Source organism: Pararhizobium sp. DWP3-4 (genome assembly GCF_049898205.1).
Lineage (GTDB): Bacteria > Pseudomonadota > Alphaproteobacteria > Rhizobiales > Rhizobiaceae > Pararhizobium.
The window spans coordinates 166,875-280,986 of sequence record NZ_JAFCXF010000003.1; the positions used below are offsets into that span (position 1 = coordinate 166,875).

A 114,112-nucleotide genomic window follows, 5' to 3' on the forward strand; every position below is an offset into this window, starting at 1 on the left:
GATCTTCCTGGCCCTCCTCGCATGCCATGCGATAGGCCTTGCCGTCGATCATCACCGTTACTTGCGCCATACGTCACCTGACCCGCAGGCTGACCGCGCCTTAGCGGTCCAGCACTGCCCTTATCGTTTCCATGGCCGTCACCAGACGGCGCGAGACTTCGCGGTTGACTTCCTCAAGGCGGTTTGCCCGGAATTGTGACTGGTCGAGTTCCTGGGCGAGCCGCGACCGGTCGGTGTTGACACGCCGCACTTCACCTTCGATCTCGCCGCGATCCCGCTCCCGGTCGAACCGTCCATCAATGGCATTTTCGAGGCTGCCCAATGCGCTGCGCAACTCGTCGATCGCCGCCTTGACTGTCTTTCCTGCCGCCATCACGCTTTCCTGATACGCGCCAGGCCGCGTCGAATCGCCGCCCGGAGCCTGTATTTCAAGCCAATCACACTAATAAACCCATTCGGCAAGTGTTCACAACGCCGACGGCCCGCACAGGCTGCGGAACCTGTGGATCACGATTTTTAAATCGATTAGCATGCCGCAGGCCCGCCCGTACCGATTAAGCGTAAACCACGCCAAAAAGCACCTTCCGGCATAGTCGGAAAGCCCGTATTTGTTGACTCCGTCGAAGCAGGTGCTATGTGTCAGCCGCTTCTCATACGGTCTTTGGAGGATAGAGACCGTCCCCTGTCCACCGAACTCAAGCGGAACAGACAATGATCTCTCGCGAAAATCACGACCGGATGGCAAATGCAATCCGATTCCTCTCCATGGATGCCGTTGAAAAGGCCAATTCCGGCCATCCCGGCCTGCCCATGGGTGCTGCCGATGTGGCAACGGTGCTATTCTCCCGTTACCTAAAATTCGATCCGAAGGCGCCGCTCTGGGCAGACCGCGATCGTTTCGTCCTGTCGGCCGGCCATGGCTCGATGCTGCTCTACTCGCTGCTCTATCTGACGGGCTTCGAGGATATGACCATCGAGGACATCAAGCAGTTCCGCCAGCTGGGTTCCAAGACGGCCGGTCATCCGGAATACGGTCATGCCTCCGGCATCGAAACCACCACCGGCCCGCTCGGCCAGGGCATTGCCAATGCCGTCGGCATGGCGATTGCGGAGCGCAAGCTCGAGGAAGAGTTCGGCAGCGACCTGCAGAACCATCGCACCTATGTCCTGTGCGGCGACGGCTGCCTGATGGAGGGCATCAGCCATGAAGCCATTGCGCTGGCCGGCCACCTCAAGCTCAACAAGCTGGTGCTGTTCTGGGACGACAACAACATCACCATCGACGGCGCCGTATCTCTGTCGGATTCGACCGACCAGATCGCCCGCTTCCAGGCCGTTCATTGGAATACGATCCGCGTCGACGGTCATGATCCGGATCAGATCGCGGCAGCCATCGAGGAAGCCCACAAGTCCGACCGCCCGACCTTCATCGCCTGCAAGACCGTCATCGGTTTCGGCGCCCCCAACAAGCAGGGTACTCACAAGGTCCACGGCTCGCCGCTCGGCGCCGAGGAAATTGCGGCAGCCCGCAAGACGCTGAACTGGGAAGCCGAAGCCTTCACCGTTCCGGCCGACGTTCTCGACGCCTGGCGCACGGCCGGTGGCCGCTCGGCAGACACGCGCAAGGCCTGGGAAGGCCGTCTGGCTTCGACCGAGGCCGGCAAGAAGTCCGAGTTTACCCGCCGCTTTGCCGGTGTGCTTCCGGGCAATCTCGATGCCGCCATCGACACCTACAAGAAGAAGCTGGCCGACGCTCCTCCAGCCATTGCCACGCGCAAGGCGTCGGAAGACGCGCTCGAGGTCATCAACGGTATCGTGCCGGAAATGCTCGGCGGCTCGGCCGACCTGACGCCGTCCAACAACACCAAGACCAGCCAGATGACGTCGATCACCCCGACCGATTTCTCCGGCCGCTACATGCACTGGGGCATCCGCGAACACGGCATGGCTGCCGCCATGAACGGCATCACGCTGCACGGCGGTCTGATCCCGTATTCCGGCGGCTTCATGATCTTCTCGGACTACTGCCGTCCGTCGATCCGCCTGGCTGCCCTGATGGGCATCCGCGTCATCCACGTCCTGACGCACGATTCGATCGGGGTCGGCGAAGATGGCCCGACGCACGAGCCTGTCGAACACATGGCAGCCCTTCGCGCGATTCCGAACCTCCTGATGTTCCGTCCGGCCGACGCGGTGGAAACCGCCGAATGCTGGCAGCAGGCCCTGAAGGAACAGCACCGTCCATCCGGCCTGGCGCTGACCCGCCAGAATCTGGCGCCGGCGCGCCTGACCTATTCGGCCGAAAACCTCTGCGCCAAGGGTGCCTATGAGCTGATCGCCGCTGACGATGCCAAGGTCTCGATCTTCGCATCCGGCTCGGAAGTCGAACTGGCCGTCAAGGCTGCAGCAGAGCTGAACGGCAAGGGCATTGCGACCCGCGTGGTTTCGGTTCCCTGCGTCGAACTGTTCCAGGAACAGCCGGAGGATTACCGCAAGGCCGTTATCGGTACAGCACCGGTCAAGATCGCCGCAGAAGCCGCAGTCCGCCAGGGCTGGGATTACTTCATCGGCAATGATGGAGATTTCGTCGGCATGCACTCGTTTGGCGCGTCCGGTCCGGCCAAGGACCTGTTCAAGCATTTCGGCATCACCTCGGACGCCATCGTCGCGGCTGCCGAAAAGAAGCTTGCCTGATTTTCCCCTTCGGAGCGCGTCAGAACGCGCTCCGTTTTCCACATCGAGACCTTAGACAGGGAGAGACCTGAAATGACTGTAAAAGTTGCCATCAACGGCTTTGGCCGCATCGGCCGCAACGTCCTTCGCGCCATCGTCGAATCCGGCCGCACCGATATTGAAGTCGTTGCCATCAACGATCTCGGCCCTGTCGAGACAAATGCCCATCTGTTGCGTTACGATTCGATCCACGGCAAATTCCCGGCCACGGTACAGGTCGAAGGCGACACGATCATCGTTGCCGGCGGCAAGCCGATCAAGGTCACGGCGATCAAGGATCCGGCAACCCTGCCGCATGCTGCAATGGGCGTCGATATCGCTCTGGAATGCACCGGCATCTTCACATCGCGCGACAAGGCTGCCCTGCACCTGCAGGCCGGCGCCAAGCGCGTCATCGTTTCGGCGCCTGCCGACGGTGCTGACCTGACCGTCGTCTTCGGCGTCAACCACAACGAGCTGACCAAGGAACACCTGGTCATCTCCAACGCTTCCTGCACGACCAACTGCCTGGTTCCGGTCGTCAAGACCCTGGACGACGTCGTCGGCATCGATCATGGCTTCATGACGACGATCCATTCCTATACCGGCGACCAGCCGACGCTCGACACGATGCACAAGGATCTGTACCGCGCCCGCGCTGCAGCTTTGTCGATGATCCCGACCTCGACCGGCGCCGCCAAGGCCGTCGGCCTCGTGCTGCCGCACCTCAAGGGCAAGCTCGACGGCACCTCGATCCGCGTGCCGACCCCAAACGTTTCGGTCGTCGACTTCAAGTTCGTCGCCAAGCGCGACACGACGGTTGCCGAAATCAACGGCGCGATCAAGGCCGCCGCTGACGGCGCCCTCAAGGGCATCCTCGGCTACACCGACGAGCCGCTGGTGTCGCGCGACTTCAACCATGACAGCCATTCGTCGATCTTCGCCAACGACCAGACCAAGGTTCTGGAAGGCAAGTTCGTCCGTATCCTGTCCTGGTACGACAATGAATGGGGCTTCTCCAACCGCATGGCCGACACGGCCGTTGCGATGGCAAAGCTGATCTAAAGCCATGTTTCGGCGCCCTTCCCTCAAGACGGTACGCTGGCGTCCGCTCGAAGGGGAAGGGCTCGAACACCTGACGATTGGACCAGCCGATGGCATCCCCATCCGTGCCACAAGTGTCCTGATCGGCGAACGCGGCCGCCGCCCCTACGGCGTCCGCTACACCATAGACTGCGATGCGGCCTGGACAGTGATGTCCTTCAGCATCGATACGACCGATGGCCAGCGGCTCGCCATGACATCCGACGGCAAGGGACACTGGCGCGATGCGAGTGGCACCCATCTTCCAGCCTTCAACGGATGTATCGATATCGATCTTGCCGGAACGCCCTTCACCAATACCCTGCCGATCCGCCGCCTTGGCCTGAAGCCGAAGGACGGCACCGCCAAACTCACCATGCTCTTTGTGCCCTTCGATACGTTCGAGCCTTTTCCCGACGGCCAGAACTATACATGCCTCGAAGAAGACCGCCTGTATCGATACGAGGCCGAAGACCGTTCCTTCAATGTCGATCTGCCGGTGGACGAGGACGGACTGGTGATGGACTATCCCACCCTTTTCAAGAGACTATGACCGGAGACCATCCATGACTTTCAAGACCCTCGACGACCTTACCGATATCGCCGGCAAACGCGTGCTTGTGCGCGTCGATCTCAATGTGCCGGTCAAGGACGGCCAGGTGACGGATGCGACCCGCATCGAACGCATCATACCGACCATCCGCGAACTCTCCGAAAAAGGCGCCAAGGTTATCCTTCTTGCCCATTTCGGCCGCCCGAAGGGTGAACCGGTCGCCGACATGTCGCTGTCGCTGATCGCCCCTGCCGTTGAAGACATTCTCGACCAGCGGGTCCATTTCGCTGCCGATTGCATCGGCGAAAAGGCCGCGGCGGCGATTACCGGCATGAACGACGGCGACGTCCTGCTGCTCGAAAACACCCGCTTTCACAAAGGCGAAGAAAAGAACGACGCCGAGTTCACCAAGGCGCTGGCCGCCAATGGCGACATCTATGTCAACGACGCCTTCTCCGCCGCCCACCGCGCCCATTCCTCGACCGAAGGCCTTGCCCGCCTGCTGCCCGCCTATGCCGGCCGCACCATGCAGGCCGAGCTTGAGGCGCTGGAAAAGGGCCTCGGCAATCCGAAGCGCCCGGTCGTCGCCATCGTCGGCGGCGCCAAGGTCTCCACCAAGATCGACTTGTTGATGAACCTGGTGAAGAAGGTCGATGCGCTTGTGATCGGCGGCGGCATGGCCAATACCTTCATCGCCGCCCGCGGCACCAATGTCGGCAAGTCGCTGTGCGAGCATGATCTTGCCGACACCGCCAAGCAGATCATGATCGAAGCAGCGACGGCCGGTTGCGCCATCGTACTGCCGGTCGACGGCGTCATTGCCCGCGAGTTCAAGGCCGGTGCCGACAATGAAGTGGTCGATATCGAAGCGATCCCGGCCGATGCCATGGTGCTCGATGTCGGACCGAAGTCGATCGCTGCCGTCAACGAATGGGTGAGCAAGGCCGAAACGCTGGTCTGGAACGGCCCGCTCGGCGCGTTTGAAATCGCCCCGTTCGACAAGGCCACCGTCGCAGTGGCCAAACATGCGGCAAGCCGTACCAGGAGCGGCGCTCTCGTTTCGGTCGCCGGTGGCGGCGATACGGTTTCGGCAATGAACCATGCCGGCGTTGCCGATGACCTGACCTATGTCTCGACAGCTGGCGGTGCGTTCCTCGAATGGATGGAAGGCAAGCCGCTGCCGGGCGTCGATGTTCTGCACCAGCAGAAGTAAATTGACCGCTTGAGCGAACGCCAATCACCCTTCCAACCCCCGGCCCTGTGCCGGGGGTTTTTCGTTGCGTCGCACCCAATTTTGGATGCAGTGCAAAAATAATCCCAATCTTTCAAACGATTAAATTTATTTTAATCGTTTTAAACAATTTAACTTCCGTTTTCCTTGCCGTATTCTTCTGCTATCCGCGATCCATCAGGACAATCAGGAGAACGCATATGAGCGAAAGACTGGAAGATATTGCAGCCGCCATGGTCGCCACCGGCAAGGGTCTGCTGGCAGCCGACGAATCCACCGCGACGATCGGCAAGCGCTTCGAGACGATCAGCCTGACATCGACGGAAACGTCCCGCCGCGATTACCGCGAGATGCTGTTTCGCGCCGACGACGCGATGAAGGCCTACATTTCCGGCGTCATCCTCTATGAGGAAACCCTGTTCCAGAAGGCAGCCGACGGCACACCGCTCGTCGATGTCATCCGCGCCGCTGGTGCCGTTCCCGGCATCAAGGTCGATACCGGCGCCAAGCCGATGGCAAAGTTTGCCGGCGAGACGATCACCGAAGGCCTCGATGGCCTCGCCGCCCGCCTGAAAACCTATTATGATGCCGGGGCCCGCTTTGCCAAATGGCGCGGCGTGATCTCGGTATCCGATGTGCTGCCGAGCTTCGGCGCCATCAAGGCCAATGCGCAGGCGCTCGCCCGCTACGCCGCGCTTTGCCAGGAAGCTGGCATCGTGCCGATCGTCGAGCCGGAAGTGCTGATGGACGGCGTACCCGGAACCCACTCGATCGAACGCTCGGAGGAAGTGACCGAACTGACATTGCGCATCGTGTTCGACGAACTGAACGATGCCCGCGTCAGCCTGGAAGGCATGATCCTCAAGCCAAGCATGGTCATCGACGGCAAGAAAGCGCGCAAAGCCTCGGTCGCCGAAGTCGCCGAACGTACGGTCAAGGTTCTGAAGCGCACCGTGCCGTCAGCCGTTCCGGGCATCGCCTTCCTTTCCGGTGGCCAGTCCACCGAGGAAGCGACCGCGCATCTCTCTGCTATGAAGGCCGGTTACGACCTGCCCTGGGGCATGACATTCTCCTATGGCCGAGCGCTGCAGACCGAGGCACTGGCCGCTTGGAGCGGCAAGCCGGAAAACATCGCCGCCGGCCAGCGCGCCTTCAGCCATCGCGCCGAAATGTGCAGCCTTGCCGCCAAGGGCGGTTGGAAGAAAGACCTCGAAAAAGCCGCGTAACTATACAGTTACGGAGAGGAGGAAGCCCGGTTCGCGCAAGCGGCCGGGCTTTTACTGTTGCGCAAAGCCATGATGCCCTTTCGATTGTCTGGGTGACAAAAATCGTGTTCGCATGATCTCCGCCTCGCGCTATCCCTGACACGCGGATCAGCCTGGCCAAGGGAAAACCATCATGAACAGCGTTGCCTATGTCACCGTCGATGTCTTCACCAGCGAACGGTTTTCCGGCAATCAGCTGGCTGTCATCCCGGATGCCCGTGGTCTCACGGACGCGCAGATGCAGAACATCGCCGCCGAATTCCGCTATTCCGAAGTCACCTTCGTGCTGCCCCCGCGAGATCCCGCCAACACGGCGCATGTGCGGATCTTCACGCCCACCATGGAAATCCCATTTGCCGGGCATCCCAATGTCGGCACAGCCTTCGTTCTCGGCCGGCAGCGCGATGTTTTCGGCTGTCCAACAGGCGATGTGCTCCGGTTCGAGGAGAAAGCTGGAATTGTCGAGGCGGCATTGATACGCGAGGCCGATGGGCAAGTGACTGGCGCCGGTATTTTCGCGCCGCAGCGACTATCGCTTGGGCCACAGATCGACCGCGAAACCATCGCCCACTGCGCCTCGATCGAGGTAGCAGCGATTTCCCTTGCGGCCCACGCCCCGGTTATCGCCTCTGTCGGCCTGCCCTTTGCGGTCGCCGAACTGGCCGATCTCGAAACGCTTGGCAAGGCATGCCCGAACACCGCAGCCTTTGCCGAGGCCGGGCGGCGTTACTCGCCGGAAGACGATCAGTTTGCGCTGTTTCTCTACATGCGTCAGGCGGAAAACCCGTGGCATCTGCGCGCCCGCATGTTTGCGCCGCTCGATAACGTCATCGAAGATCCCGCAACCGGCAGCGCCTCCGGTGCACTGGGCGCGTTACTGACCTCGCTGCTGCCGGACACAGACGCCGTTGTCGAGCTCACCATCGAACAGGGCGTCGAGATGGGGCGCCGAAGCGTGATCGGCGTGACGGCAAGAAAATCCGGTGGCCAAGTCGACAGCATCCGCATCGCCGGAGAATGCGCCACCGTGATGGGCGGCACGATCCTTCTCTAGGAAGGCCAACCGTACCGGCAGTCCTTACGAGGTAACTTGCTGCATCGCCTTTTCGAGATCACTGCGATCGAAGGGCTTTTGCAGCACCCGCACCTGTTCAAATCCCTCCGCCAGCCCGGCAGCGCCATAGCCGCTGGCAAAGAGGAAGGCTATTCCGCGCTGACGCAGGATTTCGGCGATCGGAAAGGATTGCTTTCCGGCAAGGTTGATGTCGAGAACGGCAAAGTCGATATCCGCAGTCTGCGCCATTTGCAGCGCCGGCTCCAGCCGCATGGCAGGGCCGACCACATCGAAGCCGAGATCCGTCAGGTAATCTTCAACCAGCATGGCGACGAGGGCTTCATCCTCGACCAGAAGGACACGTTTTTTTGCCTGTCTATCCACCGGACACACTTTCCTCGATGGCTCTGAGTGTCGTGTCCAGCGTGAAGAAAAATCCCTCAGGGCCGTAATCGACCCGCGCCGTTCCTCCGAGTTCCATCGGCAGGACCCGCAGGATAAGACGGGACCCGAAACCCTTGCGGTCGGATACGGGCGCGGACGGGCCACCGATCTCGCGCCAGGTGAGCATGAATGCACCGTCATCGCCTGTATTGTTCACCGACCATTCGATCGTCACAAACCCGGTCTCGTTCGACAGTGCACCATATTTGACTGCGTTCGTCGCCAGTTCGTGAAGAGCAAGGGCCATCGACAGCGCCGCCCGGGGTCCAAGCCGGACATGCGGACCTTTAATCCGGAGGCGATCCCGGGCAGGGCCGTCGAAGGCGTCAGTCGATGATGCCACGATGACGGCGAGATCAGCTCCATCCCAGTTTTCGTCGGTCAGGATATTATGCGCTGCCGACAAGGCGAGTATACGAGCGCTGATCGCGCCGCTTGCTTCTTCCATCGAATGCGAGCCACGCAGGGTCTGCATGACGATCGATTGCACGGATGCAAGGGTGTTCTTGACCCGGTGATTGAGTTCGTTGACCAGCAGCCTTTGATGGTTCTCCGCCCGCACCCGCAAGGTCACATCCGATCCCTGCACGAAAATATTGGTCACCTTGCCATCGTCACTCTTGATCGGTTGATAGACGAAATCGAGATATCGCTCTTCGACCGCTTCGCCTGATCGTTGCAGCAGCACTTTTTCGGAAAAACGGCTGACCGCCTGTCCGGTTTCAAACACCGTATCCAGCAATTCGACAAAACCCTGACCTGCGATTTCCGGAAGCGCTTCACCAACTGTTTTTCCAAGGACGTCGCGTTCGCCAATCAGCTTGCGATATTCCGGATTGACCAGTTCGAACCGGTGCTCGGGGCCGTGAAGCATGGCCATGAAAGACGGGGCCTGCTCGAACAATTGCTGAAGCCGCTCATGCTCGGCGGCATTGCGCCGGTCGGCGAGAACTCGCTCCGTCGTCTCCACGACAATGGCGATGACACCGGCAGGTTTGCCGCTCTCGTCAAGCACCGGGGAGTAGTCCAGATCCATCCACACCTGTTCCGGTACGCCCTTGCGGTGCAGGGTAAGCTCCTGATCCCGGTAAGCAAGCTTTCCGCCGGCCAGTCCAACCTTCATGACATTATCGTTGAAATCAGCGACTTCTGGCCAACCTTCGCGCACATTAGAGCCGAGCAGGTCGGGGTGCCGTCCACCGGCAAAGATCGAATAGGCGTCGTTGTAGATCATCACGCCCTGCTCTCCCCAAAGCATGACGATGGGCACGGGAGATTGCAGCAGAAGCGCCGTTGCCGTCTTCAGACAGCCGGGCCAATCACGGGCGGAACCCAGAGGCGTCGATGCCCAATCACAGTCCCGGATGAGCCTGCCCAACGCGCGCCCATTTCCCAGAAACTCGAATTCGTCTTCATCGTTTCGAGCTTCAATCAGTCCAAGGCTCATGGCCAAGCCCTTTCACGCCAACCGCAAAGCAGGTTAAACTGTCAATCGTTTCACTAACGGACGGGATTTAACGCACAATTTTGAAACGGCAAGACTGGCGGCGGCGGGTTTGAAGCAAAGTTTCACGGCCGGATCAGCACCGTTATCATCATCACCGCGATTGCGAACACGGCAATCTTCCAGAAATCGCTGCGACGGCGCAGCCCGGGGAGGTTGAGCGGTTTCAACACCTGGATCAGCATCGCCAAAAGCAGAAGAACCGTTAACGCTTTCGACATTGTTTTCTCATTTGTTGCAAAGAGCTTAAGGACGCTTCCGGCCCGTCACGCGCGCGTCGCTTTTGCGCGCGATCTGGGTTAGAGCGTCTTTTGCATTCTCACTCAATGAAAAATTCCGGCTGGCAATTGCGCAGGCATGGCCTTAGTTTTGTCGGAGCCCGGAACCAGCGGATTTCACATGCGAAAAAACCTTCTTCCTGTCGCCGCACTCTTGCTTGGAACGCTGTTTCTGTTCCTTGGAAACGGCCTGCACAGCCTGCTTTTGCCGGTGCGCGGCACGACGGAAGGCTATTCGACCACATTGCTCGGTCTGCTCGGCACTTCCTGGGCCAGCGGCTTCGTCCTTGGCTGCCTGCTTGCCCCGACGATCGTCAAGCGCGCCGGGCATGTGCGCGCGTTCAGCGGCTTTGCCGCCCTTCTCGCCATCATCGCCCTGTTGACCGGCCTGCTGGTCGATCCGATCTGGTGGGTGGTGCTGCGAGCCTTTACCGGGTTTTCGACGGCCGGCACGTCGATGATCATCGAAAGCTGGCTGAACGAGCGCGCCACCAATGAAAGCCGCGGCGCCATTTTCTCGCTGTATATCGCCATCACGCTGATGGGCGTCGTCGGCGGCCAGTTGATGATCCCGTTCGGCGATACCGGAACGACGACATTCTTCATGATCTGCGGCATCGTCTATTGCCTGGCCATGCTGCCGACGCTGCTTTCGACAGCAGCCTCGCCGCAGCCGCTGAAACAGGTCAGCCTCGACCTGCGCGGCCTCTATCGCAATTCGCCGATCTCCTTCCTCGGCATCCTGCTCGTCGGCATTGCCAACGGTGCCTATGGTACGCTCGGCGCCGTGTTCGGCCGCCAGGTCGGCTTGACCGACAGCAATGTCGCGCTGATGATGAGTACGACGATCTTTGCCGGGGCGGTGATGCAGTTTCCCGCCGGCCGTCTCTCCGACATGATCGACCGCCGTTATGTTCTGGCAGCGCTCGCCGCCGTAGCCGCTGTCGCCGGCACGCTGATCTTCCTGATCGAGCCGACCCATGTGATCATGCTGATCACCCTTGTCGGCATTTATGGCGCCACCGCCAACGCGCTCTATCCGATCGCCGTATCGCACGCCAACGACTTTGCGACGCCCGAGGATTTCGTCAAGATTTCCGGCGGCCTGCTTCTGCTCTATGGCATCGGCACGATCATCGGACCGACCATCGGCGGTCCGATCATGACCGTCACCGGCCCCTACGGCCTGTTCATGATCACCGCTTGCGCCCATGTGCTGATCACCGCTTACGCGATCTTCCGCAGCCGCATGCGCGCCGCCGTACCGGCATCCGAACGCGACGCCTATTCGACGATCAACCCGGGAACGCTGACGACGCCCGAGAGCCTGCAACTGTCGCCTCGCGCCGCACCGTTCGATGAGGAGCCGGCTAGCGAAGAGCCGGAAAGGAAGCCACAATGAGCCTGTTCGACGACGACCGCCCGAAGAAACAGCTGGCCCATGAGATCGGCTCCGACCTCGCATTGCTGTCGGCCGACGAGCTTTCCCTGCGCATCGACCTGCTGAACCAGGAGATCGAGCGGCTGGAAGCAGAGCGGCAAAGAAAGTCGGCAAGCAAATCCGCCGCCGAGAGTTTCTTTCGTTAATAGTTTTGCATGTCGAAGGAACGTCATGACGGCTGGCCATTGAAACTATGGCAACATTTCGCCCTGATTCTGGCCGTCGAAACACATCATTAAGCATTATAATGTATTACTGAGGCATCCGGATCGCTCTGGACTCAGACATTTCACCATAGGCGAATGGTCTGATTTTTCTCCCTGTTTTACCTTGAGAGCCGCTTTTGCGGCTCTTTTTTTGTCTTTTTTTCCACAACTTGCAGAGAATTGTGGAGATTAACCCTTTCTTAAGAATAGGCTTGCGCGGAATGCGCTATGGGATCATGTTCAAGCTATCAAACGGGCGGCAGGAAACTTTTCGTTAACCCGTCCGTTACCTGACCAAGTCGATGCGTTTAACCAGGGAATCAAACCATGTCCGAACGGGGATTGAATACTGTGAGCTTCGCGGGGCATGCTGCATCTTCGGCGCAGTTCAAGGTGCTGTACGCTGAAGGCATGGGCCTGGTTGAAGAAACGGCAAGCTATCTCGACGGCCCCGGCCGCACCGCATCCAAGGTGCTGCCGCGCATGGCGTCGGTGCTCTATGCAGCCGAATCGATGCGCCTCACCACCCGCCTGATGCAGATGGCGTCTTGGCTTCTGCTGCAGCGCGCCGTCAACAATGGCGAGATGAACCGCGAACAGGTCCTGTCGGAAAAGAACAAGGTTCGGCTCGACAGCTTCAATGTCGATCGCACCGCACCGGGCTGGAACGACCTGCCGGAAGGCTTTCGCGATCTGATCGACCGCTCGTTGCGCCTGCAAAACCGCGTCGCCCTGCTCGACCGCGAAATCTACCGCCCGCAGGAAGCCCAGAACTTCCTTCCGGACAACCAGAACGGCGTCAAGGCACAGCTCAACCTGTTGCAGACCGCCTTCGGTACCAACTGATCTCCAAGCCAACAGGCAACAGGACTTACTAACCCGGCCAATGAGCCGGGTTTTTTGTTCCTCTGGCGTTCCTTTAGGGACTACTGCTCGCCCGCAGCTTTCAGACGAAGGACCAATGTCCGGCCACGACGAGCTGCCGTGAGAGCTGCCCCAATGGCAACGATCCACAGCGCCGCCATCAGCACCTGATTGTGTCCGTCCCATAGCGGCTCCAGTATGGAGATTGCCGCCGCTGCCGTGATCGCCGCCATGCGGTGCTGCTTGGCCATCGGACCTGAAAAATCGCTTGGCTGCCCGGTGGCACGGCCGAGTTCGCGGACATAGGCTGTGAGGACGGCAAAGGCACCGGCGGCCCAGCCGAGGCCCGGCATGCCGATGCCGTAGCCGACACCGGCAAAGATCAGGAGATCGGCGACGCGATCCGGAAACTCGTTCCAGAACGGCCCGTCCGGCGCCCCCTTGCCCCCCTCCACGGCGACCATTCCGTCGAACAGGTTGCAGAGCAGCCGAAGCTGGCAAAACAGGATAGCCGAGAGCAGGCAGAGTATCCGCAAGCCGCCCGTGCTCTGCCCGGCCAGCACAAATGCGCCACCGGCCAGCGCTGCCGCCACCATGCTGGCTTGAGAGATCTGGTTGGGCGTAATCGCCCGTGCTGCCAGCCACCGGGCGATGGTTCCGGCCCATCGGGTGTTGCGGCTTGCCAGCGGCCGCCGGTCGCCTGTCTCGGTCATGATCCCGCACCTCTTCTTCTGGAAATCGAATAATTGTAGATCGCCGCATAGCTGGTCGAGACCAGCAATGGCACCGCGATGGTTTTGGCGATCTCCGGCGTGCCGATCAGCGCATGCAACGCGGTCAGCAGGCTTGCCGAGCCCAGGCATGCGATCAGTGGCGGCGCCCAAAATCTCGTGACGCCTCTAAAACGTCTGGACAGAGCGTCAATCACGGATTTCAGGAACAGCGTCAGGCAGGCCGACAGAGCCCCCTGCAGAAGCCCCGAATAGAGCGGCTGCGGCATCGCATGACCGCGATTGGCAAAGAAAGCCCAGCCGCCCATCGCCAGAAAGGCGAACAGGACATGCACCGTGCCGCTGCCTGCCAATCGCCTAAACGTTGCCGTCACGACAGCGACCACCAGTAGCGCACGATGTGGAAGAAGATCGGCGCCGAAAAGACGACGGAATCCAGCCGGTCGATCAGCCCGCCATGGCCTTCGATCAGGTTACCCCAGTCCTTGACGCCGCGATCGCGCTTGACCGCCGACATCACCAACCCACCGAAGAACCCCATGATGGTAATGATGAAGGCAAGGACGCCTGCCTGGAACGGCGTAAACGGCGTGATCCACCACAGCGATGCGCCGATCAGCGTGGCGCTGATGACGCCGCCGGCAAAGCCCTCAACCGTCTTCGACGGTGACAGGTTCGGAGCGATCTTTGTACGCCCGAACAGCTTGCCCCAGACATATTGCAGCACATCGCTCAACTGCACGACGATCACCAGAAAGGCGATCAAAAGCACATTGCGTCCCTCGTAACCGGGTATGGTGAGCGTCAGCAGCGCCGGCACATGCGAGGCGCAGAAAACGCAGATCATCAGCGCCCACTGCACCTCTGCAATACGAATGAGGAACCGCTCGGTATCGCCCCTCAGCACGGAAATGATCGGCATCAACAGGAAGGCATAGACCGGAATGAAGATCGCGAAGATGCCGTATTCCTCCGCCCACAGCAGATAATACTGGATCGGCAGGACGATGAAGAAGGCCGAGGCCAGCGCCCAGTGATCGGCGCGGCGGGTGTTGATCAGGGTGACGAACTCGCGCAGGGCAGCAAAGGAGCAGAAGGCGAAGAGAACGAGCACGCCGACCCGGCCGGCGATAAAGGCGATGCCGATCAGGATGACCATCACCCACCAAGCCTTGATGCGGGCATTGAGGTTGTCCACTGCGGCATTCGGTCCGGTGGCGGCAAAGCGCCGCTGCAGCACGTAGCCGATTGCCGAGGCAAGGATCAGGACGCCGAAAATACCCAAAACCAGGGTCAGGAGGTCGGAGCTTGCCGTATTCATTCGCCGCTTCCCAATGGTTTTGGAGCCAAGGCCAGAAGTGCTGCCTGCGTCCGCTCAAGAAAGGCGTCCTTGCCTTCGTTGGGCGCGATGCGCAGGGCGTCGCCGAAGGTGACGGTGCAGATCAGCGGGATCGGCACGATCTCGCCCTTCGGCATGACGCGGTTGAGATTGTTGATCCACACAGGCACGAGATCGACATCCGGCCGCGACGAGACCAGATGAAAGAGCCCACTCTTGAAAGGGAGCAGCCGTGCATCCGTCTGGTTGCGCGTCCCCTCGGGAAACAGGATCAGCGACGAGCCTTCGTCGATCGCCGTGGTCATCAGCGCGATCGGATCCTGCGTGCGGTTTTCCCGGTCGCGCTCGATCAGCACCGCGTTGAAGACATCGCGGCCGATGAACGTGCTGACTTTCGATTTCAGCCAGTATTCGGCACCGGCCACCGGCCGCGCCAGCTTGCGCAGTCTCGGCGGCAGCACCGCCCAGACCAGAACGAAATCGCCATGGCTGGAATGATTGGCAAAATAGACGCAAGGGCGCGACGGCAGTCCATGCTCCGGCCAGATGGCGCGAACTGCGGTGATCGCGCGGGCAAACAGAACGAAGGCCGCCGCAGCGAACTCCGCAATCATGATCTTCATACTTATCCCACCCCCGTCAGCTTCGTGACGCCGATGAGAACTCTAGCGGCGGTTGCGCCGTGAGGGAAGCCGCCATTGAAGCATCCGGTGCAAAGCCGGCATTTAACCGGTGCGTATCGCTACGCCGGCGGCATTCTGTCGAATTTAGGTAGATCCGGATCAAGGTGGTCCCAGGCATAGCCGCGCACATGGTAAGTCACCGCTTGCGGTTTGTACCGGCTGGGATCGTCAAGGCTGGCAGCGTGCACCGTGAATAGATCCGGCATTGCCGCAAAGGTCAGATAAACCGGCGATCCGCATGTGGGACAAAAGGCGTGACGCTTGATGCCGCCGCTATCGCCAGCAACTTCCCACTCTCTCGCCTCCCCTTCAAGCTTCACCTCGTTCCGGTCGGCGAATGTCATATAGGAGCCGTGCCCCGTGCCACTCCTATGCTGACAGTCCCGGCACTGGCACTCGTTCATGAAAATCGGTTCTGCAGTAATTTCGTAACGGATCGCGCCGCAGGCACATCCACCCTTGAAAGCTGTGTTCATCTCTCTTCTCCTCAAGATGCGGTTGAAAGCAAATAGTGCCCGCGCACGGGCTCGCCCGCGACGTACGCGGGTAGACCGGAACCTCAGTTGGCAGCAGCGTTATGATTTCAGTGACAACGCGAGCGGAGGCCGGCCGGCTTCAGCAAGCAGGTCCGCACAGGGTATCGTCAATGCAGGGACTTCGCCCCCTCCTGTTCGGCCACCACCGCATCGAGGTTCCGGACAACCTTTTTCCAGCCATTGCTCATGTTCTGGTAGGCCGTATCATTCCTCGGCAGTACAAAACCGGAATGAACAAGCCGGATGCGCGTCCCTCCCTCAACCTTGGTCAGCACCCAAGTCACGACCGTATCGAGCGGCGAACCATAGCCGGCATTTCCCGCATGCCCACCTTTCCAGGCATAGGCCAGGCGTTGATTGGGAATGACCTGCAGCACCTGGCAATGGATAACCCCGTCCCATTCACCTGACGGTGTCGTCTTGAAGGTAAAATGCGTTCCCTCGACCGCCTCAAACCCCGCCGGGGCCATCATCCACCGGGCAATCAGATCGCCCGATGTCAACGCTTTCCAGATCGTCTCGGGCGCATGCGGGAATACCTCTTCAAGCACGATGTCCTGCGTATCGGATTTCAATGCGGCACCGGTCATGGATCGATCTCCTTGAGCAGGGTTCTGAGATTGGCAAAGCGGTCGCGCCAGAAGGCACTATAATGGTCCATCCAGTCAGCCAGCGGCTCGAGACCTTCCGGCCTGGCGCGATAATAGACATTGCGGCCTTCCGGCCGCTCAACGACCAGACCCGCCTGCTTCAACGATTTGAGGTGCTGCGAGATGGCGCCTTGCGTCACCCCGCTGCCGCGCGTCAGCTCGACCACGGATATTTCGTCTGAACCGGCGACACGCTCGAAAACGGCGCGCCGCGTCGGGTCGGCAAGAGTTCGCAGGACAGTAGTGATATTGGCAGCTTCGATCATGATGAAACAATAGCATTCGCTAATTGATTAGTCAAGGCTATCGTTTTTGGCTCTACCCGGTTGACGCTCATGCCGCCGTCTTGGGCAAAACGTCCGGTTCCGAGCCCGACGCAAAGGGCAACCCTTCGTCAGCCCATCCGGTAATGCCGCCGATCATGATCTTCACCCGCCGCCCGAGGCGCGCAAGCTTGAGCGCAGCCTGGTCCGCCCCGTTGCAATGTGGACCGGCACAATAGGCAACGAACAGCGTATCATCAGGCCATTCCGCCATGCGCTCATGGGTCATTTCGCGGTGCGGCAGGTGGAGCGCGCCCGGAACATGGCGGCGCGCATAAGCGTCGGGCGAACCGACGACGTGCAGAAGGACAAAATCCTGCTCGCCGGAGCTCAAGGCAGATCCCACATCCGAGCAATCGGTCTCCACCGAAAGACGCTTCAGGAAGTGATCGATGGCGACGGTGGATGGTGCGGCGGGATAGTCGGTTACAAAGCTCATTTTGGCCTCCGTTATGATGACAGGCCAATTCCTAGACCACATCCGGGCGGAGTTGCAGATGGCACTATCGCCATATATACTCAATATCATGCCAAATACACTTCAAGCCTCGTCCGGCCGCAATCCCTTCGTCGTCGCCATCGCCTATGATGGCCTGTGCACGTTCGAATTCGGCGTTGCGGTCGAGGTTTTCGGCCTGTCGCGGCCGGAGATGGGGCCGGACTGGTATCGCTTTGCCGTTGCCGGGATCGACGATGGTGAAATGCGCGCGACAGGCGGCGTGCGATTTGTCGTCGATGGCGGGCTGGAGCTTCTGTCAGAGGCCGATACGATCATCGTTCCCGGTTGGCGCGGCGTGGAGACGCCGGTGCCTGACGATCTGTGCGATGCGCTGAACAAGGCGCATGACCGTGGCGCCCGCATTCTATCGATCTGCTCGGGCGTCTTCGTTCTCGCCGCCGCCGGGCTTCTTTCCGGGAAACGCGCGACGACGCATTGGCGCTACACGGAAACCCTGAAGCTGCGATATCCCGACATTCTGGTGACGCCCGACGTGCTTTATGTCGACGAGGGCAATGTCCTGACATCCGCAGGCAGCGCCGCCGGTCTTGATCTCTGCCTGCACCTGATCCGCCGCGACTTCGGCACGGCAGCCGCCAATACAGTCGCCCGCCGGCTGGTTGTTCCACCCCACCGCGATGGCGGCCAGGCCCAGTTCATCGCGCAGGCGGTGCCAAAGCCCCACGAGAGCAGCCGGCTCGGACCGCTGCTGGATCATATGCGCGCGCATCTGGGCGGCGACCATTCGGTTGAGGCCCTGGCAATGCGCGCAGGCATGAGCACGCGCACGTTCCTGCGGCGCTTTGAGGCGGCGACAGGCGTGACACCGGCGCGCTGGCTCCTGGCCGAGCGGTTGTCGCGCGCACGGGATTTGCTGGAGACGTCGAATGTTTCCGTCGAGACGGTGGCCGAGATCGCCGGTTTCGGAACGACTGCGACATTACGCCATCACTTCCGCAAGCATCTGTCCACGACGCCCGCCGCCTACAAGGAGGCATTCGGCAAGCGTCATGACAAGGCGAAAGACCGCGCAACTCGAACGCAAAAAAGCCCGGCAAAACCGGGCTTTCTCGACAATATCTTCCAGCAGGAAGCTTAGAGGCCGAGGCCTTCGAAGCGCTTCTTGAACTTGGAAACGCGGCCGCCGCGGTCCAGCATCTGCTGGTTGCCGCCGGTCCATGCCGGGTGCGACGTCGGGTCGATCTCGAGGTTCATGGTCTGGCCTTCCGTACCCCAGGTCGAGCGGGTTTCGTACGTGGTGCCGTCCGTCATGACGACTTTGATCATGTGGTAAGCGGGATGGATATCAGCCTTCATAACAATCTTCCTGCAAGTTCCAGGGTCCAATTGTCGCAAGCCATTAGCGGGCCATTGCGGCATGAGGACCGAACACGTAAATGATGCCGAAGACCACTGAAGGGACCACGGCTTCCCAATTTGATGCCGTGCCTATACATGATGGTCATTAGGATAACAAGTACCGCCGGAGAAGACTCATGCGAGTTTTGTAAGCTTCTTCCGGTATTGGAGGTCATGTGTCGAATGAGGTCGTTCAACCGGCGGGGCGAAAGTCAGTCCGCCCGCTGGTCAAGCTGCTGCCGTATATCCAGCGCTATCGCAATCTCGTCATAGGCGCCGGCATTTCACTGGTCGCCGCAGCCGTGACCACCTTGACGCTGCCTATGGCCGTGCGCCGGATGATCGACCACGGCTTTTCCAATTCCGATTCCGGTTTCATCAACACCTACTTCTCGATGCTGATGATCCTGGCGATCATTCTGGCTTTGGCGAGTGCCTGCCGCTATTATTTCGTCATCACGCTCGGCGAGCGGATCGTCGCTGATCTGCGCCGCGATGTGTTCGATCATATCACCCGGCTTTCCCCGTCCTTCTTCGACGTCAATCAGTCCGGCGAGATCGTCTCGCGGCTGACCGCCGATACGACGCAGATCAAATCCGCCGTCGGCGCAACCGCGTCCGTCGCGCTGCGCAACATCATCCTGTGTATCGGGGCCATCGGCATGATGGTCTATACCAGCCCTAAACTGTCGAGCCTGGTGATTGCTGCAATCCCCGTCATCGTCTTCCCGCTGGTGGGGTTCGGCCGCTCGGTGCGGCGCCGGTCGCGTGAAGCACAGGATACGCTGGCCAGCGCCTCGGCCTATGCCGGTGAAGCAATCTCCGCCGCCCGCACCGTTCAGGCCTTCAACGGCGAAGCGGCAGCGCAGGCCCGCTACGGCAGTTCCGTCGAAAGCGCCTATGAGGCGGCGCGCTCCGCCATCAAGGCCCGCTCCATTCTTACAGCCTTTGCCATCACCATGATCTTCGGCAGCGTCGTCGCCGTCTTGTGGTTCGGCGCGCAGGACGTGCTGTCCGGCGCCCTCTCGGCCGGTACGCTTGGCCAGTTCCTGCTCTATTCGGTCTTTGCCGCCGGCAGCCTCGGCGCGCTCTCGGAAGTCTGGGGCGAACTCTCCCAGGCCGCAGGTGCCGCCGAGCGATTGAGCGAATTGCTGGTCGAACAGCCCGAGATCACCGCGCCGGCCAATCCACTGCCGATGCCGGAACCGGCGCAGGGTGCGGTAAGCTTTGACGACGTGCACTTCGCTTATCCGTCGCGGCCGGGCTACAAGAGCGTCAAGGGCCTGAGCTTTGCCGTCAAGCCCGGCGAGACGGTTGCGATCGTCGGCCCGTCGGGTGCGGGCAAGAGCACGGTGTTCTCGCTGCTTCTGCGCTTCTACGATCCGGTCAAGGGCGCGGTTTCCGTCGATGGCGCCGATATCCGCGCCGTCGATCCGGAAGCCTTGCGCCGCCGCATCGCCATCGTGCCGCAGGACGTGACGATCTTTGCCGCCTCGATCCACGACAACATCGCCTTCGGCCTGCCGTCGGCATCGCGTGACATGGTGAAGTCGGCTGCCATTGCCGCACAGGCTGATGAATTCATCGCCAGGCTCGATCAGGGCTATGACACGCAGGTGGGCGAACGCGGCATCACGCTGTCGGGCGGCCAGCGGCAGCGCATCGCCATTGCCCGTGCGATCCTCAAGGACGCGCCCGTGCTTCTCCTCGACGAGGCAACCTCGGCACTCGACGCCGAAAGCGAAACGCTGGTGCAGAAGGCTCTGGATGGCCTGATGCGCGAACGCACGACACTGGTCATCGCCCACCGGCTGGCAACCGTTCTGAAGGCAGACCGCATCCTGGTGATGGACCAGGGCCGGATCGTCGAGGAGGGCACGCATGCGTCCCTCGTCCGCCAGGGCGGCCTTTATGCCAAGCTCGCCCGGCTGCAATTCGACTATGATGCGCCAGAAGCAAGCAATGTGGTCACGCTTGGCTGACGCTGTTAACCGTTAATCTCCTTCCAACGGTTGCCCTGCGGGCTTGTAGCGCTATTGTTGCCCGCAGCAACGTCTTTGGGAGGAGATTTGAATGACTTTGTCTTTATTGAAGCGACGCACGGCTCTCGCGCTTGCGATGGTGGCAGCATCGGCGCTTGCGCTTGGCACCGCAGCGCAAGCACAGGAATTTCCCGATCGCCCGGTAACCCTCGTGGTGCCATTTGCAGCCGGCGGTTCGACCGACGTCGTCGCCCGCATCATCGGGCAGAAAATGGCCGACGATCTCGGCCAGCAGGTCGTGGTTGAAAACGTCGCCGGTGCCGGCGGCAATCTCGGCGCCGACCGGGTGGCACGGGCCGAACCGGATGGCTACACCATCCTGATGGGAACGGTCGCAACCCACGCGCTCAACCCGCTGATCCTGAAAACCAAGCCCTACGATCCGGAAAAGGATTTCGCTCCGGTCTCGCTGCTGGTGCTGGTGCCCAACGTGCTCGTCGTCAATCCGGAACTGCCGGCCAAGACCGTCGCAGAACTCGTCGCTCTCATAAAGGCGGCACCGGAGCAATATTCCTATGCCTCTTCCGGCAATGGCACGCCGCTGCATCTCTCCGGCGAGCTGTTCAAGAAGATGGCTGGTGTCAGCATGCAGCACGTGCCCTACAAGGGATCAGGTCCGGCGCTGAACGACGTGATCGGCAACCAGGTGCCGATCATGTTCGACAACCTGCCCTCGTCATCCGGCCATATCAAGTCCGGCACCTTGCGGGCGCTTGCAGTGACCACGAAGGAACGCGCGCCGTCCTTCCCGGACGTGCCGACCATCGCCGAGACCATCCCGGGTTATGAGACCTATACCTGGAACGCTCTGTTTGCCCCGGCCGGAACGCCGAAGGAAGCCATCGACCGGCTAAATGCCGCGGCAAAAAAAGCGCTCGCAGATCCGACCGTGGCCGAAAAGATGAAAGATTTCAGCGCCACCATCATTGCCTCGACACCGGAAGAACTGGCCACCCATGTCACGGCCGAATTGGCGAAATGGGGTCCCGTCGTCAAGGACGCCAACGTCCAGCTGGATTGATCATAAGCCGCTCCCCGGTCATCCGGGGAGCTGTCTCCAAGCATCGATCAGATGCCGACGCTGCGCCCGGCGACCCGTCCCGAAAACAGGCACCCGCCGAGAAACGTCCCTTCCAGCGCGTTATAGCCGTGCATGCCGCCACCACCGAAACCGGCGACCTCGCCGGCCGCATAGAGCCCCGGAACCGGCTCGCCCGACAGTTCCAGCACCCGGCCGTTCAGATCCGTCTGCAGGCCACCCAGCGTCTTCCGCGTCAGGATATTCAGCCGCACGGCGATCAGCGGTCCGGCTTTCGGATCGAGCAGCCGATGAGGCTTGGCCGTCCGCATCAGCCTGTCGCCGAGGTAATTGCGCGCGCCACGAATGGCGGTCACCTGAGCATCCTTGGAGAACGGATTGCCGATCTCCCGGTCGCGAGCCTCGATCTGACCGCGCAGATGCTCCAGCGACAGCCGCCCTTCGCCGCTCAGCGCATTCATCGCCTCAACCAGATCCTCCAGCCGGTCGCGAACGATGAAATCCTCGCCCTTGTCCATAAACGCCTGTACCGGGCCGGGCGGGTTCTTGCCGAGCCGCTTCAACAGCAGTGGAATATTCTTCCCCGTCAGATCCGGGTTTTGCTCGGAGCCGGATAGCGCGAACTCTCGTCTGATGATCGCCTTGGTCAGAATGAACCAGCTATAGTCCGCCCCGGTTTTGCGGATCGCTTTCAGCGTTCCGAGCGTGTCGAAGCCCGGCATGGCAGGGGCTGCAAAGCGATTGCCGTCGGCATCGCACCAGAACGAGGATGGCCCGGGCAGGATGCGGATACCGTGATTCGTCCAGACCGGGTCAAAGTTTCTCAAGCCTTCGGTATAGTGCCACATCCGGTCCTTGTTGATCACCGATCCGCGCGCATGTTCGGCGATTTCGACCATCCGGCCATCGACATAGTCAGGCACACCGCTGACCATGAACTTCGGCGGCGGGCCAAGGCGATCGACCGGCCATTGCCGCCGCACCATATCGTGATTGCCGCCAATACCGCCTGACGAGACGACGACGGCACCGACCTCGAACCAGAACTCGTCGACCACCTCGCGTGAGCTGCGCTGGCCGCGCGGCACGCCGTCATTTTTCAGAACAGAGCCGCGCGCACCGGTAACCGCGCCATTGCTCATGATCAGTTCATCGACCTGATGGCGAAACCGGAAACGGATGCGCCCCCGCGCCTCCAGCGCCCGTGCACGGGTTATGAACGGCGCCAGAACACCTGGACCGGTCCCCCATGTCCCATGGAAACGCGGCACCGAATTTCCGTGACCATCGGCCAGACCGCCGCCACGCTCTGCCCAGCCGACCACCGGGAACCAGCGCATGCCCTGGCTGTGCAGCCAGGCGCGCTTTTCAGTCGCCGCGAAATCGAGATAGGCCTCGGCCCAGCGGCGCGGCCAGAAATCCTCGGGGCGATCGAATTGCGCCGATCCCATCCAGTCCTGGCGGGCAAGATCGAGCGTATCGCGAATGCGCATACGCCGCTGCTCGGGACTATCGATAAACAGAAGACCGCCGAGCGACCAGAAGGCCTGGCCGCCGAGATTCTGTTCGCCTTCCTGATCGAGAACGATGACCCGCAGACCGCGATCGGCAGCCTCGACAGCTGTCACAAGGCCCGCAAGCCCCGCCCCGATCACCAGAACATCACAATCCATCGGCATCCTCCTGCAATTCCACCCACTCCAGACATTACGCACACGTAAACGTCAGGGCAACGGGCAACACGGCCGGAAAGTCCTCGGTAGTGAATGGTTGACCGCCGCGTCAAAAGAGGGCGGGTCCTTTACTTCTCGGTGAGCTTCAACTCGATGCGGCGGTTCTGCGATCGCGCTTCCGGCGTTTCGCCCTCGGCAATCGGCTGGAACTCGCCAAAGCCGGCGGCCACCAGACGGTTGGCGGGAACGCCCTTGGAAATCAGGAATTTGACGACCGACGTCGCACGCGCAGACGAAAGCTCCCAATTGTCGATATAGCGCCCAGTCCCGGACAGCGGCACGTTGTCGGTATGGCCGTCGACACGCAGCACCCAATTGATCTCGGAGGGAATCTCCTTGGCAAGATCAAGCACCGCCGAGGCAAGCTTGCCCATTTCTTCCTGGCCTGCCGGGTTCAGCTCGTTGCCGCCTGACGGAAACAGCACTTCCGACTGAAAGACGAAACGGTCGCCGACGATACGGATATTCTCACGGTCCGAAAGAATTTCACGCAGACGGCCAAAGAAGTCGGAGCGGTAGCGGTTCAGCTCCTGCACGCGCTGTGCCAGCGCCACGTTCAGCCGGCGGCCGAGATCTGCGATTTTCGTCTGCGAGGCAGTGTCCTTCGACTCGGAGGCCTGCAGCGCGCCCTCGATGGCAGCAATCTGGCTGCGCAGTGCGGCGATCTGCTGGTTGAGCAGATCGATCTGGTTCATGGCCCGGGTGCTCACCTGCTTTTCCGCATCGAGCTTTCCCGTGAGGTCGCCGATCTGCTGGTTTGCGCTATCGGAACTGCCCGCACCTTGATCCAGCAGCGCCTGCAGCCGTGAGCGCTCGTCTTCCGATGTGGACAGCGATGCCTGGAGATTGGCCAGCGAATCCTCAAGATCCTGCTTGCCGCCCTTTTCCAGCGCCAGAAGCTGGGTCAGTTCGTTGATCTGGCTGTTCAGCCGGTTGAGCACGTCGTCCTTGCCGCTGATTTCCCGGCTGAGCAGAAACTGCCCAAGCACAAACACGCAGAGCAGGAACATGATCGACAACAGCAGCGTCGACAGGGCATCGACAAAACCCGGCCAGTAATCGACGGTCCTCTGGCTGCGGCCCTTGCGCGCCAGTGCCATCAGTCATTCCCTCCGGTATCTTCGACGCGGGCAAGCTTGGGTGGGGTCCTGTCCGGGTGCGTCGGAATCTTGTCTGCATGGCCGATGCGGGACGAAAGCTTGTCGAGCGTCTTGCGCATCGACTTTGCCTCTTCCTGCTGCGCCTCGATCCAGTCGCGCAGCATCTGCTGTTCGCCGCGCATGTTTTTCACCAGCCCTTGTATGCCCTCGGCAAGACTTGCCATTGCGGCAGTGGTGCGCTGGTTCATGCCGCCATCCTGGTTCAGCCGGGCCAATTGTTCGGTCAATTGGCGCAATTCCTCGACCGGCGCCGAAAGCGGCTTGCCAGGCACGGATGCTTGGTCGGAACTCACGTCCGTCACCGAGGAGAGCCAGTTTTCAAGCTCGGTATAGAAGCGGTTTTGCGCGCGGCCGGCCTGAAGATCAAGAAAACCGAGGATCAGCGATCCCGACAGACCGAAGAGCGATGTCGAGAATGCCGTGCCCATGCCGGTCAAAGGTGCAGACAGGCCGGTTTTCAGCGCGGCAAGGACGTCCTCGGTGCTTCCCGTTCCAGCATCCAGAGACTGGATGACTGTGTTGATCGAGCCGATCGTGCCGAGCAAGCCCCAGAACGTGCCGAGCAGACCGAGGAAGACCAGAAGGCCGATCAGGTATCGCGAGGTGTCACGCGATTCGTCGAGGCGGGTGGCGATCGAATCGAGAATGGAGCGCAGTGCCGTCGTCGAGATCGACATCGAATGGCGCTGGCCGATCAGCGCCCGCATCGGCGCCAGAAGCACCGGATCGCGGCCGACCTTCTCGGCGCTGCCGGCAGCGCGGAAGGAATTGAACCAGCGGACTTCGGGCCGCAGACTGAAGACATGGTTGAAGACCAGCAGGACGCCAATCAGCAGAACGCCGAAAATAAGGCCGTTCAGGCCGGGATTGCTGAGAAAAGCCGCCTGTGCCTGGCGAAACAGGATGGCTGCGACGAACCCGACGATGATCAGGAAGATCACCATGGTCCAGAAGAAGACCATCGGGCTCGACAGCTTGTTGGGATTATACCCCTCGTTCAAACCTCCGCCGGCATCCCATCCCGACAGTTCCAATTTCGCCATGGGGCTCTACTCTCCGGTTTGCCAGTGCTGCGCCCTTGCCTGCCGAACAGGTAGGGCGACGCTGGGCGGAGACTAGAGGAAGTTTGTGCCAAATTGAAGGGGAAACAACGGGCAACATCAACAGGATGAAACAGCCGCCCGTTCAGACCGTTCTCTGCTTACTTGCCTGGAATGGGGCGGTGCAACACGTCATGCAGCGCCTTGCGGATATATTCGTTGCCCGCAACGATCGAGCCGTCGTCCATCGGCTTGTTGCCACCGTCGATATCGGCAACCCAGCCGCCGGCTTCGCGAATCATAAGGATGCCGGCTGCCAGATCCCACGGCATCAGGCCGCGCTCCCAGAAGCCGTCGAAGCGGCCGGCAGCGACATAGGCGAGATCAAGCGAGGCAGAGCCCATGCGGCGCACGCCGGCAACTTCGCCCATGACGTGGCGCAGTTCGACCAGATAGGTGCCATGGTTGGCGACGCCCAGATGCGGCGTGCCGGTGCCGATGACAGCATCCGAGAGGTTCTTGCGGGCGGCGACGCGCAGACGGCGGTCGTTGAGGAAGGCTCCGCCGCCACGCTCTGCCGTGTAGAGTTCGTCGGTCGCCGGATTGAGCATGACAGCGGCGACAACTTCGCCCTGGCGCTCAAGCGCCACCGAAATCGCGAAATGCGGAATGCCGTGCAGGAAGTTCGTCGTGCCATCAAGCGGATCGACGATCCAGCGATGCGCGCCATCGGTGCCGATGATCTCTTCGCCTTCCTCGCCGAGGAAGCCGTAGGTCGGGCGGGCTTTCATCAGTTCCTCGCGGAGCAGCTTTTCTGCCTTGCGGTCGGCCTGCGAAACATAATCGCCGGGGCCTTTCAGCGAGACCTGCAGGTTCTGCACTTCGCCGAAGTCGCGCGCCAGGGACTTGCCGGCCTTGAACGCGGCCTGAACCATGACATTGAGAAGAGCTGAGCGTGCCATTTGGCTTTTCCTTCGAAACAGAAAACCGGCCGCAGGAACGGCCGGAGAAATTCAGATATGCCGCTGCGGATCAGTCCGCGCGGCGGAGATAGGTAATTTCATTGGTATCGACCAGAATACGCTCTCCAGTCGCGACGAACGGCGGAACCATGACGCGAACGCCATTTTCCATGATCGCCGGCTTGTAGGAGGACGCTGCCGTCTGTCCCTTCACCACCGGATCGGCTTCCGCGATCGTCAGAACCACCTGGTCCGGCAGCGAGATGCCGATCGGCTTCTCGTCGTAAAGCTTCACCGTCACCATCATGCCGTCCTGCAGGAAGGTGGCGCGATCGCCGACGAAATCCTTCTGCAATTCCAGCTGTTCATAGCTCTCATTGTCCATGAACACCAGCGCATCGCCCTGCTCATAGAGGAATTGGAAGTCTTTCAGTTCAAGGCTGACCAGCTCAACGGTTTCCGACGAGCGAAAACGCTCGTTCAGCTTGGTGCCATCGATCAGGTTCTTCAGTTCGACCTGATTGAAAGCACCACCCTTGCCCGGCTTAACGGTCGTGCACTTCACGGCAGCCCAAAGCCCACCATTGTGCTCGACCACGCTGCCGGGGCGAATTTCATTGCCGTTGATTTTCATGGGGAGCATTCCCTAAAGAACCGAGAGCCGCCCCTACGGCCGCCAATCCGGCGCTTCAAGACCACAAAACCCTCGAAAGTTCAAGTCTTGCCGCAGAAACTCGGTCAGGACGAGCGGTATTTGTTGGCAGCACTGAGCGCCGCCTTCTGCTGCTCATCCGTCAGCCCCAGATAGAAATCCTCAAGAGCCGCATCCTTCAGCCCGGCCCGGCGCGACAATACATACCATTTGGCCGCCTCGATCGGATCAGGCCGCGTGCCGATCGCATTGACGTAGAGATGCGACAGCTTGTTCTGGGCCACGACATTGCCGCCGCCGGCTGCCCGCGACATCCACTTGAATCCTTCCTCGAGATTGCGGTCGCCACCGATGCCATCGACCAACCAGATGGCAAGGTCCAGCTGGGCGGTATCGAACCCTGCCTTGGCTGCCCGGAGCAACCAGTCGCGCGCCGTCGCCCGCTTGTTGTCATCGATGCCATCGACATTCAGATAGATCTGCGACAGGGCATATTGCGCGTCGGCAATGCCCTGCTCGGCAGACTTCTCATAGTAAGGCAGCGCTGCCTTCAGGCCTTTTTCACCGGGCATGTCGGCGACGAGCAGCTGGCCGTAATTGAACTGTGCAGAAGAATTGCCGAGATCGGCAGCCTTCTTCATCAGCTCTTCCGACTTCTTCTTGTCGCGGGTAACATCGCGGCCTTCCATCAGCAGCAGCGCGTATTTGAACATCGCCGCCGGATCGCCGGAATTGGCCGCCTGGCCATACCAGAACGCCGCATCCTTCTTGTTGCGCGCGACACCAAGCCCCTGCGAAAAGATTTCCGCGACCAGCGTCTGCGCCGCCGCATCGCCAAGCTGTGCACGCGGCAAGGCCATTTCCATCGCCGTCAGATAATAGCCGCGCTGAAACGCGCCATAGGCATCGTCAGCCTTGCCCTCAAACGGCTTTTCCTGCGGCAAGGCCGGCAGTTCGGCGCCCATGCGCTCCAGCACGTTGACGCCGGTCGACGGCTCCAGCTTTTTGGCATCGGCTTTTTTTGCCTCGTCATCGGCCTTCTTGGCATCCTCCGGAGACTGCAAGGCCGGGAGCTCGCCCTCGGGCAGCGCCGCCCCGTTGAACGGCGTGATGCGGCCGCGTTTGGCAACCACACCCTCGTCGTTTTCGTCCTGCACCACAGGCGGCGCCGCGTCATTGACACCGGGCAGCGTATCGTCGGCACGAAGGCCCGACGGCGCAACCAGAAGGGCAGCTCCGAGCAACAGGAGAGGAATTCGGCGTAGCGATGGAAAAGGACGGATCAACATGCAAATGTCTTAAGCTTCAAACCGTGGCGCTTTTTCGTCCAGAAGTGCATTGACGCTCGCGACAATGGCCGGTGCCTGTTCCGGCTCGGCAAACACAGCCAGCCGCAACGCGACGAACTCCGCTCCGCTTTCGGCGACGTCAAGCACCGATTCCGGATCCGTACCACCCATGACGATGCAGGGAATTTCGATCATCGAGGCCCACCATTCGGCCAGCGCGACGTTTTTCGGATGCGCCTCCGGCTTGATATCGCCGTCGACCTTTCCGAAGAATACATAATCCGGACGGACTTCACCCATTTCCAGCGCATGGTGACGGTCGGTGGCATTGCCGCCGCCGACGATCAGCTTGGGCGAGAATTTTTCCATCGCTTCCGCCAGCTCGGTGGCATTGCCGGTCACATGCAGGCCGTCGGCCTTGACCCGGCCCGCAACCCGCGTATCGCCGGCAACCAGCGCAGCAGCACCCGCTGCCTGGATCACCGGCACCAGCGCTTCGGCATGCTTCTGGAAGGTCTGATCGTCCAGGCCGTATTGCGGCACGATCACCGAGGCCACGTCGCCGCCGCGCAGCGCGCCGCTCAGGATTTGCACGCGGCTGTCAACATCGGCGATGTCCGGCACGATGAGGACGAGGCGGCAGCGATTGTCTGTATTGCTCATAATGTCTCTGTTCCCGGTGAAATGCGCGGCCGCGCATCACCCCTACTCGATTTCGATCTGCAAAAGCGATAGACCCTAGCGGCCAAAGGATCAACCGATACCCATGCTTCCTGATTTTCAATTCTATGCCATTGCCATTCCCGCAGTTCTGCTCGTCGGTTTCAGCAAGGGCGGCATGGGAGAGGCGCTTTCGCTCATGGGCGTGCCGCTTCTGTCGCTGGCCGTCTCGCCGATACAGGCGGCAGCCCTTCTTTTACCGATCCTGATCGCCATGGATCTGGTCGCGCTCTGGACATGGCGAAAGCATGGCGACATGACGACGCTGAAGATCCTGTTGCCTGGCGCACTGATCGGTATCGCCATCGGCTGGGCCACGGCAGCCTATGTGCCGCGCGATGCACTGAGGCTGATCATCGGGGCGATCACCGTTCTTTTCGTGCTGCGCTATGTCTATAATCTCTGGCGGGCGCGGCAAGGCATCATCACCCCGGCCAAACCGCAAAGGCCGGTACAGGCAACATTTTTCGGCGGCCTCGCCGGTTACGGTAGTTTCGTCGCGCATGCCGGCGGTCCACCATTCCAGATCTACACCCTGCCGCTGAAACTGCCGCCGCGCGAATATACCGGCACGATCGTGCGGTTCTTTGCCATCCTCAACGCCGTCAAACTCATCCCATATTTCGCGCTCGGACAGCTGGATCTCAGCAATCTCACCACGTCGCTGACACTGTTTCCGCTCGCCATGCTGGCGACTATGGCCGGCGCATGGGTGGTCCGGCGCATGCAGCCGCAGGTGTTTTATCCCTTCATGTACACGATGGCGTTTCTGGCCGGCTCCAAGCTGGTCTATGACGGGATCATCGCGCTTGTTGCAGGGTCATAGCCATTCGATGCGAAGACCTGAAAGATCTGTAGGCCGACCGTGGACAATGCACGCGCCAAAGCTGCATTCCGCAACGCAAAATTTCTCTACCGCACCGCACAATTTACTTGCCGGGCGCCGCTATTTCTCTTAGCTTTTGTGCATGGCACAAGCTGATCCCTTCGATGCGATCTCGGACCCGAACCGGCGGTATCTGCTGGAGGAATTGCGCCGCGCGCCGCGCACGGTGAATGAACTGGCGCAGGGTTTGCCAATCAGCCGGCCTGCCGTATCGCAGCATCTGAAAGCTTTGCTGGACTCAAATCTGGTATCCGTATCGGCCAGCGGCACGAAGCGGATCTACGCGATCAACAAGCCGGGCTTTGACCGGGTCAATCTCTGGCTGGATCAGTTCTGGTCGTAAGGAGTTTTGGCCGCCAATGGCCAGTCATCGGGAAACTCAATACTTGCGGAGTTTTGGCGAACCTCATGTCCGCACCAACCAACTCCGCATTATCGACAACGCTTGAAACCGGCCTTCAAAGTTCAGTTGGCTGTCCGGAATTCAACAAATGCGCTGGAACACAAGTCTCCCGATGAATGTGATTGCTTTCTGTAATCAGTGAGTTGAAGAACGAATCTTCTCAATTTCGTCCTTCAAGCGCAGCTTCCGACGCTTGATGTCAGCGATATGCTGATCCTGGACCGACGGCTGTGTCAGCGCCGAATGGAGCTCCTGCTCCAAGACACCATGTTTTTTCTCAAGCGTTGCAAGATGAGCCTCAATGGTCATGTGGCAGTCCCTTCCTTTTGCTTGCACCCGATCAGTAAGCGCCGGGTGTTCCACGTATCAACCGAGATAGTGTGCCACGCTATTTTTCATTTGTCGAAGGCGAAATCGTGGCCGACAGCAAATCTCGATGTCGAGATTTGGTATTGGGATAACTTCCCGTTACCAACAATTCTGTGCTAGAGGACGCTCGATTCATGCGGATAGCAGACTATCTGCTGCCGGCGCTGACGGGGAAAATTGCATGCCAGATCAGGATCAGGCCGAACTCAGATTGACCGTAGCGCGGCTGAGACAGGAACATGAAGACTATGATGTTGCGATCAATGCGATGATCCAGACGGGCTGTGACGCTCTGCGTATCCAGCGGATGAAAAAGAAGAAGCTGATCATAAAGGACAAGATCACCAAGATCGAAGACATGATCATTCCCGATATCATCGCCTGAAGCCTTTGCGTGTCCCGCCATGATACGCTGCGAACGCTCCGGCCGGACCTTCGGCCCTCTTGTAACCCGGCCTTGTAACAAAGCGGAACGAACAACGTGACGAAAGCAGCAACCCCGCCCGTCGCCATCATCATGGGTAGCCAGTCCGACTGGGAAACCATGAAGAATGCCGCCGACACGCTCGATGCCCTCGACATCGCCTATGATGCCCGTATCGTTTCGGCGCACCGCACGGTCGATAGACTGATCAATTTTGCCAGAGGCGCGCGCGACGAGGGCTTCAAGGTGATCATCGCCGGCGCCGGCGGCGCAGCCCACCTGCCCGGCATGACGGCCGCGATGACGCCACTTCCCGTTTTCGGCGTTCCGGTCCAGTCCAAGGCGCTCTCCGGCCAGGACAGCCTGCTCTCCATCGTCCAGATGCCGGCCGGCATTCCCGTCGGCACCCTGGCGATCGGCCGCGCCGGTGCCATCAATGCAGCCCTTCTGGCCGCAGCCGTCCTCGCGCTCAGCGATCCCGATCTTGCCGACCGGCTCGACGACTGGCGCGAACAGCAAAGCGCTGCGGTTGCCGAATACCCCGTGGACCAGGCATGAGAACGGTCGGCATCATCGGTGGCGGGCAGCTCGCCCGCATGCTGGCCATGGCCGCAGCCCGGCTGAATTTCCGCACCGTCATTCTGGAGCCTCAGATCGACTGTCCGGCAGCGCAAGTCGCCAACAGCCAGATCGTCGCCGCTTATGACGACCCGGAAGCGCTCGAACGGCTTGCTGCGGACTGTGATGTCGTCACCTACGAATTCGAGAACGTTCCTGTCGATGCGGCCGAACGTCTTGCCCGGACCCTCCCCGTCTTCCCGCCGCCAAAGGCTCTGGAAACGTCGCAAGACCGGGTGGCGGAAAAACAGTTTCTCAACGGCTGCGGTATCGACACCGCGCATTTTCATGCAATTGACAGCCAGGCTGACCTTGAGCGGGCGCTTGCCGAGTTCTCCGGCAAGGGAGTCCTGAAAACCCGGCGCCTCGGGTATGACGGCAAGGGCCAGAGGGTGTTCCGCAGCGAGGCTGACGATCCGGCTGGCGCCTATCTGGCGCTCGGCGGCGTTCCCTCCATTCTGGAAAGCTTCGTGCCGTTCGAGCGGGAAATCTCCATCATCGCCGCGCGCGGCACCGATGGCACCATTGCCTGCTACGATCCGGCCGAAAACGTCCACCGCAACGGCATTCTCCACACGTCCACCGTTCCGGCCTCGATCAACGAGGCGACGGCCGAGGCAGCCCGCCTTGCAGCCACGGCTATCCTGACGGCACTCGGTTATGTCGGCGTCATCGGCGTCGAGTTTTTCGTACTTTCGGACGGCACCCTGATCGCCAACGAGATCGCCCCGCGCGTTCACAATTCCGGCCACTGGACAGAGGCAGCCTGCGTAGTCTCGCAGTTCGAGCAGCACATCCGCGCCATCACCGGATTGGCCCTGTCGGACGGCGCCCGCCACTCCGGCTGCGTGATGCAGAACCTGATCGGCGACGATATCGACGACCTGCCAGCATGGCTCGCCAAGCCCGATACGCTCGTTCACCTTTATGGCAAGACGGAAGCACGGCCGGGACGTAAGATGGGGCATGTCACCTGGCTTGACTGAGGGTTTAACCCACAGAAAAGCCGCCAACCGCCATGAAAACAGGCTCTCTGCGGTTGACACGTTTACGATGCCGGGTTATTTGCCTGCCACCCTAAGAGCGCGCTCGGCCTTAACGGTCTGCAAGCGCGCTTTTGATTGTTAAAGACCGGCGAGTTCAAAGTCGCCGAAACTGCGGATCAGAAAAATGAAGATCAAAAATTCGCTTAAGTCGCTGAAGTCCCGTCACCGCGAAAACCGTCTGGTTCGCCGCAAGGGCCGCGTCTACATCATCAACAAGCTGAACCCGCGCTTCAAGGCCCGTCAGGGCTGATCCATCGTGTGCGCCGGAAGTCTGTGCTTTCGGAAAGACCACGCATGGATTGAGTGCGCTCGGGTAGACTTGCTTTCAACACAGCTTGTTTCCCAAGCGGTTCATCATTTTGATGTCTCAAATTTGATTTGATCTTCGGCCATGGCGGACTACCATATCTGCCATGGCTAAACTCATGTCTTCATTTTTGATTCTCGGCAGCATACTCGTTGCATCCGCAACCAGCCCCCTGCCCGCCTTTGCCGCTGATGCGGCCCAGGCCTCGGCGACGTCTGAGCTGACGACGCCCATGCAGAAGCTCGATACGCTTTTTGCCGAATTGAAGCGCGAACGCGACCAGGACAAGGCGCGCGAGATCTCCAACCGGATCCGCGTAGAGTGGCAGGAGTCCGGCAGCGCCACCGTCAATCTCCTGATGCAATGGGCATCCAAAGCCGTCGAAACCAACCAGCAGGCAACCGCACTGGACATTTTCGACCAGGTCATCACCCTCTCACCGCGCTATGTCGAAGGCTGGAACCAGCGGGCAACGCTGCATTACCAGATGGGCAACTACCGCAAGTCCATGTCCGACATCAACCAGGTGCTGGCGATCGAGCCCCGTCATTTCGGCGCACTTGCCGGAATGGCCGCGATCCTCACGTCTTCCGGACAGGATGAGCTGGCACTGCGCGCCTGGGAACAATTCCTCGACATCTATCCCGCCGACCGCAAGGCGCAGGAGCAGCTTGGCGAGCTGGAAGAAAAACTTGCCGGCAACCGGACATAATTCTGCCTGCCCGGCGAAACCGTGGCGCCCTCTTCTTCGTATCGGACGATAACCGACCATCCGGCCGATTGCCCATCCGGACGATCTGCAAGCGCGCGGAAGAGTGATTGATGAATTTCGTTTTCAGGAAAGTCATGCTGGTCTTTGCATCCGTGTTCCTTGCCGCCCTCGTCACTGGGTTCGGTTTCAGCGCCTATCAGGCGGCAGCCTTCGAACGGGACAATCCCAATACCGGTGAGCGGATCGATGTCGGCGGCTACAAGATGAACAGCGTCTACGTGCCGCGCCCGAAAGACGCCGATCTGCCCACCCTGGTTTTCATCCACGGGGCAAGCGCCAATCTGCGCGACCCGATGATTGCCTTCCGCAGCAAGCTCGAAGGCCGCGCCGACATGCTGTTCCTCGACCGCCCCGGCCTCGGCTTCTCCGATCGCGGCGGGCCGCAGAATGCCTATCCCGACGGCCAGGCCGATGCGATCGCCGCCCTGATGAAAAAGCGCGGCATCAAGAAAGCCATCATCGTCAGCCACTCCTTCGGCGGCGCGATTGCCGCCACCTTCGCCTTGAACCACAAGGATATGGTGGCGGGCCTGCTGTTCCTGTCCCCGGCCACCCACCCCTGGCCCGGCGGCATCGAATGGTATTACCGCGTCACCAAGACGCCGGTGCTCGGTTGGTTGTTTGCCACACTCGTGGCGCCACCCATCGGCCTTGCCTCGATCGACAAGGCGACCAGATATGTTTTTGCACCCAATCCGCGCCCTGACAGCTATGTTGAAGACACAGCCGCCTACCTGGCGATCAGGCCCGCCGCCTTTCGCAACAACGCCATCGATATCGCCAATCTGCTCGATTACGTGAAGCGGGTTGCGCCGCGCTACAAGGAGATCAAGGCACCGACCGTGATCATCACCGGCGATGCCGACCGCGTCGTCCTGCCGGAAATCCACTCGCGGCAACTGCATCGCGACATCGCAGGCTCGACGCTTCTGCGCATCCACAATCTCGGCCACAAGCCGGACTACATCGTCACGGATCTCGCCATTGCCGCGATAGAATCGCTAGCGGGCAAGAAGCGTGACCTGAACGCATTCGCCGCACAGGCTGAGGCCGGGATCACGGTGGTAAACTAGCTTCTTTCAGCAGCTTAACAGCTAACGCGCCAGCCCCATGCAAGTTGGCGATTGCAACCTGCGGCCCCAATCCGGAGGTCCCATTCATGCAAATCGGCGGCATTGCCACAACCTATCCCGTCAGAACCACGGCGGCGACGGCCCCGGCTGGGGTGGCGGCCGATACGCAAAGCCTGCGGGACCGGGCGCTCGGCATGCTGAAAAGCACGGCAGAAACCGATGCCGACGACATGAAGGCGCGGTCGAGGCAAAAACTGGATGACGCCAAGAAGCAGCTAGAATATCTGCGCCGCTGGAATTTCGATCCGGAAACCCTGGCCCGGCAGGCAGGCCATCTGGCCCGCCAAGTCGGCGCTGCAGCCAAGGACTTTGCATCGGCCGTTTCAGCCGGATCGATCACAGGAGCCGGCACGACCAGCACGATGGAGGCTGCGGCAACGCTGGCCGGGCAGTCCGATGCGCAGACCGCTGGGACGACCGACAGCGCTGAAGACGACATGTCCTTCGCCCAGAAGGCCTACCAGGACACCATGAAGGATGCGGCGGAACAAAAGACCATCTCCGCCGCCGACCGCAAGACGCTTGAGGAATTCAAGGCCGTGGCGCAGGAGATCAAGGCCTTGCTCGAAGAAGCCCAGCGCCGCATGCGCGAGCAGAAGAATGCCGACCAGAATGCCATAAGCGAAGCGCAGAGGTCGGGAGAGAGCCTGAACCAGGCAATCGAACGCTTGAACGCCGCGTTCGGCGGCGGCGCTCCAGCTGGAGAACCGGGTGTGACAATCGCCATCCCCGTCAGCATCACCATCTGACCAGAGAAGCCAAAAAACAAAAAACCGCCGGATCGCTCCGGCGGTTTTTTCATGAACTTTAAGCTTGTCTCAGACGCCGCTGAGGCCGTCGGAGCCGATATAGGCGATACGCAGCATGTTGGTGGCGCCCGGCGTTCCAAGCGGAACGCCGGCCGAGATGATCACCCGGTCGCCCGGCTTGCCGAAGCCTTCGGTGGCAACGATGCGGCAGGCGCGGTTGACCATGTCGTCCAGATCGGTCGCATCGGACGTGACGACGCAGTGCAGGCCCCAGACGACGGAGAGACGGCGGGCCGTTTGGATAACCGGTGACAAGGCCAGGATCGGAACCTGCGGACGCTCGCGCGCAGTGCGCAGGCCGGTCGTGCCGGACGAGGTGTAACAGACGATGGCCGACAGCTTGAGCGTTTCGGCAATCTGGTGGGCAGCCAGCGAAATCGCATCGGCGCCGGTGGCTTCCGGGGGAGTGCGCTGGGCATAGATGATGCCCGGATAATGCGGGTCGGTTTCAATCTTGCTGGCAATCGAGGCCATGGTCGCCACCGATTCCACCGGATAATCACCCGAAGCCGATTCGGCCGACAGCATGATGGCGTCAGCGCCTTCGAACACGGCCGTCGCAACGTCGGAGACCTCGGCGCGGGTCGGGACCGGAGCCGAAATCATCGATTCCAGCATCTGCGTGGCGACGACGACCGGCTTGCCGGCGCGGCGGGCAGCCCGGATCAACTGCTTCTGCAGACCGGGAACGGCCTCAAGCGGCATTTCCACGCCGAGGTCGCCACGGGCAACCATCAGCGCATCGGACAGCTCGATGATTTCGTCGATCCGCTCGATCGCCTGCGGCTTTTCGATCTTCGACATCAGGCCGACGCGGCCGCGCGAGATCTTGCGGACTTCGGACAGATCTTCCGGACGCTGAATGAACGACAGGGCGACCCAATCGACATCCTCGGTTTCGAGCACGGCGTCGAGGTCGGCACGGTCTTTTTCGGTCAACGCACCGACACTCAGCAGCGTATCGGGAAGGCTGACACCCTTGCGGTCGGAAATCTTGGTACCGGCGATAACGGTGCAGACAATGCTCTTGCCGTCCGACTTGTCGGCGCGCAGATGCAGCTTGCCGTCATCGATCAGCAGGCGGTGGCCGGCCTTGACCGATTCCAGAATTTCCGGGTGCGGAAGGTAGACACGGGTGGCGTCGCCCGGCTCGTCCTTGTTGTCGAGGGTGAAGGTCTGGCCGGGAACCAGATCGACCTTGCCGGCGGCAAACTTGCCGACGCGCAGTTTCGGCCCCTGAAGGTCGGCGAGAATGCCGATCGGCCGGCCACAGCGCGCCTCGACATTGCGGATGCGCTTGATCAGCGTGCGCATCATATCGTGGCTGGCATGGCTCATGTTGATCCGGAAAAGATCAGCCCCCGCCTCGTGCAGCTTCTGGATCATCTCTTCTTCGCCCGATGCCGGTCCGAGCGTTGCGAGGATTTTGACTTTTCTATTCCGCTTCATCAGTTATGGCTTTCTTGAGTCCCTGGGGTGTCGGACAACTGAACCATCCAGCTTCCCTGACGCCCCGTGTCGTATTCCTTGAACCCGATCCGCTGAAAACCGCGCGCGAAACAGTCCTGCACGCCGGTTACTTTGAACTCGTTTTCGGCAACGCACATATTGACGTCGCCCGTCCAGCGTCCGCCGCGGGCCGCATCTTCAGCATAGAGATAATAGTATCGTGATTGCAGTTCGCCCTCGATCAGGGTGGCGCAGGTTGTCGCGGGGACCTGCCACCAGCCTTCGGTGATCCAGCCTTCCTTGGCACGGTAGCCGATAGCGACGCCGACCAGATTCTGCGTCCCATTGCAGACGCGAAACTCGGCGCGGGCTTCACTTGCGATCAACGCCGGCGAAAACGCGGTAAGAACGAAGAGGAGAATGGTGCTTAAGGACCAGTTCCGCAGAGTCAGCCTGGAAAAAGGATATCTGGACACGGTTTCCAATGGGTCTCCGTTGGGATTAGTCGAGGGACTTTCTTGCGACGGTAGGGCTTGAATGTCAACGCGACTCTAATCGATTACATCTGGCTTTTTGTTGACGCAAACATCGCAAATCCGCGACTGCCTTGCGATATACACCACAGCATGCCATCAAATTTTGTCAAGGATGAAACAAGTTGATACTGTATGCCCCAAACATCACCATTCGAAATCATTGAAGGCGACCCGTCGGCTGGACTGGTCATTCTTGCCGATCACGCCACAAACCGCCTGCCCCCGGAATACGACCGGCTCGGCCTTCCAGAAAGCGCTTTCGCGCGCCATATCGCCTATGACATCGGCGTCGAACCACTCGTGCGCCGGTTGGCCGCGCGGTTGAACGTTCCTGCCGTTCTCAGCTGCTTTTCGCGGCTGTTGATCGACCCCAACCGGGGCGAGGACGATCCGACGCTGATCATGAAGATTTCCGACGGTGCCATTGTTCCCGGCAACCATCCGATTACCGCGGAGGAATGGGAAAACCGCCTCAACTGTTTCCATCGCCCGTATCACCGCGCGGTTTCGCAAACCATCGCCGATGTCAGCGCAGCAAGCGGCAAGGCGCCGCTGGTGATTTCCATCCACTCCTATACCCCAGCCTGGAAGGGTGTACCCCGCCCCTGGCATGCTGCCGTTCTCTGGGACAGCGATCCGCGTGCGGTGACGCCGTTGATCGAAGCGCTTGAAGTCTCCGGCGAAATCCTTGTCGGCGACAATGAGCCCTATGACGGCGCCCTGCGTGGCGACACGATGTTTCGCCACTGCATGGAAACCGGCCTTGCCCACGCGCTGATCGAAGTGCGCCAGGACCTGATCGGCGATGATAGCGGCGTTGCCGAATGGGATGCCCGGCTTGGCCCGATCCTTGAAAATTTGAATGCCCGCCCCGAATTGCACGAAATCAGGCGTTATCCGTCGCGCACCGGACCCTATACGTTCTGACAGCTGAAAGAGACCGACGATGAGCGACCTGACACCACAACAACAGCTTGAATTCGAAGCCGCCGCCTTTCGCCGCCTGGTGTCCCACCTGCGCGAACGCGGCGACGTGCAAAACATCGACTTGATGAACCTGGCCGGGTTTTGCCGCAATTGCCTGTCCAACTGGTACCGTGATGCCGCCAATGCCGCAGGCGTCGATATGGACAAGGAAACATCCCGCGAGATCGTCTATGGCATGCCTTACGAGGAGTGGCGGGCGCTCAACCAGAAGGAGGCCACTGGCGAGCAGAAGGCGGCCTTTGAGGCGAGCAAGCCCAAGGAATAACGATCGAGGCAGTCCTCCCGGGCCGAAAATCAGCGCGGTGTTGCGCAATGTCACTTGACCTCGACCGCACTTCGCGGCAGGTCACAGCCTCACAAATCCAGTCCCACCTCATTGATATCCCCAACAAGGAGAACACCATGTCGGATGCCCACGGCGTCGCACGCGACCAGCTTCGTTCGTTCATCGAGCGCATCGAGCGGCTGGAAGAAGAAAAGAAGACCATCGCCGACGACATCAAGGATGTGTACGGCGAAGCAAAGGGCACCGGCTTCGACACGAAGATCCTGAAAAAGGTCATCGCGATCCGCAAGCAGGACAAGGACGAGCGCATGGAACAGGAAGCCATCCTCGACACCTATCTCGCAGCCCTCGGCATGATCGAAGCCCCGGACGCCGCATAAAGCAATCTCACCCAATCGAAACGGGTGGCAGGCTTTGAACGTTAAAAAGGCCGGTGTCGACCGGCCTTTATCATTCTGGAACGATGGCAAAATAGAGCAAAGAGAACCGCCTCAGGCAGCCGCTTCGCTGCCCTTCTCGCGTCGCGGCAGTTTCCAGCCCGGACGGATGAAATGGCAGGTATAGCCGTTCGGAATGCGCTCCAGGTAATCCTGGTGCTCGGGCTCGGCTTCCCAGAAATCACTGACAGCGTCCACTTCCGTCACCACTTTTCCCGGCCATAGTCCGGAGGCATCGACATCGGCAATGGTTTCCAAGGCAACCCGCTTCTGCGCGTCGTCGGTATAGTAGATCGCCGAACGATAGCTGGCGCCCGTATCATTGCCCTGGCGGTTGGCCGTCGATGGATCGTGGATCTGGAAGAAGAACTCCAGCAGATCACGATAGCTGATCCGCGCGGGATCGAAGGTGATTTCGATGGCTTCGGCGTGGTTGCCATGGTTGCGATAGGTCGCATTCGCGACGTCGCCGCCGGTATAACCGACCCGTGTCGAGATGACGCCGTCATAACGGCGGATCAGATCCTGCATGCCCCAGAAGCAGCCACCGGCCAATACTGCGCGTTCGGTTGTCATCAGATATCCTCCACCTGAGAGAGATAGTCACCATAGCCTTCCGGCTCCATCTTGTCGCGGGGGACAAAGCGGAGAGAGGCCGAGTTGATGCAATAGCGCAATCCGCCGCGGTCGCGCGGACCGTCGGTAAAGACATGCCCGAGATGGCTGTCACCGTGTTTCGAGCGGACCTCGGTCCGGGCCATTCCATGCGATACATCGCGCAACTCGGCAACATGGGCAGGCTCGATCGGCTTGGTAAAGCTTGGCCAGCCGCAACCGGATTCATATTTGTCGGATGACGCAAACAAGGGTTCGCCGGAGACGATATCGACATAGATGCCCGGCGCCTTGTTATCGTTATATTGCCCGGTGCCCGGCCGCTCCGTGCCGTTCTCCTGCGTGACGCGATACTGTTCCGCAGACAGTTTCGCAATCGCTTCCGGGGTCTTGCTGTACTTCGGCATTCGCACACTCCTTGTCCGTTTAAACGGGAACTCCTTCACGGCCTTCCATTTCCATGCGCCGCTGGCTGCAAACCAAACACATTCACAGCAGGATGGGAAACGTTCTCCGACGAAGGGAATGACGGTGATATAGGAAGGCAAAAGCGCTTTCGCCACGCCGTTCAACGCCAAAAGAGGCGCTCGAACGCCGTAAACGCACACTTTCATGTGATATCGTTGCGCGCCGCTACGGACAACAAAAAGCCCGCCGTCACCGGCGGGCCTTGTCGAGGTTCAATCTCAACAATCAGTTGGTGCTGAATTTCTTCACTTCGAGGAAGTTGACCGCGGTTCCACTGAACCGGGCGGTGTCGGCCGCCACGGCTTCATTGGAGAAGCCAGCCGAGTAGACCGTCGTCGGCGAAGCGCGCAGGGCCTTGCTGACAAAGCGCGGCGCTTTCACTGGCTTCGACAGAGTGGCCATGCGGCCGTTTGTCAACGCCCAGGAAGAGATGATCTGCTGGGTCAGCTTCGGCTCCGTGCGCACCGACGAGCGGGTCGCGGCATCGGCCTCCTGTTTCTTCGGACGCTTGCCCTTGGCAGGCGCTTCGGAATTGCCATCGAACGCATCGTCGAACACTGCATCGCGCGCGCTAGCAGCCGATTGCGGGACGAATGCAGCCATTTCGACCGGCTGTTCCTTCTGTGTCGGCTCCGCCAATGCGACGCGGGTCTGTGCCTCGGCTGCGGCTTCCACCGGCTTCTGCGCCAAGGCAACGGCCTGCGGCTGTACCCGTTCGGCGAACGACGGGACCGCGACATTGGCGTCTGCCACGGCCATCAGCGCTTCCTCGCCTGCCGGCCGCGCCCCGGGAACCGGGACAAATCCGAGCGCTGCCACGTCTTCAGGCAACACGGCCGCATTCGGGTCGGTCGAGGCCATCAGCATGTCGCTGCCGGCATCGCCATTGGCGCCACGCTTGCCGAGCATCTGAGGCACCGGAATCTTGTAGGCGGTCAGATCGGCATATTGACCTTCGGTGGTTGCAGCGGGTGCAGGCAGAGCGGCAGCCCAGGCTTCCTGTGTGGTTTCCTTGGTCGGCGCGACCAGGGCCGTCTGAATGCCGGCGTCGGCATCCTTGAAGGCCGGCCTTACGCCGGGAACGGGAGCAGCAACATCCTTCTGTTGCGCGGCTGGCTGCTGGACGGAATTCTCTACGCCCGGAAGGGCCTGTTCTGCAGCAGCGACTTGCGTGACTTTCGCCTTGGCGGCCGGCTGCTCGTCAGAGCCTTCAAGATCGGCACTGGCAATTGCGTTGGGTTCTTCATCCTCATCGCCGCCGCCGCCGCCGAAGAGCATGGCGAATAAGTTGCCCTTACGTTTGGTCGTTTCCTTGTCACCCGCCCCCTTGGTACCGCCACCGGCCACTTCGATGCCGCTGGCACCGACGCGCCGCTTGTAATCCGAGACGGCCAGCTCATAGCCCGGCAACGGCTTGCCGTCGGCCGGAACATGCAGGGTCTTGCCGTCCGGGAACAGCCGGACAAGTTCGTTGCGGGTCATGCGCGGCCAGGCGCGTACGCCGCCGACATCCATATGCACGAAAGGCGATCCGGAGGTCGGATAAAAGCCGACGCCGCCGACCTGGAACTTCATGCCGATTTCGCGCAGGGTCTTCAACTTGACGTCAGGCAGATAGAAATCCATCGCCTTGCCCAGCATGTGCTGGCTTTTCTTGGCGACACCCTTCGAGCGCGACCGCAGCATGCCGTTGGTGGCTGGCGAACGGTAGGCCGAAACCACGTGAATATAATCGCGCGAACCGCTCTTCTGGTAGACTTCCCAGACGAGGTCGAGAAGGCGGGGATCCATCTTCGTCGGTTCGTTGCGGCGCCAGTCGCGCAGGAAGCGGTTGATCTCCTGCAGGCCCTTGGCATCGTAACGGCCGTTGCGCTTGAAGGTGATCGACGCCTTTTCCTGGGTGTGAATGAAATAGAGCTTGAGCGTGCGCGTCTGGCCTGCTGCCTCGACAGGCGGCGCAAAGCCGGGCGTAACCATGGACGCGGCGATCAGAAGCGATGCGAGAACACGCGGCAGCTTGCCGGCAACCGCGGCGCAAAAGCGGGTGATCCCGGAGCCGCTAGGCTTCTTGAATCCGAACAAATTTTGCAAACTCAATCCCCGTCCGACGGACAACGCGTCCCGTGGCTGCTCAGATGACTGTCAATTGCGGTGACAGCATGGCAAATATGCCACAGTCATCGGTTATCCTTATAATATAGTGAATGGTTCACTAACAAGGTCTAAACGACAACAGCCAAATACGACGGATCGTTACGGATCGTTATCCCTGGTTTTAGGCGGCCTCGCTGAACGGATCGTCCGGATTGATGCCGTAATCCTTGAGTTTGCGATACAAAGTCGAGCGGCCAATGCCGAGCTTGCGGGCCACCTGGCTCATCTGGCCCCTGTAGAATTTCAGCGCAAACCGAATCAGTTCCTCTTCCACGTCGGCCAATTTCCGCACATTTCCACCGTCATCGACGCTTGCAATCGCGTTGTCGGAATGCTGATCGGGCGCTGCATTGCGCAGATCCGCCTTTTCGGCGGCGCTGAAATGCGGGTAGACGGGCGGCAGATAATTGGCGTCGGCAACTGTTCCCTTTGCCGGCCCGGTTTCTTCCCAGGTAAAGCCAGACTTCTCGGCGACGACATAGCCGGGAATCTGGGTTGCAATCTGCGGAAAATCCTTCACCGTCAATTCGGCACCCTCGGCCAGAACAACGGCCCGGAAGATGGCGTTTTCCAGCTGGCGGATATTGCCCGGCCAGTCATAGGCCGTCAGCAGCGCCATTGCCCCGCTCGACACCGAAAGCGGCGACGCCAGCCGCTGTTCCAGCGCGAACCGCTCAACGAAGGTCCGAACCAGAACCGGAATATCTTCCTTACGCCTGCGCAGTGCCGGCATGGCGATTGGAAACACGTTCAGCCGGTAATAGAGGTCTTCACGGAAGCGGCCTTCGCGCACCTCGTTGATCAGGTCCTTGTTGGTGGCCGAAATCAGCCGGACATTGACCTTCTGCGGATGGCGGGCACCGATCGTTTCGATCTCGCCCTGCTGCACAGCGCGCAACAGCTTTACCTGGACCTCAAGCGGCAGGTCGCCGATCTCGTCGAGGAACAGCGTGCCGCCGTCAGCATCGGCAAATTTGCCGGCGTGTTTTTCGGTGGCGCCGGTGAAGGAACCTTTTTCGTGGCCGAAGAGAATGCTCTCGACCAGATTGTGCGGGATGGCGCCGCAATTGACGGTAATGAACGGCTTGCTGGCACGCTCGCTGGCATGCTGGATGGCACGCGCGACCATTTCCTTGCCGACGCCGGATTCCCCTTCGAGCACGATCGGAATGTTGGACTGCGCGGCACGGCGCGCCAGATCCAGCACGCGGATCATCGCCGGGCTGGCCGAGACGATATCGTCGAACCCGACAGTACCGCTGCGCGACCGCTTTGGTGCGCGGCTGCTCTTGCTGTCGCGATGATCCATCTTGAGGGCGTTGGTGATGGCAACGGAAAGGCGCTCGGGCGACACCGGCTTGACGACGAAATCGAAGGCACCGGCCTGCATGGCCAGAACCACCGTCTCGATACCGCCCTGCCCCGTCTGCACGATGACGGGCGTTTCGATGCCGCGCTCGGCGATCGCTTCGAGAAAGCCGTGACCGTTCATTTCCGGCATCATCAGGTCTAGAAGAATGACGCTGATCAGCCCGCGCTTGCGCTCCAGCAGTTCCAGACCGCTGCGTCCGTTGTCGGCGAGATGGGCAATATGACCGAGCCGCTCGATCATGTTCGTCAGCAGCCGGCGCTGGACCGGATCGTCATCGATGACGAGAATTTGGGATGTCATGAAGGCCTCCTGCTTTCCGCGTAGAACCCGATCGCCACATCATGTGCCGTATCGTGAGAAGCATTCCTGTCAGAAAGGCCTGAAAATCCTCTTTTGAGAAATGCTTGCATTTTATCCATTGCCGACGTTAGGTCATGGCCCCATATCCGACCTCTGCTTCGCCGCCCGAATCCGGGCTTACTTCGACACAAAGAGTGACCGCCAATGCACCATCTTTCTGCCTTCCAGACATCGTCGCGCATCGTCCTGGCCGCATCGGCGGGCAGCGCGCATTCGGCGGAATTGGGCGAGCTGCCGTCCTGGAAGCTGGAAGATCTCTACCCCTCGGCAAACTCGCCCGAATATCTCGGCGACTTGGAAAAGGCTGACACGCTGTCCAAGGCCTTCGAGGCCAAATGGAAGGGCAAGCTGGCCAATGCGGCGACGCTTGCCGGTGACCAGGGCATCGGCGCTGCCGTGCGCGAATACGAAGTGCTCGAAGATTTGATGGGCAAGATCGGCTCCTTCGCCGGCCTGACCTATTTCTCCGATACGTCCAATCCGGCCAACGGCAAGCTCTATGGCGATGCCCAGGCCAAGCTCACCAACATGGCGAGCCACCTCCTGTTCTTCGCGCTGGAACTGAACCGGATCGACGACGCCGTCATCGATGCGGCACTGGAAAACGACACGCTGGCAGCCCACTACAAGCCTTGGCTCGTCGATCTGCGCATGGACAAGCCCTACCAGCTCGACGACAAAATCGAGCAGCTGTTCCTTGAAAAGTCGATGACGGGCGCCAGCGCCTTCAACCGGTTGTTCGACGAAACCATGGCGGCGCTGACCTTCGAGGTCGATGGCGAGACACTGCCGCTCGAAGTGACACTCAGCATGCTGCAGGAGGCCGATCCGGCCATCCGCAAGAAAGCGGCGCAGGCGCTGACGAAAACCTTCAAGGACAATATCCGCACCTTTACGCTGATCACCAACACCCTCGCCAAGGACAAGGAAATCTCCGACCGCTGGCGCGGCTTTACCGACATCGCCGACAGCCGCCATCTGGCCAACCGTGTCGAACGAGACGTGGTCGATGCGCTGGCCGCTGCCGTGAAGGACGCCTATCCGCGCCTGTCGCACCGCTATTATGCGATGAAGGCAAAATGGCTCGGCATGGAACAGATGGAATTCTGGGATCGCAACGCGCCGCTGCCGGAATCGCCGACGACGCTGATCTCCTGGAGCGAAGCCAAGGAAACCGTGCTGTCGGCCTATGCCGGCTTCGAGCCTGAAATGGCCGATATCGCCCGCCGCTTCTTCGATGGCGGCTGGATCGATGCGCCGGTTCGTCCCGGCAAGGCGCCGGGCGCTTTTGCGCACCCGACCGTGCCTTCGGCCCACCCTTACGTGCTGGTCAACTATATGGGCAAGCCGCGCGACGTGATGACGCTCGCTCACGAGCTTGGCCATGGCGTGCATCAGGTCCTGGCCGGTGGCCAGGGCGCGCTGATGGCCTCGACGCCGCTGACGCTGGCCGAAACCGCCTCCGTCTTCGGCGAAATGCTGACGTTCCGCGCCCTTCTGGACAAGACGAAGGACAAGCGCGAACGCAAGGCCATGCTCGCCCAGAAGGTCGAGGACATGATCAACACCGTCGTGCGCCAGATCGCCTTCTACGAATTCGAGCGCAAGGTCCACACCGCCCGCAAGAACGGTGAACTGACCGCCGACGATATCGGCCAGCTCTGGCTGTCGGTGCAGGAAGAGAGCCTTGGCCCCGCCATCCGGATTTCAGAGGGCTACGAGACCTATTGGGCCTACATCCCCCACTTCATCCATTCGCCGTTCTACGTCTACGCCTATGCCTTCGGCGATTGCCTGGTGAATTCGCTCTATGCCGTCTACCAGAAGGCCGAAACCGGCTTCCAGCAGAAGTATTTCGAGCTCCTGAAGGCCGGCGGCACCAAGCATCACTCCGAACTGCTCGCGCCTTTCGGGCTGGACGCCACCGATCCGTCGTTCTGGGCACAGGGCCTGTCGATGCTGGAAGGGCTGATCGACGAGTTGGAAGTGCTTGATAGACAGGCGTAAGTCTTGAGCAGGAACGGACGATGACAGCGTGCTTTGCGGATACCGGCGTGGATCCTCGGGTCAGGTCCGAGGATAACGAGCTGCGGGCGCGGCTGGCTGCAAAACCGCTTCTACTCTGCGGTCGGCAAACCCATTTCCGGCGGCAACTCCATTCTCCGTCATCCTCCGGCTCGACCCGAGGATCCATGCGGACACAAGCGTGAGCAGCATGACCGGCACCGGCCCCTATGTCCTTTTCAGGGACGACAGCGAAGACAGGACGACTGTGTTTGCCGAGCCGCTGCGCGTGATCACCGCCCATACGAAGGCGGAATTCTGGCAAGGCCTGAAGGACATCGAAGCCGCCCACAAGGCCGGAAAATGGCTGGCCGGATTCATGAGCTACGAGGCGGGCCACCTGTTCGAGCAGAAACTCGCCCCTTTTGCAGAGGAAAACCGCCGCACGCCGCTGATGGCGTTCGGCGTGTTCGATGGTCCCGCTGAACGGCATGCACTGGCAGAGCCGCAGCGCCGCATCGAAAACGCACCGTTCATCACCGAGCCCCGCGCCAGCTGGAATTTCGACACCTACAAACAACGCTTCGACCGGCTGCATCAGCACCTGCGGCAGGGCGATTGTTACCAGGCCAACCTGACCATGCAGATCAACGCCCGCTGGAAAGGCGATCCGCTGGCCGCTTTCTGGTCGCTGATCGAGCGGCAGCCGGTGAAATACGGCGCGCTGGTTTCGCTCGGTGGCCCTATTCTTTTGTCGCGCTCGCCCGAACTGTTCTTCCGGGTCGACAAGGACGGCTGGATCGAGACGCATCCGATGAAGGGCACGGCACGGCGCGGCGCAACGCCTGCGGAAGATCAGGACCTGATCCGCGAAATGCGCGAGGACCCAAAATCCCAGGCCGAAAACCGCATGATCGTCGATCTCTTGCGCAACGACATTTCCCGCATAACCGAGGTTGGTACGCTCGATGTGCCGAAATTGTTCGACATCGAGACCTATCCGACCGTCCACCAGATGGTCAGCCATGTGCGCGCAAAGCTGCTGCCCGATATCGGTATCACCCAGATTTTCGAAGCGCTGTTTCCCTGCGGCTCGGTGACCGGAGCGCCAAAAATGCGGGCGATGGAAATCCTGCACGATCTTGAAGACGGTCCACGCGATGCCTATTGCGGCTCGATCGGCTTCATCGCCCCGGATGGGACGATGCGCTTCAACGTCGCCATCCGCACGCTGTCGCTGTTTCCGGACGGCGAGGCCATCTTCAATGTCGGCGGCGGCATCGTTTTTGATTCGACTGCCGAAGCCGAATATGAGGAATGCCTGCTCAAAGCCCGCTTCGCCGTCGGCGACGCCTGGATCGATCGATGAGCGATTTCTCGCTGATCGAAACCATGCGATGGGAGCCGGAAACCGGCATCGTCCGCCTGCGGCTGCATCTCGCCCGGCTGAAGCGCTCGGCAGGGCGGCTGGGGTTTTTAGGAGCGGACAAGGCGGCGGAAAAGCTGGCCGAAGTGCTTGGGGAAATTTTACCCCCCTCTGCCCTGTCGGGCATCTCCCCCTCAAGGGGGGAGATTACAGAAAGCCAATCCCGTCTGAGAGGTGACTCCGATTTGATCTCCCCCCTTGAGGGGGAGATGTCGGCCATGCCGACAGAGGGGGGTAACCCCATAAAGATAGCAGCCGGTATCCCTGCCCTTCGCGTCCGCCTGACCCTCAGCCCCACCGGCGGGATCGCCATCACCACCGCGCCGTTCTCCCCGCTACCGGCGGATACCGTCTGGCGCGTCGCAATCGCTTCCGCCCGGCTTGATTCCACTAACAAGCTGCTGCGCCACAAGACCACCCGCCGCGACATCTACGAGACAGCCCGCGCCGAATATCCGGCGGCGGACGCCGACGAGGTCCTGCTCCTCAACGAGAAGGACGAGCCCTGCGAGGGCACGATCACCTCGATCTTTCTCGATGACGGCTCCGACGCCCTGAAAACACCGCCGATTTCCTGCGGCCTGCTGGCCGGCGTGTTGCGCACCGAACTGATCTGCGCACGCCGCGCCCGCATCCAGCACCTGTCACTGGCCGACCTGCAAACCGGCACGCTCTATATGGGCAATTCGCTGCGCGGGCTGATCCGCGCGACACTCTTAACGGGGACCTGACCATGTTCATCCTGTCGCTGACCTACACGGCCGAATTGTCCGAGGTGGACCGCCATATCGCGCCGCATATGGATTGGGTGAAGGATGGCTATGACAGAGGCGTCTTTCTCGCATCGGGACGGAAGAACCCGCGCACCGGTGGAGTGATTTTCGCACGCGGCACAAGGGCTGAAATCGAGGCGCTTGTCGCGGCAGACCCGTTCACCATCCACGCTGTTGCCGATTACGACATCACCGAGGTCGCGGTGACCCGCACCGCCCCCGGCCTTGAAGCACTGGCGCAGTAGGTCAGCGGGCTCCGACCGCCATCCGGTCGCGGCCGGAATGCTTGGCATCGTAAAGGGCGGCGTCGGCGCGGGAATAGATTTCCTTTGCCGTCTCGCCCGGCTGCAAGGCCGCGATACCGGCTGAGCAGGTATAGGAAAACAGCGGCGCCGAGAGCAGCGGGCGGGCCGTTCGCACCGTTTCCAGCACCCGGGCGACGATCCATTCGCCTTCGGCCAGCGTCGTCTCCGGAAAGATCAGCATGAATTCCTCGCCGCCGATGCGGCCGAAACAATCGTGCCGCCGAACGATCGGGTGGACCCGGCGGGCGAAATCCAACAGAATCTCGTCGCCGGTCTGGTGGCCATAGAGATCGTTGATGCCCTTGAAGAAATCGATATCGAGAATGGAAATACAGCCGTTGACAGGCCCTCCCGCCGGCTGGCTGCGGATCATCGCCTCGAGCTGGGCCATCATGTAGCGGCGGTTGGAGATACCGGTCAGCTCGTCGGTCTGCGATGCCTTCAGCGCGAAGTCGCGATCCTGCCGCAGGGTGCGTTCGTCGGCGCGCAGATGGGTGATATCATTGGCGATGCACAGCATCCAGCCGCTGCGATTGACGGTCTCGGTCATCCAGAGCCAGCGGCCATCGACCAGATCGGTCTCGAAGGCCCTGAACGGCACCTTGCCGCGCCGCGACTGTGCGGAGACGACCCATGCCTCGAAATCCGGCACGCTGATGACGGTGCCATGGCCAAGCGCATGATTGCGCCGCATCAAATCCGGCCAGAGCGGCGTCTCCGTATCATTGAGCGCGAAGGCTGCGCGAAAAGCCCGGTTGGCATAACGCAGGCGATCCTTTTGATCGTACAGCGCGATAAAGGCTTCGGTATCATCCCGCAGTGACGCCAGTCTCGCCTGTAGGTCATCCATCGCACAGATTCCGTATCACCGCATTCATGGTAGCAGCCATATCGTTTACCATGCCAGAATAATGCGGATTGTGAGGCTTCCCCCCGGTAAGCAATTCTTATGCTTGATGAAATCTTTCCATATGCTTCGGAGTGAGACAAAGGTTGCTACCGAAACCGATATCAACATGACGTTTTGTAGCCACGCGACAAGGGATGACACCCAAGCCAAAAACGCGAAAAGCCCCACCGATTCGCAATCGGCAGGGCTTTGATGGGAAAGGACAAGCCTACTCGGCGGCGGCAGCCGGTTTCAGCACGCCGCGGCGGATCTGGTCGGCCTCGATCGATTCGAACAGGGCGCGGAAATTCCCCTCGCCGAACCCTTCATCGCCCTTGCGCTGGATGAACTCGAAGAAGATCGGCCCGATCACGGTTTTCGAGAATATCTGCAGCAGGATGCGGGTCATGCCGCCATCGACCACGCCCTCGCCGTCGATCAGGATACCGTGCTGCTTCATCCGTTCGATCGGTTCGTCATGGCCGTTCACGCGGGCATGCGAGAGATCGTAGTAGGTTTCGGGCGGCCCCGGCATGAACTTCAGGTCATTGGCGGCCAGCTTGTCGGTCGCCTCGTAGATGCCATCCGTGCCAACGGCGATATGCTGGATGCCCTCGCCCTTGTACTTGCGCAGATATTCCTCGATCTGGCTGGTATCGTCCTTGGACTCGTTCAGCGGAATGCGAATCTTGCCGCAGGCCGAGGTGATCGCCCGGCTCGTCAACCCGGTGATGCGGCCATCGATGTTGAAGAAATGGATCTGCTTGAAGCCGAACAATTCGCGGTAGAAATCCCACCACGTGTCCATGTTGCCGCGATAGACATTATGGGTGAGGTGATCGAGATAATAGAAGCCGACGCCCTGAGGCTTCGGATCGCGCGCGCCCACCCACTCGAATTCGGCCGCGTAGGGCGAACCTTTCTGGCCGTAAGTATCGATGAAATAGAGCAGCGATCCACCGATGCCGACAATGGCGGGAACGTTGAGCGCCTTGTCCGTGCCTTCATAGGGTGTCGCACCCTTGGAAACCGCGTGATCGAATGCGTGTTTCGCGTTGGAGACGCGCCAGGCCATCGACGGCGCGCAGGGACCGTGATCCTCGACGAAACGCATCGCGTGGCTGCCGGGCTCGGCATTCAGAATGTAATTGATATCGCCCTGGCGCCAGACGCTGATGTCCTTGGTGCGATGCGTGGCAACGCAGGAATAGCCCATGCGGGCGAAGAGTTCGCGCAGCTTTTCCGGCTCGGGATGGGCAAATTCGACGAATTCGAAACCATCGGTACCGGCGGGATTGTCGTTGGTGATGCCGGTCGGTGCCGTATCATGCGGGAAGGGGCCCATCGTTCTCTCCTCTGAACGTCCTAATTTAAGGCCATAATGACGGAAACGTCGTGCATTGTGCTTGCATTCTTGCACGTTTTGGCAAAATCTACGCACGGATCATGCGAAATTTGGAGGATTGACGCACAGATGGAACAGCTTGACGGATACGACCTGAAGATCCTCTCCGAACTGCAATGCGATGGCCGCCTGACCAATAACGAACTCTCGGAACGGATCGCTTTATCGCCCTCGCAATGCTCGCGGCGGCGGGCGCGGCTGGAGACGGAAGGGTTCATCCAGACCTACCGGGCGATGCTCGACCGCGGCCGGTTGGGGCTTGATCTGCTGATCGTTATTGCCGTGACGCTGGCAACCCACAACCGTGACAATGCCAAGCGTTTTGCAGCACTGATCGCCGACCTGCCGGAGGTGCTCGAATGTTATGCGCTGACCGGCGAGATGGACTATCACCTGAAGGTCGTGACGCCGGACCTGGCCGGTCTTGCCCATTTCGTCAACGATGTGCTCCTGCCGCATGACAGCGTGCAGCATGTCAAGACATCGATTGTGCTGGCGACGCTGAAGGATTTTGAAGGACTGCCGGTACGCCAACGCGGCAAAACGTAAATTTTAGCCGCCTCGTTTGGCCATGGCCGTTTCGACGGCGGTCAATCCCGATGACAGGGCCTGCAACCCCTCGCGGCCCACCAGTTCGGACAATTCCGCCGAATAGTCTCGCGCCAGCCGCGTCAGGTCCCGGTACGCCTTTGCCCCGGCTGCGGTCAGCTCAAGATGTTCGGCCCGGCGGTCGTCCTCGTCCTGCGTCCGCTTCAGCCAGCGGCGCTCCTCCAGCGCAAACACGGCGCGGCTGACCTTGGTCTTGTGCATGGTCGAATGGATGCCGACCTCCGTTGCCGTCATCCGGCCCGAGCTGCCCAAGGCCGCCAGCGTCCGCCATTCCGGCCGTGTCAGCCCATATTCCGCCTTGTAGGCCGCAGCAAAGCGCAGGGCGATGAATTCCGCCGCGCGATTGAGACGGAACGGCAGGAACTGCTCAAGATCGAAATCGCCGATGATTTTCCGGGAGTTCATGGCTTCCTTGATAGTTACAAAATAGACAGTTACATTTGTAACCATATACATGGAGGAGGATCAAGCCATGCTGGAAAAAACCCGGACGGCTACCGTCGATGCGCTGGCCAACAGCCCGCAATACATGCCCGGCTTCGGCAACGACTTCGAGACCGAGTCCCTCCCCGGCGCGCTGCCGCAAGGCCAGAACAGCCCGCAGAAATGCAATTACGGCCTTTATGCCGAGCAGCTGTCCGGCTCGCCCTTCACGGCACCGCGCGGCACCAACGAGCGCTCGTGGCTCTACCGCATCCGCCCGAGCGTGCGCCACACGCGGCGCTTTTCCAATGCCAGCTACCCCTTCTGGAAATCGGCGCCGTGCCTCGACGATCATTCCCTGCCGCTCGGCCAATTGCGCTGGAACCCGATCCCGGAACCCACCGAAAAACTCAACTTCCTCGCCGGCATCCGCACCATGACGGCCGCTGGCGACGTCATGACCCAGGTCGGCATGGCCGCCCACGCCTATATCTTCAACGACGACATGATCGACGACTATTTCTTCAATGCCGATGGCGAACTGCTGGTCGTGCCACAGCTCGGCACCATCCGGGTGTTCACCGAAATGGGCATCATCGACGTGGAGCCATCAGAGATCTGCCTGATCCCGCGCGGCATGATGTTCAAGGTCTCGCGGCTTGGCGAAGGCTCCACGTGGCGCGGTTACATCTGCGAGAACTACGGTGCCAAGTTCACCCTGCCGGATCGCGGCCCGATCGGCGCCAATTGCCTGGCCAATCCGCGCGACTTCAAGACGCCCGTGGCCGCCTACGAAGACAAGGAAACGCCGTGCCGGGTGCATGTGAAATGGTGCGGCAAGTTCTACGTTACCGAGATCGGCCATTCGCCGCTCGACGTCATCGCCTGGCACGGCAATTACGCACCTTTCAAATACGACCTGCGCACTTTCTCCCCGGTCGGCGCCATCCTGTTCGACCATCCGGACCCGTCGATCTTCACTGTGCTGACCGCACCGACGGAAGAGGCAGGCACCGCCAATGTCGATTTCGTCATCTTCCCGCCACGCTGGCTGGTCGCCGAGCACACATTCCGCCCGCCATGGTATCACCGCAATATCATGAGCGAATTCATGGGCCTAATCCACGGCCAGTATGACGCCAAGGAAGAGGGCTTCGTGCCCGGTGGCATGAGCCTGCACAACATGATGCTGCCGCACGGACCGGATGCGCCGGGCTTCGAGAAAGCCTCCAACACCGAACTCAAGCCGGTGAAGCTCGATCATACCATGGCCTTCATGTTCGAGACCCGCTACCCGCAGCAGCTGACCCGCTACGCCGCCGAACTCGAAACGCTGCAGGACAATTATCTCGAATGCTGGGACGCACTCGACCGTAAATTCGACGGCACGCCGGGTATCAAGTGAGCTAGCCAGTAATAACGGCCCCTCAGCCGGGCTGCCGGCCACCCTTCTCCTCGTAAACGGGGAGAAAGGACAAGCGGCAAACCCTCACCCTAACCCTCTCCCCGCCTGCGGGGAGAGGGTTAGGGTGAGGGGCAACGCAGCAAATAGATAAAACAACGGAAACCAAAATCATGAAGCTTGCCACTCTCAAGGACTCCACCCGCGACGGCCGTCTGGTTGTCGTCTCGCGTGATTTGACCCGTTGTTCCGAGGTCGGCCATATCGCCCGCACGCTGCAGGCGGCGCTGGACGACTGGGCCTATGTCGGCCCGCGCCTCGACGAGGTGGCGGAAGGGCTGGAAACCGGCGCGCAACCCTCCATGCGATTTCATGAAAGCGACGCCGCCTCTCCCCTGCCGCGCGCCTTCCAATGGGCGGACGGCTCGGCCTATGTCAATCACGTCGAACTGGTGCGCAAGGCCCGCAACGCCGAGATGCCGGCAACGTTTTGGACGGAGCCCTTGATGTACCAGGGCGGTTCGGATGCGTTCCTCGGTCCCCGCGACCCGATCGTCATGGCAGACGAGGCTTACGGCATCGACATGGAAGCCGAGATCGCCGTCATCGTCGATGACGTGCCGATGGCAGCGACAGTCGAGGACGCGCGGGCCGCGATCCGTCTGATCCTGCTGGTCAACGACGTCTCGTTGCGCGGCTTGATCCCGGCGGAACTCGCCAAGGGTTTCGGCTTCTTCCAGTCCAAACCGTCTTCGGCCTTCTCGCCTGTCACGGTAACGCCGGAAGAGCTCGGCGATGCCTGGGATGGCGGCAAGCTGCACCTGCCGCTGCTCGTCGATCTCAACGGAAAACCCTTCGGCCGCGCCAATGCGGGCATCGACATGACCTTCGATTTCGGCCAGCTCATTGCCCATGCCGCAAAAACCCGGCCGCTCTCAGCCGGCACCATCATCGGCTCCGGCACCGTCTCCAACAAGCTCGACGGCGGCCCGGGCAAGCCGGTCTCCGAAGGTGGCGTCGGTTATTCCTGCATTGCGGAAATCCGCACCATCGAAACCATCGAGAAAGGTACGCCGACGACGCCGTTCATGCATTTCGGCGATACCGTCCGCATCGAGATGAAGGACAAGGCGGGCCATTCGATCTTCGGCGCGATCGAGCAGACCGTGACGAAATATGAACCCCGCTGAGGTAGTCCCGATGACCACAACAGTTCTGTTCGACTACTGGCGCTCGTCGGCCAGCTACCGGGTGCGGATCGCGCTTAACATGCTGGCGATCCCCTATAGTGCTTCGCCCGTCGATCTCCTGAGCGGCCAGCACAAGCAGCCGGAGCATCTCGCCCGCAATCCGCAGGGTCTGGTCCCGGCCCTGTGGATCGACGGCCATATGCTGACCCAATCGCTTGCCATCATCGAGTATCTTTCGGAGACGCGTCAGAATACCAGCCTGCTGCCCAGCGATCCGCTCGGGCGCCAGCGTGTCAGGACGCTGTCCTATGCCATTGCCATGGATATCCATCCGACCTGCAATCTGGGCGTCGTCTTACACGTCATGCAGCAGGCGAGCGATCCGGAGGCGGCGCGCTCCGCCTGGATGCGCAAGTTCATTGGCGAAGGTCTTCAAGCCTTCGAACGCCTGCTCGACAATCCGGCGACCGGCGACTTCTGCCATGGCGACACGCCAAGCATGGCCGATCTCTGCCTCGTGCCGCAGATTTATAATGCCCGGCGCTGGAACGTCGATTTGACTGTCTGCCCACGCGCGGTGGCCATTGCCGACAAATGCGCCGCACTCCCCGCCCTTGTGGCAGCCCATCCAGATCAGGCCGCACCAAAATAGCTCAAATGCCTATCGGGCTGCTTTTCGCCGGAAGACGTTTTTGTCATAAGTGACGCCTTGGCCGGTGACGGCCATCTTCGCAACCAAACGCAGACTTCACCATGGATCAGGACTTCCTCATCGATGGCCCGGCAGACGCGGCCGTCACCATCCTGCTTGCCCACGGCGCCGGGGCGCCGATGGATTCCGCCTCGATGAATTCAGCCACTGCAGCACTTGTCGCCGTAGGATTTCGTGTCGCCCGCTTCGAGTTCGGCTACATGGCCGCCCGGCGCAGCTCCGAAACCCGCAAACCACCGCCAAAGGCAGAAAAGCTGATCCCCGAATACATGGCGGCCGTCGCCCGGCTCGGCGCCAGCGGACCGCTGATCATCGGCGGCAAGTCGATGGGTGGCCGCGTTGCCAGCATGGTCGCCGATGACCTTTTGTCGCAGGACGCGATCGCCGGCCTGCTCTGTCTCGGCTATCCGTTCCATCCACCCGGCAAGCCTGAAAACCTGCGCACCCAACATCTCGCCGGGTTGAAAACGCCGACGCTGATCTGCCAGGGCACCCGCGACGAATTCGGAACGCGCGAGGAGGTTGCAGGCTACGCACTATCAGGCAACATCCGCATCCTCTGGCTGGAAGACGGCGATCACGACCTGAAACCGCGCAAGACGGTCTCCGGTTTCTCGGCTGCCGGCCACATGAAGAGCATGGCCGGGACGATGATGGCCTGGTCGCAGGAAATAACACAGACGGTCTGAGAACGGCCTCCCCTGCCATCCACAAACCCGTCATCGGCCGCATGCTAGAAACCAGCCCAGTTGCGGCGCCGCTCTTTATTGTGACAGAAATCTGTGCTCTAGGGCCTTTCAACCAGAGGGCAGGCACGGTATGCCCTCCATATCCAGACGAACCCGTCCGCAGGAGACACGCGAAATGGCAGAAACAACCTACCCGATTCACGGCGAAATCACCGGTCCGATCGTGATGATCGGCTTTGGCTCCATCGGCCGCGGCACCCTGCCCCTGATCGAGCGCCACTTCAAATTCGACAAGAGCCGGATGGTTGTCATCGACCCGCGCGAAGACGCAGGCGACATGGAAATCCTTGCCAAGCATGGCGTTCGCCACATCAAGGAATATGTCACCAAGGACAACTACAAGGACCTTCTGAAGCCGCTTCTCACCGAAGGCGGCGGCCAGGGCTTCTGCGTCAACCTGTCGGTCGATACCGGCTCGGTTGACCTGATGAAACTCTGCCGCAAGCTCGACGTTCTCTACATCGACACGGTTATCGAGCCTTGGCTCGGCTTCTATTTCGACAAGAACATGAAGAATGCCGACCGCACCAACTATGCGCTGCGCGAAACGCTGCGCAAGGAAAAGGCCAAGAACCCGGGCGGCGCAACCGCCGTGTCCACCTGCGGTGCAAACCCGGGCATGGTCTCCTGGTTCGTCAAGCAGGCGCTGGTAAACCTTGCCAACGATCTCGACATCAAGTTCGAAGAGCCGGACCAGCATGACCGCGAAGGTTGGGCCAAGCTGATGAAGAAGACCGGCGTCAAGGGCATCCATATTGCCGAACGCGATACGCAGCTGACCAAGAACCCGAAGCCGCTAAACGTCTTCTGGAACACCTGGTCGGTCGAAGGCTTCATTTCCGAAGGCCTGCAGCCGGCCGAACTCGGCTGGGGCACTCACGAAAACTGGATGCCGAAGAACGCCAAGAAGCACAAGAAGGGCAACAAGGCCGCCATCTACCTGGAACAGCCGGGCGCCAACACCCGCGTCCGCACCTGGTGCCCGACGCCGGGCCCGCAGTACGGCTTCCTCGTCACCCACAATGAATCGATCTCGATCGCCGACTATTTCACGGTGAAGGACAAGGACGGCGACGTCACGTTCCGCCCAACCTGCCACTATGCCTATCACCCGGCCAATGACGCGGTTCTGTCGCTGCACGAAATGTTCGGCAATGGCGGCAATGCGCAGCCGGTTCACCACGTGCTCGACGAACACGAACTGGTCGACGGCATCGATGAACTCGGCGTCCTGCTCTACGGCCACGACAAGAACGCCTACTGGTATGGCTCGCGCCTGTCGCTGGAAGAAACCCGCCGCATCGCACCCTATCAGAATGCCACTGGCCTGCAGGTGACGTCCGCTGTTCTCTCCGGCATGGTCTGGGCTCTTGAAAACCCGACCGCCGGCATCGTCGAAGCCGACGAGATCGACTACAAGCGTTGCCTGGAAGTACAGACGCCGTATCTTGGCCCGGTCGAAGGACACTACACCGACTGGACCCCGCTCGACGGCCGTCCGGGCCTGTTCCCGGAAGAGCTCGACACCAAGGATCCGTGGCAGTTCAAGAACATTCTCGTTCGCTGAACCGACTGATTACGCTGGAATATTTAACGCCCGGGGAACGATCTCCGGGCGTTTTTCGTTATGGATCGAATAATACCTGCCGTGCCGGCGCCTCACTCTTGCTTTCAACTCCTGATCGCGGCATGGTTTTTTCAATCGAAAGACAGCTTTCCGCGCAGCCTCCGGGAGACCCATATGAAGCCGATCGCCATCCTGACAGTCCTGTCCGCCGCAGCTCTGGCCTCCTGCCAAGGCGGGGGACAAGTGCGGGAACTGCCGCAAAACCGCCAGATGGCGCCAGTTGGCGTCGAAGGCGCATGGGTCGATCCGAACGGAATCGTTTCGACATTCTCGGCAGGAACCTTCACCACCCGAACCACGGATACCAATCAGGTTCTGGCCTCTGGAAACTACGTCAATCTGTCGCCGAAGCTGGTCGAGATCAACATGACCTCGATGGTTCGCAAAACTCAGTCCAAGGTCAATTGCGCCATGGTGACGATGTCGCAGCTCAACTGCACCACGGATTCCGGCGCGCAGTTCTCGCTGTCCCGCAAGGTCTGATCAAAACTCAGGTCGCATTTTCGCGATCACGGCTATCAAAACCCTTCGGGCCTGGCGTCCGGAGGGTTTTCCTTTTCAGGGGCCACCAATCTGCACAGACCCTAAAAAAGCCCGCCACCGTCTCGGATGTCTCCGCATGACCGAGAAACACGCGCCGGAAGCCAAAGGCGGTTTTCGTCTGGCGCCTTCGATTTTAACCTTGCCGGAAGGCCTCGCGGGGATAGATCGATTTAATGCTTGATGTCGTTGCAACCAAATGAAACCATCGGTTCCGACCCAAGTGTCACAGCAGTGCTCTATTATGCTGACGACAAACACCAGGAACAGGAGACATCCATGATCAGACATTTGCGAACCGGGCTGATGACAGCCTCGATCCTTGCGCTTTCGTCCGGTGCCGCCTTCGCCGATTATGAATTGAACATCCTGCATATCAACGATTTCCACTCGCGCATCGAATCGATCAACAAGTACGATTCCACTTGCTCGACTGAGGAAGAAGGCAAGAGCGAGTGCTTCGGCGGCGTCGCACGGCTGAAAGTCGCCATCGATCAGAAGCGCCAGGAATTGACCGGCAAGAACGTCCTGCTGCTGAACGGTGGGGATAACTTCCAGGGATCGCTGTTTTTCACCACTTACAAGGGTGCTGCGGAGGCGGAGTTTCTCAACCTGATGAAGTTCGACGCCATGACCGTCGGCAATCACGAATTCGACGAAGGCGAGGACGGCCTTATCACCTTCCTCGACAAGGCCACCTTCCCGGTTCTCTCTTCCAACGTGCTTGCCGGCTACAAGTCCAAGCTCCTCGACCGCATCAAGCCCTCGCTGGTGCTGGAAGTCGGCGGCCAGAAGATCGGCATCGTCGGCGCGGTCACCAATGACACCACTGAAATCTCCTCGCCGGGCGACAATGTGCTGATCGGGCTCGATGTCGATACGATCACCACCGCCGTCCAGGACCTGAAGAAGCAGGGCGTCGACAAGATCATCGCGCTCACTCACGTCGGCTATCCGCGCGATCTCGCCGTCATTGCCAAGATCCCGGATGTCGATGTCGTTGTCGGCGGCCATTCGCACAGCCTGTTGTCCAACACCGACGAGAAGGCCGAAGGCCCCTATCCGACGATGGTCGACAATCCCGGCGGCTACAAGGTTCCGGTTGTCCAGGCCGGTTCCTACAGCAAGTATCTCGGCGATCTCGTCGTCAATTTCGACGATAACGGCGTCGTCAAATCCGCCAAGGGCGATCCGATCCTGATCGATTCCAAGTTCAAGCCCGACGAAGCGGTGCTTGCCCGCGTCAAGGAAATGGCCAAGCCGATCGAGGAGCTGAAAGCCAAGATCATCGGCAAGACGGAAGCGGCGATCGACGGCACCCGTGAATCCTGCCGTGCCAAGGAGTGCGAGATGGGCGACCTCGTGGCCGATGCCATGCTCGACCGCGTCAAAGGCCAGGGCGTGACCATCGCCATCACCAATGGTGGCGGCTTGCGCGCCTCGATCGATGCGGGCGACGTTTCCATGAGCGAGGCGATTACCGTTCTGCCGTTCCAGAACACCGTTGCGACCTTCCAGATCAAGGGCGCCGACATCAGCGCCGCGCTGGAAAACGGCCTCAGCCAGCTTGAGGAAGCCGGTGGCCGCTTTCCGCAGGTGGCCGGCATGAAGTTCTCCTTCGACAAATCCCGCCCCGTCGGCAGCCGGCTCTCCGTCGTCGAGGTCAAGGAAGGCGAAGCCTATGTGCCGCTCGATGCGGCCAAGACCTACAATGTCGTTACCAACAACTTCATGCGCAATGGCGGCGATGGCTACAGCGTCTTCAAGACCAAGGCCGAAAATGCCTATGATTACGGCCCTGGGCTGGAGACGGTCCTTGCCGACTACCTGACGGCCAACAATCCCTACAAACCCAAGACTGACGGCCGCATCACCGAAATCGCCCCTGCGACCCCGGCAGAACCCTCGACGCAGACCAGCACCGACACGGCCGTAACCACCGACGCCAAGCCGGCTGCGACGGAAACGGCGACACCGGAAGCCAAGCCTGCGGCGCAGCCGGCTGCAACAGCCGAAAACAAGCATGTTATCGTCAAGGGCGATACGTTCTGGGATCTGGCCAAGGCCGTCTACGGCAATGGTGAACTTTGGAAGACGATTGCCGATGCCAATGGCAACCCGGCCCCAAAACACCTGGAAATCGGCAAGGAACTGACGATTCCCGCCAGGTAAGACAATATGTCTCTTGCCAAACAGCCGGTCCGGGGTTTCCCGGGCCGGTTTTTCTTTTTAAGAACAGCGTGAACCGCAGGCGCCCCTTGCCGTATAAGAGGCTCCAACCCCGTACTTGCAGGATATGCCATGACCGCTGCCACCGAGATGACCGCCCCGAACCATCCGCCCGTCAAGTTTGGCAAGGTCGGTGTGCTGCTCGTCAACCTCGGCACGCCGGATGGCACAGACAAAGTGTCGATGCGGCGCTACCTCAAGGAATTCCTGATGGACCGGCGGGTGATCGAGTGGTCGCCCTTCTTCTGGTATCCGATCCTGTTCGGCATCGTCCTCAACACACGTCCCGCCAAGGTCGGCAAGGCTTATGAGACGATCTGGAACAAGGAGCTTGATGAGAGCTACCTGCGCACCTATACCCGCAATCAGGCGGAGACGATGGCGAAATCCTTCGCCGATCTGCCGAATGTCCGCGTCGATTGGGCCATGCGCTACGGCCAGCCGTCGATCAAGTCGAAGATGGACGAACTGCAGAAAGACGGCTGCGAAAGGATCCTCGTCTTCCCGCTCTATCCGCAATACGCCGCGGCAACGACGGCGACCGTCAACGACGAGGCGTTCAAGGCGCTTTTGAAAATGCGCTGGCAGCCGGCTTTGCGCACCGTTGCGCCCTATCACGACGACCCGGTCTACATCGAGGCGCTGGCCAATTCGATCACCAGCCACCTCGCCACGCTCGACTGGGAGCCGGAGGTGGTGCTGACATCCTTCCACGGCATCCCGCAGTCCTATTTCGACAAGGGCGATCCCTATTACTGTCAGTGTCAGAAGACGGCGCGGCTGGTGCGCGAAAAGCTCGGATGGTCCAAGGAAAAGCTGCAGGTCACCTTCCAGTCCCGCTTCGGCCCGGAAGAATGGCTGCAGCCCTATACCGACAAGACCGTCGAGAAACTCGGCAAGGAAGGCATCAAGCGCATCGCCGTGATCAATCCGGGCTTCGTGTCGGATTGCCTGGAAACGCTTGAGGAAATCGCGGTGGAAGCCGCCGAGACGTTCCACCATGCTGGCGGCGAGAAATTCGCCCATATCCCGTGCCTGAACGACAGCCAGGGTGGCATGACCGTGCTGGAGCACGTGGTGCGCCGGGAATTGCAGGGCTGGGTTTAACCACCCTCCTTGCCGGGAACGACGCTCGGCGGGCACGAGAAATTCGGCCGTCTTCTTGCAAATAAGCTGACCAACTGCCACGTGTTGTCCTAGAGTGCATCCAACAACAAGACGCACCCAAAAGGAGAATCACCCCTATGCCCTTGGCCGGACTGGACATCGTCGTCATCGCCTTCGTGGTACTCGTCATCCTTGTGCTGTTCGCCGGCATCAAGACGGTACCGCAAGGATATCGCTACACGGTGGAACGTTTCGGCCGCTATACAAGAACCCTCGAGCCCGGCCTCAACATCATCATTCCGTTCATCGACAAGATCGGCGCCCGGATGAATGTCATGGAGCAGGTGCTCGACGTGCCGACGCAGGAAGTCATCACCCGGGACAATGCCAGCTGCGCTGCCGATGCCGTCGCCTTCTACCAGGTGCTGAACGCCGCCGAGGCCGCCTATCAGGTCTCCGACCTGCAGAGCGCCATCCTCAACCTGACGATGACCAACATCCGTTCGGTGATGGGCTCGATGGATCTCGACGAACTTTTGTCCAATCGCGAGATCATCAACGACAAGCTGCTGCATGTGGTCGATGAAGCCGTTGGTCCGTGGGGCATCAAGGTGACCCGCGTCGAGATCAAGGATATCCAGCCGCCGAAGGATCTGGTCGATGCCATGGCGCGCCAGATGAAGGCCGAGCGCGAAAAGCGCGCTCAGGTTCTGGAGGCCGAAGGGTCGCGTAACGCCCAGATCCTGCGCGCCGAAGGTGCCAAGCAATCGGCCATTCTGCAGGCCGAAGGCCAGCGCGAGGCCGCCTTCCGCGATGCCGAGGCCCGCGAACGCCTGGCCGAGGCAGAAGCCAAGGCGACGAAGATGGTCTCCGAAGCCATCGCCGCCGGCGACGTGCAGGCGATCAACTACTTCGTTGCCCAGAAATACACCGAGGCCATGGCCGCGATCGGTACCGCACCGAATTCCAAGATCGTGCTGATGCCGATGGAAGCCTCCTCGCTGATCGGCTCGCTCGGCGGCATCGGTGCGATCGCGCGCGAAGTCTTCGGCAATGGCGGCGGCGATGCGCCGGCCCCGGTACGCCAGGTGACCCCACGCACGGCGCCCGTGCGCAATCCGTTCGATACGGCCAAACAGGAAGGCTGACCGATGATCGAGCGCGTCATCCTCGAACTGGGGCCGTGGAGCTGGTGGGTTCTGGGTCTGGTGCTTTTGGCCGCCGAAGTCGTCGCACCTGGCGTCTTTCTCGTCTGGATCGGTATTGCGGCCATCATCACCGGCGCCCTTTCGCTGCTGCTCTGGGACGCCGGCTTCTGGGTCTGGCAGGCACAGCTGGTGTTCTTTGCCGTTTTCTCCGTCGCAGCGGCGGTCATCGGCCGCCGGCTGCTCGCCCGTTCGGGCGATACGACCGACGAACCGCTGCTCAACCAGCGGGGTGCGAGCCTTATCGGCCGTACCGCCGTACTGGAACAGCCGATTGCCGAGGGGCGCGGCCGCATCCGGCTCGACGACACCACCTGGACCGTCAACGGACCGGACCTTGCCGCCGGTGCCCGCGTCAAGGTGATCGGCAGCAACGGCGGCCGCCTGACCGTCGAAAGCGCCTGAAAATAAAGCCGAATGCCGTTTCGGAAAGGAATGGTTAACCACATCCGTTTACGGTTGTTCAACACTGGTAAACGGATTTCCGGGCATTCGGCAGATGACGCCATTCTATCCACGCACGAAGAGGACGACCCTCGCGCGCCCGGCAGCCACTGCGGCTTGGCTGATGGCCGGCTGTGCGCTGTTTTTGCCGCAAAACGTCTCTGCCCAGGCTCTTCTTCCCGCATCGGACAGCACCGCCCCTGCAACCACGGCCACAGCATTACCCGGAACAGCACTGCCCGGCGCGGAGCCTGCAGCGGATGCAGCGATCACCACCGGTTCGATCAGCACCGATGCCGGTGAACCGTTGCTCAACGACCCCACGGTCGACGAGGATATGGCTCGCACCAACCTGCGCCAAAATACCGTCGATGGCCTCAGATCGCAGCTCGATATCGGTCGTAACGATGCACAGGGCGTCCGGTTTGGCAGCTTCATACTGAAGCCGGCCCTCGGCCAGACCTATAATTTCGAAAGCAACAAGACCGGCAGTTCCAAGCAGAGCCGCAGCTATCTTGAGACCGGACTGAAGGGCACGCTCACCTCCGACTGGTCCCGCCACCAGCTGACGGTGACCGGTGAAGGCACATGGCAGCGCAATGTCTCCGGCTCCGGAGAGACGGAACCGACCGCCGACATCGAGGCGGCGCTCAGGCTCGACCTTTCCGAACAGACGACCGCGACGCTCAAGGGAGGCTATCATTTCGAGCGCGAGGATTCGACCGACCCGAACGCGATCACCAATGCGAGCGTCCAGTCCGGCATCGATCAATATACGCTGGGCGCCGGTATCGAGCGCGATTTCGGCATCCTGCGCGGCTCCGCCAAGATCGATTTCGACCGCTATGTCTATGGTAGTGCCGAACTCGACAATGGCGGCACGCTGTCGATGAAAGACAGAAACCGCAATGCCGGTGCTGTCACCGTGCGTGTCGGCTACGAGCTTTCGCCGGCACTCATTCCATTCATCGAGGCATCGGCCGGAAAGTCGATCTACGACCTGCGCAGGGATACGCTCGGGTTCGAACGGTCCTATGACAGCTACGGCGCCCGCGCCGGTATCGAGGCTGATCTGGGCGAGAAGCTCAATGGCGAGATCGCCCTCGGCTATCAAACCTACCGGTTCGACGACAACCGGCTCGACGAGTTGAAGGGCTTCACCGTCGATGGCACGATCAACTGGTCACCGCAGCGCGGCACTGACGTAGCCTACGGCATTTCCACCGGCCTCGAGCCATCGACGACCGCTGGCGAAAGCGGCGCCATGGTCTATACGCTGAGCAGCCGGGCGACCCACGAATTACGCACCGCTCTCGTGGCTCGGCTGTCGAACAGCCTGACCCTTCGCAATTTCCCCAGCGGCAATTCGGATGACGAAAAAGTCTGGGCGACGGGTGCGGGCCTCACCTGGGACCTCAACCGCTACCTCGCCCTGACGGGCGACGTCAGCTACGAGCACACGACCCGCGACAGCGGCCCGGCGACCAATGTCGCCCGCGTCGGCGTCGGACTGACCCTGCGCCGCTGACCCGACAACGAAAAGAGCCCGCCGACCATTCCGCCAACGGGCTCTTTTGCGTCTATCGGATGGGTTGCTTCAGGTCCTGCAACAAAGCCTTCAGAGGACCTTCCACGCCCGGCCGGATGTCGCCGCGCGCCAAGGCGAAAGCGACGTTGGCCAGGATGAAGCCTTCCTTCATGCCGCAGTCATAGGTGTTGCCGCGGAAATGATACCCGGCGAAATCCTGCGTCTGGGCAAGCTTGAGCATGCCGTCGGTCAGCTGGATCTCGTTACCGGCGCCGCGCTCCTGCGTCGCCAGGATCGAGAAGATTTCCGGCTGGAGGATGTAACGGCCGTTGATGAAGAAGTTCGACGGGGCGGTACCCTGCGGCGGCTTTTCGACCATCTTGGTGATCTTGAACCCGTCGCCGACCTTTTCGCCAGCGCCGACGATACCGTATTTATGGGTCTGGTCCGGCGCGCATTCTTCGACGGCGATGACGTTACCGCCGCTCTGCTCGTAAAGCTCGACCATGCCCTTCAGGCAGCCCTTTTCGGACTGCATGATCATGTCGGGCAAGAGCAGCGCAAAAGGCTCGTCGCCAACGAGTTCGCGGGCACACCAGACGGCGTGGCCAAGCCCAAGCGGCGATTGCTGGCGGGTGAAGCTGGTGCTGCCGGCAACCGGCAGAATGCTTTCGAGAAGCGTCAGTTCCGCCGTCTTGTTACGCTCGCGCAGGGTCTGTTCCAGCTCGACCTGGATATCGAAATAGTCCTCGATCACGTGCTTGCTGCGGCCGGTGACGAAGATCAGATGTTCGATGCCCGCATTCAACGCCTCGTCCACGACATACTGGATCACCGGCCTGTCGACGACGGTCAGCATTTCCTTCGGAACGGCTTTGGTCGCGGGCAGGAATCGGGTCCCCAGGCCGGCGACAGGGAAAACGGCTTTACGAACTTTACGCTTGTCAGTCATTGACATCTCCAGGATCACAGCAGCGTGATTTAAAACGGTTAGGGTCTCTATCAATAGGCAATAAACGTAAAATTGCTATTTTTTTGCAAAGGAAGACCTTACCAACCATTCATGGTAAAGAATTTGTTGACTTCATTTTCGTAAGATTTCGTTTCTGGCGGTTGCCTCTCGGGCTGAACGGCTAGAGAATGGAACCACATGCATGTAACCTGTGCATGAAGCTGGCTCTAAGACTGTAAATTTGCGCACCGCCGGTCACCCCTGATCGCAGCAGAGCGCCGACCAACGGAAACGACAGCTGATGACAAAGACCCGACACACCCTCCTTCGCTGTGCTGCCGCCGCATTGATGACAGCCGCAGCCCTGTTTTCCCCGGCAACAGCCTCGGCTGACGCGGGTTTCGAGACCTGGATCAACAGCTTCTATGCCACCGCCGCCAAGAGCGGCATCACCAAGGCGACCTACCGCCAGGCTTTCGCCGGCGTGAAGACGCCCGATCCGGACGTGCTGCAGAAAGCTGCCTATCAGCCCGAGTTCAAGAGCAAGATCTGGGAATATATCGACAGCCGCGTCAATCCCTACACCCGCAAGGTCGGGCAGGAGATGGCGGTCAAGCATGGTCGCACGCTCGCGGCGCTCGAGAAGCATTTCGGTATCGACAGGAACGTGCTCCTGGCCATCTGGTCGATGGAATCCAACTACGGCGCCGTGCTGGAAAAGGACGATCGCCTGCATTACGTGCCGCGCGCTCTCGCCACGCTTGCCTATGCCGATCCGAAACGGTCCAAATATGCCAAGACGCAATTGATCGCGGCTCTGAAGATCCTGCAGAACGGCGATGTCACGCCGCGCGAGCTGAACGGCTCCTGGGCCGGTGCCATGGGCCACACGCAATTCATTCCGACCAGCTACCTGCTCTACGCAGTCGATGCCGACGGCAATGGCCATAAAGACATCTGGAACTCGGTGCCGGACGCGCTCGCGACCGCAGCCAACCTGTTGAAGAAGAACGGCTGGCAATCCGGACAGACCTGGGGTTATGAGGTCTCCCCGCCGAAAAACGGCAGCCAGTATGCCGGCCAGACGAAGACGGTTGCCCAGTGGGCAGCACTTGGTTTCACCCGCCCCAACGGCAAGGGTTTCCGCAACGGCGACGCCCGCGCCGAGCTGAAAATGCCCGGCGGCGATGGCAGCCCAGGCTTCCTGATGACCAAGAATTTCTTCGTCATCAAGCGCTACAACGCCTCGGACTCCTATGCGCTGGGCGTTGGCCTTCTGGCAGACGAGATCGCCGGCTATGGCGGCATGCAGCAGGCGTGGAGCCGCCCGGACGGTTCGCTCGACATCAAGCAGAAGTTCGAGCTGCAGTCCCGCCTGAAGGAACTCGGCTATTACGACGGCGAAGTCGACGGCAATTTCGGCTCCGGCTCCAAGGCCGCCATCCAGGCCTTCCAGAACCGCAATGGCCTTTCGCCTGACGGCGAACCGACCCAGCACCTGTTGAAGGCGTTGCGGAAGTAACATTCCGGGGCGTTGAACGCTCTCAATTGCGGCGCAATCCTTGTGCATCCTTGATGCGGCGCCTTTCGAAAGAGAGGCGTTGCGCGCTTGCGTAGAGACACTTTAGACGTCGGGCCAGAACAGTGCGGAACAGGTGCATGAGCGGCAGAGACAGCAGCAGCGGCCTTCACCGGCTGTTCAACGGTCTGATCGTCGTCGCGATCAGCCTGACTGCGTTCGTCATGGAGCCACCCCGCCAGGCGCAAGCGCAAGAACGCCGGACCATTCTCGACATGCTTTTCGGATTTGGCCGCCGGCAAGCGCCTCCCGTCTACGACGACGCTCCGATCTACGAGCCTCGGCAAAGGCAGCCACAGCAGCAGCAACGTCCGAAGGTCAGAAAGACACAGCAAAAGGCGAAACCGGCGCCTGCCGAGCCCGCCCCCGTCGTCGTCGAAAAGCTGGAAACGGCCAAGAAGGTCCTCGTCGTCGGCGACTTTGTTGCCGGCAGTCTTGGCGACGGACTGAAGACTGCCTTTGAGACGACCCCAGGCATCGTCATCGAAACCCGCGCCAATGGCTCCTCCGGACTTGTTCGCGAGGACTATTTCAACTGGCCGGAAAACCTGTCCGCCTATATCTCAGAAACGAAACCGGCACTGATCATCATCAGCCTCGGCGCCAACGAGCGTCAGCAGATGTCGATCGGCGGTGAGAAGGAAAAATTCCGCACCGACCGCTGGCTTGCCGAGTATACCCGCCGGGCCGGCGCCTTCGCTGCGCTTGCCCGCAAGGACAAGACGCCGATGCTCTGGGTCGGCATGCCGCCTTTCCAGTCGACGTCGATGACCGCCGATATGGTGACCCTGAACGGGGTCTTCCGCACGGAAGCCGAAAAGGTCGGCGGTACCTTTGTCGATATCTGGGATGGCTTCGTCGATGAGGACGGAAAATTCGTCATGACGGGCTCCGATATCAACGGCCAGCAGGTCCGTCTGCGCGGATCGGACGGTATCAACCTCACCAAGGCGGGCAAGCGCAAGCTCGCCTTCTATGTCGAAAAGGATATCCGCAAGCTTCTGGGCGATGCTGCCGCCTCGGCCCAGGATATTCCCGGCGCCGACGGCATGAAGGACCTGGTCGTCGCTGCCCCGACGGCCAACGAGGATATTCTCCAGACCCAGCCGATCGGTCTCAACGATCCCGAACTGGACGGCTCCACCACCCTTCTCGGTGGGGGCGCGGTCTTGACGAGCAACGGCAAGAGCCCGCGCGACCGTCTCGTTGAAAAGGGCGAAGTGGCCGCAGCGCCGGCGGGGCGGGTGGATGATTTCCGATTATCAAAACCGGACACGGTGATCAGCAATCCGGTATTCCGCAACTAACCCTGCTCAAGCATAAAACCCCGTCCTCCTTCCGCCGGGAGAACGGGGTCTTCGGCAGCCCGCATCTTGCGAATAAGGCTGCCAACCGGGGTCAGGTTGCCGCGAACGGCACGGCTATGAAGGTCTTCTGATCGCCGCGTTCGATGAGCAGCAGCACGGATTTGCGCCCGGACTTCACCGCATTGGCGATCGCAGTTTTCACATCGCTGGCGCCAAGGACGGCCTTGTCGTTGACCGAGACGATGACATCGCCCGTCTGGATACCGGCAGCGGCAGCCGGCTTGTCCGGGTTGACCTTGGCAACGACGGCACCGGTCGCATTGTCAGGCAGCTTCAGTTCCTGGCGAACATCCGGTGTCAGGTCGGCAAGGGCCACGCCGATGCTCGGACCGGTCTGCATCTTGCTGTCGTCCCTGGTAGCAGAAGCCTGCTTCTCGTCGCCGTCATTGCCGCCGACGGTGACGCGGAGGTCAACAGTTCTGCCATCACGCCAGACGGTCATGGCTTCCTTTGCGCCCGGGGACAGATCGGCAACCAGCCGCGACAGATCGTGCGGTGACTTTACCGCTTCGCTGCCGACACTCATGATGATATCGCCGGTCTTCACACCCGCATGGGCCGCCGGCGTCCCCGCGTTGACGGTAGCGACCAGAGCGCCTTCCGCCTTGGCGAGCCCGACCGCGTCGGCAACATCCGCCGTCACCGGCTGGATCTGGACGCCAAGATAACCGTGGTCGATCGATCCGCTCTTTTCCAGCTTGGCGACGACCTTCTGCGCCTGATCGGACGGGATGGCGAAACCGACACCGACGCTACCTCCGTTCGGCGAATAGATCGCGGTATTGATCCCGACGACATTGCCGGCATGATCGACGAGGGGGCCACCGGAATTGCCATGGTTGATCGGCGCGTCGATCTGGATGAAGTCGTCATAGGGGCCACTGTGCAGATCGCGGCCACGGGCCGAAACGATACCGGCGGTGACCGTCGTGCCGATGCCGAAGGGGTTTCCGATCGCCAGAATCTGGTCGCCCAGCTTCAATGCGTCGGAATCGCCCCAGGCGATCGTGGCCAGGGGCTTGCCGGCCGTGATCTTGAGCACGGCGAGATCGGACTTCGGATCGGCGCCCAGCAGCTTGGCCGGCAGTTCCGTACCATCATCCAGCGTCACCTTGATATCGATGGCGTTGTCGATCACATGGTTGTTGGTGACGATGATGCCATCGCTGCTGACGATGAAGCCGGACCCAAGGGCCATTCCGCGTTCACCTTCCTGGTGCTGCGGAGCTTGCTTGGGCATGGGAATGCCCTGCTGCTCGAAGAACTGGCGGAATTGCTCGTCCATCGGCGCGTTGTCGCCGCTGTCGCTGACATCGGTAGCCTTCATGGTCGTGGCGATGGTGACGACCGCCGGCTTGTCGGCAGAAACGACATCGGCAAAGGAGCCGCTGGACACCAGCGGCGCGGTGGCTAGCGCGGACGCTGCCATTGCAGGTGTGGGATGAATGGTGAAGGGGAACGCCGCCGCGCCGACCAGGATGGCGGCTCCGACCAGCGCTGCGGCACGGTGAGTCAGGAGAATGTTGGACATGACAAAGGGTCCCTTACGAATGCGTTGGGGTGCGGCGTCATGGCTCCCTGTGATGGGAACGCGGCGTCGGGTGATCGGCAGCGTTTCTTCCACGATTTATCTTCAGAGATGCGCCTGAACTGGCGATCAATACTGATGGATCATAAAATACGCTTGAGATGGATATTATAACTGCTGCGAATATTTACAAATTAAAGGTTTATTACCGTTTCATTGCAGCAAGTTAATGTTGCATGGGATCGCGGCGCCATACTTCAACCCAAGTGCAGGCGGCGCGCCGTTGCAACGGAACGGCCAACGCCGCGCACCAGCCCGGCACGCGGCGTTTCCAATGGGGTTTGCCTTAAGCCAGAAGGCGGGCTTGATTAACGCGGCAGAACGGTCGAGCCCATCAGCGCTTCATCGATCGCCCGGGCTGCCTGGCGGCCTTCGCGGATCGCCCAGACGACCAGAGACTGGCCACGGCGCACGTCACCGGCCGCCCAGACCTTGTCGACCGAGGTCCGGTAGTCCTTGTCATTGGCGGTGACGAAGGAGCCGCCGCGCTTGTCCTTGCCGATGGTGAGCTTCTCGCCCATGTCCTTCAGAACGCTGTCGGTGCCTGGGCCACTGAAGCCGATGGCGATGAAGGCGAGATCAGCCTTGATGACGAATTCCGTACCGGCAATCGGCTTGCGGCGCTCATCGACCTGACAGCACTTGACGCCGGTCAGCACGCCGTCTTCGCCGACGAACTCAAGCGTCGCCACCTGGAATTCGCGCACCGCACCTTCGGCCTGCGATGACGACGTGCGCATCTTGGTGGCCCAGAACGGCCAGACGGACAGCTTGTCTTCCTTTTCCGGCGGCTGCGGGCGGATGTCGAGCTGGGTGACCTTGACGGCACCCTGACGGAACGCTGTACCGACGCAGTCGGACGCGGTATCGCCGCCGCCGACGACGACGATATGCTTGCCCCCGGCCAGGATCGGGTCCGACGGCCAGCCGACGCTGTCGATGTTTTCGCGGCCGACACGGCGGTTCTGCTGGACGAGATAAGGCATCGCATCATGGACGCCGTGGAATTCGACGCCCGGAATACCGGCATCGCGCGGCGTTTCGGCACCGCCGCAATAGAGCACGGCATCATGCTCTTCGATCAGGCTGTCAACGGTGCGATCAACACCGACATTGACGCCGCAATGAAAGGTCACGCCTTCGCCGCGCATCTGATCGACGCGGCGGTCGATGAAGTTCTTCTCCATCTTGAAGTCCGGAATACCGTAGCGCAGCAGTCCGCCGGGCTTGGATTCACGCTCAAACACATGAACTTCGTGACCGGCGCGGGCAAGCTGCTGAGCCGCTGCCATACCGGCAGGACCCGAACCGATGATCGCCACCTTCCTGCCGGTCTTGGTGAAGGCCGGCTGCGGCACGATATAGCCCATTTCATAGGCCTTGTCGGCAATCGCCTGCTCGACGGTCTTGATCGTCACCGGCGCGTCTTCAAGGTTCAGCGTGCAGGCTTCCTCACACGGCGCCGGGCAGATGCGGCCGGTGAATTCCGGAAAATTGTTGGTTGAGTGCAGGTTGCGGATCGCCTCCTCCCAGTTGCCATTATAGACCAGATCGTTCCAGTCGGGGATCTGGTTGTGCACCGGGCAGCCGGTCGGGCCATGACAATAGGGGATGCCACAGTCCATGCAGCGCGCCGCCTGTTTCTGCACTTCCGGTTCCGACATCGGGATTGTGAACTCGCGGAAATGCCGAATACGGTCCGACGCCGGCTGATACTTCGCCAGCTGCCGGTCGATTTCCATGAAGCCTGTGACCTTGCCCATATCGTGTTCGTCCCTGTGTCTCATCGCCGCTCACCGCAGCCAATTTTCAATCTTCAGTCCCGGCACGCGGGAAAATTCGCCTTCATTTGCCGTCACCAGCACAGCGTCGAGGGCCAGCGCATGTGCCGCGATCCACAAATCGTTCGGGCCAATGTTCAAACCTTTTCTCAGCGCCAACCTGACTTCAGCGTATCTCTGGTCGCCCGGCATGGTGAACGGCGCAACATGAAGTCGTTTTGTGACGTTCGAAACCTTTTGAGCTAGCTCTTCCGAGTCCCGTTTCCGAACCCCGTACCAGACTTCCGCGTGAACGAAGATGCTTGTGAAGACATTGCCTTCGCCGACCTCTTGCAACTTCTGGAATACTTTTCCCCGCGGTTCAAAAATGATCGCCGAGATCATGTTCGTATCGAGCATGTACCTCATGGCAGGTCGATTTCGTCCAGCGGCCCAAGGTCCCCATCATCCTCGACGAACGCACCACCAGTCCAAGGTTCGGCGGTTTTGAGATAATCGACCAATCCGACAGTTTCCGCTGTCCGGATGAGGATAGAACCATCCGGCTGCTGATTCATGATGACGTTCTCGCCGGCCAATTCAAACTCCTTTGGAATTCGGATCGCACGGCTTCTGCCATTCTTGAAAACGCTGACCTTGATGCCGGCGCCGTCAACAACCGAATGTTCGTTCATCTCAACCTCCGCCGTTGTCATATGCCAATGTCATATCACAAATTCACCATACCCTCAATCACTCCGCCGCGATGCCCATCCGCATGCGCTCCATTTCCTCCAGCGCACGCCGGTACTCGACCGGCATGACCTTGCGGAATTTCGGCCGGAACTCGACCCAATGGTCGAGGATTTCCTTGGCGCGCGGCGAGCCCGTGTAGTGCAGATGGTTGGAGATCAGCTGGTAGAGCCGCTCGTCGTCATGGCGCGTCATATCGCCGGCAACATCGACCATGCCCTTGTGCATGAGGTCGCCGCCGTGATGATGCAGCTTCTCCAGCATGTCGTCCTCTTCCGGAACCGGCTCGAGTTCGACCATCGCCATGTTGCAACGTTTCGGGAAATCGTCGCTTTCATCCAGCACATAGGCAACACCGCCCGACATGCCGGCTGCGAAGTTGCGGCCGGTTTCGCCGAGAACCACGACCACACCGCCGGTCATGTATTCGCAGCCATGGTCGCCCACGCCTTCGACAACCGCGATGGCGCCGGAGTTGCGCACGGCGAAGCGTTCGCCGGCGACACCATTGAAGTAGCACTCGCCGGAAATCGCACCGTAAAGCACCGTATTGCCGACGATGATCGACTTGGCCGCGACGATCCTGGAGTTTTCCGGCGGGCGCACGACGATGCGGCCACCCGACAGACCCTTGCCGACATAGTCGTTACCGTCGCCAATCAGTTCAAACGTGATGCCCTTCGCCAGGAAGGCGCCGAACGACTGTCCGGCGGTGCCGGTGAGCTTCACCGTGATCGTGTCATCCTTCAGCCCCTTGTGACGGTAGCGCTTGGCGACTTCACCGGAGAGCATCGCGCCGGCCGAACGGTCGACGTTCTTGATATCGACCTCGATCGTCACAGGCGTCTTCGATTCCAGCGCCGGCATCGCCGCCGCAATCAGCTTGCGGTCGAGAATGTCGTGGATCGGATGGTTCTGCCTCTCGGTCCAATAGGTCTTTTCCTTCGGCGCATCGACCTTGTGGAAGATGCGGGAGAAGTCGAGACCGTTGGCCTTCCAGTGCGAGATCATCGCATCCTTTTCGAGCAATTCCGAAAGGCCGATGACCTCGTCGAACCTGGCAAAGCCCAGCGACGCCAGGATTTCGCGCACTTCCTGAGCAACGAAGAAGAAATAGTTGACCACATGCTCGGGCGCACCCTTGAAGCGCTTGCGCAGGACCGGGTCCTGCGTTGCCACGCCCACCGGACAGGTGTTGAGATGGCACTTGCGCATCATGATGCAGCCGGCGGCAATCAACGGCGCCGTCGAGAAACCGAACTCGTCGGCTCCCAGCAGCGCGCCAATGATGACGTCACGGCCCGTCTTCAGGCCGCCATCGACCTGCAGCGCGATGCGCGAACGCAGGCCGTTCAGCACCAGCGTCTGATGGGTTTCGGCAAGGCCGATTTCCCAAGGGGATCCTGCATGCTTCAGCGATGTCAGCGGCGAAGCACCGGTGCCGCCGTCATAGCCGGAGACGGTGATATGATCGGCGCGGGCCTTGGCAACACCGGCCGCAACCGTGCCGACACCGACTTCGGAGACCAGCTTGACGGAGATATCCGCTTCCGGATTGACGTTCTTCAGGTCGTAGATCAGCTGTGCCAGATCCTCGATCGAATAGATGTCATGGTGCGGTGGCGGCGAAATCAGGCCGACGCCCGGCGTCGAATGCCGGGTCTTGGCAACCGTCGCATCGACCTTGTGGCCGGGCAGCTGGCCGCCTTCGCCGGGCTTTGCACCCTGCGCCACCTTGATCTGCAGCATGTCTGCATTGACCAGGTACTCGGTCGTGACGCCAAAACGGCCGGAGGCAATCTGCTTGATCGCCGAGCGTTCCGGATTGCGCGAGCCATCATGGAGCGGCAGATAACGATCGGCTTCCTCGCCGCCCTCGCCTGTGTTCGACTTTCCGCCGATGCTGTTCATGGCAATCGCCAGCGTCGTATGGGCTTCGCGCGAGATCGATCCGAACGACATGGCACCGGTCGAAAACCGCTTGACGATATCGACGGCCGGCTCGACCTCGTCGATCGGGATCGGCTTGCGGCCGATGGCATCTGCGCCCTTGATCGAGAACAGGCCGCGAATGGTGTTCATCCGCAAGGCTGCGCCATTCACCATCTCGGCAAACTCGCGGTAACGATCCTCGGCATTGCCGCGCACGGCATGCTGCAGCGAGGCAACGGCATCCGGCGACCAGGCATGGCCTTCGCCGCGCATGCGGTAGGCATATTCGCCGCCGATATCGAGCGTGTTCTTCAACAGCGGATCGGCACCGAAGGCCGCCTGGTGGCGGTTGAAGGTTTCCTTGGCGATCTCTTCGAGGCCGATGCCTTCGATCTGCGTTGCCGTGCCGAAGAAATACCGGTCGATCAGTTCCGAGTTCAGGCCGATCGCGTCGAAAATCTGGCCGCCGCAATAGGACTGGTAGGTCGAAATGCCCATCTTGGACATGACCTTGAGGATGCCTTTGCCGACCGCCTTGATGTAGCGGTAGACGACTTCGCTGCCATCCACTTCCTTCGGAAACTCGCCACGCTTGTGCATATCGGTCAGCGTATCGAAGGCAAGATAGGGGTTTATCGCTTCGGCGCCATAGCCTGCCAGCAGGCAGAAATGGTGCACTTCGCGCGGCTCGCCGGTTTCAACGACGAGACCGACGGAGGTGCGAAGCCCCTTGCGGATCAGGTGATGGTGGACGGCCGCCGTTGCCAGTAGCGCCGGGATCGCCATGCGGTCCGGACCGATCTGGCGGTCGGAGAGCACGATGATGTTGTAACCGCCCTTGACGGCGGCCTCGGCCCGTTCGCACAGCCGGTCGAGAATTTCCGGCATGCCTTCGGCACCGCGCGTCACGTCATAGGTGAAGTCGAGCGTCTTGGTGTCGAAACGATCTTCCGTGTGACCGATCGAGCGGATCTTTTCGAGATCGCCATTGGTCAGGATCGGCTGACGCACCTCCATCCGCTTGGCATGAGCCATGCCGGCATGGTCGAGCAGGTTCGGGCGCGGACCGATGAACGAGACGAGGCTCATCACCAGTTCTTCGCGGATCGGATCGATCGGCGGGTTGGTGACCTGCGCGAAGTTCTGCTTGAAATAGGTATAGAGCAGCTTGGTCTTGTCCGACATCGCCGAGATCGGCGTATCGGTGCCCATCGAGCCGATGGCTTCCTGGCCGGTCGTTGCCATTGGTGACATCAAGATCTTGGTGTCTTCCAGGGTGTAGCCGAACGCCTGCTGGCGATCGAGCAGCGATACGTCACGGCGCAGCGCCCGGGGCTCGACCGGCTTCAGGTCTTCGAGAATAAGCTGGGTGTTGTCCAGCCACTGGCGGTAAGGATGCTGGTTGGCAAGGGTCGACTTCAGCTCCTCGTCGGAGATGATCCGGCCTTCTTCCATATCGATCAGCAGCATCTTGCCCGGCTGCAGGCGCCACTTCTTGATGATGCTCTCTTCCTTCACCGGCAGCGTGCCGGCCTCGGAAGCAAGGATGACGCGGTCGTCGTCGGTGACGAGATAACGCGCCGGCCGCAGGCCGTTGCGGTCAAGCGTTGCGCCGATCTGCCTGCCATCGGTAAAGCAGACGGCGGCAGGGCCATCCCATGGCTCCATCAGAGCGGCGTGATATTCGTAGAATGCCTTGCGCTCGGGCGCCATCAGCTGGTTGCCGGCCCAGGCTTCCGGGATCAGCATCATCACGGCATGCGACAACGGATAACCGCCCTGCACGAGGAATTCGAGCGCATTATCGAAACAGGCGGTATCCGACTGTCCCTCATAGGAAATCGGCCAGAGCTTGGAAATATCGCCACCAAACAGCGGCGAGGAAACCGAAGCCTGGCGCGCGGCCATCCAGTTGACGTTGGCGCGCAGCGTGTTGATTTCGCCGTTATGGGCAACCATGCGGTAGGGATGCGCCAGCTTCCACGACGGGAAGGTGTTGGTCGAGAAGCGCTGGTGCACGAGCGCGACAGCCGATTCAAACCGCGGGTCGGCCAGATCCTTGAAATAGGCTGCAACCTGATAGGCCAGGAACATGCCCTTGTAGACAATGGTCTTGGTCGACAGCGACACCGGATAGAAACCGGTCTCCGCACCCTCGAAGGCATCGTAGATGCGGTTCGAAATCACCTTGCGCAGCGTGAAAAGGCGGCGTTCGAATTCGGCATTGGTCGCAGCGTCGCGGCCGGCGCCGATGAAGACCTGCACGTGGTGCGGCTCTGTCGCGGCAATGTGTTCGGCCTTGGACAGCGAGGCATTATCAACCGGCACTTCGCGGAAACCGAGCAGCGTCTGACCTTCCTCAGTCACGACATCGGTGATCACCTGCTTGAAATGTGCGATCTGCGCCTCGTCCTGCGGCATGAACAGGTAGCCGACGGCATATTCGCCAGCCTTCGGCAGGATGACGCCCTGCAGCGCCATTTCCTCACGGAAGAAGCGGTCGGGGATTTGCACCAGAATGCCTGCGCCATCGCCCATCAGCGGATCGGCTCCGACCGCACCGCGATGCGTCAGGTTTTCCAGGATGAACAGGCCGTCCTTGACGATCTGGTGCGACTTCTGGCCCTTCATATGCGCGACGAAACCGACGCCGCAGGCATCGTGCTCGTTGCGCGGGTCATAGAGACCCTGTTTTTTCGGCAGGCCCGGAAATGCGGTATTTTTCTCAACCGTCGCCGTTGGGCGCGCAATATTGAGTCCAGTTACGGTGGATGGCGTAAGGTCCGTCATCGTCTTCCCTCCTGTTAACCCGGCTAAGGCCGGATATTTCCGCAATCCAGGCAGGCTTTTGCGGGCAAGAGTCCCGCTGAAGCCGGCACCGGCATTATCGTTGCATGATCCTGATCCGGTCGCAAATGAAGCATTGACTGCATCCGGCACAGAGTGCTCGCGACCATCGCGATTGTCCCACCTGCCCGGACAAGAAAGCGTCCGGCGCGGTCTACAATCGTCAGCCAGAAGCCGCATCAGGCGGGCTTTTCGGCGTCATTCCGGTCTTGAGACCGAAATAGGACAGTCATACTGTCCTATTTCATAGGCTCTATGCCAGAAAGCACCCTCCTCTGCAAGACCACTAATGCAAAATATTCGATCCTATTTTACCGAACATTGCGGTTAATTTCGCCTTTTTGTAATTTTCTTTCGCCAACCCCTCGTTTTCTTCAATTTGGTTTCAAACTGGTCTGATATTGTCCCTATCTCGCCTTGTCTGGATTGATTGCCGCGACGGCATCCGTATGGTCTCTCCCGACCATTCAATTCGGGGACATTTCCCCGAAACAGCAGGATCGCATCATGATTTTCTCTTCCGACAACTGGGCGGGCGCCCATCCCGTGATTGCCGAAAGCCTCGTCAAGGCCGCCGGCGGCTTTGCGCCTGCCTATGGCACCAGCGATCTCGACAAGAAGGTCGAGAAGGCGCTGTCGGAGGTGTTCGAACGTGAGGTCGCCGTGTTCTTCGTCGCCACCGGAACTGCTGCCAACTCGCTGGCGCTGGCCAGTACCAACCGTCCGGGCGGTCACGTGCTCTGCCATCGCGAAGCGCATGTGAACGCGGATGAATGCGGCGCACCGGAATTCTTCTCGCATGGCGCAAAGCTTGCCCCGGTTGATGGGGCAAATGGCAAGATGGACCCAAGCCGGCTGGAGAAGGAAATCCAGCGCACCCGCGGCGGCGGCGTCCACGGCGGCCAGCCGATGGCCATCACCATGACGCAGGCGACTGAGGCCGGCACCGTCTACAGCCTTGATGAAATCGATGCGATCGCTGCTATCGCCAAGTCGTCCAAGCTGCCTTTGCACATGGACGGCGCCCGTTTCGCCAATGCGCTGGTGACGCTCGATACGACGCCAGCCGAAATGACCTGGAAACGCGGCATCGACATGCTCTCCTTCGGAGGCACCAAGAACGGCTGCTGGTGCGCCGAGGCACTGATCCTGTTCGACACCTCGAAAGCCGAGGAAATGGGTTATCTGCGCAAGCGCTCCGCCCAGCTTTTCTCGAAATCGCGCTTCATCGCCGCCCAGTTCGATGCTTATCTCGAAGGCGGCCTCTGGCTCGATCTCGCCCGCCACGCCAACAGCATGGCAAACCGGCTGGCCGCAGGTATCGCGGGGTCAAACAGCGCCCATCTTGCCTGGCCGACCGGCTCCAATGAGCTTTTCGTCGTCCTGAAAAAGGAGGTTGCGGCTAAGCTTCAGTCAGATGGCGCCGTCTTCTATGATTGGCCGGTCCCGCACGCACTGGCGGACTCCGTCTCGGAAGACGAAGGGCTCTACCGCCTGGTCACCAGCTTTGCCACCACACCGGACAATGTCGACCAGTTCTTGAAAGCCCTCTGATCAGAGAACCGATTTACCCGTCGCGGCTGCAGCCTGCGGGCCGCCGACCGTGGTCAAGATCTCGCCGGACAGGGCCTCCACCAGCGCCCTGTCCGCGCCACGCCGCGCCACCAGCACGAACTCGACATCTTCAAGCCGTGGCAGCCTGTCCGAGGTGATTTCCCGCAATCCGGCGGGTGCCATGCTGCGCGGCTGCACCAGAACGCCCATTCCGGCGCGGGCAGCAGCGGTCAGCCCGCTGAGGCTGCCGCAGGTACAGACGATCCGCCATGGCACGCCCGCCCGCTCCAGTGCTTCGAGTGCGACGCTGCGGGTAATGCTCGGCGGCGGAAACGCGATCAGCGGCAACACCTCGCCGCGCATCACCCGTTCCGGATCGCGCGCCAGCCAGACCAGTGGCTCGCGATAGACCAGTTGGCCGCGCACATCGCCGATCCGGCGCTTCGCCAGCACCAGGTCAAGCGCGCCCTCATCCTGCATCTGATAGAGCGTGCCGCTCAAAGCCACTGTCAGCTCCAGATCGACCGAGGCATGTGCCCGGGTAAAGTCCTCAAGCACCGCTGGAAGGCGGCTCATGACGAAATCTTCCGAGACCCCGAGATGCAACCGCCCATGCAGGCTGCGCTCCGCAAACAGCGATTTAACCTGCCCGTCCAGCGACAGCATGGCTCTGGCCGGCCCCAGCAAGGCCTCGCCGTCGGCCGTCAGCGACACATAATGCGTATCGCGCTCGATCAGTTTGCGGCCAAGATCGGCTTCCAGCCGCCGGATATGCTGACTGACCGTCGATTGCCCGAGCCCCAGCCGCTCGGCCGCCAGGGTGAAGCTCGCCATCTGCTCGACCGCGAGGAAACTGCGAAGCTGCACCAGATCAAGCATCGGTCATCCTGAAATGTGATAATCGTTATTTCTTGCATTCGATATCATAATGACAATGATGCCGCCATCTGCTTTCCGATTATCTGGACGATCGATATGCGCCGCTTCCTGCCTGACACTTTCACCATTCTGCTTGTCTGCACGGTGATTCTTGCATCGCTGCTACCGATTTCCGGCGAACCGGCGGAGTGGTTCGGGCTGGCGACGAAAATCGCCATCGGCCTGCTGTTCTTCCTGCATGGCGCGCGGCTGTCGCGCGATGTCGTGGTCGCTGGCCTGTTGCACTGGCGGCTGCACATCGTCATCCTCGCCTCGACCTTCGTGCTCTTCCCGTTGCTCGGCCTTGCCGTCGGCTTCCTGCCTGAAAGCGTTTTGCCGCCGGCGCTCTATACCGGCATTCTTTTCCTCTGCGTTCTGCCCTCGACCGTGCAATCGTCGATCGCCTTCACCTCGATGGCCGGCGGCAACGTACCGGCTGCCATCTGTGCCGCATCCGCCTCCAACATTTTCGGCATGTTCCTGACGCCGCTGCTGGTCGGCCTTCTATTCGCGTCCGGCGGCCAGGGAGGCTTTTCGTTCGATGCGCTGGAACAGATCCTGCTACAGCTGCTCGCCCCATTCATCCTCGGCCAGATCCTCCAGCCATGGATCGGCAACTTCATCCGCGCCCGCAAAAAGCTGCTGATGCCGGTCGATCGCGGCTCGATCCTGATGGTCGTTTACCTCGCCTTCAGCGAAGCGGTGACGGAAAACATCTGGAGCACGTTCTCCGTCCGCGACATCGCCGTCGTCATCGTCCTCGACATCCTGCTTCTCGCCGTCGTGCTGGTCGTGACGATGTTTGGCAGCCGCCTGATGGGTTTCTCCAGGGAAGACGAGATCGCCATCACCTTTTGCGGCTCGAAGAAGAGCCTTGCCAGCGGCGTGCCGATGGCCAACGTCATCTTCGCCGGCCAAGGGATCGGCAGCATCGTCCTGCCTTTGATGCTGTTCCACCAGATTCAATTGATGGCCTGTGCGGTGATCGCCCAGAAATATGCCGAACGCGGACGGAGGCGCGCGGCGGAAGCTGCCATGGCCACGGCCGCCCGGTAACGCCGCGACGCCTGTCCTTTAGGGTTTCCGCGATAACTGCGACACGAAAAAATCGGCGGCGCGCGTATGGGCCACGCGCGCCTGTCGTGCCGCCAGATTCAAAAAGAAATCATGGGCTTCGCCCTCGTAGATATCAAGGCTCGCCGGCCCACCGAGACCCAGCGCCAATTGCTGCAGCTTTCTGCCGATCGACGGGGGAAAGATCGTGTCTGCACCACCCCAAATCAGATGGAGTGGTGGTAGAAAACGCACGCGCTGCAGATTATCGTTCGGGAAGCCTCCGTCGACAAGCAACAGCGCGCCGATGTCAGCCCGATCGATTGATGCCGCGGCGGCAATTTGGGCACCAAGCGAGATGCCGAGCACCCCGACCCTGCCTACGTGACGTGGATGGGCATTGAGATAGCTCACCACCGCGCGAACTGCGAAATCCGGCCAAGGCCGTTATTTTTGGGGCGTGATATCGACAGCATCGCAAAACAAGCCTTTTACGACAACGGAAATTCGCACCAGATCGGACAAAAACAATACCCACGACAAAATCGGCCCCGCAGCTGTCTGCTGCGGGGCCGATTGCAATAACCTTTGAAGAGGAATTCCGGTAAGCAATCGTCTGCTCCGGCGCCATTCCTTCACTCTTTGATCAATACCAAACGCTTAACTAACGCTACCGTTGACCTGGGTGGCTTCGATCTGCTTCGGCGCCGACTGCGCGGCAACGATGTCGATGCGGCGCGGCTTGGCGGCTTCCGGGATTTCGCGCAGGAGATCGATGTGAAGCAGGCCGTTCTTCAGCGAAGCGGACTGGATTTCCACATGGTCGGCGAGCTGGAAGCGGCGCTCGAAGGCGCGCTTGGCAATACCGCGATAGAGGAACTGGTTGTCGTTCGCCTTTTCTTCGCTCTTCTCGCCCTTGACGGTCAGCGTGTGCTCGCGGGCTTCGATCGAAAGTTCGCTTTCGTCAAAACCGGCAACGGCCATGGTGATCCGGTAAGTGCTCTCGCCGGTCCGCTCGATATTATAGGGCGGATAGGTCTGCGACTGGTCCGGCTGGCCGAGACTGTCGAGCATGGTGAAGAGACGGTCGAAACCGACGGTGGAACGGTAAAGGGGGGAAAAATCAACGTGACGCATGATGTCCTCTTGTGAGCAACTGGTGTGCGATCTTGGCTCTGTCATCCCTTGAAGCGGCGATGGCAGAACCGGTGGACGAGCCCGTTTTCGGCGCCCGTGATGATGAGATGGGAATTCATTTTGCGGCCTTCAAGCCCCCAGGCGGACAAGCTTCGGCGGCCCTGTGATCGGCCCGGCCGCTGATAAACGCAGGATGAACGGCCGGTTCGAACTGCGTTCAGCTTTGCTGCGGTAAAACCGCAACATCGGAAGACGAGGCTGGCAGCGGCGGTGAACGTCCCTTCTCCCATATGCTGCCTGTCCTCAACCGGCCGACTGTCTCTGGCCGGGAACGGTATATCGTCCCCACCGTTTCCGGCCCTTTTTCCCCGTCCTTTTCTGTGACCGGGCAATTGTTCCCGTATTTCTGCTGCCTCACCTGCACCGTTCCTTAATCGCTGTCGATCAAGGATGAGCCATCACAAATCCGGTGCATTGCCGGCGCATCCTTGCGCCAGCATCGCACCCTCAAAGACTCGCCGGACACGGACTTGCCCATGACGCCTACGCTTCACGCCACCCCGGACAACCCGATCCCCGGCAATCACACCGTCGGTTTCTTCGAGGGCGTGGGCAACCGCAGGATCCGCTATGCCATCTTCAAGTCGGATACGCCGGTCGCCAAGGGCACCGTCGTGCTCTTGCAGGGACGCAACGAATCGATCGAGAAATATGCCGAGACGATCGGCGAACTCACTGCGCGAGGTCTCTGGGTGGCAACCTTCGACTGGCGCGGCCAGGCGGGTTCGGAGCGGCTGCTGAAAAACGCGCGGCGTGGTCACGTCAGGCGCTTTTCCGACTACGAGAGCGATCTGTCGACCTTCCTCGAAAAGATCGTCCTGCCTGACACGCGCCTGCCCTTTTTCATGCTGGCCCATTCGATGGGGGCGCTGGTCGCCTTGTCGCAGGCGCCGATGCTTGCCAGCCGCATCGACCGGCTGGCCATCGCCGCCCCCTTCATGGCGCTTGGCGGCCAAAAGGTCGGTCATGGCATGATCAGCTTCATGGCCAGCGTTTTCACGCTACTTGGCCTCGGCTCCCTTCCCTTGATGCGCGACAGGGGATCGCGGCCGTTTCCGGAAAATCTTCTGACCTCGGATGGGCGGCGCTTTGCCCGCAACAAGGCGCTGACCGACACCCATCCCGAACTGGCGCTCGGACCGCCCACCGCCCGCTGGCTACACGAAACCTTCAAGGCGATCAGGCGCGTTTCAGCCCGCGAACACCTGACGCAAATCCGCGTGCCGACCATCGTGCTGGCGCCGACGCAGGACAGACTGGTACCGCACCTAGCCGTGGAGACGCTTGCCCGCAACTTCCGCGCCGGCCAGATGATCCCCATCGATGGCGCCCGGCACGAACTTCTTCAGGAAGCCGACCATTATCGCGCCCAGGCGATCGCCGCCATTGAGGCCTTCATTCCCGGCAGCACGGCGGATACGGCCCTGGTCGATAGCGAGGACCTGTCGGCCTGACGCGCCCGCCGGCTCTCAGCCCTTCAGGATGGCCAGCGCCTGTGCGTGGATTTCGGCGCTGCCGGCCGCGATGACTTCGCCGCCCATTTCCGCCGGACCGCCATTCCAATCGGTGACGATGCCGCCGGCCTGCTCGATCAGCGGAATGATGCCACCGACATCGTAAGGCTTCAGGCCGCATTCGATGACGAGATCGATATGACCGGCGGCAAGAAGCGCGAAGGCGTAGCAGTCGCAGCCGTAGCGGGCGAGCTGCACCTTGCTCTGCACTGCCTCGAAGCGGGTCTTGATATCGCCGGTATAAAGATGCGGCGAGGTGGTGAACAGGATCGCCTGGGAAAGGTCGGCGCAGGGCCGCGTCGAGACAATTTTGTCCTCGCCCGGCCCGCGATAATGGGTGCTCTTGCCATCGGCGAAATAGCGCTCGCCCGTAAACGGCTGGTCCATCAGCCCCATCACCGCCTCGCCCTTGTGATAGAGGCCGATCAGCGTGCCCCAGACCGGCAGGCCGGAAATGAAGGCGCGGGTCCCGTCGATCGGATCGATCACCCAGACATAATCGCGGTCGAGCCCGACATTGCCGAACTCTTCGCCGAGAATACCATGCTCGGGAAAATGCGCCTCGATCAGCGTACGGATTGCCGTCTCGGCCGCGCGGTCGCCCTCGGTGACCGGGTCGAAGCCGGCAGCCTCCTTGTTGGCGACGCTGATGCCGGTGCGGAAACGCGGCAGGGTCTGCGCCTTGGCAGCATCGGCAAGGCGATCGAAAAACTCACGGTCCGGCAGCATGAAACCTCACGAAAATCGGGAAATGGAAGGCTGTTTGTGCTTATGACACATTTTTTTGAAAAAGAAGTCTTCGGCGAAAAAATCGAAGGAATCGCACCGATTCGCACATGCGAAAGCTGTCCTGCACCGGTTTTTCGAAGAACGTGCCTCAAAAATCAAAAGGAACGGCAAAACCGGACGTTTTGCAGCAGTTCAGCACCCGTTGGTTTTGGCGCAGCGCACCAATTATGGCCAAATCTTGCTTGACAATTGTGCGCTGCAATATTAGCTTTTCCCTACAGTCACTTGTGGCTGTAAATACCCTCCTTGGGTGTTTCCTCCCTAGACTTAGCCGCGCCACAAGCGCGGTTTTTTTTGTCTTGATGCCGGGAGGAAAGTCGGCCTATTCGGCAGCCAGCGACGTGCTCGGCGCGTATGTGTCCACATGCGCGGCCAGTCCACCGAGGAACATCCTGATGGCCTGGGCCAGCATCGGAAAGTCCTTCTTCTTCTGCAGTGTCGCCTCATCGATGTAGAGACCGCGATTGATCTCGATCTGCAGCGCATGCAGCCCGCGCGCGGGGCGGCCGTAATGCTCGGTGATGAACCCCCCGGCATAGGGCTTGTTGCGGGCGACCGAAAACCCGAGGTCCTCCAGCAAAGACACCGCCGCCCGCGACAGGTCGGCCGAGGCGCTGGTGCCGTAGCGGTCGCCGATGATGAAATCCGGCCGTTGGCCCGTTCCGGCCAGCCGGATATTGCCGGGCATCGAATGGCAATCGATCAGAACCGCCAATCCGAAATGCACATGGGTGCGGGCAATCAGCCGCCGCAGACAGGCATGATAGGGCTTGTAGATCGTCTCGATGCGCTCCAGCGCTTCTGCGACCGGAAAGCGGCCGCGATAAATTTCCATGTTCTCCGCCACCAGCCGCGGCACGGTGCCGAGACCACCCGCCACCCGCATCGAGCTGATATTGGCATGCGGCGGCAATGGCCCGTCGAACATGCGCGGATCGAGTTCATAGGGTTCGCGGTTGACGTCGAGAAAGGCGCGCGGGAAATGCGCCATTAACAATGGCGCGCCCAGATCTGTCACGGAATGAAACAGTTCGTCGACGAAATGATCCTCCGACCGGCGGATCGACACCTCGTCCAGACGCGATTTTTCAAGGAAGGCACGGCTGTAGACCCTGCCGCTGTGCGGGGAATTGAAGACAAAGGGAATGCGCTGCATTTCCGGCTCGCGAACTTCGAACTGTTCGGTTTCGCTGACGTTCTGCGTCATCGCAGCCCTTTTTTACCATGTCACAATCTTGATGCTTCGTGTATGTTGCCAGCAGGCGGCAATCATGTCCATAGTCGTTTCCTGCCAGTGAACGGGCTTGATCTTAAGTCTTCACCGGATATTTACCCACATGCGGTTTCATGACGTTACCGCAATTCCCGACATCGACACGTAAGGTGCAACGGCTTTAATCCATGAGTCCAAAAATCCTCCTCGCCGAAGACGATAACGACATGCGCCGGTTCCTGGTGAAAGCCCTGGAAAAGGCCGGCTATAAGGTGTTGTCGTTCGACAATGGCGCCAGCGCCTACGACCGGCTGCGCGAAGAGCCGTTTTCGCTTCTTCTCACCGACATCGTCATGCCCGAAATGGACGGCATCGAGCTCGCCCGGCGGGCGACTGAACTCGATCCGGACCTGAAGGTCATGTTCATCACCGGCTTTGCCGCGGTGGCGCTCAACCCTGATTCGAAGGCTCCGAAGGACGCAAAGGTCCTGTCCAAGCCCTTCCATCTGCGTGATCTTGTGGACGAAGTGAACAAGATGCTGGCCGCATAGGCCTGCGCCGCAAGGGCCGCAAAACTTCCTGTCAAAAAGCCGAAAAAAGCCTATTGACGCCCCAGGAGGTTTGTGGTCTATGCGCCGACATCGGATGGGCGTATAGCTCAGCGGGAGAGCACTACGTTGACATCGTAGGGGTCACAGGTTCAATCCCTGTTACGCCCACCATCCAGTTTTTAAAGGCCTTTCGGGAAACCGGAGGGCCTTTTAAGTTTTTGCGGCATGCCTGAAGAACCGCGCACCCAAGCAGCGACCGGACCGGTTGACTTTGCGGTTCACCGTCCGGATCATGCTCCGCCGCCCGACCGGCCACATCAAGAACAGCCCATCGATGAAACGCTACGGCCAAGGACGATTTCGCCTGTGAAAGAAGCGCGTTACGATCTCCGCCAGGAAAAGAATGGCACATGGACCGTGATCGACGTCGTTACGCGGGTGCCTGCGGCCTCGGATGGCCGCGATCTGACTGGCTTGGAGCATGACGATGCAAAAGACATCATGGATGCGCTGAACGGGGATCACCTCGCCGGGCGGAAAAGCCCGCTGGTATAGAGCGCAAAATCCCCTCCCCGTTGCCGGAGAGGAGATTTGTACAATGGTTTAGGTGATGAAATTGCTGGGTTGCAAAGTGTCCAGCGGCGGCAATAAAGATTGAAAAGCTGCGCCACGCATCCCCCAAACAAGGTAGGCAGACACCGTTATTGTTCGGAATCAACCGGTTGGGCAGGAAACCCTGCGCTATGCGCAGCAAATTCGGCAGATCGGGCCAAACGCGCAATTCCTGGCGATGCCGCCATAAGGCAAGCCATTTCAGCGTGCACTGCTGAGAGATTCGCGATACCATTCGCGTCCAAAAAACACGAAATATTGTTACGAAATTCGTGACGTGGGCGCAGTTTTGCGCTAGGAACCGCTGAAATTGTGGTCCCTGAACCCTATATCTGCCGTTCACCCAGACAAGATCAAGGAAGACGTCCATGCCCGCCTATCGCTCCCGCACCACCACCCACGGCCGCAACATGGCCGGCGCTCGCGGCCTCTGGCGCGCGACGGGCATGAAGGACAGCGACTTCGGCAAGCCGATTATTGCGGTGGTCAACTCGTTCACCCAGTTCGTGCCGGGCCACGTGCACCTCAAGGACCTTGGCCAGCTGGTCGCCCGCGAGATCGAAGCCCACGGCGGCGTCGCCAAGGAATTCAACACCATCGCCGTCGATGACGGCATCGCCATGGGTCATGACGGCATGCTCTATTCGCTGCCGTCGCGCGAAATCATCGCCGACAGCGTCGAATACATGGTCAACGCCCACTGCGCCGATGCGATGGTCTGCATTTCCAACTGCGACAAGATCACCCCCGGCATGCTGATGGCCTCCCTGCGCCTCAACATCCCAACGATCTTCGTCTCCGGCGGCCCGATGGAAGCCGGCAAGGTGCTGCTCTCCGACGGCAAAATTCATTCGCTCGACCTGGTCGATGCCATGGTCGCCGCTGCCGACGAAAACATGTCGGACGAGGACGTCCAGACCATCGAACGCTCGGCATGCCCGACCTGCGGCTCCTGCTCCGGCATGTTCACCGCCAATTCGATGAACTGTCTGACCGAGGCGCTCGGCCTGTCTTTGCCCGGCAACGGCTCGACGCTGGCCACCCATTCCGACCGTGAAAAGCTGTTCCTGGAAGCCGGCCGCCGCATCGTCGGTCTCGCCAAGCGCTACTACGAGCAGGACGACGAAACCGCGCTGCCACGCACCATCGCCTCGAAGGGTGCCTTCGAGAATGCCATGGCACTGGATATCGCCATGGGCGGCTCGACCAACACCGTGCTGCACATCCTGGCTGCCGCCCATGAAGGCGAAATCGATTTCAATCTGGACGACATCGACCGCCTGTCGCGCAGGGTTCCGTGCCTCTCCAAGGTCGCGCCCGCCAAGGCCGATGTGCATATGGAAGACGTGCACCGTGCCGGCGGCATCATGGCCATCCTCGGCGAGCTCAACCGTGCCGGCCTGCTGAACGCCGGCCTGCCGACCGTCCATGCCAAGACGCTCGGCGACGCGCTGTCGCAATGGGATATTTCCGTCACCGACAATCCGGCTGCGCTCGAACTGTTCAGCGCCGCTCCCGGCGGCGTGCCGACGCAGGTTGCCTTCAGCCAGAGCGCCCGTTGGAAGGAACTCGATCTCGACCGCAAAAAGGGCGTCATCCGCGATGCCCAGCATCCATTCTCCAAGGATGGCGGTCTCGCTGTCCTGAAGGGCAATATCGCCCCCAACGGCTGCATCGTGAAGACGGCCGGCGTGGACGAATCGATATTGAAATTCTCCGGACCCGCCCGCGTCTTCGAAAGCCAGGATTCGTCGGTCAAGGCGATCCTTTCCAACGAGATCAAGGCCGGCGACGTCGTCGTCATCCGTTATGAAGGCCCGAAGGGCGGCCCGGGCATGCAGGAAATGCTCTATCCGACCAGCTACCTGAAATCGAAGGGCCTCGGCAAGGCCTGCGCACTGATCACCGACGGCCGCTTCTCCGGCGGCACGTCGGGCCTTTCGATCGGCCACGTCTCGCCGGAAGCTGCAAATGGCGGCCTGATCGGCATCGTGCGCGAAGGCGACATGATCGACATCGACATCCCCAACCGGACGATCTCGCTGCGCGTCAGTGAAGCGGAAATCGCCGCTCGCAGCGCCGAGCAGGACGCCAAGGGCTGGAAGCCGGTCGAACTGCGCAAGCGCAAGGTCACCACGGCGCTGAAAGCCTACGCCGCCTTCGCCACCTCGGCCGACCGCGGCGCAGTCCGCGATCTGGGTGACCTCGGCTAAAACGGGCGACAAGCCTTCATCAACTCCTAGCGCACCCCTGAATCCCAACGGATTCAGGGGTGTTTCTTTTTCCGCCGCAAAGACTCTTCTGGGTTAGGCGATGCGCTGCAAGCCGGCACATGGTTGCAGTTCTTTGCCAAGCCGCCATTCGGCCGTCATTGCGATATAGTCAAATCCGCGAAACGCGCCCACAATCCCCATAAGTCAGTCCCAAAGCCCACCACACTCCGAGCAAACCCATGCAAGCCGAACAGACCGTCCTGAAAATCTCCATCGGCGTGACCATCCTGATCGCCTGTTCCGGTATTCTCTTCGGCATCGTCACCGGCTCTTTCTCGATCGCCTTCGACGGGGTCTATTCCCTGGCCGATGCCAGCATGAGCACGCTGGCTTTGGTGGTTGCCAAGCTGATTGCCAGCGATACCGATCCGAGCCGCGGCAGGGGCAAGCTGCGAGCACGGTTTTCCCTCGGCTTCTGGCATCTCGAGCCGATCGTACTCGGGCTGAACGGCATCCTGTTGATGAGCGTCGCCGTTTACGCCCTGATCAACGCGATCATCAGCATCCTCTCCGGTGGCCATACGCTCGAATTCGACTATGCGATCCTCTACGCCGCTATAGCGCTCGTGGCGTGCCTGACCATGGCGATCGTCGTCCGGAAGAAAAACGCCACCATCCGCTCCGAGTTTCTGACGTTGGATGCCACCGCATGGATCATGTCCGCCGGCATCACCGCTGCCTTGCTGATCGCCTTCATCGGCGGCTTTGTCGTGGAAGGCACGTCGCTTGCGTGGATCGCACCCTATATCGATCCGGCCGTTCTGGCGCTGGTCTCGGTCGTCATCATCCCGATGCCGGTCGGCACCGTGCGCCAGGCGCTGTCGGATATTCTGCTGATGACGCCAATGCCGTTGCGGGCAAGGATCGATGAAGTGGCTGAGGAGGTGGTCCAGGAACAGGCTTTCCTGTCCCATCGCGCCTATGTCGCCCGTATCGGTCGCCTGATGCAGGTGGAGCTCTATTTCATCGTGCCGCCCGGCATGCCCGCCCGCACGATCGAAGAGTGGGACCAGTTGCGCGATGACATCGGCGCCCGCATCGGCAGCGAAGGCCCCAACCGCTGGCTGACCATCGCCTTTACGGCCGATACGGAATGGGCGGAATAGCACTTTCCCGTGAGAGAACGGGCGCGCGCCGCTACTTCCGCGCAGAAACCAGAAGGAACATCGGCCGCTCGCGCTCCTCCGCCCATTCCGGATGGGCGAGAACCTGCTCCAGCGACGGCCCCCATTCCTCGACATGTTGCAAGGTAAACCCGAGGCCGATCAGGATGTTGATCAGCGTTCCCAAAGTCCGGTGCTGCTTGACGACGCCCTTGGCCAGCCAATCCGTCGTGCGCGGACCTTCATCGAGATAGCCGTTGACCGGCCATGTCGCCCGCCCGTCGATATCCTTCGACCAGCCGGGATGGGCAGGTGCCATGTAGATCGGATGCTCGATCGAAAACACCAGCTGGCCGCCGCTCACCAGCGCCGAATGCACACGCGCCAGAAGCGCCTCGAGGTCGCTGATATAGTGGAAGGCGAGCGAACTGTAGACGAGGTCGAAGGATGCTTCCGGCAATTCCAGCACCTCAAGATCGGCCTTTTCGTAGACGATCGCCGGATCGGACGTTGCCCGCGCCCGCGCCAGCATGTTCTCCGAAACATCGAAACCGAGCACGGTTGCCGCACCTTCCTCCCACGCAAACCGGCAGAACCAGCCAAAACCACAGCCGAGATCGACAACCCGCTTGCCCTTCAGATCGGGCAGCAGCACCCGGATCGACGCCCATTCCGCCGCCCCATCCAGCCCCTCCACCGACCGGCCAAGCTGGCTATAGCCTTCGAAGAATTCAGGATTGTCGTAGACGTTCTGGGTCATGTTTCACCATGTTCTGTGTCGTCGGGGGACGCATATCGCGATGCTTGCCCCGTCATGCCAGCGTTTTGTGGCAGGAATTGTGGGATCGGGAATGCGTTTTCACAAAATGAGATGGGGCACAAAGGGAGATTCTAGGCTTTGCACCGGCCTCCAAGCTGAAGGTTCGGTCTCAATCGCTGTTCGTGTTTGAAAAATTATTTCCTCAGTCATCCCGGACGTGTTCCGGGATGACTGAGGAGAATTTTCTGCCGCAGAACAATCGAGGACACGCAGAGGCAATCGAAGACACCCTCCCCCATCAACCCGCCGCCTGCGGCTCCATATAGGCCAGCTCCCAGACATGACCGTCCGGATCCTGAAAACTGCAGCCATACATGAAGCCATAGTCCATCACCGGCCGCCATGCCTTGCCGCCGAGCGACAGGGCCTTGGCCAAGGTCTCGTCCACTTCCTGGCGGCTGGACGCGGAAAGTGCCGTCAGCACTTCCGTCACCTTGCTGGTGTCGCTGATCTCGTCGATGATGAATTCCTTGAAGCGCGCCTCGTGCATCAGCATGACGAAGATGTTTTCCTCGACGATCATGCACAGCGTATCGTCGCTGGAGAAATCCGGATTGAAGCCGAATCCCAGCCCGGCGAAGAATGCCTTCGACCGCGAAATGTCCTTGACCGGCAGGTTTACGAAAATCATCCTCATGAACAGTCTCCTCATTGATGATGGGGTTGTCCGCTCGTTGAGCGGACAGCAATGGATGCTCAGGCAAGCGCCAGAAGGTCGGAGCGCAAGCGGTCCGGCCGCCCCTCGCCCAGCGCGTCATCGACATCGGCATGCGTGCTTTTCCAGATCGGCACCGCCATCGACAACAACGCATGGCCTGAAGGCGTCAGCTTCATTCGGCGCAAGCGTCGGTCCTTGTCATCGGTCACGGTCACCACCAGCCCGCGTTTCTCCAGCGGTTTCAACGCGGCCGTCAGAGTGGTGCGGTCCATCGCCAGAAGACGGGCAACCGGCCCCATGCCCGGTGGGTCCGGCCGATTGAGCGACATCAGCAGGGAAAACTGGCCGTTGGTCAGATCGAGCGGCCGCAAAGCGTCATCGAATTTGCGCGCCAACGCCCGCGCCGCGCGCTGCACATGAAGGCACAGGCATGTGTCGCGGACATGAAGGGTGGTCTGAAAGGGAATCACGATGGGCTTTGACATGCTCACATAATGTTGATATCAACCTATTCAGTCAAGCGGAACGAAACGCGATTTTCTGAGGAGGAATGAACGATGTTGAGCAATCCGGTTGTATCCCGCGACGAATGGCTTGAGGCGCGCAGGGCGCTGCTCGCCACCGAGAAGGAAGAGACGAAACTGCGGGACAAGATCCGCGCCGGCCGGCAGAACATGCCGTGGGTCAAGGTCGACAAGACCTACACATTCGACACGCCCGCCGGCAAAAAGACGTTGGCCGACCTGTTCGACGGCCGCAGCCAGCTGATGATCTACCATTTCATGTTCGGCCCCGACTGGGAGGCCGGCTGCCCGGGCTGCTCTTTCCTGTCCGATCATATTGACGGCACGCTTGCCCATCTCAACAATCACGACGTCACCTATGTGACGGTCTCCCGCGCCCCGCTTGACAAGATCGAAGCCTATAAGACGCGCATGGGCTGGAAATTCCCCTGGGTTTCGTCGTTCGGCAGCGACTTCAATTTCGACTACCACGTCTCTTTCACCAAGGAGGAACTGGAAAGCGGCAAGGTCTTTTATAATTTCCGCGAGATCTCCGGCGACGAGGCCAATGACGAACTGCCCGGCATGAGCGCCTTCATTCGCGACGAGGCCGGCAATGTCTACCACACCTATTCCGACTACGCCCGCGGCGGCGAGGAGATCCTCACCACCCTGATGATCCTCGACCGCGCACCAAAGGGCCGCAACGAGACCGGAACCCTCAGCTTCGTGAAGCGTCATGACGAATATGACGCCGAGTCTAAGGCGCAGTCCTGCTGCGCCTGACATGACCGACCGGCAATCACGCTTGAACCGTTTCCAGCAAGACTGCGCAGCGGTTTTGCGTCCGGCATGGTGACGAAGACGCAGATCGAATGTTTTTCGCGGTCGAGGAAAAGCGGAAATGCGCCGGAGGAAAAGATGCGTTGAAGGCAGTCCTTGTGCACGGCCACCGCCGCCTGCAACTCACGTGGAAACCGGTCATTCCTGTGAGCATCACGCATTTGAACATTGCAACCACCCCATTTTCCGGCCGGATGGCCATCAACATCAAAGAGGAGGATTGTTATGAAAAAGCCGCACGGCGCGTTCGTCTGGTACGAACTGATGACCACCGATACCAAGGCTGCCGAAGCTTTCTACGATGATGTTGTCGGCTGGACCTCGGCCGATTCCGGCATGCCGGATGCGAACTACACGCTGTTCAAGACCAACGGCCTGCGCGTCGCCGGACTGATGACCATGCCGGAAAGTGCCCTTACGATGAACATTCCGCCGGCCTGGCTCGGCTATGTCGGCGTCGATGACGTCGATGCCGCTGCCAAGAAGCTTGCCAAGCTCGGCGGCACCGTCCACCGTCAGCCGGACGATATTCCGGGCGTTGGCCGCTTTTCCGTCGTCGCCGACCCGCACGGCGCTGTCTTTGCCCTGTTCGGCACCGATGATGGCGACATGCCGGATATCAAGCAGATGGACCCCGGCAGCATCGGCTGGCACGAACTGATGGCCGGTGATCTCGCCACCGACCTGCCCTTCTATCAGGAAATGTTCGGCTGGCAGAAGGACGAGGGTCTGGATATGGGCGACATGGGCGTCTACCAGCTCTTCTCCCACGATGGCGCGCAGATCGGCGGCATGATGAAAAAGCCGGAGACGATCCCTGCGCCGCCCTATTGGGGGTTCTACTTCAACGTCGAAGCCCTCGATGCAGCCATCGCACGGTCAACCGCCAAGGGTGGCAAAGTCGTCAACGGCCCGATGGAAGTTCCCGGCGGCGCCTGGGTGGTCAATTGCGTCGATCCTCAAGGCGCCTATTTCAATCTTGTGGCAATGAAACGGTAAATCCGTCTCCCCGCGGCAAGGCACCGGCGTAAAACCGCCGGGGCCTTGCCGCCAGCCACTCCGGAGCCCCCATGAAGCTTGACGCGATCGAGGTCATCACCTTGTTTGTCGATGACATCGACGAAGCAAGGTCGTTCTACCAAACGGCCTTTGCGCCCGAAATCGTCTACCAGGACGCGGTATCCGCTGTGCTGAAATTCGCAGGCACCATGGTCAACCTGCTGAAATCAACGGAAGCACCGGAGCTGGTCGCACCGTCAATCGTCGCCAAGTCATCGTCAGGCTCGCGCGTCCTCCTGACGATCAAGGTGGATGACACCGACGGCGCCTGCGCCGAGCTGCAGCGGCGCGGTGTGACGCTGCTCAACGGTCCGGTCGATCGCCCTTGGGGACGCCGCACCGCAGCCTTCGCCGATCCTTCCGGCCATGTCTGGGAGATCGCCCAGGAGCTCAGCTGACGGCGTGCGTCGCGCGCTCGCGCGGCAAATGCTTTGCCTCCAAACGGGGCATTTCTGCACTCGCTAAAATATGGTAGATGTCGCCACCAGTCGGGGGCAAGCATCATGTCCAATTCGCTGCTAGACGCGCTGACCGCTGCAGATCTTCACTGCCCGGTGATCATGGCCGGTCATCCGGAATACGATCACTATCGCCGGGTCTGGAACGGCATCGCCGATCGGCTGCCTCTCGCGATCGTGCGGCCGCAGGAGGTCGAGGATGTTCAAAAAGCCGTGCGTGCGGCGGCCTCGTCCGGCGCCTTGCTCGCTGTGCGCGGCGGCGGCCACAGCCTGCCCGGCTTGTCCACCTGCAATGACGGCCTGGTGCTCGACCTGTCTTTGATCCATTCCGTCGTCATCGACAACATCGCCCAAACCGTCGATGTCGGCGGCGGCGCCTTGCTTGGCGATCTCGATCGCGCAACGGTTCCGAGAGACTATATCGTCCCGGCAGGCGTGATTTCCCACACGGGGATCGCTGGCCTGACACTCGGCGGCGGCATGGGCTGGGCAAGCCGGAAATATGGGCTGACGATCGACAGCCTGCTGGGTGCCGAGATCGTGCTCGCCACCGGAGATATCACCTGGACGAGCCCAACCTGGAACCCCGAGCTGTTCTGGGCCATTCGCGGTGGCGGCGGAAATTTCGGCGTCGTCACCCGTTTCAGGTTCCAGTTGCATGCGTTCAGCGGCATCGTCGCCGGCCAATGGATCTACCCGATCGAGCAGGCCCTGAAGGTCCTGTCTGTATTGCGCGATCGGGCGCGTCAACAATCCCGCGATTTTGCCGTTTCCTTCACCGCATCCCAGTCTGGCATCCACGTCACAGCCGTCTGGTACGGCGATGCCGGCCTTGCCACCGCTGCACTGTTACCTTTCGGAGCCTTGGCGGACGGCGCCAGCGGCGGGCTTGAAAACCTGTCCTATCTTACCTTGCAAAGCCGCAACGACGTGGCTTTCGCGTGGTCGCGCCGTTACTATGCCAAGGGTGGCTTCTGGTCCGATGTCAGTGACCAGGCAATTGCACACATCATCGACGCAATCGCTCGTGCACCGACGCCGGATTGCGAGATCTATGCCATGCAGCTGGGGGGCGCCATCCGTGACGTGCCGGATGAGGCAGCCGCCTATACCGGACGGGAAGCAGGCTATTATTGGCTGTCCGAGCCCATCTGGGACGATATCGCCGACGATGACAGATGCATTGCCTGGGGCCGCGCGACCGGCCGGTTGCTGTCCGACGCATCAATCGCCGGCAACTATGTCAACGAACAGAGCGACACCGGCTCGAGCATCGCCCGAGATGCCTATGGCGATGAAAAATACCGGCGCCTTGCACGGTTGAAAGCACGCCTCGATCCGGCCAACCTGTTCCGCCTCAATCAGAATATCGAGCCGCAGGAATAGCGCCCGACAGGCGCCTGCTTCGTCTTGCCCTTGGGAAATGAATCCGTCCGCCGGGAATTGCGCCTTGCAATCTCTCTTCGCATTGCACAAAATCCCCGCAATGGCGGCATAGACCCGTCATCAAGGGGATAAAAATCTGCATGGCGATCAAAGCAAGCATCTATCACCTCACACATTACAAGTATGACAAGCCGGTGCGGCTCGGTCCCCAGATCATCCGGCTGAAGCCGGCGGCCCATTCCAAGACCAAGGTGATCAGCCACTCGCTCAAGGTCACGCCGGAAAATCACTTCGTCACGCTGCAGCAGGATCCCTACGGCAATTACCTCTCCCGCTATGTCTTCCCCGACCCCGTCACCGAGTTCAAGATCGAGGTCGATCTCGTCGCCGACATGACGGTCTACAATCCCTTCGACTTCTTCATCGAGGAAGAGGCCGAGACTTTCCCCTTCACCTATCCCGAAGATATCCGCGACGACCTGAAGATCTACATGCAGGCGGAGCCGATGAGCCCGGCGCTGGAAGCCTATATCAACGGCATCGACCTGACGCCGATGCGCACCATCGACTTCATCGTCGGCCTGAACGCCCGCCTGCAGCAGAAGGTCAACTATATCATCCGCATGGAACCCGGTGTCCAGACGCCGGAAGCGACCCTGCTGCTGGCGCTTGGTTCCTGCCGCGATTCCAGCTGGCTGCTCGTGCAGATCCTGCGCAATCTCGGGCTGGCCGCCCGCTTCGTCTCCGGCTACCTCATCCAGCTTGCCCCCGATCTGAAAGCGCTCGACGGCCCGTCCGGCACCGAGGTGGATTTCACTGATCTGCACGCCTGGTGCGAAGTCTATATTCCTGGCGCCGGCTGGGTCGGACTTGACCCGACATCCGGCCTTCTGACCGGCGAAAGCCATATACCGCTGGCTGCCACGCCGCATTACCGCAACGCCGCGCCGATCTCCGGCGGCCTCTATGGCGATGCCAACACCACCTTCGATTTCGCCATGACCGTCAGCCGCGTGGCCGAGCATCCGCGCATCACCAAGCCGTTTTCCGAGGAAAGCTGGCAGGCGCTGAATGCGCTCGGCGAGCATGTCGACAAGGTGCTGAACGGCAGCGACGTCCGCCTGACCATGGGCGGCGAGCCGACCTTCGTTTCCATCGACGATTTCGAATCGGAAGAATGGAACACCGGCGCCGTCGGCCCGACCAAGCGCGACAAGGCCGACGAACTGATCCGCCGTTTACGCGAACGCTTCGCTCCCGGCGGCTTCCTGCATTACGGCCAGGGCAAGTGGTATCCCGGCGAAAGCCTGCCGCGCTGGACCTTCTCGCTCTACTGGCGCAAGGACGGATTGCCGATCTGGCACAATCCCGATCTGATCGCTGCCGAGGGCCAGGATACCAAGGTCACCGACAAGGAGGCAGCAGCGCTTCTCACCGGCATCGCCGCCGAGCTTGAGATCGAACCGGAGATGATCATCCCCGCCTTCGAGGATCCCGCCGAATGGATCATCAAGGAAGGCAGCCTGCCGGAAAATGTCGATCCGGAAAATTCTAAGCTGGAAAGCCCGGAGGAGCGCGCGCGCATCGCCAAGGTGTTCGAGCGCGGCCTGACGACCCCTACCGGCTACATTCTTCCCGTCCAGGCGTGGAATTCCAAGGCCGAGGGCCAGAAATGGATCTCCGAGAAATGGCGCACCCGCCGCGGCAAGATCTTCCTGATGCCGGGCGATTCGCCGATCGGCTTCCGCATGCCGCTCGGCACGCTGCCTTACGTGCCGCCGTCGGAATATCCCTATATCCACCCGGAAGACCCGTCGATCGACCGCCAGCCTCTTCCAGATTACGGAACGCCGGCCAGAGCCTTGGCCGAGGCCTCCCGCAAGGCGGCCACCGACGCCCGCCAGAAGCGCATCGAGCAGGTGCTGGAAGCGGCGAATGCCGATATCCGCGGTGCTGTGCGCACCGCCATGAGCGTCGAGCCACGCGATGGGCGTCTCTGCGTCTTCATGCCGCCGGTCGAGCGCATCGAGGATTATCTGGAACTGATCGCCGCCGCTGAAAAAGCCGCGTCCGATCTTGGCCTGCCGATCCATATCGAGGGCTACTCGCCGCCGCAGGATGAGCGCATCAACGTCATGCGGGTCGCACCCGATCCCGGCGTCATCGAGGTCAATATTCACCCGGCCTCCAACTGGGCCGATTGCGTCGCCATCACCACGGCGATCTATGAGGAAGCCCGGCTTACCCGCCTTGGCGCCGACAAGTTCATGATCGACGGCCGCCACACCGGCACCGGCGGCGGCAACCATGTCGTGGTCGGCGGCAACAATCCCAACAACAGCCCGTTCCTGCGCCGGCCGGACCTGCTGAAGAGCCTGATCCTGCACTGGCAGCGTCATCCGGCGATGTCCTATCTGTTTTCCGGCATGTTCATCGGCCCGACCAGCCAGGCGCCGCGTGTCGACGAGGCCCGGCACGACACGCTGTACGAGCTCGAAATCGCCATGGCGCAGGTGCCCGTGCCCGGCATGGCGCAGACCCCTCTGCCGTGGATGGTCGATCGCCTGTTCCGCAATCTCCTGACCGACGTCACCGGCAACACCCATCGTGCTGAAATCTGCATCGACAAGATGTTTTCGCCGGATGGCCCGACGGGGCGGCTGGGCCTGGTCGAGTTCCGCGGCTTCGAAATGCCGCCGAATGCCCGCATGAGCCTTGCCCAGCAGCTGCTGGTGCGGGCGTTGATCGCCCGCTACTGGCAGAACCCGGCCGAGGGCAAGCTGGTGCGCTGGGGCACCACCCTGCACGACCGCTTCATGCTGCCGCACTATGTCTGGCAGGACTTCCTCGACATCCTCAATGATCTCGGGGCCAACGGCTTCAATATCCGGCCGGAATGGTTCGAGGCCCAGCTCGAGTTCCGGTTCCCGTTCTGCGGCGAAGTCGAATACGAAGGTGCCAAGCTCGAACTGCGCCAGGCCCTGGAACCCTGGCATGTGATGGGCGAGGAAGGCGCGCCCGGCGGCACCGTGCGTTATGTCGACAGCTCCGTCGAGCGCCTGCAGGTGAAGCTGGAGACGGCCAATCCCGAACGCTACACCGTTGCCTGCAACGGCCGTGCCCTGCCGCTGACCAAGACCGGCTTCAATGGAGTTTCCGTTGCCGGTGTCCGCTACAAGGCCTGGCAGCCGGTGTCGGGTTTGCATCCCAATCTGCCGGTTAACACGCCGCTTACATTCGACATTTATGATACATGGTCGAAGCGTTCGATCGGCGGCTGCATCTATCATGTTGCCCATCCGGGCGGGCGCAGTTACGACACCTTTCCGGTGAACGGCAACGAAGCGGAAGCCCGCAGGCTAGCCCGTTTCGAACCCTGGGGGCATACGGCCGGCGCTTATGCCCTGGCGCCTGAAGCCCCATCGGCAGAATTTCCCCTGACGCTCGATTTGCGGCGTCCGGCAGGCGTGTAGGACTTTGATGTCAAAGAAGCAGACGGCCCACGCGACACTGAGCGAAGACCGGATCGGCAACGATCCGGTCTTCGGCTATCGCGCACTGCCCGGAATCGCCGATGAAATGCTCGATACGCAGGGCAGTGTCCGGCCGGTCTGGCAGCATTTTCTCGCCTCCATCGGCCGCATGGACGAGACCGAGCTCTCCAACCGTTTCGCCCGCGCCGATCGCTATCTGCGCGATGCCGGCGTATTCTACCGCGCCTATGGCACCAAGGAGAATTCTGAGCGTAGCTGGCCGCTTTCCCACGTTCCGGTTCTGATCGATGACGTGGAGTGGCAGGCGGTCTCCAAAGGCCTCATCCAGCGCGCCGAATTGCTGGAGCGCATGGCCGCCGATATCTACGGCCCGAACCGGCTGGTCGCCGAAGGTTTTCTGCCACCTTCGCTGGTCGCCTCCAACCCGGAATTCCTGCGTCCAATGGTCGGCGTGCTTCCGGCCGATGGCCATTTCCTGCATTTCTGTTCGTTCGAGATCGGCCGCGGTCCGGATGGCAACTGGTGGGTACTGTCGGACCGCACCGAGGCGCCGTCGGGTGCCGGCTTCGCGCTGGAAAACCGCGTCGCCACCACCCGCGCCTTCTCCGATCTCTACGCCGAAACCCATGTCCATCGCCTGGCCGGCTTCTTCGGCGCCTTCCGCGACGAACTGCAATCGCGCAAGAAACATCCGGACGACCGCATCGCCGTTTTGACGCCGGGTGTCGCCAACGAAACCTATTTCGAGCACGCCTATATCGCCCGCTATCTCGGCTTCATGCTGCTCGAAGGCGAAGATCTGACCGTTATCGACGGCCGCGTCATGGTCCGCACCGTGGCCGGCTTGAAGCCCGTCGGCGTACTCTGGCGCCGCCTTGATGCCGCCTTTGCCGATCCGCTGGAATTGAACCAGAGTTCGCATATCGGCACGCCGGGCATCGTCGAGGCACTGCGCTCCGGCTCGGTATCGATCGTCAATTCGCTCGGCTCCGGCATACTGGAAACCCGCGCCTTCCTCGCCTTCATGCCGACCATCTGCCGTCACCTGCTTGGTGAGGACCCTATCCTGCCGAGCATCGCCACCTGGTGGTGCGGCCAGCAGCCGGAACGCGATCAGGTGGCCGGCAATATCGAGAAAATGGTGATCGGCCCGGCCTATTCCACCCGCCCCTTCTTCGACGACAATGGCCAGTCTGTTCTCGGCTCGTCGCTGCGCGATACGGCGAAGGTGTCGGTCACCGACTGGCTGCAGACGGATGGCCCGAAACTTGTCGGCCAGGAGGTCGTCACCCTTTCCACCACACCCGCCTGGATCAACGGCAAGCTGACACCGCGGCCGATGAGCCTGCGCGTCTATGTCGCCCGCACCCGCGATGGCTGGCAGGTCATGCCGGGCGGCTTTGCCCGCATCGGCTCCGGTGCCGATGCCGCCGCCATCGCCATGCAGGCGGGCGGTTCGGCCGCCGACGTCTGGATCGTCAGCCAGAAGCCTGTGGAACACACGACGCTTCTGCCGGCCGAGGAAAGTTTCATCCGCATCATGCCCGGCAGCCTGCCGAGCCGGGCGGCCGATAATCTCTTCTGGCTCGGCCGCTATATCGAGCGGGCCGAAGGCGCGCTGCGCATCCTGCGCGCCTGGCATGGCCGTTATGCCGAAACCGCCAATACCGAAATGCCGCTGTTGAAGGACATCACCGACTATCTGGCCGTGCTCGATATCGACACCAAGCAGCCGGTCCCCGACAGCCTGATGGCCAACCTCAACAGCGCCCTGTTTTCCGCCAGCAATATCCGCGACCGTTTCTCAGCCGATGGCTGGCTGGCGCTGAACGACCTTGCCAAGACGGCCCGCAAATTCCAGTCCACGGTCCAAGCCGGCGACGACGCCACCCATGCAATGACCGTGCTCCTGCGCAAGCTCGCGGGCTTTGCCGGTCTGGTGCATGAAAACATGTACCGCTTCACCGGCTGGCGTTTCCTGTCGATCGGCCGCTATCTTGAGCGCGGCCTGCACATGACCCGGTTGCTCGGCCATATGTCCGGCGAGGACGCACCGGATGGTGCCTATGACATGCTGCTTGAAATCGGCGACAGCGTCATGACCCACCGCCGCCGCTACAACGTCAACACCGCAGCCCTCACCGTCACCGACCTTCTGGCGCTCGACCCGCTCAACCCACGCTCGGTTCTCTATCAGCTGAACGAGATAAAGACGGAGGTCGAGCAATTGCCGAATGCCTTCTCCAACGGCCAGATGTCGCCCTTCTACCGCGAAGCCATGAAACTCCACGCCGGCCTCGCCGTCATGACACCCGAAGCGATGAATGCCGAGGTCTATAACCATCTGGAACAGGAACTCGGCCGTTTCTCCGACATCCTCGCGCAAACCTATCTCGGATAACATACGACGAACGCAGCACCGCGCCGGATTTGGGAACCCATGCTCTACGACATCAATCTGCGGATCACCTATACCTACGAAGTTCCTGTTTCCGGCGGCCGGCATGTCGTGCGCGTCCTGCCCTTGTCGCTTCCCGACCGCCAGCGCCTCGTTGCCGGCACCGTCACCTGCACGCCGGCACCGGAGGAACGGCGCGACAGCGTCGATTTCTTCGCCAATCCCTCGACCTCGATCCTGTTTCGCAAGCAGCACGAAAAACTGGTGATCCACATGCAGGCGCGGGTCCAGCTTGAACAGCAGGCGCTTGCCGCCGATTTTTCGCCCGATCTCACCCGGTTCCCCACCGAGATCGCCAATGTCTGGTCGCTCGACGCCAATTCCCCGCATCATTTCCTCGGCACCAGCCCGCGCCTTCCCGAGGATTCGGCAATATCCGCCTATGCCCGTGGCATCGCCAAACCCGGCATGAGCATCCGCCAGGTGGCCACGGCCATCTGCGCCGGGATCCACAGGGATTTCGTCTATGATGCGAAGGCAACGACGGTCGATACGACCCCGCGCGAGGCGTTCGAGCTGAAGCGCGGCGTCTGCCAGGATTTCACCCATGTGATGATCACGGCGCTGCGCAGCCTCGGCATCCCGGCCGGTTACGTCAGCGGCTTCCTCAGAACCATCCCGCCTGCCGGCAAGGAACGTCTCGAAGGCGCCGATGCCATGCATGCCTGGGTGCGCGTCTGGTGCGGAACCACGACCGGCTGGCTCGAACTTGACCCGACCAACAATATTTTTGCCGGATTGGATCATATCGTCGTCGGCCATGGCCGCGACTATAGCGACGTGGCGCCGGTCATCGGTGTCCTGAAAAGTTACGGATCGCACAAGACCGAACAGGCCGTCGATGTAATTCCGCTGCAGTGACCCGGAACAGGAAAGCCGGCTGTCTTGTTTCCGCACATCGCAACACCGGGTGGAATGCCTGGATTTCCGGCACAATTAGAATTGTATTCAATTACAACCCATGAGTTGAACTGGATCGTAATGTTTACGGGATAGACGTCGCTTCACCAAAAAAGGCAACGTCTGTTTCGAGTGGGGAAAATGGTAAAGCGATCGAAATTCCGGCAGTCTTGTTCAACCTTCATCGGCGACCGCGGCGGCAATTTCGCCCTGACGGCAGCATTGATCATTCCGGTCCTGTTCGCCGCCGGCGGCGTCGCCGTCGACATGGCGAGTATGATGATGGCCAAGAACCAGTTGCAGGAAGCAACGGACACCGCAGCCCTTGCCGCATCGTCGTCTCTCATCAACGAAGGCATGAGCATCCCGAACGCCACCAAGCTCGCCAGGGATTTTATGCTGTCGCAGCTGTCGCAATCGAAAAGCTCCTTGACCGCCGGCATGAGCCCTGAGGAGATTGCCGCTTTCGACGCTGCGTTTGTTAACAACACCAAGATCAACATCGTTGAAAAATCGGCGACCAACACTGTCGGCAACAGCAAGACCTACACCGTCGATATATCGTCGAATTACAACCTGCCACTCAATCCTTTGACCCGGCTTCTTGGTCAAAAGTCCGCCCAAATCAGCGCGGCCAGCAAATCCTTGAGTTCATCGGAAACGAAGAATGCACTATCGATGTTCCTGGTCCTCGACCGCTCCGGCTCCATGGCCGAAAATACGGCGACGGTGAACAAGGATAAGCCGACGAAGAGCTATACCTATGACTGCAGCTACTACAGCGGCAGAAAGTATGTCTCAAAGACGTGCACGGGGACCGAAACGAACTTTATCACCAAGATCGAGGCCCTGAAAACGGCGACGGAAAGCCTTACCGGATATCTGAAAACCGCCGACCCGACCGGTGCACTGGTCAGAACTGGAGCTGTGTCCTACAACGCCTCCATGCAGAAGCAGACTGATCTGGTCTGGGGCACCGACAGCGCTGTCAGTTACGTCAAGGCACTATCGGCAAGCGGCGGCACGGATTCCGGTGATGCCTTCGAGACCGCTTATGAAAAGCTGGTCCTCGTGAACAGTAAGAAGGAGATGGTCGAGGACGCCGCCCACTTCGCTAAAAACAAGCAGGTTCCGACGAAATATATCGTCTTCATGACCGACGGCGACAACAACTACACCTCGGCCGACACCGAAACGAAAAAATGGTGCGAGAAGGCTAGGGCAGACAAGATCCAGGTCTTCACGGTTGCCTTCATGGCACCAGCGCGCGGCCAAGCGCTTCTCGACTTCTGCGCGACCACGAAAGCGCACTATTTCAAGGCCGAGAATGCGGAGCAGCTGAACGAGGCTTTCAAATATATCGGTGAAAAAGCCTCGGCGATGACCGTTCGCCTGACGCAGTAACCGCTGATACCAGTGCGATCGAAAGCCCGTCCCGAAACAATCGGGGCGGGCTTTTTCGCGTTATCCGCCAAATCGCAAGCCGTTTCGAACGCACCGTCTTCTTCAATTATCATCTTATTGAAAACGCTATTGCAAGCGCTTCGTATCGGTGCATAAATCGCTCATATGCCCCGTTGGTATTCGCCTCCGGTCTCCCAAACCGCACGCAGAGGGTAAGCCTTTTCCATGATCGATCGTTTGTCAAACGAGAAAATTCCGAGCGCCGCACCCCGCGCATCGAGCTCTGAAGTCCTTGCCCAGGAAATCATCGAGCGCCTCACCTACCGGATCGGCAAGGACCCGAAGGTCGCCAAGCCGCATGACTGGCTGACGGCTGCCATCCTGGTGGTGCGCGACCGCATCACCGACAACTGGATGGAATCGACGCGCAAGACCTATGCCACCGATGCCAAGCGCGTCTATTACATGTCGCTTGAATTCCTGATCGGCCGCCTGATGCGCGATGCCGTCACCAATATCGGCCTGATGGACGAGTTGCGCGAGGCGCTGGCCTCATTCGGCGTCGATATCGACGTCATCGCAGCCCTTGAGCCGGACGCGGCGCTCGGCAATGGCGGCCTTGGGCGCCTGGCTGCCTGTTTCATGGAAAGCATGGCGACGGTCGATATCCCCGCCTATGGCTACGGCATCCGTTATGTCCACGGGCTGTTCCGCCAGCAAATGGCCGATGGATGGCAGGTCGAACTGCCGGAAACCTGGCTTGCCCACGGGAACCCCTGGGAATTTGAGCGCCGCGAAAGCTCCTACGAAATCGGCTTCGGCGGTTCGGTCGAAACCGTCAATGTCGACGAGGAAGTCACCCGCTACGTCTGGAAACCGGCCGAGCGCGTTATCGCCACCGCCTGCGACACGCCGGTCGTCGGCTGGCGCGCCAAGCGCGTCAACACGCTGCGCCTGTGGACCGCCCATCCGATCGACCCGATCCTGCTCGATGCCTTCAATGCCGGCGATCACATCGGTGCTCTCAGAGAAAGCAACAAGGCCGAAAGCCTTGCCCGCGTGCTCTATCCCGCCGACGCGACGCCGGCCGGCCAGGAGCTGCGCCTGCGCCAGGAATTCTTCTTCTCGTCTGCCTCGCTGCAGGACATCCTGCGCCGCCACCTGCAGCAATATCCGGATTTCACCTCCCTGCCGGACAAGGTGGCGATCCAGCTCAACGACACCCATCCGGCCGTCTCCGTCGCCGAACTCGTCCGTCTGTTGACCGACGTCCACGGCATGGATTTCGAGACAGCCTGGGATATCGCCCGCCACACCTTTTCCTACACCAACCACACGCTGCTGCCGGAAGCGCTGGAAACCTGGCCGGTGCCGCTGTTCGAGCGGCTTTTGCCGCGCCACATGCAGATCGTTTATGCGATCAACGCCAAGATCCTGCTCGAGGCCCGCAAGCAGAAGACCCACACGGATCAGGAGGTCCGCAACATCTCGCTGATCGACGAAAGCGGCGACCGCCGTGTGCGCATGGGCAATCTCGCCTTCGTCGGCTCGCACTCGATCAACGGCGTGTCCGCGCTCCATACCGAGCTGATGAAGGAAACGGTGTTTGCCGACCTGCACCGGCTCTATCCGCAGCGCATCAACAACAAGACCAACGGCATCACCCCGCGCCGCTGGCTGATGCAGTGCAATCCCGAGCTCGTCACCCTGATCCGCGAGGCGATCGGCGACGAGTTCATGGACAATACCGAAGCCCTGCAGGCGCTGGATCCATTTGCCGACAAGCCCGATTTCCAGGAAAAATTCGCTGCGATCAAACGCGCCAACAAGGTCAAGCTTGCCCAGCTGGTGCAGAGCCGCATGGGCATCCGCATCGATCCGTCGGCGATGTTCGACATCCAGATCAAGCGTATCCACGAATACAAGCGCCAGCTCCTCAACATCATCGAGGCGATCTCGCTCTACGACCAGATCCGCTCGCATCCGGAGCTGGACTGGGTTCCACGCGTCAAACTGTTCGCCGGCAAGGCGGCACCGAGCTATCACAACGCCAAGCTGATCATCAAGCTTGCCAACGACGTAGCGCGCGTCATCAACAACGACCCGGCGGTGCGCGGTCTGCTCAAGATCGTCTTCATTCCCAATTACAACGTCTCGCTCGCCGAGATCATGGTGCCGTCGGCCGATCTTTCCGAACAAATATCGACCGCCGGCATGGAAGCCTCCGGAACCGGGAACATGAAGTTCGCGTTAAACGGTGCGCTGACCATTGGAACGCTGGATGGCGCCAATGTGGAAATGCGTGACTGGGTCGGTGAGGAAAACATCAAGATTTTCGGGATGACGGCAGACGAAGTCGCCAAGGTGCGCGCCGAGGGTCACAACCCCCGCGCCATCATCGAGCAATCGCGGGAACTGTCGCAGGCTTTGTTTGCAATTTCCTCCGGCGTGTTCTCGCCCGACGATCGCAACCGATTCACCGGCCTGATCGATGGCATCTACAATCACGACTGGTTCATGGTGGCAGCCGATTTCGATGCCTATACCAAGGCGCAGCGTGAAGTCGATGCGATCTGGACGGATACGGCCAGCTGGTACTCCAAGACCATCCGCAACACTGCGCGCATGGGCTGGTTTTCCTCTGACCGCACAATCCGGCAGTATGCCGGGGAAATTTGGAGAGCCGGATGACATCAGTGCCAAACGACGCCACGCCTACCGTCCCGTCAGCCAGTCTGCCGGCGGAAGAGATTGCGGCGATCCTCGCTGGCACTCATAGCAATCCGTTCGCCGCCCTCGGTGTCCATCCGGCGGGCAAGGAGTTCGTCGCCCGCTGTTTTCTTCCCGGCGCCGAAACGGTGACCGCCGAAACCCTGGCCGGCAAGGAGATCGGCACGCTGACACGGCGCGACGATGCCGGCGTCTTCGAAGGCATCGTTGCCGTGAAGAAGGCCCAGCCGGTCCGCTACCGCGCCCGCAACGGCGGCGGCGAGTGGACCGTCACCGACCCCTACAGCTTCGGTCCGGTGCTTGGTCCGATGGACGACTATTATATCCGCGAAGGCTCGCATCTGCGGCTGTTCGACAAGATGGGCGCACATCCGATCAAGCATGACGGCGCCGACGGCTTTCATTTCGCCGTCTGGGCACCCAATGCAAAGCGAGTCTCGGTCGTCGGCGATTTCAACGATTGGGATGGCCGCCGCCATGTCATGCGGCTGCGCCAGGATACCGGCATCTGGGAAATCTTCATTCCCGACGTCCCATCCGGTGCGATCTACAAATATGAGATCGTCGGCAAGAACGGCGAACTCCTGCCCCTGAAGGCCGATCCGTTCGCCCGCCGCTCGGAACTGCGCCCGAACAATGCGTCGATGACCACAGGCGAGATCGAACAGGTCTGGCAGGACGAGGAACACCGGGCGCATTGGGCCAATGTCGATGCACGCCGCCAGCCGATCTCGATCTACGAGGTGCATGCCGCATCCTGGCAGCGCCGCGACAATGGCGACATGCTGACCTGGGATGAAATGGCCGAACGGCTGATCCCCTACTGTGTCGACATGGGCTTCACCCATATCGAATTCCTGCCGGTCACCGAATATCCCTATGATCCGTCCTGGGGTTACCAGACCACCGGGCTTTATTCGCCGACCGCCCGCTTCGGCGAGCCGGAAGGTTTTGCCCGCTTCGTCAACGGCGCCCACAAGGTTGGCCTCGGCGTCATCCTCGATTGGGTTCCGGCCCATTTCCCGACCGATGCACACGGCCTTCGCTGGTTCGATGGCACAGCCCTTTACGAGCATGAGGACCCGCGTCAGGGCTACCATCCCGACTGGAACACCGCGATCTACAATTTCGGCCGCGCCGAGGTGTTTTCCTATCTCGTCAACAACGCGCTCTACTGGGCTGAAAAATTCCACCTGGATGGTTTGCGCGTCGATGCGGTGGCGTCGATGCTCTATCTCGACTATTCGCGCAAGCATGGCGAATGGGTGCCGAACGAGTATGGCGGCAACGAGAACCTCGACACGGTCCGCTTCCTGCAGACCATGAACAAGGAAGTCTATGGCAGCCATCCCGGCATCATCACCATCGCCGAGGAATCCACGTCCTGGCCGAAGGTCTCGGCTCCGGTTCATGCCGGCGGCCTCGGCTTCGGCTTCAAGTGGAACATGGGCTTCATGCACGACACGCTGCAATATCTGCAGCGCGAACCGGTCCATCGCAAGCACCACCACAACGACCTGACCTTCGGCCTGCTCTACGCCTTCAGCGAAAATTTCGTGCTGCCGCTCAGCCATGACGAAGTGGTGCATGGCAAGGGCTCGCTGATCGCCAAGATGGCCGGCGACGACTGGCAGAAATTTGCCAATCTCCGCGCCTATTACGGCTTCATGTGGGGCTATCCCGGCAAGAAGCTGCTGTTCATGGGCCAGGAATTCGCCCAGTGGCAGGAATGGGCGGAAGATCGCTCGCTCGACTGGAACCTGCTCGAGTATCCGCTCCACGAAAGCATGCGCCGTCTGGTGCGGGATTTGAACGGCACCTATCGCAACAAGGCGGCGCTGCATGCGCGCGACTGCGAGGGCGAAGGCTTCGAATGGCTGATCGCCGATGACCGCGAGAATTCGGTCTTTGCCTGGCTGCGCAAGGCGCCCGGTGAAAAGACCATCGCCGTCATCAGCAATTTCACCCCGGTCTACCGGGAAAACTATACGATACCGCTGCCGGTGGAGGGGCGGTGGAAGGAAATTCTCAACAGCGATGCCGAGATTTACGGCGGCAGCGGCAAAGGCAACGGAGGAGCCGTCCAGGCAACGAAAAACAGTGCAGGCGTTATTACCGCCACCATCACCCTGCCGCCTTTGGCGACACTGATGCTGGAACAGGAATAATACACGGCCAGGCGGGCTCCCAAGACCCGCCAACGCCGTGGGTCAGAATAATATTTGGAGAGGACACAGTTCCAGGAGCGGTCAAACCGCCCGGGAACCATACTATCGGGAGGAAATTCAATGGAAAAACGGATACAACCCCTCGCCCGTGACGCAATGGCCTATGTCCTTGCCGGCGGCCGCGGAAGCCGCCTCAAGGAACTGACCGACCGTCGCGCCAAGCCGGCCGTCTATTTTGGCGGCAAGGCCCGCATCATCGACTTCGCGCTGTCAAACGCGATGAATTCCGGTATCCGCCGCATCGGCGTCGCGACGCAGTACAAGGCGCATTCGCTGATCCGCCACCTGCAGAACGGCTGGAACTTCTTCCGCCCCGAGCGAAACGAAAGTTTTGACATCCTGCCCGCCTCCCAGCGCGTCTCTGAAACGCAGTGGTACGAAGGCACCGCCGACGCCGTCTATCAGAACATCGACATTATTGAAGACCACGGCGTCGAATACATGGTCATCCTGGCCGGCGACCATATCTACAAGATGGACTACGAGCTCATGCTGCAACAGCATGTCGACTCCGGCGCAGACGTCACCATCGGCTGCCTGGAAGTGCCGCGCATGGAAGCGACCGGCTTCGGCGTCATGCATGTCGATGAAAAAGACCAGATCATCGCCTTCGTCGAAAAGCCTGCCGACCCGCCGGGCATTCCCGGCAATCCCGGGATGGCGCTGGCCTCGATGGGTATCTACGTCTTCCACACCAAGTTCCTGATGGACGTGCTGCGCCGCGACGCCGCCGATCCGACATCGAGCCGCGACTTCGGCAAGGATATCATCCCCTATATCGTGAGCCACGGCAAAGCCGTCGCCCACCGCTTCAACCAGTCCTGCGTCCGCTCCGATTTCGAGCGCGAAGCCTATTGGCGCGACGTCGGCACGATCGACGCCTATTGGCAGGCCAATATCGACCTGACCCACGTCACCCCGGAACTCGACATCTACGACGGCACCTGGCCGATCTGGACGTTCGCCGAGATCAAGCCGCCGGCGAAATTCGTCCATGACGACGAAAACCGCCGTGGCTCCGCCACCTCGTCGCTGGTCTCCGGCGACTGCATCATTTCCGGTGCCTCGCTCAACCGCTCCATGCTGTTTACCGGCGTCCGGGTGAACTCCTTCTCCCGTCTCGACGGGGCGGTCATCCTGCCGAATGTCAAGATCGGCCGGCATACGCAGCTCAGCAACGTCGTCATCGACAGCCGCGTCGTCATCCCGGAAGGCCTCGTCGTCGGCGAGGATCCGGAATTCGACGCCAAGCGCTTCCGCCGCTCGGAAAACGGCATCTGCCTGATCACCCAGGCGATGATCGACAAGCTGGATATGTGAGCATGGAAGTTCTGTCCGTCGCATCGGAAGTCTTCCCGCTGATCAAGACAGGGGGTCTCGCCGATGTGGCGGGCGCCCTGCCGGCGGCGATGAAACCGCACGGCGTGCGCATGCGCACGCTGATGCCCGGTTATCCGGTGGTTATGCAAAAGATCAAGAAGCCGCAGAAGATCGGCGGCTTCGACAACCTGTTCGGCAACCCCGCCTCGATCCTGGCTGTGGACCACGATGGTCTCGATCTTCTGGTGCTCGACGCGCCGGAATTGTTCGACCGCGACGGTGGCCCGTATGTTGATACGACCGGGCTCGACTACACCGACAATTTCCGCCGCTTCGCCGCCCTGTCGCTGACCGCAGCCGAGATCGCCGGCGGCCTGCTGCCGAGCTGGAAGCCGGATCTCGTCCATGTCCATGACTGGCAGGCGGCGCTGACGCCGGTCTACATGCGGTTTAGCCCGGCGCATGCGACGCCAGTGGTGCTGACCATCCACAACATCGCCTTCCAGGGCCAGTTCGGGCCGGACGTCTTTGCCGAACTGGCGCTGCCGCCGGAAGCCTTTTCGATGAGCTATGTCGAATATTTCGGCGATGTCGGTTTCCTCAAAGGTGGCCTGCAGACCGCCAATGCCATCACCACGGTCAGCCCGTCCTATGCCCAGGAAATCCTCACGCCCGAATTCGGCATGGGCTTTGAAGGCCTGTTGACCGCGCGCCTCGCCAGCCTCTCCGGCATCGTCAACGGCATCGACACCCATGTCTGGGATCCGCAGACCGACAGGAATATCGCCGAGCCCTATGGGCCAGGCTCGCTGAAGAAGCGCGCGGCCAACCGCAAGGCGCTGTCGGCGCAGTTCGGCTTCGACAATGCCCCCGGCCCGATCTTCTGCGTCGTCAGCCGCTTGACCTGGCAAAAGGGCATGGACGTGCTCGCCGAGGTGATCGACGATATCGTCGACAATGGCGGCAAGCTCGCCGTGCTCGGCTCGGGCGATCAGGCGCTCGAAAGCGCCTTCATTTCGGCCGCCGCCCGCCATCCCGGCCGGGTCGGCATGGTGATCGGCTATAACGAGCCTTTGTCGCACCTGATGCAGGCCGGTGCCGACGCCATCCTCATCCCCTCGCGCTTCGAGCCCTGCGGCCTTACCCAGCTCTACGGCCTGCGCTACGGCTGCGTGCCGATCGTCGCCCATACCGGCGGCCTTGCCGACACGATCATCGACGCCAACGAAGCGGCCCTTGCCGCCAAGGTCGCGACAGGCTTTCAATTCTCGCCCGTTTCTGCTCCAAGCTTGCGCCAAGCGCTGCGGCGCGCCTTTACCGCCTACCGGCAACCGAAAGTCTGGGCTCGTCTCCAGGCTCAGGGTATGAAATCAGACGTGTCCTGGGATATGAGTGCGCATCGGTATGCCGACCTCTATTCCAGTCTTCTTGCGAAAGGCTAAGACCATGATCAGAACCGTTCAGACCACGCCCTATTTGGACCAGAAGCCCGGAACGTCCGGCCTGCGCAAGAAGGTGCCGGTCTTCCAGCAGAAGAACTATGCCGAGAATTTCATCCAGTCGATTTTCAACAGCCTCGACGGGTTCAAGGGTCAAACGCTGGTGATTGGCGGTGACGGCCGCTATTACAACCGCGAAGCCATCCAGATCGCCATCAAGATGGCGGCTGCCAACGGTTTTGGCCGCATCCTCGTCGGCCGCGGCGGCATCCTGTCGACGCCGGCCGCCTCCAACGTCATCCGCAAGTACAAGGCCTTCGGCGGTATCGTGCTCTCGGCCAGCCACAATCCCGGCGGTCCGACCGAGGATTTCGGCATCAAGTACAATATCGGCAACGGCGGTCCAGCCCCTGAAAAAGTGACCGACGCCATCTACGCCGGCACCCGCACGATCGAGACCTACAGGATCGCCGAGGTCGCCGATGTCAACCTCGATATCGAAGGCAGCCAGGACGTTGCCGGCATGGAAGTCGTGGTTATCGACCCGGTCTCCGATTATGCCGAGCTGATGGAAAAGCTGTTCGATTTCCGCGCCATCCGCAACCTGATCGGCGGCGGCTTCCGCATCGTCTTCGATGCGATGAGCGCGGTGACCGGCCCCTATGCCAAGGAAATCCTCGAAAATCGCCTGGGCGCCGCCAAGGGCTCGGTGCTCAACTTCATCCCGCTGCCCGATTTCGGTGGCCATCACCCGGACCCGAACCTCGTCCACGCCCGCGCGCTCTACGAGGAAATGATGAGCGACGACGCGCCGGACTTTGGCGCGGCCTCCGACGGCGACGGCGACCGCAACCTGATCATCGGCAAGGGCATCTTCATCACCCCCTCCGACAGCCTTGCCATGCTCGCCGCCAATGCGAACCTCGCGCCCGGCTATTCCAAGGGCCTCGCCGGCATCGCCCGCTCGATGCCGACCAGTGCTGCCGCCGACCGCGTCGCCGAAAAGCTCGGCATCGGCATCTACGAGACCCCGACCGGCTGGAAATTCTTCGGCAATCTGATGGATGCCGGCCTCGTCACCATCTGCGGCGAGGAAAGTGCCGGCACCGGCTCCAACCACGTGCGCGAGAAGGATGGCCTCTGGGCGGTCCTGCTCTGGCTCAACATTCTCGCCGTGCGCATGGAAAGCGTTCAGGATATCGCCCGCCAGCATTGGACCACCTATGGCCGCAACTACTATTCCCGCCACGACTATGAAGAGGTCGATTCGGACGCCGCCAACGGCCTGGTGACCGCGCTGCGCGACCAGCTCGCCACCCTGCCCGGCAAGACCTTCGGCAAGCTGAAGGTCGCCACCGCAGACGACTTCTCCTACAACGACCCGATCGACAAGTCGGTCTCGAACAACCAGGGCATCCGCATCCTGTTCGAAGGCGGCTCCCGCGTCGTCTTCCGCCTGTCGGGCAC

At 60.7% G+C, this 114,112-nt stretch carries 107 protein-coding genes and 1 tRNA gene (2 of these 108 only partly in view); 63 read left to right on the top strand and 45 right to left on the bottom strand.

Annotation, left to right across the window (positions count from 1 at the left end; genetic code table 11):
• Positions 1–70: the start of a cell division protein ZapA gene (locus ACP7E6_RS10180; protein WP_426229667.1), read on the bottom strand. 308 nt of this gene lie to the left of the window's left edge; only the first 70 of its 378 coding nucleotides appear in the window; it begins with the start codon at positions 68–70; its stop codon lies off the left edge, out of view.
• 30 nt (positions 71–100) lie between these two features.
• Entirely contained in the window at positions 101–373 is a 273-nt protein-coding gene (locus ACP7E6_RS10185; protein WP_426229668.1) for a DUF4164 domain-containing protein, read from the bottom strand.
• Between the two features lie 338 nt (positions 374–711).
• On the opposite strand from ACP7E6_RS10185, the gene tkt reads away from it, so the two are divergent.
• From tkt to ACP7E6_RS10215, 6 genes are all read left to right on the top strand, one after another.
• Complete coding sequence (tkt, locus tag ACP7E6_RS10190) at positions 712–2,694, top strand: transketolase (protein WP_426229669.1); 1,983 nt, start codon at positions 712–714, stop codon at positions 2,692–2,694.
• Between the two features lie 72 nt (positions 2,695–2,766).
• Complete coding sequence (gene gap, locus ACP7E6_RS10195) at positions 2,767–3,777, top strand: type I glyceraldehyde-3-phosphate dehydrogenase (RefSeq protein ID WP_113317129.1); 1,011 nt, start codon at positions 2,767–2,769, stop codon at positions 3,775–3,777.
• Between the two features lie 4 nt (positions 3,778–3,781).
• A complete protein-coding gene (locus ACP7E6_RS10200; RefSeq protein ID WP_426229670.1) occupies positions 3,782–4,348 on the top strand; it encodes a putative glycolipid-binding domain-containing protein in 567 nt (188 codons plus the stop codon).
• Between the two features lie 13 nt (positions 4,349–4,361).
• The gene (locus ACP7E6_RS10205) at positions 4,362–5,561 is read left to right on the top strand and encodes a phosphoglycerate kinase (protein ID WP_426229671.1); all 1,200 of its coding nucleotides are present in this window, start codon (positions 4,362–4,364) and stop codon (positions 5,559–5,561) included.
• Positions 5,562–5,779: 218 nt separating this feature from the next.
• Positions 5,780–6,805 carry a class I fructose-bisphosphate aldolase gene (locus ACP7E6_RS10210; protein ID WP_426229672.1) on the top strand — a complete coding sequence of 342 codons (1,026 nt, stop codon included), beginning with the start codon at positions 5,780–5,782 and terminating at the stop codon, positions 6,803–6,805.
• Positions 6,806–6,977: 172 nt separating this feature from the next.
• Complete coding sequence (locus tag ACP7E6_RS10215) at positions 6,978–7,898, top strand: PhzF family phenazine biosynthesis protein (RefSeq protein ID WP_426229673.1); 921 nt, start codon at positions 6,978–6,980, stop codon at positions 7,896–7,898.
• A gap of 24 nt (positions 7,899–7,922) precedes the next feature.
• Here the strand turns inward: ACP7E6_RS10215 and ACP7E6_RS10220 are convergent, their stop codons facing one another.
• The 3 genes from ACP7E6_RS10220 to ACP7E6_RS10230 all read right to left on the bottom strand — a co-directional run bounded on the left by ACP7E6_RS10220 (position 7,923) and on the right by ACP7E6_RS10230 (position 10,067).
• The gene (locus tag ACP7E6_RS10220) at positions 7,923–8,282 is read right to left on the bottom strand and encodes a response regulator (protein ID WP_426229674.1); all 360 of its coding nucleotides are present in this window, start codon (positions 8,280–8,282) and stop codon (positions 7,923–7,925) included.
• Positions 8,275–9,789 (bottom strand): sensor histidine kinase, encoded by a 1,515-nt coding sequence (locus ACP7E6_RS10225; protein WP_426229675.1) that lies wholly within the window; start codon positions 9,787–9,789, stop codon positions 8,275–8,277. Before ACP7E6_RS10225 ends, ACP7E6_RS10220 begins: the two co-directional genes overlap by 8 nt.
• A 122-nt stretch (positions 9,790–9,911) precedes the next feature.
• Positions 9,912–10,067: a hypothetical protein gene (locus tag ACP7E6_RS10230; RefSeq protein WP_426229676.1), complete on the bottom strand. Its 156-nt coding sequence runs from the start codon at positions 10,065–10,067 to the stop codon at positions 9,912–9,914.
• A gap of 178 nt (positions 10,068–10,245) precedes the next feature.
• Between ACP7E6_RS10230 and ACP7E6_RS10235 the strand changes: the two genes are divergently transcribed.
• The 3 genes from ACP7E6_RS10235 (at position 10,246) to ACP7E6_RS10245 (ending at position 12,617) form a co-directional block, all read left to right on the top strand.
• Positions 10,246–11,526 carry an MFS transporter gene (locus ACP7E6_RS10235; RefSeq protein ID WP_426229677.1) on the top strand — a complete coding sequence of 427 codons (1,281 nt, stop codon included), beginning with the start codon at positions 10,246–10,248 and terminating at the stop codon, positions 11,524–11,526.
• Positions 11,523–11,711 (top strand): DUF1192 domain-containing protein, encoded by a 189-nt coding sequence (locus ACP7E6_RS10240; RefSeq protein WP_426229678.1) that lies wholly within the window; start codon positions 11,523–11,525, stop codon positions 11,709–11,711. Before ACP7E6_RS10235 ends, ACP7E6_RS10240 begins: the two co-directional genes overlap by 4 nt.
• A 387-nt stretch (positions 11,712–12,098) precedes the next feature.
• The gene (locus ACP7E6_RS10245; RefSeq protein ID WP_037099944.1) at positions 12,099–12,617 is read left to right on the top strand and encodes a DUF1465 family protein; all 519 of its coding nucleotides are present in this window, start codon (positions 12,099–12,101) and stop codon (positions 12,615–12,617) included.
• Between the two features lie 80 nt (positions 12,618–12,697).
• Here ACP7E6_RS10245 and ACP7E6_RS10250 read toward each other — a convergent pair whose 3' ends face one another.
• From ACP7E6_RS10250 to ACP7E6_RS10285, 8 genes are all read right to left on the bottom strand, one after another.
• Complete coding sequence (locus ACP7E6_RS10250; protein ID WP_426229679.1) at positions 12,698–13,348, bottom strand: CDP-alcohol phosphatidyltransferase family protein; 651 nt, start codon at positions 13,346–13,348, stop codon at positions 12,698–12,700.
• Positions 13,345–13,740 carry a hypothetical protein gene (locus ACP7E6_RS10255; protein WP_426229680.1) on the bottom strand — a complete coding sequence of 132 codons (396 nt, stop codon included), beginning with the start codon at positions 13,738–13,740 and terminating at the stop codon, positions 13,345–13,347. The genes ACP7E6_RS10250 and ACP7E6_RS10255 overlap by 4 nt, the downstream gene beginning before the upstream one ends.
• Positions 13,737–14,687 (bottom strand): phosphatidate cytidylyltransferase, encoded by a 951-nt coding sequence (locus ACP7E6_RS10260; protein WP_426229681.1) that lies wholly within the window; start codon positions 14,685–14,687, stop codon positions 13,737–13,739. The genes ACP7E6_RS10255 and ACP7E6_RS10260 overlap by 4 nt, the downstream gene beginning before the upstream one ends.
• The gene (locus tag ACP7E6_RS10265; protein ID WP_426229682.1) at positions 14,684–15,328 is read right to left on the bottom strand and encodes a lysophospholipid acyltransferase family protein; all 645 of its coding nucleotides are present in this window, start codon (positions 15,326–15,328) and stop codon (positions 14,684–14,686) included. The genes ACP7E6_RS10260 and ACP7E6_RS10265 overlap by 4 nt, the downstream gene beginning before the upstream one ends.
• 119 nt (positions 15,329–15,447) lie before the next feature.
• The gene (locus tag ACP7E6_RS10270; protein ID WP_426229683.1) at positions 15,448–15,864 is read right to left on the bottom strand and encodes a GFA family protein; all 417 of its coding nucleotides are present in this window, start codon (positions 15,862–15,864) and stop codon (positions 15,448–15,450) included.
• A gap of 167 nt (positions 15,865–16,031) precedes the next feature.
• A complete protein-coding gene (locus ACP7E6_RS10275) occupies positions 16,032–16,514 on the bottom strand; it encodes an SRPBCC family protein (protein WP_426229684.1) in 483 nt (160 codons plus the stop codon).
• Complete coding sequence (locus ACP7E6_RS10280; protein WP_426229685.1) at positions 16,511–16,840, bottom strand: ArsR/SmtB family transcription factor; 330 nt, start codon at positions 16,838–16,840, stop codon at positions 16,511–16,513. The genes ACP7E6_RS10275 and ACP7E6_RS10280 overlap by 4 nt, the downstream gene beginning before the upstream one ends.
• A 67-nt stretch (positions 16,841–16,907) precedes the next feature.
• Positions 16,908–17,336, bottom strand: a complete 429-nt coding sequence (locus ACP7E6_RS10285; RefSeq protein WP_426229686.1) for a rhodanese-like domain-containing protein — start codon at positions 17,334–17,336, stop codon at positions 16,908–16,910.
• A 58-nt stretch (positions 17,337–17,394) separates the two neighbouring features.
• Here ACP7E6_RS10285 and ftrA point away from each other — a divergent pair, with 58 nt between their 5' ends.
• Complete coding sequence (ftrA, locus tag ACP7E6_RS10290; RefSeq protein ID WP_426229687.1) at positions 17,395–18,495, top strand: transcriptional regulator FtrA; 1,101 nt, start codon at positions 17,395–17,397, stop codon at positions 18,493–18,495.
• Here ftrA and rpmE read toward each other — a convergent pair.
• Positions 18,492–18,713 (bottom strand): 50S ribosomal protein L31, encoded by a 222-nt coding sequence (rpmE, locus tag ACP7E6_RS10295; RefSeq protein ID WP_113242022.1) that lies wholly within the window; start codon positions 18,711–18,713, stop codon positions 18,492–18,494. The genes ftrA and rpmE overlap by 4 nt on opposite strands.
• Positions 18,714–18,931: 218 nt before the next feature.
• On the opposite strand from rpmE, the gene ACP7E6_RS10300 reads away from it, so the two are divergent.
• Together ACP7E6_RS10300 and ACP7E6_RS10305 are read left to right on the top strand one after the other, a co-directional pair.
• The gene (locus ACP7E6_RS10300) at positions 18,932–20,737 is read left to right on the top strand and encodes an ABC transporter ATP-binding protein/permease (RefSeq protein WP_426229688.1); all 1,806 of its coding nucleotides are present in this window, start codon (positions 18,932–18,934) and stop codon (positions 20,735–20,737) included.
• Positions 20,738–20,828: 91 nt separating this feature from the next.
• Positions 20,829–21,818: a Bug family tripartite tricarboxylate transporter substrate binding protein gene (locus ACP7E6_RS10305; RefSeq protein ID WP_426229689.1), complete on the top strand. Its 990-nt coding sequence runs from the start codon at positions 20,829–20,831 to the stop codon at positions 21,816–21,818.
• A 47-nt stretch (positions 21,819–21,865) separates the two neighbouring features.
• On the opposite strand, the gene ACP7E6_RS10310 is transcribed toward ACP7E6_RS10305, so the two are convergent.
• The 7 genes from ACP7E6_RS10310 to ACP7E6_RS10340 all read right to left on the bottom strand — a co-directional run bounded on the left by ACP7E6_RS10310 (position 21,866) and on the right by ACP7E6_RS10340 (position 29,335).
• Positions 21,866–23,509: an FAD-binding dehydrogenase gene (locus tag ACP7E6_RS10310; RefSeq protein ID WP_426229690.1), complete on the bottom strand. Its 1,644-nt coding sequence runs from the start codon at positions 23,507–23,509 to the stop codon at positions 21,866–21,868.
• 128 nt (positions 23,510–23,637) lie between these two features.
• Positions 23,638–24,669: a peptidoglycan -binding protein gene (locus ACP7E6_RS10315; RefSeq protein WP_426229691.1), complete on the bottom strand. Its 1,032-nt coding sequence runs from the start codon at positions 24,667–24,669 to the stop codon at positions 23,638–23,640.
• On the bottom strand, positions 24,669–25,772 hold the full coding sequence (locus tag ACP7E6_RS10320; RefSeq protein ID WP_426229692.1) for a MotA/TolQ/ExbB proton channel family protein: 1,104 nt from the start codon (positions 25,770–25,772) through the stop codon (positions 24,669–24,671). The genes ACP7E6_RS10315 and ACP7E6_RS10320 overlap by 1 nt, the downstream gene beginning before the upstream one ends.
• 158 nt (positions 25,773–25,930) lie before the next feature.
• Positions 25,931–26,731, bottom strand: coding sequence for an inositol monophosphatase family protein (locus ACP7E6_RS10325; protein ID WP_426229693.1), 801 nt, complete (start codon positions 26,729–26,731; stop codon positions 25,931–25,933).
• 70 nt (positions 26,732–26,801) lie between these two features.
• On the bottom strand, positions 26,802–27,365 hold the full coding sequence (gene efp, locus ACP7E6_RS10330; protein WP_426126804.1) for an elongation factor P: 564 nt from the start codon (positions 27,363–27,365) through the stop codon (positions 26,802–26,804).
• Between the two features lie 104 nt (positions 27,366–27,469).
• Positions 27,470–28,672: a tetratricopeptide repeat protein gene (locus tag ACP7E6_RS10335; protein WP_426229694.1), complete on the bottom strand. Its 1,203-nt coding sequence runs from the start codon at positions 28,670–28,672 to the stop codon at positions 27,470–27,472.
• A gap of 9 nt (positions 28,673–28,681) precedes the next feature.
• Positions 28,682–29,335: a thiamine phosphate synthase gene (locus ACP7E6_RS10340; protein WP_426229695.1), complete on the bottom strand. Its 654-nt coding sequence runs from the start codon at positions 29,333–29,335 to the stop codon at positions 28,682–28,684.
• Positions 29,336–29,438: 103 nt separating this feature from the next.
• On the opposite strand from ACP7E6_RS10340, the gene ACP7E6_RS10345 reads away from it, so the two are divergent.
• Both ACP7E6_RS10345 and ACP7E6_RS10350 read left to right on the top strand, forming a co-directional pair.
• Positions 29,439–30,218, top strand: a complete 780-nt coding sequence (locus ACP7E6_RS10345) for a sulfite exporter TauE/SafE family protein (RefSeq protein ID WP_426229696.1) — start codon at positions 29,439–29,441, stop codon at positions 30,216–30,218.
• Between the two features lie 142 nt (positions 30,219–30,360).
• Positions 30,361–30,621 carry an ArsR/SmtB family transcription factor gene (locus tag ACP7E6_RS10350; protein ID WP_426229697.1) on the top strand — a complete coding sequence of 87 codons (261 nt, stop codon included), beginning with the start codon at positions 30,361–30,363 and terminating at the stop codon, positions 30,619–30,621.
• A 195-nt stretch (positions 30,622–30,816) separates the two neighbouring features.
• Here ACP7E6_RS10350 and ACP7E6_RS10355 read toward each other — a convergent pair whose 3' ends face one another.
• On the bottom strand, positions 30,817–30,990 hold the full coding sequence (locus ACP7E6_RS10355; protein ID WP_037099985.1) for a YdcH family protein: 174 nt from the start codon (positions 30,988–30,990) through the stop codon (positions 30,817–30,819).
• 241 nt (positions 30,991–31,231) lie between these two features.
• Between ACP7E6_RS10355 and ACP7E6_RS10360 the strand changes: the two genes are divergently transcribed.
• From ACP7E6_RS10360 to ACP7E6_RS10390, 7 genes are all read left to right on the top strand, one after another.
• Complete coding sequence (locus tag ACP7E6_RS10360; protein ID WP_426229698.1) at positions 31,232–31,435, top strand: YdcH family protein; 204 nt, start codon at positions 31,232–31,234, stop codon at positions 31,433–31,435.
• Positions 31,436–31,567: 132 nt separating this feature from the next.
• Positions 31,568–32,032 carry a 5-(carboxyamino)imidazole ribonucleotide mutase gene (purE, locus tag ACP7E6_RS10365; RefSeq protein ID WP_113242139.1) on the top strand — a complete coding sequence of 155 codons (465 nt, stop codon included), beginning with the start codon at positions 31,568–31,570 and terminating at the stop codon, positions 32,030–32,032.
• Entirely contained in the window at positions 32,029–33,078 is a 1,050-nt protein-coding gene (locus ACP7E6_RS10370) for a 5-(carboxyamino)imidazole ribonucleotide synthase (protein ID WP_426229699.1), read from the top strand. The genes purE and ACP7E6_RS10370 overlap by 4 nt, the downstream gene beginning before the upstream one ends.
• A gap of 184 nt (positions 33,079–33,262) precedes the next feature.
• Positions 33,263–33,388, top strand: a complete 126-nt coding sequence (ykgO, locus tag ACP7E6_RS10375) for a type B 50S ribosomal protein L36 (RefSeq protein WP_113242037.1) — start codon at positions 33,263–33,265, stop codon at positions 33,386–33,388.
• Positions 33,389–33,542: 154 nt separating this feature from the next.
• Positions 33,543–34,157 (top strand): tetratricopeptide repeat protein, encoded by a 615-nt coding sequence (locus tag ACP7E6_RS10380; protein ID WP_426229936.1) that lies wholly within the window; start codon positions 33,543–33,545, stop codon positions 34,155–34,157.
• Between the two features lie 110 nt (positions 34,158–34,267).
• A complete protein-coding gene (locus ACP7E6_RS10385) occupies positions 34,268–35,290 on the top strand; it encodes an alpha/beta fold hydrolase (protein WP_426229700.1) in 1,023 nt (340 codons plus the stop codon).
• 86 nt (positions 35,291–35,376) lie between these two features.
• Positions 35,377–36,099, top strand: a complete 723-nt coding sequence (locus ACP7E6_RS10390; protein WP_426229701.1) for a hypothetical protein — start codon at positions 35,377–35,379, stop codon at positions 36,097–36,099.
• A 69-nt stretch (positions 36,100–36,168) separates the two neighbouring features.
• On the opposite strand, the gene pyk is transcribed toward ACP7E6_RS10390, so the two are convergent.
• The gene (gene pyk, locus ACP7E6_RS10395) at positions 36,169–37,608 is read right to left on the bottom strand and encodes a pyruvate kinase (RefSeq protein WP_426229702.1); all 1,440 of its coding nucleotides are present in this window, start codon (positions 37,606–37,608) and stop codon (positions 36,169–36,171) included.
• Complete coding sequence (locus ACP7E6_RS10400) at positions 37,608–38,060, bottom strand: DUF1036 domain-containing protein (protein ID WP_426229937.1); 453 nt, start codon at positions 38,058–38,060, stop codon at positions 37,608–37,610. Before ACP7E6_RS10400 ends, pyk begins: the two co-directional genes overlap by 1 nt.
• A 216-nt stretch (positions 38,061–38,276) precedes the next feature.
• Here ACP7E6_RS10400 and ACP7E6_RS10405 point away from each other — a divergent pair, with 216 nt between their 5' ends.
• The 3 genes from ACP7E6_RS10405 to ACP7E6_RS10415 all read left to right on the top strand — a co-directional run bounded on the left by ACP7E6_RS10405 (position 38,277) and on the right by ACP7E6_RS10415 (position 39,797).
• On the top strand, positions 38,277–39,071 hold the full coding sequence (locus tag ACP7E6_RS10405; RefSeq protein WP_426229703.1) for an N-formylglutamate amidohydrolase: 795 nt from the start codon (positions 38,277–38,279) through the stop codon (positions 39,069–39,071).
• A 19-nt stretch (positions 39,072–39,090) separates the two neighbouring features.
• Positions 39,091–39,396 (top strand): DUF1244 domain-containing protein, encoded by a 306-nt coding sequence (locus ACP7E6_RS10410; protein WP_426229704.1) that lies wholly within the window; start codon positions 39,091–39,093, stop codon positions 39,394–39,396.
• Positions 39,397–39,533: 137 nt separating this feature from the next.
• Positions 39,534–39,797 (top strand): DUF2312 domain-containing protein, encoded by a 264-nt coding sequence (locus ACP7E6_RS10415; protein WP_113317095.1) that lies wholly within the window; start codon positions 39,534–39,536, stop codon positions 39,795–39,797.
• 111 nt (positions 39,798–39,908) lie between these two features.
• Here ACP7E6_RS10415 and msrA read toward each other — a convergent pair whose 3' ends face one another.
• The 4 genes from msrA to ACP7E6_RS10435 all read right to left on the bottom strand — a co-directional run bounded on the left by msrA (position 39,909) and on the right by ACP7E6_RS10435 (position 44,763).
• The gene (msrA, locus tag ACP7E6_RS10420) at positions 39,909–40,430 is read right to left on the bottom strand and encodes a peptide-methionine (S)-S-oxide reductase MsrA (protein WP_426229705.1); all 522 of its coding nucleotides are present in this window, start codon (positions 40,428–40,430) and stop codon (positions 39,909–39,911) included.
• The gene (gene msrB / locus ACP7E6_RS10425) at positions 40,430–40,876 is read right to left on the bottom strand and encodes a peptide-methionine (R)-S-oxide reductase MsrB (protein ID WP_426229706.1); all 447 of its coding nucleotides are present in this window, start codon (positions 40,874–40,876) and stop codon (positions 40,430–40,432) included. The genes msrA and msrB overlap by 1 nt, the downstream gene beginning before the upstream one ends.
• Before the next feature lie 286 nt (positions 40,877–41,162).
• Complete coding sequence (locus tag ACP7E6_RS10430) at positions 41,163–43,028, bottom strand: DUF882 domain-containing protein (protein WP_426229707.1); 1,866 nt, start codon at positions 43,026–43,028, stop codon at positions 41,163–41,165.
• 184 nt (positions 43,029–43,212) lie between these two features.
• Positions 43,213–44,763, bottom strand: coding sequence for a sigma-54-dependent transcriptional regulator (locus tag ACP7E6_RS10435; protein WP_426229708.1), 1,551 nt, complete (start codon positions 44,761–44,763; stop codon positions 43,213–43,215).
• Positions 44,764–44,967: 204 nt separating this feature from the next.
• Between ACP7E6_RS10435 and ACP7E6_RS10440 the strand changes: the two genes are divergently transcribed.
• From ACP7E6_RS10440 to ACP7E6_RS10455, 4 genes are all read left to right on the top strand, one after another.
• On the top strand, positions 44,968–46,830 hold the full coding sequence (locus ACP7E6_RS10440) for a M3 family oligoendopeptidase (RefSeq protein ID WP_426229709.1): 1,863 nt from the start codon (positions 44,968–44,970) through the stop codon (positions 46,828–46,830).
• A gap of 208 nt (positions 46,831–47,038) precedes the next feature.
• Positions 47,039–48,196, top strand: coding sequence for an aminodeoxychorismate synthase component I (locus ACP7E6_RS10445; protein WP_426229938.1), 1,158 nt, complete (start codon positions 47,039–47,041; stop codon positions 48,194–48,196).
• On the top strand, positions 48,193–48,984 hold the full coding sequence (locus ACP7E6_RS10450) for an aminotransferase class IV family protein (protein ID WP_426229710.1): 792 nt from the start codon (positions 48,193–48,195) through the stop codon (positions 48,982–48,984). Before ACP7E6_RS10445 ends, ACP7E6_RS10450 begins: the two co-directional genes overlap by 4 nt.
• Positions 48,985–48,986: 2 nt before the next feature.
• Positions 48,987–49,271 carry a YciI family protein gene (locus ACP7E6_RS10455; RefSeq protein WP_426229711.1) on the top strand — a complete coding sequence of 95 codons (285 nt, stop codon included), beginning with the start codon at positions 48,987–48,989 and terminating at the stop codon, positions 49,269–49,271.
• 1 nt (position 49,272) lies between these two features.
• Here ACP7E6_RS10455 and ACP7E6_RS10460 read toward each other — a convergent pair whose 3' ends face one another.
• Together ACP7E6_RS10460 and hppD are read right to left on the bottom strand one after the other, a co-directional pair.
• Positions 49,273–50,181, bottom strand: coding sequence for a GGDEF domain-containing protein (locus ACP7E6_RS10460; protein ID WP_426229712.1), 909 nt, complete (start codon positions 50,179–50,181; stop codon positions 49,273–49,275).
• A gap of 268 nt (positions 50,182–50,449) precedes the next feature.
• Positions 50,450–51,565, bottom strand: coding sequence for a 4-hydroxyphenylpyruvate dioxygenase (hppD, locus tag ACP7E6_RS10465; RefSeq protein ID WP_426229713.1), 1,116 nt, complete (start codon positions 51,563–51,565; stop codon positions 50,450–50,452).
• A 129-nt stretch (positions 51,566–51,694) separates the two neighbouring features.
• Between hppD and ACP7E6_RS10470 the strand changes: the two genes are divergently transcribed.
• On the top strand, positions 51,695–52,174 hold the full coding sequence (locus tag ACP7E6_RS10470; RefSeq protein ID WP_426229714.1) for an Lrp/AsnC family transcriptional regulator: 480 nt from the start codon (positions 51,695–51,697) through the stop codon (positions 52,172–52,174).
• A gap of 3 nt (positions 52,175–52,177) precedes the next feature.
• Here ACP7E6_RS10470 and ACP7E6_RS10475 read toward each other — a convergent pair whose 3' ends face one another.
• Positions 52,178–52,639, bottom strand: a complete 462-nt coding sequence (locus ACP7E6_RS10475) for a MarR family winged helix-turn-helix transcriptional regulator (protein ID WP_426229715.1) — start codon at positions 52,637–52,639, stop codon at positions 52,178–52,180.
• Positions 52,640–52,706: 67 nt separating this feature from the next.
• Between ACP7E6_RS10475 and hmgA the strand changes: the two genes are divergently transcribed.
• The 11 genes from hmgA to ACP7E6_RS10530 all read left to right on the top strand — a co-directional run bounded on the left by hmgA (position 52,707) and on the right by ACP7E6_RS10530 (position 65,390).
• A complete protein-coding gene (hmgA, locus tag ACP7E6_RS10480; protein ID WP_426229716.1) occupies positions 52,707–54,062 on the top strand; it encodes a homogentisate 1,2-dioxygenase in 1,356 nt (451 codons plus the stop codon).
• Positions 54,063–54,232: 170 nt separating this feature from the next.
• Positions 54,233–55,249: a fumarylacetoacetate hydrolase family protein gene (locus ACP7E6_RS10485; RefSeq protein WP_426229717.1), complete on the top strand. Its 1,017-nt coding sequence runs from the start codon at positions 54,233–54,235 to the stop codon at positions 55,247–55,249.
• A gap of 10 nt (positions 55,250–55,259) precedes the next feature.
• Complete coding sequence (gene maiA, locus ACP7E6_RS10490; RefSeq protein ID WP_426229718.1) at positions 55,260–55,901, top strand: maleylacetoacetate isomerase; 642 nt, start codon at positions 55,260–55,262, stop codon at positions 55,899–55,901.
• Positions 55,902–56,002: 101 nt separating this feature from the next.
• On the top strand, positions 56,003–56,650 hold the full coding sequence (locus ACP7E6_RS10495; protein WP_426229719.1) for an alpha/beta family hydrolase: 648 nt from the start codon (positions 56,003–56,005) through the stop codon (positions 56,648–56,650).
• A 175-nt stretch (positions 56,651–56,825) separates the two neighbouring features.
• Positions 56,826–58,277, top strand: a complete 1,452-nt coding sequence (locus ACP7E6_RS10500) for a homospermidine synthase (protein ID WP_426229720.1) — start codon at positions 56,826–56,828, stop codon at positions 58,275–58,277.
• A 174-nt stretch (positions 58,278–58,451) separates the two neighbouring features.
• The gene (omp10, locus tag ACP7E6_RS10505) at positions 58,452–58,820 is read left to right on the top strand and encodes an outer membrane lipoprotein Omp10 (RefSeq protein ID WP_426229721.1); all 369 of its coding nucleotides are present in this window, start codon (positions 58,452–58,454) and stop codon (positions 58,818–58,820) included.
• A gap of 336 nt (positions 58,821–59,156) precedes the next feature.
• Positions 59,157–61,049: a 5'-nucleotidase C-terminal domain-containing protein gene (locus tag ACP7E6_RS10510; protein WP_426229722.1), complete on the top strand. Its 1,893-nt coding sequence runs from the start codon at positions 59,157–59,159 to the stop codon at positions 61,047–61,049.
• Positions 61,050–61,178: 129 nt separating this feature from the next.
• The gene (gene hemH, locus ACP7E6_RS10515) at positions 61,179–62,213 is read left to right on the top strand and encodes a ferrochelatase (protein ID WP_426229723.1); all 1,035 of its coding nucleotides are present in this window, start codon (positions 61,179–61,181) and stop codon (positions 62,211–62,213) included.
• 137 nt (positions 62,214–62,350) lie between these two features.
• Positions 62,351–63,361 (top strand): SPFH domain-containing protein, encoded by a 1,011-nt coding sequence (locus tag ACP7E6_RS10520; RefSeq protein ID WP_426229724.1) that lies wholly within the window; start codon positions 62,351–62,353, stop codon positions 63,359–63,361.
• A gap of 3 nt (positions 63,362–63,364) precedes the next feature.
• Positions 63,365–63,823, top strand: a complete 459-nt coding sequence (locus ACP7E6_RS10525) for an NfeD family protein (RefSeq protein ID WP_426229725.1) — start codon at positions 63,365–63,367, stop codon at positions 63,821–63,823.
• A gap of 94 nt (positions 63,824–63,917) precedes the next feature.
• Entirely contained in the window at positions 63,918–65,390 is a 1,473-nt protein-coding gene (locus tag ACP7E6_RS10530) for an outer membrane beta-barrel protein (RefSeq protein WP_426229726.1), read from the top strand.
• 52 nt (positions 65,391–65,442) lie between these two features.
• Here ACP7E6_RS10530 and galU read toward each other — a convergent pair whose 3' ends face one another.
• Positions 65,443–66,342 carry a UTP--glucose-1-phosphate uridylyltransferase GalU gene (gene galU / locus ACP7E6_RS10535; protein ID WP_426229727.1) on the bottom strand — a complete coding sequence of 300 codons (900 nt, stop codon included), beginning with the start codon at positions 66,340–66,342 and terminating at the stop codon, positions 65,443–65,445.
• Positions 66,343–66,643: 301 nt separating this feature from the next.
• On the opposite strand from galU, the gene ACP7E6_RS10540 reads away from it, so the two are divergent.
• A complete protein-coding gene (locus ACP7E6_RS10540; RefSeq protein ID WP_426229728.1) occupies positions 66,644–67,864 on the top strand; it encodes a lytic murein transglycosylase in 1,221 nt (406 codons plus the stop codon).
• 137 nt (positions 67,865–68,001) lie between these two features.
• Positions 68,002–69,228: a DUF459 domain-containing protein gene (locus tag ACP7E6_RS10545; RefSeq protein ID WP_426229729.1), complete on the top strand. Its 1,227-nt coding sequence runs from the start codon at positions 68,002–68,004 to the stop codon at positions 69,226–69,228.
• A gap of 91 nt (positions 69,229–69,319) precedes the next feature.
• On the opposite strand, the gene ACP7E6_RS10550 is transcribed toward ACP7E6_RS10545, so the two are convergent.
• From ACP7E6_RS10550 to gltB, 5 genes are all read right to left on the bottom strand, one after another.
• Positions 69,320–70,819, bottom strand: coding sequence for a DegQ family serine endoprotease (locus ACP7E6_RS10550; protein WP_426229730.1), 1,500 nt, complete (start codon positions 70,817–70,819; stop codon positions 69,320–69,322).
• Between the two features lie 365 nt (positions 70,820–71,184).
• Complete coding sequence (locus tag ACP7E6_RS10555; protein ID WP_426229939.1) at positions 71,185–72,639, bottom strand: glutamate synthase subunit beta; 1,455 nt, start codon at positions 72,637–72,639, stop codon at positions 71,185–71,187.
• Positions 72,640–72,669: 30 nt separating this feature from the next.
• Entirely contained in the window at positions 72,670–73,056 is a 387-nt protein-coding gene (locus tag ACP7E6_RS10560) for a type II toxin-antitoxin system VapC family toxin (protein ID WP_426229731.1), read from the bottom strand.
• Positions 73,057–73,061: 5 nt separating this feature from the next.
• The gene (locus ACP7E6_RS10565; protein ID WP_426229732.1) at positions 73,062–73,331 is read right to left on the bottom strand and encodes an antitoxin; all 270 of its coding nucleotides are present in this window, start codon (positions 73,329–73,331) and stop codon (positions 73,062–73,064) included.
• A 58-nt stretch (positions 73,332–73,389) separates the two neighbouring features.
• On the bottom strand, positions 73,390–78,111 hold the full coding sequence (gene gltB / locus ACP7E6_RS10570) for a glutamate synthase large subunit (RefSeq protein ID WP_426229733.1): 4,722 nt from the start codon (positions 78,109–78,111) through the stop codon (positions 73,390–73,392).
• Positions 78,112–78,675: 564 nt separating this feature from the next.
• Between gltB and ACP7E6_RS10575 the strand changes: the two genes are divergently transcribed.
• The gene (locus tag ACP7E6_RS10575) at positions 78,676–79,722 is read left to right on the top strand and encodes a threonine aldolase family protein (RefSeq protein WP_426229734.1); all 1,047 of its coding nucleotides are present in this window, start codon (positions 78,676–78,678) and stop codon (positions 79,720–79,722) included.
• On the opposite strand, the gene ACP7E6_RS10580 is transcribed toward ACP7E6_RS10575, so the two are convergent.
• Positions 79,723–80,601 (bottom strand): LysR substrate-binding domain-containing protein, encoded by an 879-nt coding sequence (locus tag ACP7E6_RS10580; protein ID WP_426229735.1) that lies wholly within the window; start codon positions 80,599–80,601, stop codon positions 79,723–79,725.
• Positions 80,602–80,697: 96 nt separating this feature from the next.
• On the opposite strand from ACP7E6_RS10580, the gene ACP7E6_RS10585 reads away from it, so the two are divergent.
• A complete protein-coding gene (locus ACP7E6_RS10585) occupies positions 80,698–81,696 on the top strand; it encodes a bile acid:sodium symporter family protein (protein ID WP_426229736.1) in 999 nt (332 codons plus the stop codon).
• A gap of 18 nt (positions 81,697–81,714) precedes the next feature.
• Here ACP7E6_RS10585 and ACP7E6_RS10590 read toward each other — a convergent pair whose 3' ends face one another.
• Positions 81,715–82,110, bottom strand: coding sequence for a dienelactone hydrolase family protein (locus ACP7E6_RS10590; protein ID WP_426229737.1), 396 nt, complete (start codon positions 82,108–82,110; stop codon positions 81,715–81,717).
• 243 nt (positions 82,111–82,353) lie between these two features.
• Complete coding sequence (locus tag ACP7E6_RS10595) at positions 82,354–82,830, bottom strand: Hsp20 family protein (RefSeq protein ID WP_426229738.1); 477 nt, start codon at positions 82,828–82,830, stop codon at positions 82,354–82,356.
• A gap of 536 nt (positions 82,831–83,366) precedes the next feature.
• On the opposite strand from ACP7E6_RS10595, the gene ACP7E6_RS10600 reads away from it, so the two are divergent.
• Positions 83,367–84,344, top strand: a complete 978-nt coding sequence (locus tag ACP7E6_RS10600; protein ID WP_426229739.1) for an alpha/beta fold hydrolase — start codon at positions 83,367–83,369, stop codon at positions 84,342–84,344.
• Positions 84,345–84,359: 15 nt separating this feature from the next.
• Here the strand turns inward: ACP7E6_RS10600 and hisN are convergent, their stop codons facing one another.
• Together hisN and ACP7E6_RS10610 are read right to left on the bottom strand one after the other, a co-directional pair.
• Complete coding sequence (gene hisN, locus ACP7E6_RS10605; RefSeq protein WP_426229740.1) at positions 84,360–85,133, bottom strand: histidinol-phosphatase; 774 nt, start codon at positions 85,131–85,133, stop codon at positions 84,360–84,362.
• Positions 85,134–85,515: 382 nt separating this feature from the next.
• A complete protein-coding gene (locus ACP7E6_RS10610) occupies positions 85,516–86,400 on the bottom strand; it encodes an N-formylglutamate amidohydrolase (RefSeq protein WP_426229741.1) in 885 nt (294 codons plus the stop codon).
• Positions 86,401–86,594: 194 nt separating this feature from the next.
• Here ACP7E6_RS10610 and cpdR1 point away from each other — a divergent pair, with 194 nt between their 5' ends.
• The 5 genes from cpdR1 (at position 86,595) to ACP7E6_RS10635 (ending at position 90,948) form a co-directional block, all read left to right on the top strand.
• On the top strand, positions 86,595–86,957 hold the full coding sequence (cpdR1, locus tag ACP7E6_RS10615; RefSeq protein ID WP_018327941.1) for a response regulator CpdR1: 363 nt from the start codon (positions 86,595–86,597) through the stop codon (positions 86,955–86,957).
• A 96-nt stretch (positions 86,958–87,053) separates the two neighbouring features.
• A tRNA-Val gene (locus ACP7E6_RS10620) sits at positions 87,054–87,128 on the top strand.
• 195 nt (positions 87,129–87,323) lie between these two features.
• Complete coding sequence (locus ACP7E6_RS10625; RefSeq protein WP_426229742.1) at positions 87,324–87,512, top strand: hypothetical protein; 189 nt, start codon at positions 87,324–87,326, stop codon at positions 87,510–87,512.
• Between the two features lie 425 nt (positions 87,513–87,937).
• Positions 87,938–89,782: a dihydroxy-acid dehydratase gene (gene ilvD, locus ACP7E6_RS10630; protein WP_426229743.1), complete on the top strand. Its 1,845-nt coding sequence runs from the start codon at positions 87,938–87,940 to the stop codon at positions 89,780–89,782.
• Positions 89,783–90,021: 239 nt separating this feature from the next.
• Positions 90,022–90,948: a cation diffusion facilitator family transporter gene (locus ACP7E6_RS10635; protein ID WP_426229744.1), complete on the top strand. Its 927-nt coding sequence runs from the start codon at positions 90,022–90,024 to the stop codon at positions 90,946–90,948.
• A gap of 31 nt (positions 90,949–90,979) precedes the next feature.
• Here the strand turns inward: ACP7E6_RS10635 and ACP7E6_RS10640 are convergent, their stop codons facing one another.
• The 3 genes from ACP7E6_RS10640 to ACP7E6_RS10650 all read right to left on the bottom strand — a co-directional run bounded on the left by ACP7E6_RS10640 (position 90,980) and on the right by ACP7E6_RS10650 (position 92,908).
• On the bottom strand, positions 90,980–91,705 hold the full coding sequence (locus ACP7E6_RS10640) for a class I SAM-dependent methyltransferase (RefSeq protein ID WP_426229745.1): 726 nt from the start codon (positions 91,703–91,705) through the stop codon (positions 90,980–90,982).
• A gap of 298 nt (positions 91,706–92,003) precedes the next feature.
• Positions 92,004–92,402: a VOC family protein gene (locus ACP7E6_RS10645; protein WP_426229746.1), complete on the bottom strand. Its 399-nt coding sequence runs from the start codon at positions 92,400–92,402 to the stop codon at positions 92,004–92,006.
• Positions 92,403–92,461: 59 nt separating this feature from the next.
• Positions 92,462–92,908, bottom strand: a complete 447-nt coding sequence (locus ACP7E6_RS10650; protein ID WP_426229747.1) for a MarR family winged helix-turn-helix transcriptional regulator — start codon at positions 92,906–92,908, stop codon at positions 92,462–92,464.
• Between the two features lie 75 nt (positions 92,909–92,983).
• Here ACP7E6_RS10650 and ACP7E6_RS10655 point away from each other — a divergent pair, with 75 nt between their 5' ends.
• From ACP7E6_RS10655 to ACP7E6_RS10715, 13 genes are all read left to right on the top strand, one after another.
• Complete coding sequence (locus tag ACP7E6_RS10655) at positions 92,984–93,712, top strand: DUF899 domain-containing protein (protein ID WP_426229940.1); 729 nt, start codon at positions 92,984–92,986, stop codon at positions 93,710–93,712.
• Between the two features lie 282 nt (positions 93,713–93,994).
• The gene (locus tag ACP7E6_RS10660) at positions 93,995–94,768 is read left to right on the top strand and encodes a VOC family protein (RefSeq protein ID WP_426229748.1); all 774 of its coding nucleotides are present in this window, start codon (positions 93,995–93,997) and stop codon (positions 94,766–94,768) included.
• Between the two features lie 71 nt (positions 94,769–94,839).
• Positions 94,840–95,226, top strand: coding sequence for a VOC family protein (locus ACP7E6_RS10665; RefSeq protein WP_426229749.1), 387 nt, complete (start codon positions 94,840–94,842; stop codon positions 95,224–95,226).
• A gap of 105 nt (positions 95,227–95,331) precedes the next feature.
• Entirely contained in the window at positions 95,332–96,672 is a 1,341-nt protein-coding gene (locus ACP7E6_RS10670; protein ID WP_426229750.1) for an FAD-binding oxidoreductase, read from the top strand.
• A gap of 140 nt (positions 96,673–96,812) precedes the next feature.
• A complete protein-coding gene (locus tag ACP7E6_RS10675; RefSeq protein ID WP_426229751.1) occupies positions 96,813–100,145 on the top strand; it encodes a DUF2126 domain-containing protein in 3,333 nt (1,110 codons plus the stop codon).
• 7 nt (positions 100,146–100,152) lie between these two features.
• Positions 100,153–102,567, top strand: coding sequence for a circularly permuted type 2 ATP-grasp protein (locus ACP7E6_RS10680; RefSeq protein WP_426229752.1), 2,415 nt, complete (start codon positions 100,153–100,155; stop codon positions 102,565–102,567).
• Positions 102,568–102,606: 39 nt separating this feature from the next.
• Complete coding sequence (locus ACP7E6_RS10685; protein WP_426229753.1) at positions 102,607–103,485, top strand: transglutaminase family protein; 879 nt, start codon at positions 102,607–102,609, stop codon at positions 103,483–103,485.
• 180 nt (positions 103,486–103,665) lie between these two features.
• Entirely contained in the window at positions 103,666–104,928 is a 1,263-nt protein-coding gene (locus ACP7E6_RS10690) for a vWA domain-containing protein (RefSeq protein WP_426229754.1), read from the top strand.
• 225 nt (positions 104,929–105,153) lie between these two features.
• On the top strand, positions 105,154–107,619 hold the full coding sequence (locus ACP7E6_RS10695; RefSeq protein WP_426229755.1) for a glycogen/starch/alpha-glucan phosphorylase: 2,466 nt from the start codon (positions 105,154–105,156) through the stop codon (positions 107,617–107,619).
• Positions 107,616–109,826, top strand: a complete 2,211-nt coding sequence (glgB, locus tag ACP7E6_RS10700) for a 1,4-alpha-glucan branching protein GlgB (RefSeq protein WP_426229756.1) — start codon at positions 107,616–107,618, stop codon at positions 109,824–109,826. Before ACP7E6_RS10695 ends, glgB begins: the two co-directional genes overlap by 4 nt.
• Positions 109,827–109,946: 120 nt before the next feature.
• A complete protein-coding gene (glgC, locus tag ACP7E6_RS10705; protein WP_426229757.1) occupies positions 109,947–111,206 on the top strand; it encodes a glucose-1-phosphate adenylyltransferase in 1,260 nt (419 codons plus the stop codon).
• 2 nt (positions 111,207–111,208) lie between these two features.
• Positions 111,209–112,648: a glycogen synthase GlgA gene (gene glgA, locus ACP7E6_RS10710; RefSeq protein ID WP_426229758.1), complete on the top strand. Its 1,440-nt coding sequence runs from the start codon at positions 111,209–111,211 to the stop codon at positions 112,646–112,648.
• A 4-nt stretch (positions 112,649–112,652) separates the two neighbouring features.
• A protein-coding gene (locus ACP7E6_RS10715; RefSeq protein ID WP_426229759.1) for an alpha-D-glucose phosphate-specific phosphoglucomutase crosses the window boundary here: on the top strand, positions 112,653–114,112 show its 5' portion. Its footprint extends 169 nt past the window's final position; the window shows 1,460 of its 1,629 coding nt (coding positions 1–1,460); the start codon lies at positions 112,653–112,655; the stop codon falls past the right edge of the window.

Excerpts from the sequence above, each read along its gene's own strand:
- ACP7E6_RS10345 (WP_426229696.1), top strand. The coding sequence starts at position 29,439 with ATGCTTCCTGATTTTCAATTCTATGCCATTGCCATTCCCGCAGTTCTG.
- ACP7E6_RS10560 (WP_426229731.1), bottom strand. The coding sequence starts at position 73,056 with ATGCTCGATACGAACATGATCTCGGCGATCATTTTTGAACCGCGGGGA.
- cpdR1 (WP_018327941.1), top strand. The coding sequence starts at position 86,595 with ATGAGTCCAAAAATCCTCCTCGCCGAAGACGATAACGACATGCGCCGG.
- ACP7E6_RS10585 (WP_426229736.1), top strand. The coding sequence starts at position 80,698 with ATGCGCCGCTTCCTGCCTGACACTTTCACCATTCTGCTTGTCTGCACG.
- msrA (WP_426229705.1), bottom strand. The coding sequence starts at position 40,430 with ATGACAACCGAACGCGCAGTATTGGCCGGTGGCTGCTTCTGGGGCATG.
- ACP7E6_RS10280 (WP_426229685.1), bottom strand. The coding sequence starts at position 16,840 with ATGATCGAAGCTGCCAATATCACTACTGTCCTGCGAACTCTTGCCGAC.
- ACP7E6_RS10550 (WP_426229730.1), bottom strand. The coding sequence starts at position 70,819 with ATGTCCAACATTCTCCTGACTCACCGTGCCGCAGCGCTGGTCGGAGCC.
- ACP7E6_RS10245 (WP_037099944.1), top strand. The coding sequence starts at position 12,099 with ATGTCCGAACGGGGATTGAATACTGTGAGCTTCGCGGGGCATGCTGCA.
- ACP7E6_RS10635 (WP_426229744.1), top strand. The coding sequence starts at position 90,022 with ATGCAAGCCGAACAGACCGTCCTGAAAATCTCCATCGGCGTGACCATC.
- ACP7E6_RS10600 (WP_426229739.1), top strand. The coding sequence starts at position 83,367 with ATGACGCCTACGCTTCACGCCACCCCGGACAACCCGATCCCCGGCAAT.
- hisN (WP_426229740.1), bottom strand. The coding sequence starts at position 85,133 with ATGCTGCCGGACCGTGAGTTTTTCGATCGCCTTGCCGATGCTGCCAAG.
- ACP7E6_RS10210 (WP_426229672.1), top strand. The coding sequence starts at position 5,780 with ATGAGCGAAAGACTGGAAGATATTGCAGCCGCCATGGTCGCCACCGGC.
- ACP7E6_RS10230 (WP_426229676.1), bottom strand. The coding sequence starts at position 10,067 with ATGTCGAAAGCGTTAACGGTTCTTCTGCTTTTGGCGATGCTGATCCAG.
- ACP7E6_RS10485 (WP_426229717.1), top strand. The coding sequence starts at position 54,233 with ATGAAGCTTGCCACTCTCAAGGACTCCACCCGCGACGGCCGTCTGGTT.
- ACP7E6_RS10475 (WP_426229715.1), bottom strand. The coding sequence starts at position 52,639 with ATGAACTCCCGGAAAATCATCGGCGATTTCGATCTTGAGCAGTTCCTG.
- glgC (WP_426229757.1), top strand. The coding sequence starts at position 109,947 with ATGGAAAAACGGATACAACCCCTCGCCCGTGACGCAATGGCCTATGTC.
- ACP7E6_RS10675 (WP_426229751.1), top strand. The coding sequence starts at position 96,813 with ATGGCGATCAAAGCAAGCATCTATCACCTCACACATTACAAGTATGAC.
- gap (WP_113317129.1), top strand. The coding sequence starts at position 2,767 with ATGACTGTAAAAGTTGCCATCAACGGCTTTGGCCGCATCGGCCGCAAC.
- ACP7E6_RS10645 (WP_426229746.1), bottom strand. The coding sequence starts at position 92,402 with ATGAGGATGATTTTCGTAAACCTGCCGGTCAAGGACATTTCGCGGTCG.
- hmgA (WP_426229716.1), top strand. The coding sequence starts at position 52,707 with ATGCTGGAAAAAACCCGGACGGCTACCGTCGATGCGCTGGCCAACAGC.
- ACP7E6_RS10340 (WP_426229695.1), bottom strand. The coding sequence starts at position 29,335 with ATGAGCAATACAGACAATCGCTGCCGCCTCGTCCTCATCGTGCCGGAC.
- ACP7E6_RS10350 (WP_426229697.1), top strand. The coding sequence starts at position 30,361 with ATGGCACAAGCTGATCCCTTCGATGCGATCTCGGACCCGAACCGGCGG.
- hemH (WP_426229723.1), top strand. The coding sequence starts at position 61,179 with ATGACCGCTGCCACCGAGATGACCGCCCCGAACCATCCGCCCGTCAAG.
- ACP7E6_RS10265 (WP_426229682.1), bottom strand. The coding sequence starts at position 15,328 with ATGAAGATCATGATTGCGGAGTTCGCTGCGGCGGCCTTCGTTCTGTTT.
- ACP7E6_RS10320 (WP_426229692.1), bottom strand. The coding sequence starts at position 25,772 with ATGGCGAAATTGGAACTGTCGGGATGGGATGCCGGCGGAGGTTTGAAC.
- ACP7E6_RS10565 (WP_426229732.1), bottom strand. The coding sequence starts at position 73,331 with ATGAACGAACATTCGGTTGTTGACGGCGCCGGCATCAAGGTCAGCGTT.
- ACP7E6_RS10510 (WP_426229722.1), top strand. The coding sequence starts at position 59,157 with ATGATCAGACATTTGCGAACCGGGCTGATGACAGCCTCGATCCTTGCG.
- ACP7E6_RS10250 (WP_426229679.1), bottom strand. The coding sequence starts at position 13,348 with ATGACCGAGACAGGCGACCGGCGGCCGCTGGCAAGCCGCAACACCCGA.
- ACP7E6_RS10405 (WP_426229703.1), top strand. The coding sequence starts at position 38,277 with ATGCCCCAAACATCACCATTCGAAATCATTGAAGGCGACCCGTCGGCT.
- ACP7E6_RS10685 (WP_426229753.1), top strand. The coding sequence starts at position 102,607 with ATGCTCTACGACATCAATCTGCGGATCACCTATACCTACGAAGTTCCT.
- glgB (WP_426229756.1), top strand. The coding sequence starts at position 107,616 with ATGACATCAGTGCCAAACGACGCCACGCCTACCGTCCCGTCAGCCAGT.
- ACP7E6_RS10385 (WP_426229700.1), top strand. The coding sequence starts at position 34,268 with ATGAATTTCGTTTTCAGGAAAGTCATGCTGGTCTTTGCATCCGTGTTC.
- ACP7E6_RS10520 (WP_426229724.1), top strand. The coding sequence starts at position 62,351 with ATGCCCTTGGCCGGACTGGACATCGTCGTCATCGCCTTCGTGGTACTC.
- ACP7E6_RS10595 (WP_426229738.1), bottom strand. The coding sequence starts at position 82,830 with ATGCGTCACGTTGATTTTTCCCCCCTTTACCGTTCCACCGTCGGTTTC.
- ACP7E6_RS10690 (WP_426229754.1), top strand. The coding sequence starts at position 103,666 with ATGGTAAAGCGATCGAAATTCCGGCAGTCTTGTTCAACCTTCATCGGC.
- ACP7E6_RS10470 (WP_426229714.1), top strand. The coding sequence starts at position 51,695 with ATGGAACAGCTTGACGGATACGACCTGAAGATCCTCTCCGAACTGCAA.
- ACP7E6_RS10545 (WP_426229729.1), top strand. The coding sequence starts at position 68,002 with ATGAGCGGCAGAGACAGCAGCAGCGGCCTTCACCGGCTGTTCAACGGT.
- ACP7E6_RS10580 (WP_426229735.1), bottom strand. The coding sequence starts at position 80,601 with ATGCTTGATCTGGTGCAGCTTCGCAGTTTCCTCGCGGTCGAGCAGATG.
- ACP7E6_RS10540 (WP_426229728.1), top strand. The coding sequence starts at position 66,644 with ATGACAAAGACCCGACACACCCTCCTTCGCTGTGCTGCCGCCGCATTG.
- ACP7E6_RS10390 (WP_426229701.1), top strand. The coding sequence starts at position 35,377 with ATGCAAATCGGCGGCATTGCCACAACCTATCCCGTCAGAACCACGGCG.
- ACP7E6_RS10440 (WP_426229709.1), top strand. The coding sequence starts at position 44,968 with ATGCACCATCTTTCTGCCTTCCAGACATCGTCGCGCATCGTCCTGGCC.
- ACP7E6_RS10575 (WP_426229734.1), top strand. The coding sequence starts at position 78,676 with ATGATTTTCTCTTCCGACAACTGGGCGGGCGCCCATCCCGTGATTGCC.
- ACP7E6_RS10640 (WP_426229745.1), bottom strand. The coding sequence starts at position 91,705 with ATGACCCAGAACGTCTACGACAATCCTGAATTCTTCGAAGGCTATAGC.
- ACP7E6_RS10670 (WP_426229750.1), top strand. The coding sequence starts at position 95,332 with ATGTCCAATTCGCTGCTAGACGCGCTGACCGCTGCAGATCTTCACTGC.
- ACP7E6_RS10610 (WP_426229741.1), bottom strand. The coding sequence starts at position 86,400 with ATGACGCAGAACGTCAGCGAAACCGAACAGTTCGAAGTTCGCGAGCCG.
- ACP7E6_RS10360 (WP_426229698.1), top strand. The coding sequence starts at position 31,232 with ATGCCAGATCAGGATCAGGCCGAACTCAGATTGACCGTAGCGCGGCTG.
- ftrA (WP_426229687.1), top strand. The coding sequence starts at position 17,395 with ATGGCACTATCGCCATATATACTCAATATCATGCCAAATACACTTCAA.
- pyk (WP_426229702.1), bottom strand. The coding sequence starts at position 37,608 with ATGAAGCGGAATAGAAAAGTCAAAATCCTCGCAACGCTCGGACCGGCA.
- ACP7E6_RS10650 (WP_426229747.1), bottom strand. The coding sequence starts at position 92,908 with ATGTCAAAGCCCATCGTGATTCCCTTTCAGACCACCCTTCATGTCCGC.
- ACP7E6_RS10185 (WP_426229668.1), bottom strand. The coding sequence starts at position 373 with ATGGCGGCAGGAAAGACAGTCAAGGCGGCGATCGACGAGTTGCGCAGC.
- ACP7E6_RS10315 (WP_426229691.1), bottom strand. The coding sequence starts at position 24,669 with ATGGCACTGGCGCGCAAGGGCCGCAGCCAGAGGACCGTCGATTACTGG.
- ACP7E6_RS10275 (WP_426229684.1), bottom strand. The coding sequence starts at position 16,514 with ATGACCGGTGCCGCATTGAAATCCGATACGCAGGACATCGTGCTTGAA.
- ACP7E6_RS10215 (WP_426229673.1), top strand. The coding sequence starts at position 6,978 with ATGAACAGCGTTGCCTATGTCACCGTCGATGTCTTCACCAGCGAACGG.
- ACP7E6_RS10555 (WP_426229939.1), bottom strand. The coding sequence starts at position 72,639 with ATGGGCAAGGTCACAGGCTTCATGGAAATCGACCGGCAGCTGGCGAAG.
- ACP7E6_RS10205 (WP_426229671.1), top strand. The coding sequence starts at position 4,362 with ATGACTTTCAAGACCCTCGACGACCTTACCGATATCGCCGGCAAACGC.
- efp (WP_426126804.1), bottom strand. The coding sequence starts at position 27,365 with ATGAAAATCAACGGCAATGAAATTCGCCCCGGCAGCGTGGTCGAGCAC.
- ACP7E6_RS10335 (WP_426229694.1), bottom strand. The coding sequence starts at position 28,672 with ATGTTGATCCGTCCTTTTCCATCGCTACGCCGAATTCCTCTCCTGTTG.
- ACP7E6_RS10270 (WP_426229683.1), bottom strand. The coding sequence starts at position 15,864 with ATGAACACAGCTTTCAAGGGTGGATGTGCCTGCGGCGCGATCCGTTAC.
- ACP7E6_RS10445 (WP_426229938.1), top strand. The coding sequence starts at position 47,039 with ATGACCGGCACCGGCCCCTATGTCCTTTTCAGGGACGACAGCGAAGAC.
- rpmE (WP_113242022.1), bottom strand. The coding sequence starts at position 18,713 with ATGAAGGCTGATATCCATCCCGCTTACCACATGATCAAAGTCGTCATG.
- glgA (WP_426229758.1), top strand. The coding sequence starts at position 111,209 with ATGGAAGTTCTGTCCGTCGCATCGGAAGTCTTCCCGCTGATCAAGACA.
- ACP7E6_RS10500 (WP_426229720.1), top strand. The coding sequence starts at position 56,826 with ATGGCAGAAACAACCTACCCGATTCACGGCGAAATCACCGGTCCGATC.
- gltB (WP_426229733.1), bottom strand. The coding sequence starts at position 78,111 with ATGACGGACCTTACGCCATCCACCGTAACTGGACTCAATATTGCGCGC.
- ACP7E6_RS10225 (WP_426229675.1), bottom strand. The coding sequence starts at position 9,789 with ATGAGCCTTGGACTGATTGAAGCTCGAAACGATGAAGACGAATTCGAG.
- ilvD (WP_426229743.1), top strand. The coding sequence starts at position 87,938 with ATGCCCGCCTATCGCTCCCGCACCACCACCCACGGCCGCAACATGGCC.
- ACP7E6_RS10305 (WP_426229689.1), top strand. The coding sequence starts at position 20,829 with ATGACTTTGTCTTTATTGAAGCGACGCACGGCTCTCGCGCTTGCGATG.
- maiA (WP_426229718.1), top strand. The coding sequence starts at position 55,260 with ATGACCACAACAGTTCTGTTCGACTACTGGCGCTCGTCGGCCAGCTAC.
- ACP7E6_RS10325 (WP_426229693.1), bottom strand. The coding sequence starts at position 26,731 with ATGGCACGCTCAGCTCTTCTCAATGTCATGGTTCAGGCCGCGTTCAAG.
- ACP7E6_RS10355 (WP_037099985.1), bottom strand. The coding sequence starts at position 30,990 with ATGACCATTGAGGCTCATCTTGCAACGCTTGAGAAAAAACATGGTGTC.
- purE (WP_113242139.1), top strand. The coding sequence starts at position 31,568 with ATGGGTAGCCAGTCCGACTGGGAAACCATGAAGAATGCCGCCGACACG.
- ACP7E6_RS10410 (WP_426229704.1), top strand. The coding sequence starts at position 39,091 with ATGAGCGACCTGACACCACAACAACAGCTTGAATTCGAAGCCGCCGCC.
- ACP7E6_RS10235 (WP_426229677.1), top strand. The coding sequence starts at position 10,246 with ATGCGAAAAAACCTTCTTCCTGTCGCCGCACTCTTGCTTGGAACGCTG.
- ACP7E6_RS10455 (WP_426229711.1), top strand. The coding sequence starts at position 48,987 with ATGTTCATCCTGTCGCTGACCTACACGGCCGAATTGTCCGAGGTGGAC.
- ACP7E6_RS10660 (WP_426229748.1), top strand. The coding sequence starts at position 93,995 with ATGAAAAAGCCGCACGGCGCGTTCGTCTGGTACGAACTGATGACCACC.
- ACP7E6_RS10680 (WP_426229752.1), top strand. The coding sequence starts at position 100,153 with ATGTCAAAGAAGCAGACGGCCCACGCGACACTGAGCGAAGACCGGATC.
- ACP7E6_RS10415 (WP_113317095.1), top strand. The coding sequence starts at position 39,534 with ATGTCGGATGCCCACGGCGTCGCACGCGACCAGCTTCGTTCGTTCATC.
- galU (WP_426229727.1), bottom strand. The coding sequence starts at position 66,342 with ATGACTGACAAGCGTAAAGTTCGTAAAGCCGTTTTCCCTGTCGCCGGC.
- ACP7E6_RS10435 (WP_426229708.1), bottom strand. The coding sequence starts at position 44,763 with ATGACATCCCAAATTCTCGTCATCGATGACGATCCGGTCCAGCGCCGG.
- ACP7E6_RS10310 (WP_426229690.1), bottom strand. The coding sequence starts at position 23,509 with ATGGATTGTGATGTTCTGGTGATCGGGGCGGGGCTTGCGGGCCTTGTG.
- ACP7E6_RS10200 (WP_426229670.1), top strand. The coding sequence starts at position 3,782 with ATGTTTCGGCGCCCTTCCCTCAAGACGGTACGCTGGCGTCCGCTCGAA.
- hppD (WP_426229713.1), bottom strand. The coding sequence starts at position 51,565 with ATGGGCCCCTTCCCGCATGATACGGCACCGACCGGCATCACCAACGAC.
- ACP7E6_RS10525 (WP_426229725.1), top strand. The coding sequence starts at position 63,365 with ATGATCGAGCGCGTCATCCTCGAACTGGGGCCGTGGAGCTGGTGGGTT.
- ACP7E6_RS10495 (WP_426229719.1), top strand. The coding sequence starts at position 56,003 with ATGGATCAGGACTTCCTCATCGATGGCCCGGCAGACGCGGCCGTCACC.
- ykgO (WP_113242037.1), top strand. The coding sequence starts at position 33,263 with ATGAAGATCAAAAATTCGCTTAAGTCGCTGAAGTCCCGTCACCGCGAA.
- msrB (WP_426229706.1), bottom strand. The coding sequence starts at position 40,876 with ATGCCGAAGTACAGCAAGACCCCGGAAGCGATTGCGAAACTGTCTGCG.
- ACP7E6_RS10695 (WP_426229755.1), top strand. The coding sequence starts at position 105,154 with ATGATCGATCGTTTGTCAAACGAGAAAATTCCGAGCGCCGCACCCCGC.
- ACP7E6_RS10285 (WP_426229686.1), bottom strand. The coding sequence starts at position 17,336 with ATGAGCTTTGTAACCGACTATCCCGCCGCACCATCCACCGTCGCCATC.
- ACP7E6_RS10665 (WP_426229749.1), top strand. The coding sequence starts at position 94,840 with ATGAAGCTTGACGCGATCGAGGTCATCACCTTGTTTGTCGATGACATC.
- tkt (WP_426229669.1), top strand. The coding sequence starts at position 712 with ATGATCTCTCGCGAAAATCACGACCGGATGGCAAATGCAATCCGATTC.
- ACP7E6_RS10460 (WP_426229712.1), bottom strand. The coding sequence starts at position 50,181 with ATGGATGACCTACAGGCGAGACTGGCGTCACTGCGGGATGATACCGAA.
- ACP7E6_RS10370 (WP_426229699.1), top strand. The coding sequence starts at position 32,029 with ATGAGAACGGTCGGCATCATCGGTGGCGGGCAGCTCGCCCGCATGCTG.
- ACP7E6_RS10450 (WP_426229710.1), top strand. The coding sequence starts at position 48,193 with ATGAGCGATTTCTCGCTGATCGAAACCATGCGATGGGAGCCGGAAACC.
- ACP7E6_RS10530 (WP_426229726.1), top strand. The coding sequence starts at position 63,918 with ATGACGCCATTCTATCCACGCACGAAGAGGACGACCCTCGCGCGCCCG.
- ACP7E6_RS10260 (WP_426229681.1), bottom strand. The coding sequence starts at position 14,687 with ATGAATACGGCAAGCTCCGACCTCCTGACCCTGGTTTTGGGTATTTTC.
- ACP7E6_RS10240 (WP_426229678.1), top strand. The coding sequence starts at position 11,523 with ATGAGCCTGTTCGACGACGACCGCCCGAAGAAACAGCTGGCCCATGAG.
- omp10 (WP_426229721.1), top strand. The coding sequence starts at position 58,452 with ATGAAGCCGATCGCCATCCTGACAGTCCTGTCCGCCGCAGCTCTGGCC.